This is a genomic window from Actinomycetospora lutea (assembly GCF_028737205.1).
GTDB classification, from domain to species: Bacteria; Actinomycetota; Actinomycetes; order Mycobacteriales; family Pseudonocardiaceae; genus Actinomycetospora; species Actinomycetospora lutea.
In genome coordinates this window covers 111,668-212,447 of sequence record NZ_JAQZAL010000008.1, presented here as the reverse complement: position 1 = coordinate 212,447, position 100,780 = coordinate 111,668, and the positions used below count along the sequence as shown (strand labels likewise).

Below are 100,780 nucleotides of genomic sequence, written 5' to 3'. Positions count from 1 at the left end.
CAAGCCCGCCGACAAGCCCGCCGACAAGCCCGCCGACAAGCCCGCCGACAAGCCCGCCGACAAGCCCAAGGCGTCCCGCGCCGGGCGCAACCTGCCCGTCGCCATCGGGGTCGGTCTCGCCATGGGCGCGGTCATCCTGGTCGCGCTGCTGACCGTCCGGCAGGCGTGGATCGGCATCGTCGCGATCTCGGCGGTCATCGGCACCTGGGAGCTCTTCGGCGCGCTGCACCGCGGCGCCGGCATCCGCCTGTCGCGGGTGCCGGTGCTGGTCGGCGGTCAGGCGATGATCTGGCTGGCCTGGCCGTTCGGCACCGAGGGCATCCTGGGCGCCCTGCTCGTCACGGTGCTCGGCTGCTTCCTCTGGCGGATGCGCCTCGGCGCGGCGGGCTTCGTCCGCGACGTCGGCGCCTCGATGCTCGTGCTGTGCTGGGTCCCGCTCTGCATGGCGTTCGGGTCGATGCTCGTGGTCCCCGCCGACGGCACCGCGCGCGTGCTGACGTTCCTCATTGTCGTCATCTGCTCCGACACCGGCGGCTACGCCCTGGGCGCGCTGTTCGGCAAGCACCCGATGGCCCCAAAGGTGAGCCCGAAGAAGTCCTGGGAGGGCCTGGCCGGCTCGCTGCTCGCCGGCTCGACCGGCGCCTGCCTGTGCGTGGCGCTGCTGCTCGACGACCACTGGTGGTACGGGCTGATCGTCGGCCCGCTGCTGGTGGCCACGGCCGTCACCGGCGACCTCGTCGAGTCGCTCATCAAGCGCGACCTCGGCATCAAGGACATGGGCAGCACCATTCCCGGCCACGGCGGGCTGATGGAGCGTCTCGACTCCCTGGTCACCTCGGCGCCCATGGCCTGGCTCCTGCTCCTGGTGCTGGTCCCCGTCCACGTGACGTGACGCGCCGCGAGAGGGACGTCATCGAGTCCCCCAACATCTGGCGCTGGCCCGAGGTCTACGAGCGCGAGAACGAGGCGCAGGACGCCACCGGCGCGCTCTGGGCCACCGTGGCCGAGCTCGCGCCGTACGACGACGCGGACGTCGTCGACGTCGGCTGCGGCGACGGCTACCACCTGCCCCGGTTCGCGCAGCGGGCGCGCACGGTGGTGGGCGTCGAGCCGCACGCCCCGCTGGTGGCCCGCGCCCGCGAGCGCCTCGCGGGCCTGCCCGGCTGCCGCGCCGAGCAGGGGAGCGCGGCCGCCCTGCCGCTGCCCGACGACTCCGCCGACGTCGTGCACGCCCGCACCGCCTACTTCTTCGGCCCCGGCTGCGAGCCCGGCCTGGCCGAGGCGTCGCGGGTGCTGCGCCCGGGCGGCGTGCTGGTCGTCGTCGACCTCGACGCCACCCGCCACTCCTACGGCTCCTGGATGCGTGCCTCCGCCCCGCGCTACGACCCCGGCGCCGCCGAGCGATTCTTCGCCGGACAGGGCTTCGCGGTGCGCCGCGTCGACACCCTGTGGCGCTTCGCCGACCGCACGACGCTCGCCGACGTCCTGCGCATCGAGTTCACCCCCGCCGTCGCGCAGAAGGCGATCGACGGCACCCCCGGCCTCGCGCTGCCCGTGGCGTACCGCGTGCACACGCGCCGGGAACCGTCCGGACTCGTCCGGCCCTGACCAGGGCAGACGCACTGGAACGCTCCAGAAACCCACGGCGCCGGATCTCTTGACGTGATCTCGGTCACGGCCGCACAGTGGTTGCGTCCAGCGAAACCGGTTGCGAGAAGCGCAACATCGTCCGAAAGCCGGCTCGGGGGGCCGCCGGACGCACGATGAAGTGAGGTGCTGATGACGGACGTCCTGCCCGGCCGGGCGGCGGTGGAGCTCGTGCCGGAGCCGTCGTCGACGGTGGTGACCGATCCGGGGATCCTGCTGTACCCCCGCCTGCGGAAGTCGCCGTACTTCTGGAAGTCACGGGCGCACGGCGTGGCGCTGTACAGCGTCTACAACCACACGTACCACCCGCGCCACTACGGCGACCCCGTCGCCGAGTACTGGGCGCTGCTCGAGGACGTGACCCTCTGGGACGTCGGCGTCGAGCGCCAGATCGAGATCGTCGGCCCCGACGCGTTCGCGTTCACCAACATGCTGGTGCCGCGCGACCTGACGAAGTGCGCCGTGGGCCAGTGCAAGTACGTGTTCATCACCGCGCCCGACGGCGGGATCATCAACGACCCGGTCCTGCTGCGCGTGGAGGAGAACCGGTTCTGGCTCTCGCTCGCCGACTCCGACGTCGGGCTGTGGGCCAACGGCCTGGCCCACGCGGGCGGCTGGGACGTGCAGGTCCGCGAGATCGACGTCGCCCCGGTGCAGGTCCAGGGGCCGAAGGCCAAGGCCGTCGTCACCGACCTCTTCGGCGCGGGCGTCGCCGAGATGCCCTACTACCACCTGCGCCACGCGGTCCTCGACGACATGGAGGTCGTCGTCAGCCGCACCGGCTACAGCGCGGAGATCGGCTACGAGATCTACCTGCGGAACGCCGTCCGCAACGCCGGCCGCCTGTGGGACCGGGTGTGGGAGGCGGGGCGTCCGCACGGGATGCGCCCGATCGGCCCGTGCCACATGCGACGCATCGAGGGCGGCATGCTCGCCTACGGCTGCGACATCACCCTCGACACCAACCCCCTCGAGGTCGGCTACGACTACACGTGGATGGTCGACCTCGATCAGGAGGCCGACTTCGTCGGCAAGGGCGCGCTGATCCGCGCCAAGGCGCGCGGGCTCTCGCGGTCGATGGTCGGCGTCGAGATCGGCGGCGCGCGGCTGGGCACGTTCAACGACGGGTCGATGATCGAGCCGTTCACCGTGCGCGACGAGGCGGGCGAGGTCGTCGGCACCGTGACCAGCGCGTGCTGGTCGCCCCGGCTCGAGCGCAACATCGGCCTGGCGATGGTGGCGACACCGTGCACGCCGGTGGGGACGTCGCTGCAGGTCGCGACCCTGGACGACGTCCGCGACGCCGTCGTCGTCGAGAAGCCGTTCGTCGACCCGGGCAAGCAGACCCCCAAGGGCTGACGGGACCGGTCATGGACCACGTCACGACCCTCGGGGTCCTGCTCGCCGACCCGCGCTGGGAGGTGGCGCCGACGGCCGGGATCGTGGACGCCGTCGGCGCCGGGCTCCCCGCCGGCGCCACGGTGACGGTCACCGCCGCGCCGGGCCGGGGTCCGGCGGCGACCGTGGACACGGCCGTCGCGCTCGCCGCGCGCGGGTTCGCGGCGGTGCCCCACCTCGCGGCGCGCAGCGTGCGCGACCGCGGCGAGCTGGCCGAGCACCTCGACCGGCTCGCCGCGGCCGGCGTGCGCGACGTCTTCGTCGTCGGCGGCGACGCGCGCGATGGAGGACCTCGGCCGGCGTCCGCCGCGCGTCGGCGTCCCGTCCTACCCCGACGGCCACCACCGGATCGACGACGACGTGCTGTGGGCCGACCTGCGGGTCAAGCAGTTCCACGCCGACTACACCGTCACGCAGCTGTGCTTCGACGCCGACCTCGTGCTCCGGTTCGCCGGGGAGGCGCGGGAGCGGGGGATCGACCTGCCGGTGGTCGCCGGCGTCCCGGGCGTCGTCGACGCGGCGCGGCTGCTGCGCCTGTCGGTGCGGATCGGGGTCGCCGACGCGGCCCGGTTCGCCCGCTCCCACCGCCGGACCGCCGGGGCGCTGCTCCGGCCCGGCCGGCACACCCCCGACGAGTTCGTCCGGGGCCTCGCCGCGGGCCCGGCGGCCGGCACCGCCGACCTCGCCGGCCTGCACCTCTTCACGTTCAACCAGATCGAGCCGACCGTGCGGTGGCTGTCGCAGGCCCGCCGCGCGGCCGCGTGAGCACCCCCGAGGAGGGGCCGTGACACCGTTCCCGGACCGGGCCCAGGTCGTCGTCATCGGGGCCGGCATCGTCGGCAACGCCGTCGTCCACCACCTCGCGCGCCTGGGGTGGCGCGACGTCCTGCTCGTCGACAAGGGCCCGCTGCCCGACCCGGGCGGCTCCACCGGCCACGCGTCGAACTTCGTCTTCCCGGTCGACCACTCCCGCGAGATCACGCTGCTGACCGCCGACTCGATGCGCCAGTACACCGAGCTCGGGACGTTGACGACCTGCGGCGGGATCGAGGTCGCCCGGACCCCGGAGCGCGTCCAGGAGCTCGACCGGCGGATGTCGTCGGCGCGGGCGTGGGGCATCGACGCCGAGCTGATCACGCCGGCCGAGGTCGCCGGCAAGGTGCCGTTCCTCGACCCGTCGCCGCTGCTCGGGGCGTTCTGGACGCCGTCGGTGGCCGTGGTCGACCCGCTGCGGGCCGGCGAGCTCATGCGCGAGCGGGCGAGCGCCGCGGGCGCGCTCACCGTCGCGGCGCTCACCGAGGTGCTCGCGATCGACACGCAGGACGGGCGCGTGCGCCGCGTGCGCACCGACCGCGGCGACGTCGAGTGCGAGTACGTCGTCGTCGCGTGCGGCGTCTGGAGCCCGCGGATCGCGGCGCTGGCCGGGGCGACGATCCCGCTCACGCCTGCCGTCCACCAGATGATCGACGTCGGGCCGATCGCCGAGCTCGCGGCGACCGGGCGCGAGATCGCGTTCCCGATCATCCGCGACATGGACCCGTTCATGTACGAGCGGCAGAGCGGCGCCGACCTCGAGATCGGCTCCTACGCCCACCGGCCGATCCTCTGCGACCCCGACGAGATCCCCTCGAACGCCGCCGCGGCGCTCTCGCCGACCCAGCTGCCGTTCACCGCGGACGACTTCGACCCCCAGATGGAGGCGGCGCTCGAGCTCTTCGCCGGCATCCTCGACCGCCCCGACGCGGGCATCCGGCACGCCATCAACGGCCTGCTCTCGCTGACCCCGGACGGCCACCCGCTGCTCGGCGAGACGCCGGAGGTGGCCGGGCTCTGGTCCGCGGCCGCCGTGTGGATCAAGGAAGGGCCCGGCGTCGGGCGGCTCATCGCCGAGTGGATGACCGCGGGCGTCCCCGAGATCGACCCGCACGCCGCCGACGTCGCCCGCTTCGCCCCGCACGAGCGCACCCGCGCCCACGTGCGCGCCCGCGCCGCGGAGGGCTACAACAAGACCTACGGGATCATCCACCCGCGCGAGCAGTGGAGCTCCGACCGCGGTGCCCGCCGCTCGCCGTTCTTCCCGCGCGAGGAGGCCCTCGGCGCCGAGTTCTTCGAGGTCGCGGGGTGGGAGCGCCCCCAGTGGTACCGCTCGAACGAGCCCCTCGTGGCCGAGCTCGGCGTGGAGGACCGCCCGCACGAGTGGGACGCCCGCTGGTGGTCGCCGATCATCAACGCCGAGCACCTGGCGATGCGCCGGAGTGTCGCGATGATCGACCTCAGCGCGTTCGCCCAGTTCGACGTGCGCGGGCCGGGGGCGCTGGCGTACCTCCAGCACCTCTGCATCGCGCAGGTGGACCGGCCGGTCGGGCGCGTGATCTACACGCCGGTGCTCGGTCCCGACGGCGGCTTCCGCAGCGACCTGACGGTCGTGCGGCTCGGCGACCAGCACTTCCGCGTGGTCACCGGCGGCTCCGACGGGGCCCGCGACCTGCACTGGTTCACGCGCCACCTCCCCGCCGACGGCTCGGTCGCGCTGGCCGACGTGACGTCCGCGGTGTGCACGCTCGGACTCTGGGGACCGCGGGCGCGCGACGTGCTGGCGGCCGTGACCGACGACGACGTCTCCCACGAGGGGTTCCCGTTCGCCACCGGCCGGACGGTGACGGTCGGGTCGATCCCCGTGCTCGCGCTGCGCCTGTCCTACGTCGGCGAGCTCGGGTGGGAGCTGCACGCGCCCACCGAGTGCGGCCTGCGGCTGTGGGACACGATCGCGGAGGCCGGCGTGCCGCACGGGATCGTGCCCGCCGGCATCGGCGTCTACGGCACCACCGCGCGCCTCGAGAAGGGCTACCGGCTCATGGGCCACGAGCTCGACGGCGAGCACGGCCCCGTCGAGGCCGGGCTCGCGCTGCCCGGGCTCAAGTCGGCCGACTTCGTCGGCAAGGCCGCCTACACCAAGGCGCGCGAGGGCGAGCCCGAGGCGACGCTGTGCACGCTCACGCTCGACGCGTCGGCACACCGGCGCCACCCCCAGGGCGGTGAGCCCGTGCTCACCGCCGACGGCGAGCGGATCACCGACCGGCGGGGCCGGCCGTCGTACGTCACCAGCGCGGGCGCCGGCCCGTCGCTGCGGACGCACCTGCTGATGGCGTACCTGCCGCCCTGGCACGCCGCCGAGGGCACCGGGCTGCTCGTCGAGTACCTGGGGGAGCGGTACCCGGTGACGGTCGCGCGGGCCGGGCGGACGCCGCTGTTCGACCCCGACGACGCCCGGATGAGGTGAGACGGGATGGACGTCCTGGTGTGTGTCAAGCGCGTCCCCGCGGTGGGCACGGAGATCCTGCTGACCCCGGACGCGGCGGCGATCGACACCCGCCACCTCGGCTTCACCATCGGCCCGCACGAGGAGTGCGCGGTCGAGAAGGCGGTGCGGATCGCCGAGCGCACCGGCGGGGCCGCGGGCGTGCTCACCGTCGGGCCGCCCGAGGCCGACGAGCAGCTGCGCTACGCGCTGTCGATGGGCGCCGACCACGCCGTGCGGGTCGAGGCGCCGGTCGCCGACCCCGACCCCGAGCTCACCGCCGCGGCGGTCGTCGGCGCGCTGCCCGACCTGCGGCCCTACGACCTCGTGCTGTTCGGGGAGGCCTCGGCCGACGCCGGGCACGCGCAGGTCGGCTTCCGGGTGGCCGCGGCGCTGGGGCGCCCGGTGGTCGGCGGGGTCAAGGGGATCGGGACCGACGGGTCACGGGTGCGCCTCGAGCGCCACGTCGACGACGGCGTCGAGGTGCACGAGGCGCCGCTGCCCGCGATCGCCGCGGTGCTCGAGGGACTGAACCTGCCGCGCTACCCCACGATCAAGGGGCGGCTGCGCGCGAAGAAGGCGCCGATCCGGGTGCTGCCCGGGCCGGTCGTCACCGGGGGCCTGCGGACGCTGCGGCTGCGCCACCGCCCGGAGGCTCGCGCGCAGACCGTCGTGCTGGGGCGCGGGGCCGCGGCGGCGCCCGCCGTCGTCGACGTGCTGGCCGAGCTGGGGAGGGTGCGGTGATGGTGCTCGCGCTGATCGAACGGGACGGCGAGGGCGTCCTGACCGCCGCTTCGGCGGACGTGCTCGCCGCGGCCCGGGACCTGGCGGACGACCTCGGCGCCGGCGTGGGAGCGGTCGCCGTCGGGGACGCGGGCGACCTGCCCGACGACCTGGTCAAACGCGGCGTGTCCACGCTGCACCTGCTGCGCCACGAGCTGCTCGCCGACGGGGGGCCGGCGACCGTGGGCGAGGCGCTGGCCCAGCTGGTGGCGCGCGAGCAGCCGGTCGCGGTCCTCGCGGCGGCCACCGACGCCGCCACCGAGGCGATGGCCTGGGCGGCCGCGCGGGTCGGGGTCCCCCTGGCGACCGCCTGCACCGCGATCCGTCCCGGGCCCGGAGACGGTGACCGGCCCTGGGAGGTCACCCGCGAGCGGGCCGGCGGGATCCTGCTCGAGGACGCCGTGCTGGACGCGCCGATCCGCTTCGCCACCCTGGGCACCGGCACCCGCACGCCCACCGAGACGGCTGCGGCCGCCGAGGTCACGGTGCGCGCGTTCGTCCCGGAGCTCGACGCCGCGGTGCCGCGCGCCCGGCTCGTCGAGCGCCGGGCGCGGGCGAGCGGGATGACGCTCGCCACCGCGCCGGTCGTGGTCTCGGGCGGGCGGGGGGTCGGCAGCGCCGAGGGCTACGCGGTGCTCGAGGAGCTCGCGGGCCTGGTCGGCGGCGCCGTCGGGTGCTCGCGGGTGGCCACCAACAACGGGTGGCGCCCGCACGCCGACCAGGTCGGGCTCACCGGCACCCGGGTCAGCCCGGACCTCTACATCGCGTGCGGCATCAGCGGCGCGACCCAGCACTGGGTGGGGTGCATGAACGCCCGCGCGATCCTCGCGGTCAACACCGATCCCGAGGCGCCGATGGTGAGCCGGGCGACGTGGGCGGTGATCGGCGACGTGCACGAGGTGCTGCCCGCCGTGGTGGAGGAACTGCGGAGACGATCCGGGGGCTGACGATCCGGGGGTTGACCGTCGGGGGCTGGCCTCCGGACCAGGGGCGCGGTCGCGTTACCGTGGATGTCGTGTCCGCGTACCCCCCTCCGCGTCCGCCGTCCGGGTATCCCGGCCCCGGTGGGCAGGGTCGCCCCGGCGGTCACGGCGGCGGCCCCGGCCGTCCCGCCGGCCCCCACGGCCCCGGTCGTCCCGCCGGCTTCAGCGGTGCCGGTGGCGTCGGCGGATCCCGCAGCTCCGGGGGCGCGTCGCCGCGCCCCGGCGGGCGCTCCGTGCGCATCGACCCCGTGCTCGTCGAGCTCGGGGCCGGGCTGGTCTGGCTCGCGGTGGGCACGCTCGGGCTCGCCGCGGACGGCGCGGGCACGCTGGTGCTCGCGGTCGGCATCGCGGTCGCCATCGGCATCGGCGTGGAGAACCGCCGGCGCGGCCCGCGCCCGTTCGACACCTCGCGGTCCACGGAGGTGCTGCGCCTCGGCGGCGGCGTCATCGCCGCGGTGCTCGTCGCGTCGATCGTGCTCGGGCTGCTCAGCGGCTCGGCGTTCCTGCCGGGCCTCGCGCTGCTGCTCACCGGCGGCGCGTTCGTGCTGCTCAGCCGCTCCACCGGGCAGCGCCCGACGCGCTGGCTCGGGATCGCGCTCGTCGCCATGGGCCTGCTGTCCGCCCTCATCACGCTGGGCACCGCGGGCGGTTTCGTCTCCCAGGGCCTGCTCGGCGTGCTCGCGGGCGTGCTGCTCCTGCTGTCCGCCGCCGACCGGGTCGGCCTGGTCGAGATGCTCCGGGACCGCGCGCGATGAGCGAGCCCGCCCCCGTCGCTGCCCCCGTCGACGCCCCCGTCGATGCCCCCGTCGGTGCCCCCGTCGATGCGCCGGTGGACGCCGCCGACGCCGCGGGTCCCGTCCTGTCGCTGTCGCCGCGCGGCAGCCGGCGCAGCCGCCCCGCGCGCCACCTCGCCGACCTCGACCCGGCCGCGCGCCGGGAGGCCGTCACCGAGCTCGGGCTCCCGGCCTTCCGGGCCGACCAGCTCTCGCGGCACTACTTCACCCGCCTCGAGGCCGACGCCGGGACGATGACCGACCTGCCCGCCGCGGCGCGGGACACGCTCGGCCCGGCCCTGCTCCCCGAGCTGCTCACGCCCACCTCGGTGCTCGACTGCGACGGCGGCGCCACCCGCAAGACGCTGTGGCGGGGAGGAGACGGCGCCCTGGTCGAGAGCGTCCTCATGGGCTACCCCGACCGCGCCACCGTCTGCATCTCCAGCCAGGCCGGCTGTGGCATGGCCTGCCCGTTCTGCGCCACCGGCCAGAACGGCCTCGAGCGCAACCTGTCGACCGCGGAGATCGTCGAGCAGGTGCGCTCGGCGGCCGCCGCGGTCAAGGGCGGCGAGCTCGGCGCCGACCTGCGCCGCCTGTCCAACGTCGTGTTCATGGGCATGGGCGAGCCGCTGGCCAACTACCGGCGCGTCGTCGACGCCGTGCACCGGCTCTGCGACGCCCCGCCGGCGGGCCTCGGGCTCTCGCAGCGCTCGGTCACCGTCTCGACGGTGGGCCTGGTGCCCGCGATCCACCGGCTCGCCGACGAGGGCCTGCAGGTGACCCTGGCGGTGTCGTTGCACACCCCCGACGACGAGCTGCGCGACACGCTGGTGCCGGTGAACACCCGCTGGCCCGTCGCCGAGGTGTTCGGCGCCGCGCGCCGCTACGCCGAGGTCACCGGGCGGCGGATCTCGATCGAGTACGCGCTGATCCGCGACGTCAACGACCAGCCGTGGCGCGCGGACCTGCTCGCGAAGCTGGCGTCGAAGCACCTCGGGCGCCTGGTGCACGTCAACCTCATCCCGCTGAACCCGACGCCGGGCAGCAAGTGGGACGCGAGCCCCGCCCCCGTGCAGGCGGAGTTCGTGCGACGGGTGCGGATGAGCGGCGTGGCGTGCACCGTGCGCGACACCCGCGGCCGCGAGATCGCCGCCGCGTGCGGGCAGCTCGCGGCCACCGCCCGCCCGTGAGCCACGAGGTCCGGCGGATCGTCCCGCACGCGGCCGAGGGCGTGGCCGACGCGGACACGGTCACGTGGGCGCGCGCGATGCTCGCGGCGTTCCTGCGGCCCCGCGTCCCGCCCGGGGACCTCGCGCGGGCCGCGGCCGACTACGTGGGCCAGCGGCTGCGCGGGGTGTACGAGACCGGGGACCCGGCGCCGGTCGCGACGCTGCGCTCGTGGGACACGCGGATGAGCGTGCCCGGCGGCGAGGTCCTCGTCGACGCCGTCACCTCGATCGGCGTGCGCTCGACCCACCGGCGCCGCGGGCTGCTGCGCGCCGTGCTCGTCGACGACCTCGCCGACGCCGCCCGCGCCGGCACCCCCGTCGCCGCGCTGACCTCCACCCAGGGCGCGCTGTACGAGCGCTTCGGCTTCGGGCTCGCCAGCTGGAACCGCGCGCTGCGCGTCGACACGCGCGCCGCGGCGTTCCGCACGCCGGAGCCGACCGGGCGGCTGCGCACCCTCGACGTCGCGACGCTGCCGTCGGCGGCCGCGCCCGTGCAGGACCGCGCCCGGCGCCGCCACCCCGGGTCGATGGACCGCGCCGGCGCGTCGTGGACGGCGCTGATGACCGGCGAGAACACCTTCAGCGGCATGACCACCGACCCCGCACGGCACGCCGTGCTGTGGTCGGACGCGACGGGCCGGCCCGGCGGCTACGCCGTCTACCGCGTGGCGCAGGACTGGCTGGGCGGGGCGGCGGAGATCGCCGTGCTCGACCTGCAGGCCACCACGCCCGAGTCCTACCGCGAGCTGTGGCGCCACCTCGCCTCCCTGGACCTCGTCGGTGCGGTGACCTGGTCGGACGCCTCGCTCGACGAGCCGCTGCCGTGGCTGCTCACCGACCCGCGCGCCGCCGCGGCGGGGGCCAGCCGGGAGATGCTCTGGCTGCGGATCCTCGACGTCCCCGCGGCGCTGGGTGCCCGCCGCTATCCGGTCACCGAGCAGATCGTGCTGGCGGTCGCCGACCCGGCCGGGTACGCCGAGGGGACCTGGCTGCTCGACACCACCGACCCCGTCGAGCCGCGCATCGTGACCACCACCGCCGAGCCGGACGTCGCCCTCGATGCGGCGGCGCTCGGCTCGCTCTACCTCGGCGGCGTCGACCCGCGGGTGCTCGCCCGGGCCGGGCGCCTCGAGGAGCGCACCCCGGGCGCCGCCGGGCGGCTCGCGCGGCTGGTCGCCGCGCCGAGCGTGCCCTGGAACGGCATCCGCTTCTGAGGCCCTACACCTCGGGCGGCTCGTCGGGCACCGAGTCGTCGCGGTCGGCCCACTCGAGCAGGGCGCGCAGGTCGAACACGGCCTCGTCGATCCCGGCCGTGAGGTCGCCGACCTCGGCGTAGCGCGCCGGCATCGTCGCGATCGTGAAGTCGCCGGGCTCGGCGTCGTCGATCTCGTCCCACCGCAGGGGCGCGGACACCCGCGCCTCGGGCGTGCCGCGCACCGAGTAGGCCGAGGCGATCGTGTGGTCGCGGGTGTTCTGGTTCCAGTCGAGGAAGACCGTGCCGGGCGCGCGGTCCTTGCGCCACCAGGCGGTCGTGACGAGGTCGGGCGCGCGCCGCTCGACCTCGCGGGCGAAGGCCAGCGCGGCGCGGCGCACCTCGGTGAACGAGTGCTCGGGGCGGATGCGCACGTAGACGTGCAGGCCCTTGCCGCCCGAGGTCTTGGGGAAGCCGACGGCACCGAGCTCGTCGAGCACCTCGTGGGCGACCGCCGCGACGCGCCGGATCGTCGCGAACTCCACGCCGGGCATCGGATCGAAGTCGATGCGCCACTCGTCGGGGGTCTCGACGTCGGCCGCGCGGGTGTTCCAGGGGTGGAACTCGACGGTCGACATCTGCACGGCCCAGACGACGTCGGCGGGGCTGGTCACGCACAGCTCGTCGGCGGTGCGGTTGTAGCGGGGGAAGTGCACGCGCACGGTGCGCACCCAGTCCGGCGCGCCCTTGGGCAGCCGCTTCTGGTGCACCTTCTCGCCGTCGGTGCCGGTGGGGAAGCGGTGCATCATGCACGGCCGCTCGTAGAGCGCGCGGACGATGCCGTCGGCGACCGAGAGGTAGTAGTGCGCGAGGTCGAGTTTGGTTTCTCCCCGCGCGGAGAAGTACACCCTGCCCGGGTTGGTCAGCCGCACGGTCCGGCCGTCCACCTCGATCTCCGCAGCGTCGCTCCCGGCCACGGGCCGAGAACCTACCCCTGCGGACGCCCCTCCCCGACCCGGAACGGAGCTCCATGAGCAAGCGGATGGTCGTCCTCGGGGGCGACGCCACCGGCATGTCCGCCGCGTCGACCGCCCTGCGGCACGCCGGCGAAGGCGAGCTCGAGGTGGTCGTGCTCGAGCGCGGGCACTACACGTCCTACTCGGCGTGCGGCATCCCGTACTGGATCTCCGGGCACGTCGGGGACCGCGACCAGCTGATCGCCCGCTCGCCCGACGAGCACCGCGAGGCCGGGATCGACGTGCGGATGCGGACCGAGGCGACGGCGATCGACCTGGAGAAGCGCACCGTCGCCGTCCGCGGTGTCGACGACGGCGAGACCGACGAGCTGGGGTACGACGAGCTCGTCATCGCCACCGGGGCCGTGCCGACCGTGCCGCCGCTGGAGGGCTCGGACGCGCAGGGCATCTTCGGCGTGCAGTCGCTGGAGCAGGGCGAGGAGATCGTCAAGGACCTCGCCGACGGCGACCGTCGCCGCGCCGTCGTCGTCGGCGCCGGCTACATCGGCGTCGAGATGGCCGAGGCGATGGTCGTGCGGGGGATCGAGACGACGATCCTCGACCAGGCGCCCGAACCGTTCACCCAGGTCGACCAGGACATGGGCGCGATCATCCGCGAGGCCATGGAGGGCATGGGCATCACCGTGCACACCGGCACCTCGGTCGACGGCTTCGACGTCGGCGAGGACGGGCGCGTCACCGCGGTGCGCGCGGGGGACACGGTCTACCCGGCCGACATCGTCATCATGGGGCTCGGCGTGAAGCCGAACGCGCAGCTCGCCGCCGACGCCGGGCTGACGATCGGGACCTCGGGCGGGATCGTCACCGATGTGCGGATGCAGGCCGCGCCGGGCGTGTGGGCCGGCGGCGACTGCGTCGAGGTCCGGCACCGGCTCTCGGGCCGGGGCGTGCACATCGCGCTCGGCACCCACGCCAACAAGCACGGGCGGATCATCGGCACCAACATCGCCGGCGGCTACGGCGCGTTCCCGGGCGTGATCGGCACGGCGATCAGCAAGGTCTGCGACCTCGAGATCGGCCGCACCGGTCTGGGGCAGGCCGAGGCCGACGCGGCCGGGTTCGGCTACGTCACCGCCACCGTCGAGTCGACGACGACCGCGGGGTACTGGCCCGGTGCCGAGCTCATGACGGTGAAGCTGCTCGCCGAGCAGCGCACGGGCCGCCTGCTCGGCGCCCAGATCGTCGGGCGCGCGGGCTCGGCCAAGCGCATGGACGTCTTCGCCACCGCGATCTGGAACGGCATGACCGTCGAGGAGATGACGTTCATGGACCTGTCCTACGCGCCGCCGTTCTCGCCGGTCTGGGACGCGGTCCTCGTCGCCGCCCGCAAGGCCGCCAAGGAGGTCCAGGGCGAGATCCCGGTGTCCCCGGTCTGACCCACGTGAGCGAACTTCGGGGCTATCGCCCCGAAGTTCGCTCACAGGGGCCGTTCAGCCCACGTGGACGGCCGGGCGGCGGGTGCGGTCGGGTTCGGCCTCGCGGAGCACCTCGCGCGTCACCGGCGCGACCTCGCCGACGCCGAAGAGCAGGTAGCGGGCGAGGTTGGTGGCCGGGCTGCCCTCGTCCCACTCGAAGTAGACGTGCGGCACGACGCCGGTGACGTCGCGCAGGTGCAGCAGCAGCGCGGCGATGGCGTTCGGCACGGTCGAGCTGCGAGCGCGCAGGACGCGGTAGCCGTGGCGCTCCTCGCCCATGACGTGCAGCTCGGACTCGAAGTTCGAGGGGTCGTCCACCGTGATCTCCACGAACACCACGACGTCGCCGGACGGGATGTGGTGGTCGTAGCGCTCCTCGAGGTCCTTCTCCTCGTACTCGCGCCTGTCGCGGCGGTCCGGCTCGTTGGCGACCAGGCGGATCGTCGCGTGCGGATCGTGCGCGGTGGCCTCGCGGACGATGCGCCGCGCGGTCTTGTCGAGGTGCACGGCGGTGATCCGCAGCTCGGTGCTGCGCAGCGCCCGCGACGCGAACGAGACCACGAAGATCGCGGCCACGAACATCAGACCGATCTTCAGGCCCTCCGGGCGCTCGATCATGTTCGCGACCGTCGTGTAGACGAAGACGAGGGCGATGATCCCGAAGCCGACGGTCGCGTGCTTCTGCCCCTTGGCCCGGGCCGAGAGCGTCACCGAGATCGACGCCGAGGTGATGAGCACCAGCACGCCGGTGGCGTAGGCGCCGCTCTGGGCGTCGACGCTCGCGTCGAAGACGATCGTGATGAGGATGCCGAGCGCGGTGAACACCAGCACCATCGGGCGCACCGCGCGCGCCCAGTTCGGCGCCATGCCGTAGCGCGGCAGGTAGCGCGGCACCAGGTTGAGCAGGCCCGCCATCGCCGAGGCGCCGGCGAACCACAGGATCGTGATCGTCGAGAGGTCGTAGGCGGTGCCCAGCACGGCGCCGAACTGCTCGTGCGCGAGGTAGGCCAGCGCGCGCCCGTTGGCCTGACCGTCCGGCCCGAACTGGTCGAGCGGGATGAGCAGCGTCGTCACGAAGCTCGAGGTGACGAGGAAGCCGCTCATGATCAGCGCGGCGGTGGTGAGCAGCTTGCGCGCCCCGGCGATGCGCCCGGCCGGCTCCTTCTCGGTGTCGCCCGGCGCGCCGCGCACCAGCGGCATGACCGCGACCCCGGTCTCGAAGCCCGACAGGCCGAGCGCCAGCTTGGGGAACACGATCAGCGCGATGGCCACGACGACCAGCGGGTTGCCGTGCTGGGTCAGCAGCGCGTCGCCCCAGTCGACGATGCGCACCGGCTCGGTGAACACCCGGTAGAGCCCGCCCGCGACCACCACGAGGTTGAGCAGCAGGAACGTCGCGACGACGACCACCGCGATGCCGATGGCCTCGGCGAAGCCCAGGAGGAACACGACGCCGAGGAGAATCACCAGCGCGCAGGTCAGCGGCACCTCCCACCCGTGCAGCGCCCCGCCGACCAGCGGGTTCTCGACGACGTGCGCGGTGGCGTCGGCGGTGGAGAGCGTGATCGTGATGAGGAAGTCGGTGACGGCGAAGCCGAGGAGCACGAGCACCAGCAGCTTCGACCACCAGTACGACAGCAGCTTCTCGAGCATCGCCACGGAGCCCTCGCCGTGGGGGCTCTCGCGCGCGACGCGCCGGTAGATCGGCAGGGCGCCCCCGAGCGTCAGGGCGACGAGGACGAGCGTGGCGATCGGCGAGATCAGCCCGGCGGCGACGACCGCGACCGCGGGCTGGTAGCCCAGCGTCGAGAAGTAGTCGACACCGGTGAGGCACATGACGCGCCACCACGGCTTGCCCTGGTGCTCCGGGGCGGGCCGGGCGTGGGGCCCCGAGTACTGCGACCCGCGGTCGACGAGGCCCTCGAGGAGCCACCGACGCAGGGTCGACCGTTCCCGCCGCTCGGTCGAGCCGGCCGGCGGGGCCGGCGGAGCGCTCACCGCCGCCAGGACGTCCGCGAGCGGATGATCGCGCCGAGCGAGAGCGCGAAGAAGCCGACGGCGATGGCCACGAGCCAGATCTCCTCCTGGCGGCCCTCGTGGTTGCCCCAGAGCATGATCAGCATGATGGCCGCGACGACGAACCCGGACAGGCGCGCGACCTTCGGGTAGTGGCCGTGCCAGCCCCACTCGACCGAGGGCTCGTCGTCGGAGGAGACGCCGTTGACGACCACCGCGGCGTCGTCACGGTGGGCGACACCGCCGCCGCCCTGATGCTGGCGGGCCGGGCTGTTCGAGGCCACGAAGACTCCTGGAGATCGCTCGTGCGGGCGCGCCCAACCTACCCCGCGCCCGTCCGCCGCGCCGTCCTACCGTGCGCGGTGCCGGACCGTGATGATGAGCCGCGATGAGCACACCCTCGACCCCGCGCCGGGTCGTCCTCCTCGGGTCCACCGGCTCGATCGGCACCCAGGCCCTCGACGTCGTCCGCGCCCACCCCGACCGCTTCGTCGTCACGGGCCTCGCGGCCGGCGGCGGGCGCCCCGACCTGCTGGCCGCGCAGGCCGCCGAGTTCGGGGTGCCGACGCTCGCGGTCGCCGACCCCGCCGCCGCGCCGGACCTGCGCGGGCGGACCGGCGCCGAGGTCCTCGCCGGGCCGCAGGCCGCGGCCGAGCTCGCCGCGTCGGGCGCGGACGTGGTGCTCAACGCCATGGACGGCTCGCGGGGCCTCGCCCCGACCCTCGCGGCGCTCGGGGCCGGCACCACCCTCGCGCTGGCCAACAAGGAGTCGCTGGTCGCGGGCGGGCCGCTGGTGACCCGCGCCGCCGGGCCCGGCCAGATCGTCCCGGTCGACTCGGAGCACTCGGCGCTCGCGCAGAGCCTGCGCGGCGGCCTGCCCGAGGAGGTCTCCCGCCTCGTGCTCACGGCCTCCGGGGGCCCCTTCCGCGGGCGCCCCCGCAGCGAGCTCGCGGGCGTCACCGTCGAGCAGGCCCTGGCGCACCCCACGTGGGCGATGGGTCCGGTGGTGACGCTGAACTCGTCGACGCTGGTCAACAAGGGGCTGGAGCTGATCGAGGCGCACCTGCTGTTCGGCGTCCCCTACGAGCGCATCGACGTCGTCGTGCACCCCCAGTCGATGATCCACTCGATGGTGACCTTCGTGGACGGCGCCACGATCGCGCAGGTCAGCCCGCCGGACATGCACATGCCGATCGCCCTGGCGCTGGCGTGGCCGCAGCGCCTGGCCGGCGCGAGCCGCCCCGAGACCTTCGCCGACCCGACGAGCTGGACGTTCGAGCCCGTCGACACGCAGGCCTTCCCCGCGCTCGAGCTCGCGCGGGCGGCGGGGTCGGCCGGCGGCTGCCTGCCCGCGGTCTACAACGCGGCCAACGAGGAGGCCGTCGCCGCGTTCCTCGCCGGGCGCTGCGCCTGGACCGGCATCGACGAGACCCTCGCCGCCGTCCTCGACGACGCGGGGGAGTGGGCCCGCGACCCGCGCGACGTCGCCGACGTCCACGCGGCCGAGCAGTGGGCGCGGCGGCGCGCGGGCGAGAGGCTCGCCGCCCCGGTCTGAGGCGGCGTCCACGATCCGGCCCCCACACCGGGCACACCGTGCCCCGGGCTACCGTGTCACGCCGTGATGCTCGTCGTGGGGATCGTGCTCTTCGCGCTGGGGCTGCTGCTCTCCATCGCCTGGCACGAGCTCGGCCACTACACCGCGGCGCGGCGCTTCGGCATCCGCGTCCCCGAGTTCATGGTGGGCTTCGGGCCGACCGTGCTGTCGGTCAAGAAGGGCGAGACGCGCTTCGGGGTCAAGGCCATCCCGCTCGGCGGCTACATCCGCATGATCGGGATGGTGCCGCCCGCGCGCGGCGAGCTGGTGGGGCGCAGCCGCCGGTCGGGCCCGTTCCAGGGCATGGTCGACGACGTCCGCGCCGACTCGGTCCGCGACTTCGAGCCCGGGGACGAGGACCGCCAGTTCTGGACCCGCACGCCGTGGAAGCGGATCATCGTCATGCTGGCGGGTCCGTTCATGAACCTGATCCTGGCGATCGGGCTCTTCGCGGTCGTGCTGATGGCGATCGGGGTGCCGACGCCGACGCCGGTGGTGAAGACGGTCAGCCAGTGCGTGCTGCCCGCCTCGCAGGCGCAGACCACGCAGTGCCCGCCCGGCGCGCCGCTGACCCCCGCTGCGCAGGCCGGGTTCCGGCCGGGCGACCGGATCGTCAGCTTCGACGGCCGGCCGTACACCGAGTGGTCGCCGCTGATGAACGCCATCCGCACCGCGCGGGGCACGGTGCCGGTGGTCGTCGAGCGCCCGACCCCGACGGGGACCGAGCAGCTCACGCTGACGCCGACCCTCATCGACAACCAGGTCGCCGACCTCCGCCCACCGCCCGAGGGGGCGCCGCCGGACGAGCGCCGCTACGTCACCGCCTCGTTCCTGGGCATCGAGCCGACCAGCCCGCTCGTGCGCCAGGACGCCGGCGCGGTCGTCACGGCCGGCGGGGTGCTGCTCGGGCGCACGGTCGAGGCGGTCGCGCGGCTGCCCGAGAAGGTCCCCGGGCTCATCGGCGCGGTGTTCCTCGGCGAGCAGCGCGACGTCGAGGGCCCGGTCAGCGTCGTCGGCGTGTCGGTGCTGGGCGGCCAGGTCCTCGAGCGCGACCAGGCGATCCTCGAGGAAGTGGCGATCTTCCTCAACCTGCTCGCCGCGGTGAACCTGTCGCTATTCCTGCTCAACCTGCTGCCGATCCTCCCGCTGGACGGCGGCCACGTGCTGCCCGCGGTGTGGGAGGCGATCAAGAAGCGGATCGCGCGGTTGCGGGGGCGGCCCGACCCCGGGCCGGTCGACCTCGCCCGGCTCATGCCCATCGGCGTCGGCTTCGCCGTCCTGATCATGGCCTACGGCGCGCTGGTGATCATGGCGGACATCGTCAACCCGATCCAGCTGCCCCTGTAGCGGCGTGGTCGGCGCCACCGGCGAGGTCGGGGGTGCTGGGGCAGACTGGATGGCGACGCCTCAACGTCGTCTCCCATGTCGAGGAGTGAGATGACCGTCGACCTCGGTCTGCCCGAAGCACCCCCGGTGCTCGCCCCGCGCCGCACGACGCGCCAGCTCGACGTCGGCGGCGTCGGTGTGGGCAGCGACCACCCGGTGTCGGTGCAGTCGATGACCACCACGCTCACCAGCGACGTCAACGCGACGCTGCAGCAGATCGCCGAGCTCACCGCGGCCGGCTGCGACATCGTCCGCGTCGCCGTGCCGTCCGCCGACGACGCCGCGGCGCTGCCCGCGATCGCGAGGAAGTCGAACATCCCCGTGATCGCCGACATCCACTTCCAGCCCAAGTACGTGTTCGCCGCGATCGACGCCGGCTGCGCCGCGGTGCGCGTCAACCCGGGCAACATCAAGCGCTTCGACGACAAGGTCGGCGAGATCGCCGCGGCCGCGAAGGCCGCCGGCACCCCGATCCGCATCGGCGTCAACGCCGGCTCGCTCGAGCCCGGGATCATGGCGAAGTACGGCAAGGCCACGCCCGAGGCGCTGGTCGAGTCGGCGCTGTGGGAGGCCTCGCTCTTCGCCGAGCACGACTTCCACGACATCAAGATCTCGGTGAAGCACCACGACCCGGTGACGATGGTGCGCGCCTACGAGCTGCTCGCCGAGCAGTGCGACTACCCGCTGCACCTCGGCGTCACCGAGGCCGGGCCGACGTTCCAGGGCACGATCAAGAGCGCCACCGCGTTCGGCGCGCTGCTCTCCCGCGGCATCGGCGACACCATCCGCGTGTCCCTCTCGGCGCCGCCGATCGAGGAGGTCCGCGTCGGGCTCTCGATCCTCGAGTCGCTCAACCTCCGGCCCCGCAAGCTCGAGATCGTCTCCTGCCCGTCCTGCGGGCGCGCGCAGGTGGACGTCTACAAGCTCGCCGACGAGGTCACCGCCGGCCTCGAGGGCATGGAGGTGCCGCTGCGCGTCGCGGTGATGGGCTGCGTCGTCAACGGCCCGGGCGAGGCCCGCGACGCCGACCTGGGCGTGGCGTCGGGCAACGGCAAGGGCCAGATCTTCGTCAAGGGCGAGGTCATCAAGACCGTCCCCGAGGCCCAGATCGTCGAGACCCTCATCGAGGAGGCCCTGCGCCTCGCCGAGGAGGCCGGCGAGGAGGAGCTCGCGGGCGGCCAGGCGGGCGGCACGCCGACCGTCACCGTCGGCTGACCCCCGCAGCGCTCACCGGCGCTCACCCACCCGGCCGGCCGCACGCCCCGCCCAGCTCCGCGCGACCTGCGGGGGCAGCACGGCCACCGGGCAGCTGGCCAGACGGATCACCGCCTGGGTCGTGGAACCGAGCAGCGACGCGGTGAGCGCCCGGTGCCCGAGCGCGCTGAGGACGATCAGGCGGGCCCCTCGTCGGGCCGCGCGCAGGATCTCGTCGGTCGGGTTCCCCCAGGCGACGACCTCGGTCAGCGCGACGTCGGGATGGCGGTCCGCGAGGCCCGTGACGGCCGCCGCGATCGCCTCGTGCTGTGTCCTCTGGTCGGCCTCGGAACGGCGCCGCGAGGCCACCGCGATCGGGGTCAGCGGGGCGTGCCAGCGGTCGGCGACGGTGGCCGCGAAGGCCACCGCCCCGACGGTCTCCTCGCTCCCGTCGACCCGCACCAGCACGCCTCCGGAGTGCGCCGCGTCCGGATCCCACATCTGCGGGACCAGGACGACCGGGCAGGAGGCCTGCCCGATCGCGTGGGCGACGATCCGGCCCACGGTGAGGTCGAGGTCGCCCTGGGCCGAGCGTGAGCCCAGCACCAGGAGCTCGGCGTGCTCGGCGACGCGGACCAGCGCGGGACCGGCGACACCGGTGACGACCGAGACCCGGACCGGGACGTCGGGTGCGGTCGCCGCGGCGACCCGGCGCCCGTGGTCGAGGAGCGCGCGGGCGCGGCCCGACGGTTCCTGCAGCACGTGGTCGTGGCCCGAGGGCGGGAGCACCTGGACGAGGTCGAGGGACAGCCCGCGGACGTCGGCCTCGCGGGCGGCCCACCGCACGGCGCGCAGGGTGGCGGGATTGCCGCCCACCCCCGCGAGCACACCGGTGGCCGGGGTCGTGCGGTCGACCATGGTTTCCCGCCCTTCCGCGTCGAGGACGTCGTCCCCACCGTGCTCAGGGACGCGGCGATCGGCAAGGGGCCGGTGGGGCGCACTCCACGAGCGGCGGCGACACACCTCGTGGTCGGATGAGCGCGTGAGCACGTTCGACGATCTCGACGCCTTCGCCGCCACCCGCCGTTGCGCGGGCCTCGCGCTCTCCCCGGACGGATCGCGCCTCGTCACGACGGTCTCCGAGCTCTCGGCCGACGGGAAGAAGTACGGCACCGCGCTGTGGGAGATCGACCCGCGCGGGGAGCGCGCGCCGCGGCGGCTGACCCGCTCGTCGACCGGCGAGTCGTCGGCCGCGTTCACCCCCGACGGTGACCTCCTGTTCACCTCCCGCCGCGCCGACCCCACCGCGGAGAAGCCCGAGGAGGAGCGCACCGCCCTCTGGCTGCTGCCCGCGACCGGCGGGGAGGCGCGGCCGGTGGCCGAGCGCCCCGGCGGGGTCAGCGGCTTCGCCGTCGCCCGCGACGCCGGCACGCTCGCCCTGGTCACCCCGAAGCCGGTCGAGGGGGACGCCGAGGAGCAGCGGGAGGCCCGCGAGAGCGCCGGGGTGTCGGCGCGGCTGCACACCCACTTCCCCGTGCGCTTCTGGGACCACGACCTCGGGCCCGGCCGGGCGCACCTGCAGCGCTGCGCGCCGCCCGACCCGGCGGATCCCGACGCCGCGTACGGCGAGCCCGAGCACGTCGCCCCGGGCGCCGACGAGCGCCTGGGCGGCAGCGCGATCAGCCCGGACGGGCGCACGGTCGCGGTGGTCGTCGAGGTCCCCGACCCGGCCGACCCCGCGTCGTGGCGGCGCCGCCTCGAGCTGCACACCGCGGACGGCACGGTCGTCGTCGGCGACGAGCCCGGCGCCGACCACGAGGCGCCGACGATCACGCCCGACGGCCGCTGGCTGCTGTGGGTGCGCGAGCGCCACCCCCGCCCCGGTCGCGGCATGGCGCACACGCTGCGGGCCCGTTCCCTGGAGGACGGCCGCGAGCTCGACGTCCTGCCGGAGGAGGCCTGGCAGGTCCGCGGCGTCACCGGGGCGCCGGCCGGCGACGTCGTGTACGTCGTCGTCAACGAGGCCGGGCACGCGCCGGTCCTGCGGGTGTCGATCGCCGACGGGTCCGTCACGCGCCTCACCGCATCCGGCGCGTACGGCGACGTCGTGGCGGCCGCCGACGGGTCGGCGCTCTTCGCCCTGCGCTCGGGCATCGATGCGCCGCCGACGCCGGTCCGTCTCGACCCGGACGCCGCCGACCAGGAGCCGGTCGCGCTGCGCGGGCCGACCGCGATCGACCCGCTGCCCGGCACGCTCACCGAGGTCCACGCCACGGCCGCCGACGGCGCGGCGCTGCGCTCGTGGCTCGTGCTGCCCGGGGGCGCGTCGGCCGGCGCGCCGGCACCGCTGGTGCTGTGGATCCACGGGGGGCCGCTGTCGAGCTGGAACGCGTGGTCGTGGCGCTGGAACCCGTGGCTGATGGCCGCCCGGGGGTGGGCGGTGCTCCTGCCCGACCCGCGCCTGTCCACCGGCTACGGCCAGCAGTTCCTCGACCCGGCCACCGGGGCCTGGGGCGACCTGCCCTACACCGACCTGATGACCGTGACCGACGCCGCGCTGGCCCGCGACGACGTCGACGCGACGCGCGTGGCGGCCATGGGCGGTTCCTTCGGCGGCTACATGGCCAACTGGATCGCCGGGCACACCGACCGCTTCGCCGCGATCGTCACCCACGCCAGCATCTGGCACCTCGACGGCTTCGTGGGCACCACCGACGCGTCGTTCCACTGGCGCCGCGAGTGGGGCGACCCGCTCGACGAGCGCGACCGCTACGACGCCCACTCGCCGCACCGGCACATCAAGGCGATCACCACGCCGACCCTGGTGATCCACGGTGACAAGGACTACCGCGTCCCGATCTCCGAGGGCCTGCGGCTCTGGTACGACCTGCAGCGCTCCGGCGTCGAGTCCCAGTTCCTCTACTACCCCGACGAGAACCACTGGGTGCTGCAGCCGGGTGACGCGAAGCTCTGGTACCGGACGGTCTGGGCGTTCCTCGACCACCACGTCCTGCACCGGCCCTACGAACGCCCGGCGCTCGTGTAGAGACACGTGACTCCGCTGGGAGTTCCGCACCGGGACATGGCAGGCTGAGAGGGTGCTCCGTACCGCCGGTGCGCGGCTGCTCGACGACCGGGACCGGTCGAAGGTGCGAAGCGCCCTCGACGCCGACCCCGTCGCGACGTGCATGGTGGCGTCCCGCGTCGAGACCGTCGGGGTCGAGCCGTGGCGCCTGGGTGGTGAGCTCTGGGGCGTGGGGGGCCGCCTCGACGGCCTGTGCTTCTCCGGCGCCAACCTGGTGCCCCTGCGCGGCGACCGCACCGAGGTGCGCCACTTCGCCGAGCGCGCCCGCCGCCAGCGCCGCAACTGCTCCTCGCTCGTGGGGCGCCGCGAGCTGGTGCTGCCGCTGTGGGAGGAGCTCAGCGAGTACTGGGACGCGGCCCGCGAGGTCCGGGCCGACCAGCCGCTGATGGCCACCGCGGTCGCGCCGGCGATCGAGCCCGACCCGGCCGTGCGGCAGGCCCGCCCCGACGAGCTGGAGCGCTACCTGCCCGCCGCGATCGCGATGTTCCTCGAGGAGGTCGGTGTCGACCCGCGCCTGGGCGACGGCGGCGCCGGCTACCGGGCCCGCGTCGCCGAGCTGATCGGCGCCGGGCGGGCGTTCGTGCGCTTCGAGCAGGGCGAGGTCGTGTTCAAGGCCGAGATCGGCGCGCTGTCCTCGCGCGTCGGGCAGATCCAGGGCGTGTGGGTACACCCGGACTGGCGCGGCCGGGGCCTCGGCCAGTCCGGCACCGCCGCCGTCGTGGCCCACCTCGTGCGCGCCGCGCGGGTGGCGAGCCTCTACGTCAACGCGTTCAACACCCCGGCCCGGCGCGCCTACGAGCGCATCGGGTTCGAGCAGGTCGGCTCGTTCGCCACGGTGCTGTTCTGATGCGGGGGTCGTCCTGAGCGCGCCCACCACGACCCGGCGGCGGGCGGTCTGGTCGGCGCTCGACGCCGCCGCCGTCCTGGCGTTCGCGGCCCTGGGGCGCGCGAGCCACGCGGAGTCCGTCCTGGCGGACCTCATCGGCACGCTGCTCACCGCGGCGCCGTTCGTGGTGGGCGCGGCGGTGGGCACGCTCGCCGGCCGGACGTGGCGCGACCCCCTGGCGTGGCGCTCGGGCCTCGCGGTGTGGGCGGGCGCCGTCGTCGTCGGCCTGGTCCTGCGCGCCGCGCTCACCGGGCGCCTGCCGCTCTCGTTCGCGCTCGTGGCGACGGCGTCCCTCGGCGTGCTCGTGCTCGGCTGGCGCGGTGTCGCACGCCTCGTGCGCGCCCGCCGCCGCGCCTGACGGGGCCTGCCCGCGGCGTCCCGGTCGGCCGGACGCCTACGCTGGGGTCATGCCGGTTCGCGCTCCGCTGCGCCCCGGGGAGCAGACGCCGCTGCGCCCGGTGCCACCGCACATCCCCCGCCCCGAGTACGTGGGCAGGCCCGCCCCCACGCGCAGCACCGAGCCCTGGGTGCAGACGCCGGAGACCATCGAGGCGATGCGGTACGCCGGCCGGATCGGCGCGCAGGCGCTGCAGGTCGGCGGCGAGGCCGTCGAGCCGGGCGCGACCACCGACGAGGTCGACCGGGTGATCCACGAGTTCCTCGTCGACCACGACGCGTACCCCTCGACGCTGGGGTACCGCGGCTTCCCGAAGTCGTGCTGCACCTCGATCAACGAGGTGATCTGCCACGGCATCCCCGACTCGACGGTCATCGAGGACGGGGACATCGTCAACATCGACGTCACCGCCTTCGTCGGCGGCGTGCACGGCGACACCAACGCGACGTTCCTCGCCGGCGACGTCGACGAGGAGGACCGCTTGCTCGTCGAGCGCACCCGCGAGGCGACGATGCGCGCGATCCGGGCGGTGAAGCCGGGCCGCGAGCTCAACGTCGTCGGCCGGGTCATCGAGTCCTACGCCAACCGCTTCGGCTACGGCGTCGTGCGCGACTTCACCGGCCACGGCATCGGCCGGGCGTTCCACTCCGGGCTCGTCGTCGTCCACTACGACGACCCGGACCGGCACGAGGTGCTCGAGCCCGGGATGACCTTCACGATCGAACCGATGATCACCCGCGGCACGGTCGACTACGACGTCTGGGACGACGGGTGGACGGTGACGACGAAGGACAAGTCCCACACCGCCCAGTTCGAGCACACGATCCTCGTCACCGACACCGGCAGCGAGATCCTCACGCTGCCGTGAGCGGATGAAGCGCCCGCACGTGCTCGCCTCGGCGGCGGTGTCGATCGACGGTTTCCTCGACGACGCGTCGCCCCGGCGGCTCGTGCTCTCCGGGCCCGCCGACCTCGACCGCGTCGACGCCGAACGCGCCGGCGTGGACGCGATCCTCGTCGGCGCGGGCACCGTGCGCGCCGACGACCCCCGCCTGCTCGTGCGCTCGGACGACCGCCGCGCCGACCGCGTGGCCCGCGGCCTGGGGCCCTCGCCGCTGCGGGTGGTGCTCTCCGCGCACGACCTCGACCCCGCTGCGCGCGTGCTCACCGAGGGGCGTGACGTCGCCGACACCGTGGTGCTCGCCGGCACCCCGCACGAGGTGCTCGACCAGCTCGCGGGCCACGGCGTCGTGCGCCTCATGGTCGAGGGCGGGGCGGGCGTGCACCGGGAGTTCCTCGGCGCCGGGGTGGTCGACGAGCTGCAGCTCGTGGTGGCCCCGCGCCTCGTCGGCGCCGGCCCGCGCTTCACCGGCGCGCCGGACGAGGCGCACCTGGTCGAGACCCGCCCGGTCGGCCCCGACGTGCTGCTGCGCTACCGCTTCGGCGACGCCGACGCCCGGTGGCTCGCGGAGGCCTGCTCGCTCGCCGAGCGCTGCCCGCCCTCGCCGTCGGCGTTCTCGGTGGGCTGCGTGGTGGTGGCCGCCGACGGCACCGTGCTCGCGACCGGGCACAGCCGCCGCGACGACGTCCTCGACCACGCCGAGGAGGTCGCCCTGCGCGACGTCGACCGCGACGACCCGCGGCTCCCCGGCGCGACGGTCTACACCTCGCTGGAGCCCTGCGGCCAGCGGGCGTCGCGGCCGGTCACGTGCGCCCAGCACATCCTCGACGCCGGCATCGGCCGGGTCGTCATGGCGTGGCGCGAGCCGCCGCTGTTCGTCGGGACGCCGTCGGGGGCCGCCCGCCTCGAGGCCGCCGGGGCGGAGGTCGTCGAGTGCCCCGGGTTCGCCGAGCTCGCGCGGCGGCCCAACCGGCACCGCTGAGGCCCGTCGGTCAGGGTGTCACCGTGCGCTCGCTGCCGATCCTGCTGCCCGCCGCGGTGATCCGGGCCCGCGCCTGCCCGCTCGCGTCGATCCGCCAGATCCGCACCTGGCGCCTGCGGTTCGTCGAGCACACCGCCGGCGCCGAGCGCCTCCCGCGCCCCGCCGGCTGGTCCGACGTCGTCGCCGCGCGCGCCGTCCCGCGCGGGCCCGCGGTCGAGCTGGCCGGCGACGGCTTCCGCGCCGTGTGGGACGCCCCGCACGCGGTCGAGGGTCCCGTGCGCCTGCGCGGGGAGCTGGTCGTCGACCCGCTCGACGGCCTCGAGACCACCGGGCGCATCCACCGGCTGCGGCTGCTCACCGAGACCGTGCGCGAGCGCGCACCGGGGGAGCGGGTGGTGGCGCTGACCGCGCGGGACCTCTCGGCGGTCCCGAAGACGGTCGACGAGGGCCGCGACCGCGGCGTGCTGGTGGACCTGGAGATCGGGCCGGAGCTCGGTGTCGCGTGACCAGGGCTGCGAGACTGCGGACGTGGCCACGGTCGACGAGCGCATCGAGCCCCGCCTGGCGCGCTGGATCGGCGCGCAGCCGGTGTTCTTCGTCGGCACGGACATGACCGCGAGCGGTGTGGAGACGATCGCCCACCTGCGCGAGAACGGCCGCATCTGCGTCATGTTCTGCTCGTTCGACGGCACGCCGAACGTCGTGCGCCTGCACGGCCGCGGGCGGGTGGTGACCCGCGGCGAGCCGGGGTTCGACGCGGCGCTCGAGCCGTTCGCGATGGGGCTCGCGTCCCGGCGCACCGAGGCCCGCGGCGTCGTCACCGTCGACGTCACCCGCGTCGCCGACGCCTGCGGGTACGCGGTGCCGCGCATGGAGCTCGAGGGCGACCGCGAGCTGCTCGACTCGTGGGCCGAGCGCCGCAGCCCGGAGTGGCTGCGGACCTACCGCGCCGAGAAGAACCAGCACTCCCTCGACGGTCTGCCGGGGCTCGCGGGGCTCCCCGACTGGTGACGGACGCGGAGCGGAGCGGAGCCGGACCATCGATGACCGGCGCCCTGCTCGTCGCGGGCACGACGTCGGACGCGGGCAAGAGCGTCCTGGTCGCCGGGATCTGCCGCTGGCTGCACCGCCGCGGCGTCGACGTGGCGCCGTTCAAGGCGCAGAACATGTCCAACAACAGCGTGGTCACCGCCGACGGCGGGGAGATCGGGCGCGCGCAGGCGCTGCAGGCCGCGGCGTGCGGGCTCGCCCCGAGCGTGCTGTTCAACCCCGTGCTGCTCAAGCCGGGCAGCGACCGCAGCTCGCAGGTGGTGGTGCGCGGGGTCGTCGACGGGACGGTGTCGGCGGCGAGCTACCGGGAGCGCAAGGCGGCGCTGCTCGAGGTCGTCGTCGACACCCTCGCCGAGCTGCGCGCGGCGCACGACGTCGTGGTCTGCGAGGGCGCCGGGTCGCCCGCGGAGATCAACCTGCGGGCCAGCGACATCGCCAACATGGGCCTCGCGCGCGCGGCCGACCTCCCGGTGGTCGTGGTCGGCGACATCGACCGCGGCGGGGTGCTCGCGCACCTGTTCGGCACGCTCGCCGTCCTCGAGCCGGCCGACCAGGCGCTGGTCGCGGGCTGGATCGTCAACAAGTTCCGCGGCGACCCCGCCCTGCTCGCCCCCGGCCTCGAGCAGCTGCGCGCGCTGACCGGGCGCCCGACACTCGGGGTGCTGCCCTGGAGCCCCGAGCTCTGGCTCGACGCCGAGGACTCGCTGGGCCACGTCGCCGACGGCGTCGTCGGGCGCCCGGCCCCGCCGCGCGGGCGGGACTGGCTGCGCGTCGCCGTCGTGCGCCTGCCGCGGGTCTCCAACGGCACCGACGTCGACGCGCTGAGCAGCGAGCCCGGGGTGGCCGTGCGGTGGGTGACCGAGCCCTCGCGCCTGGCCGACGCCGACCTCGTCGTGCTGCCCGGCTCCAAGACGACCGTCGCCGACCTGGCCTGGCTGCGCGCGAGCGGGCTGGCCGACGCCGTCGTGGCGCACGCCCGCGCGGGCCGGCCCGTGCTCGGGGTCTGCGGCGGCTACCAGATGCTGGGCCGGCGCATCCACGACCCGCACGGGGTCGAGGCCGCGCCCGGCACGGTCGACGGGCTGGGGCTGCTCGACGTCGAGGTGACCTTCGACGTCGCCAAGCACCTCGGCACCCCGCGCGGCACCGCGCTCGGCGAGCCGGTGGCGTTCTACGAGATCCACCACGGGCGCGAGCTGCGGGGGAGCGGTCCGCCGCTGGTCACCCTGGCCGACGGGACGCCCGAGGGCCGACCGGAGGGCATGGACGCCGGGCACGTGCTCGGCACCCACGCCCACGGCCTGCTCGAGAACGACGCCCTGCGCCGGCGCCTGCTCGCCCGCGCCGCCGCGGCCGCCGGGCGGGAGTTCGCCGCCGCGCCCGGTGTGTCCTACGCCGCCGTGCGCGCCGCCCAGCTCGACCTGCTCGGCGACCTGGTCGAGAAGAACCTCGACACCGACGCGCTGGAGCGGCTGATCACCGACGGCGCGCCGGCGGGGCTGCCCGGCGTCCGGACGACGACCGGTCAGGCGCGCGCCACGTCGTAGACGTGCCCGGCGGTGCGCAGGCGCTCGACCAGCGCCGGCCCCATCGCCGTCGCGGGGGTGAGCGAGCCGGCGCGCTCGGGCAGGCGGTCGCCGTCGAGGGCGAGGCAGAGCCCGCTCTCGCCGAGCATCACCGCGGTGGCGGCGTAGCCCGGGTCGCCCGAGCCCGAGACCCGCGCGGTGTAGCGGGCGCCGGTAGTCGTCGTCGCCTCGACGTCGTGGCGGAACCACCCGTTCTCGCGGGTCTTCTCGCTCGGGCCCTCGCCGGGCTTGGGCAGCACGCGGTCGAGGACCTGGCGCACGCCCGGCGTGGACAGCCCCGCCAGCAGCGCGCCCAGCCCGGCGGTGATCGCGCCCGCGGTGACGGCGCCGACGGGGCCGCTGCCGGCGCCCATCACCTCGCCGTAGCGCAGGCCCTTGCCGTAGGCGTAGCCCGCGATGGCGTTGGACCGGCGCACGATGCGGGTGTTGTACGAGGCCATGACGAACGGGGCCACCCAGCGGCCGTCGACCCGGTGCGGGGTGGGGTTGTCGCTGGGCTGGCGGGTGTCGGGCTCGGCGTCGCGCTCGGGGGAGAGGCCGAACGGGTCACGCATGAGCGTGAACAGCGACCGGTCGGCGCGCGCGCCGTCGGCGAGCCCCTTCATCGAGTCGATCGTGCCCCCGGAGACGCCGCCGCGGACCCGGACGATGGCGGTGACGTCGGTGAGCTCGCCCTCCCCGTCGGCCTGCACGCGGCTGTGCAGCAGCAGCACGGCGAGGTCCGAGGGGATCGAGTCGTAGCCGCACGAGTGCACGATCCGCGCGCCGTTCGCGCGCGCCGTCTCGTCGCAGCGGTCGATGGCCTCGCGGGCGAACTGGACCTCGCCGGTGAGGTCGGCGTAGTGGGTGCCGGCCGCGGCGCACGCCTCGACCACGGGCAGGCCGTACTTGGCGTAGGGGCCGACCGTCGTGGCGAGCGCGGTCGTGGACGCGGCCATCCGGGCGAGGGCGTCGGCGTCGCCGGTGTCGGCCACGATGATCGGCCAGTCGCCGCCGGGCGCGGGAAGCCGGTCGCGGACCTTCTCCAGGCGCTCGCGCGAGCGTCCGGCCAGCGCGATCCGCGTGCCGGCGGGGGCGCTGCGGGCGAGGTAGGCGGCCGTCAGCTCCCCGACGAAGCTCGTCGCGCCGAACAGGACCAGCTCGTGCTCACGCTCACCGGACATGCCCGCGACGATATCGGTCCGGGCGGGGGCGCGAGGCGGTGGTTACCGGCTGGTATCACCGGGACGTGATCACGAACACGGGGTGGCGGTCGGCGATCGCCGCGAGCTCCTCGTCGCTCGCGTCCGCGTCGACGCCGTCGAAGAACGCCCCGACCTCCCAGGCCCAGGCGCGCAGGTAGGCGCGCAGGACCCGCACCTTCTCGGCCGCGGCGTCCGGGTCGGCCAGCTCGGTGGCGCGCACGGTCTCGGTGCGCCGGCCGACCGTGAGCTCGGCCTCGCCGGCCACGCGCAGGTTGCGGACCCACTGGGTGTGGCCCCGGGCGGCGACGAGGTAGCGGCGGCCCTCGAGGGTCAGCGGGTTGACCGGGGTGGTGCGCACCTCGCCGCTCGTGCGCCCGCGGACGCCGAGGACCGCGGAACCCGCCAGCGGCAGGCCGAGGCGCGTCAGTCCGGCGACGATCGGGTTCATGACGCGACGGGTGATCGCGCCGGGGGCGCGGTAGTGGGTGGCGGCCATGAGGTCCTCCTCGTCGATGGCGAGAGCAGTGCTCTCGCTCGCTGACGAGTGTTCTCCCGTCGCGGCGCCACGTCAAGAGCGGTGCTCTCACTTTGTGGCACGATGCCGGCCATGCCCTCCGGGACCCGCGCGCGGGCGCGCGCCGAGACCAGTCGCGCGATCCTCGACGAGGCGCACCGCCAGCTCGCCGAGCAGGGCGCGGCCGCGCTCTCGCTGCGCTCGGTGGCGCGCGAGGTCGGCATGGTGTCGTCGGCGGTCTACCGGTACGTCGCCAGCCGCGACGAGCTGCTGACCCTGCTCATCGTCGAGGCCTACGACGCGGTGGGGGAGCGCGCCGAGGCCGCCCGCGACACCGACGCGCCGCCGCGGGATCAGTGGCGCGCGGTGTGGCGGGCCGTGCGGACCTGGGCGCGCGAGCATCCCGCGGAGTACGCGCTGATCTACGGCTCGCCGGTGCCCGGGTACGCCGCGCCGGCCGAGACGATCCCGGCCGCCGGGCGCGTCGGCCTCGTGCTCGCCGCGATCGTCGCCGAGCACGGCGACCCGGGGGCGGGCGCGGGCTGGCCGGAGGTGCTCCGTGCGGACGTGCTGCCCGGCCTGTCGCCCGCGCTCGCGGTGCCCGCCGTCGTGGCCTGGACGCAGCTCTACGGCACCGTCGGGTTCGAGCTGTTCGGGCAGTACGAGAACGTCGTCGTCGACCGCGACGCCTACTTCGACGCGGTCGCCGACGCCGCGGCGACCGCGGTCGGCCTGCCCTGACCCCGCCCGGACGCGCCGCCGACCTCCGCGATCGTCGGCACGGCCGGCTCGGCGTACCGCCGGCTCCGTCCCGACGGCCGGCTCGCGGCCGAGGAGATCGGGCGGGAGCTCGGCGAGCTGATCCTCCCGGGCCGCGGGACGCTGTGTGCTGCGGCCGGGCCTGCAGGGGTGCGGAGATCCGCGGGGTGGACCGTCCGGCCTCTTGACGTGGTGCGTCCGGCGCCGGACGGTAGCGAGGACACCGACGTCGACGGGAGGCCCGATGGCGGAGCACAGGCGGTCCGACACGGAGGGTGAGCCCTCGCTCCCCGAGGCCGTCCAGCGCGAGCGCGCGGCCGAGGAGACCGCGGAGCGCGACGACTCGCTGGCCGCGACGGAGCGGCGCGGCCGGGTGGCCGACGCCGATCGGGACACCTCGCTGCCGGGCACCGAGCGTCGCGAGCGGGACGAGGCCGAGCGCGCCGACGCCGAGGAGGCGCAGGAGGACCCGCGCCCGATCCCCGGCGAGGAGCACCGCAAGCGCGACTGAGGTGGCTAGCCGGCGTGCGTGACGGTGCCCGCCTGCTGCACCCGCAGCCCGGCGATCATGAGGTCGAGGCCGTGGCGGAACAGCGCGTCGTGGTCGGCGCCGTGGTCCGGGCGGTCGGCGAGCAGCGCGGCGAGCGCGGAGTGGTGGGGGAAGCGGTCCGGGTCGTGGGCGGGGCCGTCCCCCGCGGTGCGGTCCGTGGTGGCGTCCCGCTCGCGCTCCGCCTGGTACTCCAGCGCCGAGCCGATGACGAGGTTGCCGACGGCCTGGATCGACGCGAACGCCTGTGCCGGGGTGAACCCGGCGCCCACGAGCGTGCCGAGCACCTCCTCGACGGCCGGCATCGCCGCCTCGGTCGGCCGGTTGCCGGCGAGCACCCGCGCGGCGTCGCGGTGGGCGATCAGCGCGCGGTACTGCACCGTCGCGCGCTCGCGCAGCCACTCCGCCCAGTCCTCGCCCGGCGTCAGCGGCGTCACCCGCCACTGGTCGAGGAGCAGGCGCTCGGCGACGTGGTCGAGCAGCGTGCGCTTGTCGGTGACGTGCCAGTAGAGGGTCGGCGCGCTCACCCCCAGGTCGCGGGCGAGGCGGCGCAGGGACAGGCCCTCGAGGCCGACCTCGGCCAGGAGGTGGACGGCGGCGTCGACGACGTCGTCGCGGGTGAGGGCCTTGCGTGCGGCCACGGAACCTCCTTGCCGTCTCTAACACCGTCAGAGTAGCGTCTCTAACACCGTTAGAGGAGGGCAGGGGATGGACGCACCGGCGGTCGCGGTCCGCGGCCTGGTGAAGCGCTACGGGAACGTCGAGGCCGTCCGTGGCATCGACCTGGAGGTCGCGCGCGGGGAGACGTTCGGCTTCCTCGGGCCGAACGGCGCGGGCAAGTCGACGACGATCAACATCCTGTGCACCCTCGTCGAGCCGACCGAGGGCCACGCCGAGGTCGTGGGGCTCGACGTCGTGCGCGATCGCGCCGCGGTGCGCCGGCGGATCGGCCTGGTCTTCCAGGACCCGACCCTCGACGCCCCGATGTCGGGTGAGCAGAACCTGCGCTTCCACCAGGAGCTCTACGGCGTCGACCGGCGCCGCGCGCCGGCCCGCCGCGAGGAGGTCCTGCGCATGGTCGGGCTCTGGGAGCGCCGCGGCGACGAGGTGCGCACCTACTCCGGCGGCATGCGCCGGCGCCTCGAGATCGCCCGCGGGCTGCTGCACTCGCCGCAGGTGCTCTTCCTCGACGAGCCGACGATCGGGCTCGACCCGCAGACGCGCGGCACGATCTGGGACTACGTCGCCGAGCTCCACCGCAACGACAGGGATCTCGGCCGGGAGGAGATCACGGTCTTCGTCACCACCCACTACATGGACGAGGCCGAGCACTGCGACCGGATCGCGATCATGAACGAGGGCCGGATCGTCGCCCTCGACACCCCGGACGCCCTCAAGGCGCAGGTCGGGGCCGACCGGGTCACGATCACCACCGACGACGACGAGGCGGCGCAGCGGACGCTGCGCACCGAGCTCGGGCTCGATCCGGCGGTGCGCGAGGGCGCGGTGACGATCGCGGTGCCCGACGGCGCCGGCTTCGTCCCGCGGCTGTTCGACCGGCTCGGGGCCCACGGGGTCGCCATCCGCTCGGTCACCGTCACCCGGCCCAGCCTCGACGACGTGTTCCTGGCCCACACCGGCACGACGATCCGCGACGCCGAGGCGGGCCCGTCGATGCACCCCACGGCGATGCGGATGAGGCGCTGATGACCACCACGCTGCGACCCGAGGCCCTGCACGTCCCCGAGAGCGGCCTCGCCACCGAGGCGCGCGCCGCGACCGTGGTGTGGCAGCGCGAGATGATCCGGTTCGTCAAGGACCGCTCGCGCATCCTGTCCTCGCTCGCCCAGCCGCTGCTGTTCCTGTTCGTGCTCGGGACCGGCCTGGGCTCCCTGCTCAACAGCAGCGCCGGCGGCTCCGTGGGGTTCACGACGTTCCTGTTCCCCGGGGTCATGGCGATCTCGGTGCTGTTCACCGCGGCGTTCGCCGGCATCTCGATCGTCTGGGACCGCGAGTTCGGGTTCCTGCGCGAGATGCTCGTCGCGCCGGTGTCCACGGCGTCGATCCTCGTCGGGAAGGCGCTCGGCGGCGCGACCGTCGCGACCCTGCAGTGCCTCGTGCTGCTCGCGCTGGCCGGGCTCGTCGGCGTGCCCTACGACCCGCTCATGCTGCTGGCGATGATCGGGCTGATCTTCCTGATGGGCTTCATGATCACCTCGCTGGGGCTCGTGCTGGCGGCGCGGGTGCGCCAGGTCCAGTCGGCGATGCCGCTGGTCCAGCTCGTGATCACACCGCTGATGTTCCTGTCCGGCGCGCTCTTCCCGCTCTCGGGACTGCCGACGTGGCTCGCGGTGCTGACCCACGTCAACCCGATGACCTACGCCGTCGAGCCCCTGCGCTCGGTGGTGTTCGACCACCTCGACGTCGACGCCGCCACCCGCGCCCGGTTCGACCCGGGCATCGTCTGGGGGACCTGGCCGGTGCCGGTGGGCGTGCAGATCCTCATCACGCTCGCGTGCTGCGTGCTCCTGCTGGCGCTGGCCGTGTGGCGGTTCCGGCGGACCGAGTGACGGTCACTCCTGCTCGGGATCGAGCGGGAGCCCGAGCAGGGCGTTCTCGATCACCTCGGGCAGCGCCGGGTGGATCCAGTACTGCTTCTCGGCCATGGTCCGCGCGTCGAGGCCGAACGTGATCGCCTGGATGAGCGGCTGGACGAGCGACGAGGCCTCCGGGCCCATGAGGTGGGCGCCGAGCAGGGTGCCGTCCGGCGCGGCGACGATCTTGACGATGCCGGTGGTGTCCTCCATCGCCCAGCCGAAGGCGACGTCGCCGTAGCGCTGGACCTTGGTGACGTAGGGGATGCCGCGGTCGCGGCAGTCCTGCTCGCGCAGGCCGATCGAGGCGATCTGCGGCTCGGTGAACACCGCCGCCGGCACGTGCGCGTTGTTGGTCGCACGCGGCTCGTCGGGGTGGAGCAGGTTGTGCCGCACGACCGCGGCCTCGTGGTTGGCGACGTGCTTGAGCTGGAACTCCGAGCTCACGTCGCCGAGCGCCCAGACGCCGGGGGCGGTGGTGCGCTGCTGGTCGTCGACGACGATCCGGCCGTCGCTGTGCAGCGCGAGCCCGCCGGCGGCGGCGTCGAGGCGGTCGCTGTTGGGGATGCGCCCGGTGGCCACGAGCAGCGCGTCGCCCTCGATCGGGCCCTGGTGGGTGTGCACGACGATCGTGCCGTCGCCGCGCTGCTCGGGCGGCGCGGTGGGGGCGGCCTCGAGCAGGACGTTCCAGCGGCCGGCGGCGAGCTCGGTGAACCGCGCCGAGACCTCCTCGTCCTGCTCGCGCAGCAGCGCGGGCCCGCGGGTGGCGAGGGTGACCTCGGAACCGAGGGCGGAGAACACGTGCGCGAACTCGGCCGCGATGTAGCCGCCACCGATGATCGTCAGGCGGCGCGGGACCTCGTCGAGGCGCATGACGGTGTCCGAGGTGTGGAACGGCACGCCGCTCGAGGCGATGACCTCGGGGATCGCCGGCCGGGCGCCGGCGGCGACGACGACGCGCTCGCCGGTGACCTCCACCGGCGCTCTGTTGCCGGTGGGGCCCTCGGTGGGCGTCACCGCCAGCGTGCGCTCCGCGGCGAAGCGGGCGTGGCCCAGGTAGACCGTGGTGCCCTCCTGGCCCTGCCGGTAGCGCTGCCCGCCCGCCGAGATCGGGTCGATCCGCCCGAACACGCGGTCGCGGATGTCCGCCCACCGGATCTTGTCGATCGAGGCGTCGACGCCGAGGGTGCCCGCGCGCCGGATCGTCTCGGCGACGTCCGCGGCGTACACGTACATCTTGGTCGGGATGCAGCCCACGTTGAGGCAGGTCCCGCCGTAGACGCCGTGCTCGATGATCGCCACGTCCATGTCGGCGAACCGTTCGTCCGGGATCGTGTTGCCGGAGCCGGTGCCGATGATGACCAGGTCGTGGTGGGGCACGGACCCCACGGTAGTGCGCCACCGATGTCGGTGCGGTCCGGCCGACGAGGGTCACCCGCGCGGGACGGCCGCGACGAACGGTCGGTCGACGCTCCGTTCGTCGACGAACGATGACCGCTCGACGGCCGATCGCCACCCGTCGGGGTCGTTTACCGACGGAGATCGACCGTTCGTCGTCGCTCGGCGGAGCGAACCTTCCTCTCGGCGCCTTGTCCGGCGTCCGGGCGGCTGCTGTGGTCTGCGGCCAACGGCAGCTCCTACTGGGTCGATCAGCGCAGTAGCGAGCCGCCGGACGGACCTGGGCGAAGGGGCGGACCGGATGTCGAACGGCGTGCGCGGTGGGCGGGTCACGGGCTGGACGGGCCGTGCGCTCGTGCTCGCCGGGGTGACCCTCCTCCTCGCGCTGGCCGGGGCCGCCGGTGCCCGGGCGGCGGACGGGACGCCGCCTCCCCCGGGCGACGGCGGGGACTCCGGCGGCTCGGGGCTCGTCGTCGACGCCGGCGTCCGCGTCGTCGGGGGCGCGCGCACGACCACCGACGAGAACCCGTGGGCGGTGTTCCTCACCGACGCCGCGGGCTTCCAGTTCTGCGGCGGCACGCTGGTCACGCCGACCAAGGTGCTCACCGCGGCCCACTGCATGGCCAGCACGACCGCCGCGCAGACCCGGGTGGTCACCGGCCGCGACGACAAGCAGTCCGCCGTCGGCGAGACCTCGGGCGTGCGCTCGGTCTGGGTCAGCCCGGAGTTCGAGGGTGTCGGGCGGGGCACCGACCTCGCGGTGCTCACGCTCGAGACCCCCAGCACGCGCACGCCCCTGCCGCTGGCCGGGCCGGGCGACGAGACGCTGTACCAGGACGGGCGCGCCGCCCAGATCCTCGGCTGGGGCACCACCGCCGAGAGCGGCGCACCCTCGCGGTACCTGCTGACCGCGACCGTGCCGATGCGCGGCGACGACTACTGCCGCTCGGGCGACCGGTCGTTCGACGCGCGCCGGCTGACGTGCGCGGGGTTCGACCAGGGCGGCGTGGACTCCTGCCAGGGCGACTCCGGCGGGCCGCTGGTGGCCGCCGGCAAGCTCATCGGCGTCACGTCGTTCGGCGACGGCTGCGCCCGCGCCGGCAAGCCGGGCTACTACGTGCGGGTCGCCGCGGTGAGCACCCGGTTGATGCCCCAGCTGTCCTGAGGGACGTCCGGACCGGAGGGCAGACCGGTCCGACGACACGGAGACGGGACCCGGGCCCCTGCCCCCGGTCCGGGTCCCGCTCCGCGGAGGCACATCCCTGTCGCAGTCATCTCAGCGGGCGCTCAGATGTCGTGGGTTAGGGTCGGCCGTCGCTCCCGCCCCACTCCGTCTCCCACCCCCTGCGAGGACACCCCTTGGGCTTCCCGTTCTCGGCCGTCGTCGGCCACGAGGACCTGCGAACCGCCCTCATGCTCACCGCGGTCGACCCGGGCATCGGCGGCGTGCTGGTGCGCGGGGAGAAGGGCACCGCGAAGACGACGATCGTGCGCGCGCTCGCCACGCTGCTGCCGCCGGTCGAGGTCGTCACCGCCGACCGCTTCTCCGTCGACACCGAGGCGGGCGAGGAGAGCCCCGACGGCCCCTTCGCCGCCGACGCGCCCCGCGAGCGCCGGCCGGTGCGCCTGGTGGAGCTGCCCGTCGGGGCGTCCGAGGACCGCGTCATCGGGTCGCTCGACCTCGAGGAGGTCCTCGCCCACGGGCGCACGACCGTGCGGCCCGGGCTGCTCGCCGCCGCCCACCGCGGCGTGCTCTACGTCGACGAGGTCAACCTGCTCCACGACCACCTCGTCGACCTGCTCCTCGACGCCGCCGCCACCGGGCGCGCCACCGTCGAGCGCGACGGCGTCTCGCTGACCCACCCGGCGGCGTTCCTGCTGGTCGGGACCATGAACCCGGAGGAGGGCGAGCTGCGCCCGCAGCTGCTCGACCGCTTCGGGCTCACCGTGCACGTCACCGCCTCGCGCGACGTCGCCGAGCGCACCGAGGTCGTGCGGCGCCGGCTGGCGCACGACGCCGACCCCGACGCCTTCGCCGCCCGCTTCGCCGGCGACGAGGACGCCCTGCGCTCCCGGCTCGTCGACGCCCGCGCGCGCCTCGGCTCGATCGCGCTGCCGGACGCCGAGCTCGTGCGGATCTCGGCGCTGTGCGCGGAGGTCGAGGTCGACGGGATGCGCGCCGACGTCGTGCTGGCCCGCACCGCGGTCGCCCACGCCGCCTGGCGCGGGGCCGACGCGGTCGACGCCGCCGACGTCCGCGCCGCGGCCCGCCTCGCCCTGCCGCACCGGCGCCGCCGCGACCCGTTCGACGAGCCGCACCTCGGCGAGGACGAGCTCGACGAGGCGATGGACCGGGCGGACGAGGCGGCCTCCCAGGAGCCGGAGCCACCGGAGCCACCGGCGCCCCCCGAGCCGCCGGAGGGACCCGAGGGCGGCCCCGACGACGACGGCGGCGGCCCGGACGACGGCGGGAGCGGACCGGGCGGCGGGGGCGCGCCGCGGCCGTCGTCGGGCGAGGCGCCCACGAGCCCGCCCGCGGAGGGGTCGCCGCCGCCGTCGCCGTCGCCGCCGCCCTCGTCCTCGCCCGGATCCGCGGAGCCCGAGCCCGAGCCCGCGGGCGTCCCCGTCGGCGCGCCCACCCGGACGCGGCTCGCGGCGCGCCGGTTCGAGGTCCGCGGCACCGGGGAGGGCGCGCCGGGCCGTCGCTCGCGCGCCCGCGGGCGGCAGGGCCGGACGGTGCGCGCGGTGCCGGACGCCCGCGACGACACCACCCTGCACGTGCCCGCCACCGTGCTCGCGGCCGCCGGGCGGGGCGCGCGCGTGGCGCGCGAGGACCTGCGGCACGCCGTGCGCGAGGGCCGCGAGGGCAACCTCGTGCTGTTCTGCGTCGACGCGTCGGGATCGATGGCGGCGCGGCGGCGGATGTCGGCGGTGACCGGGGCCGTCGCCGCCCTGCTCCGCGACGCCTACCAGCGCCGCGACCGCGTCGGCGTCGTCACGTTCCGGGGCACGGCGGCGAGCGTGGCGCTCCCGCCGACCACCTCCGTGCACACGGCCCACGCCCGCCTGCACGACCTGCGCACCGGCGGGCGCACCCCGCTCGCCGACGGGCTGCGCACCGCCCGCGCCGTGCTGCGCACCGAGCGCACCCGCGACCCGCGCCGACGGGGGCTGCTCGTGGTGCTCACCGACGGGCGTGCGACGAGCTCCGGCGGGCTGGACGCGGCCCTCGACGCGGCGCGGGGGCTGGCGCGGGACGCCGGGGCGGCCGGGCGGGGCGCGAGCATGAGCACGGTCGTCGTCGACTGCGAGTCCGGGCCCGTGCGCCTCGGGCTCGCCGGCCGGGTGGCGCGCGTCGCCGGCGGCATCGTCGTGACCCTCGACGAGCTGACCGGCGAGTCGGTCGCCGGCGTCGTGGAGCAGTTCCGGGCCTCGTGAGCGGAATTCACGGCGATGGCCGTGAATTCCGCTCACACGGAGAAGGAGGGTTGCCGTGCCGCAGGGGGTTCCGAGCACCGTCCCGAACGACGGGCTGACGACGCGCCAGCGCCGCCGTCGGCCGCTGCTCGTCGTGCACACGGGCGTGAACAAGGGCAAGTCCACCGCCGCGTTCGGCCTCGCGCTGCGGCAGTGGACCGCCGGGTCGTCGATCGCGGTGTTCCAGTTCGTCAAGTCGGCGAAGTGGCGCGTGGGCGAGGAGACCGCCCTGCGCGCCCTCGGTGACCTGCACCGCGACACCGGTCAGGGCGGGCCGGTCGAGTGGCACAAGATGGGCGAGGGCTGGTCCTGGTCGCGCAAGCAGGGGTCCGAGGAGGACCACGCCGCGGCCGCGCGGGAGGGCTGGGCGGAGATCCGGCGCCGGCTCGAGGCGGGCGCGCACGACTTCTACGTGCTCGACGAGTTCACCTACCCGCTGAAGTGGGGCTGGATCGACGTCGACGAGGTGGTCGCCACGTTCACCGAGCGTCCCGGCCACCAGCACGTCGTCGTCACCGGCCGCGACGCCCCGCCGGCCCTGATCGACGCCGCCGACCTCGTCACCGAGATGACCAAGATCAAGCACCCGATGGACGCGGGGCAGAAGGGGCAGAAGGGGATCGAGTGGTGAGAGACGAAGCGGAGCGGAGCTCGACCCCGTGAGAGCGCTTCCGCCCCGGGTCGTCGTCGCGGCGCCGTCGTCGGGCAGCGGCAAGACCACCGTCGCGACCGGGCTGCTCGGCGCCCTCGCCGCCCGCGGCAGCGCCGTCGCCCCGTTCAAGGTCGGTCCCGACTACGTCGACCCCGGCTACCACGCCCTCGCCGCCGGGCGCCCCGGCCGCAACCTCGACCCCGTCCTCGTCGACCCCGCGACGCTGCCCGGTCTCGTCGTCCACGGCGCGCGCGGCGCCGAGCTGGCCGTGATCGAGGGCGTGATGGGGCTGTTCGACGGGCGGATCGACGCGTCTCCGGACGGCGACGGCTCGACGGCGCACGTCGCCCGCATGCTCGGCGCCCCCGTCGTGCTCGTGGTGGACGCGCGCGGGCAGTCCCGCTCGGTCGCCGCGCTGCTCGCCGGGTTCCGGGACTTCGACCCGCGCCTGCGCCTGGGCGGGGTGATCCTCAACCGCGTCGGCTCGCACCGCCACGAGGAGATCCTCCGCGCCGCGTGCGCCGAGGTCGCCCTGCCCGTGCTCGGCGTCCTGCCCCGCCACGCCGAGCTGGCGGTGCCGTCGCGGCACCTCGGGCTGGTCACCGCGGCCGAGCACGGCGCCGCGGCGCGGTCGGCCGTCGACGCGATGGCGGGCCTCGTCGCCGACCACGTCGACCTCGACGCCGTCGCCGCCCTCGCCCGGTCGGCCCCGGCCACGTGGACGGCGGCGTGGGACGCGGCCGCGGCGGTCGGTCCGGTCGTCCCCGGGGACCCGGTGGTCGCCGTCGCCGGGGGAGCGGCGTTCACCTTCGGCTACCCCGAGCACGTCGAGCTCCTGGCCGCCGGCGGGGCGGAGGTCGTCACCGTCGACCCCGTCCACGACACCGCCCTGCCCCCGGGCACGGCCGGGCTCGTGCTGCCGGGCGGCTTCCCCGAGGAGCACGCCGAGGCCCTCGGCGCCAACTCCGCCCTGCGCGAGGACGTCCGCGCGTTCGCGGCCGCGGGCGGCGCGGTGCACGCCGAGTGCGGCGGGCTGCTCTACCTCGCCCGCTCCCTGGACGGCGCGCCGATGTGCGGGGTGCTCGACGCCGACGCCGCCATGGGACCGCGCCTGGCGCTGGGCTACCGGACCGCCACCGCGTGCGCCGACTCCCCGCTCGCCGCGGCCGGTGAGACCGTCACCGGCCACGAGTTCCACCGCACCGTGACCACCCCGCGGGCCGGCGCGGCACCCGCCTGGCGCTGGGACGGCGCCGAGCCCGAGGGGTTCGTGGCCGGGGGCGTCCACGCCTCCTACCTGCACACGCACCCGGCGGGCCGACCCGGCGGTGTCGCTCGATGGCTGAGCCACCTGAGTGGTAGGGCTCGTCCCGACGACCCGAACCAGTCACCCGGCCGGAGGCCCTCGTGACCGTCACCGTCCACGGGCGCACCGTCGCCCTCGCGGAGCACGGCGATCCGGCGGGCGCGCCGGTCTTCTTCTTCCACGGCACGCCCGACAGCCGCCTGGGCAAGGAGTTCACCGACGGGCCTGCGCGCGAGCGTGGGCTGCGGGTCCTCTGCCCCGACCGCGGCGGCATCGGGCGCTCCGACCCGGTGCCCGGCCGCACGATCGCGGGCTACGCGGCGGAGATCCTCGCGCTGGCCGACGCCCTCGGCATCGACCGCTTCGCGACCGTCGGCTACTCCGCGGGCGGCCCGTTCGCGCTGTCCTGCGCCGCCGGCTGCGGGCCCCGGCTCACGGGCACGGCGCTCATGGCGGGCGCGGGCCCGATCGACGACCGTCCGGGTGCACGCGAGGGTCTCGCGCCGTCCGACCTCGAGATGCTCGACGGCCTCGACGACCACCCCCGGCGCGAGGCGATGATGCTGCGCCTGCAGAAGTGGGCGTCACGGGTGGCGCCCACGACCGCGATCTCGCAGATCTCCGCGGAGCTCACGGAGCCCGACCGCGAGTTCCTCGCCCGCCGCTCGCCCCACGAGGAGATGTCGTTCTTCGTGGAGTCGCTGCGCCAGGGCCCCGCGGGCGTCATGGAGGAGTACCGGCTCTGGGCGAGCCCGTGGCACCTCGACTGGGCGGCGATCACGGCGCCGGTCGAGATCTTCCAGGGCGAGGACGACGCCATGGTGCCGATGCACCACGCCGAGGACATCGCCTCCCGTCTGCCGGCCGGCGTCGGGCGCCTGCACCGCCTGCCCGGCACCGGACACCTCTCGATCCAGGACCACGTCGCCGACGTGCTCGACGCCCTGGTGACGCCGTAGATGCCGGTCCCGTGATGCTGGTCCTGGGTGTCGGGATCGAGCCGGGCACGCCGCCGGCGCACCTGCAGGAGGCGGTCTCGGCGCTCGCGCTGCCCGGGTTCGACGTGCTCGCGACGATCGACACGCGGGGTGCGGAGCCGGCGGTCGTGGCCCTCGCGTCCGGGCGCCTGCTGCGGACCTACCCCGCGAGCGTGCTCGACACCGTCGACGTCCCCAGCCCCTCGGCCGTCGTCCGCCGCCTCACCGGCACCGGCAGCGTCGCCGAGGCGGCCGCCCTGCTCGCGGCCCGCGACCAGGGCGGCGACGGTGTGCTCGTGACGCCCAAGCGCCGCGGACGCGGGGTGACGGTGGCCGTGGCGCGCTGACCGACCCTGCTGATCGACCCTGCTGATCGACCCTGTCGTTGCGCGAGCCCCGGGTGGATGCTGGTCGCCGCGAGGACGGGGGGAAGCCGTGTCCGAGGTGACGTCGCAGGAGTACCTGGACCTGCTGGGCATCGTGCGCGGCTACGAGCGCTCGCGCGCCGTCACGGTCGCGGCGCAGCTCGGTGTCGCCGACCTGCTGCGTGACGGACCGCGTGACGTCGCGAGCCTCGCGGCGGCGACGGGCAGCCACGGCCCGACGCTCTACCGGCTCCTGCGCGCGCTGGCCGCGATCGGGGTGTTCGCCGAGGACGACGACGGGCGGTTCGCCCTGACGGCGATGGGCGAGTACCTGCGCCGCGACCACCCGCTCTCGGTCGACCCGGCGGCCCGCATGTTCGGCGCCGACGACGAGTGGCGGGCCTGGGGCGACCTCCCGCACACCGTGCGGACCGGCGAGACGGCGGCCGAGCACGCCCTCGGCATGGACGTCTGGGAGTACCGCCGGCAGCACCCGGAGCAGGGCGAGCTCTTCGACGCCGCGATGCGCACCTTCTCCCGCGCCGACTCCGCGCGCCTCGTCGTGGGCCACGACTTCGGGCGGTACGGGTGCCTGGCCGACGTCGGCGGCGGCACGGGCGCGGTCCTCGCCGCCGTGCTCGCCGCGTACCCCGGGGTGCGGGGGGTGCTCGCCGACCAGGAACACGTGGTGGCCGGCGCCCCGGCGGTGCTGCACGACTGGCCGGACGACGACGCCGTCCGGATCCTGCACACGGCCCGGGACGCGCTCGGGCCGGAGGGCCGCGTGCTCGTCGTCGACGCGGTCGTCGGGCCACCCGGCGAGGACCCGCTCACGAAGTTCCTCGACCTCATGATGCTGGTGTCGAACGGGGGGCGTGAGCGGACGGCGCCCGAGTGGCGGGTCGTGTTCGAGCGCGCGGGGTTGCGTCTCGTCGACACGGTCCCGGTGGGCGCGACGCGCCACCTCATGGAGGCCGTGGCGGTGTGAGGCAGCCGGCGGCCGCCAGACGCGGGTGGGCGGGCCGGAGCCATATGTCGACGACATGATGAGTCGTGTTGCGATCATCAACGCTTCTGGTCGAGGACGGCGCTCGCCCGGGCTCACGCCCGGCGCCGGGACGCGCGAAGATGGCGGGTATGAGCGAGCAGTCCCGGTACGGCGCGCCGTCGCCCGCCGACGGGCCCACCACGCCCGGCACCGGCGCGGTGACGCGGGCCGAGCTGGCCGGTGATCGTCCGTCCGGGCCGCCCTCGGAGCCCGTGACGATCCCGGACGGGGCGGCCGCCGCGCGCCCGCGGGTCCGGACGTCGCCGGGCCGCACGCGGATCGGGGGCGCCTGGATCGGGCTGATCCTCGGCGCCGTGGTGCTCGTGTTCCTGCTGGTCTTCATCCTCCAGAACCTCGACCCGGCCCGCGTCGTGTTCCTCGGCCTGGAGGCCACCCTGCCGCTCGGCATCTGGCTGCTGTTCGCCGCGATCGCCGGGGTGCTCCTGCTCGCCATCCCCGGACTCGGGCGGATGGTGCAGTGGCGCCGGGCGGCCCGGCGTACGGGGAGGACCCGGTGACGATCCCGTCGCTGCGCCTGGCCGGCGCACCGCTGCCACTGGTGGGGCGCGCCCGCGCCTACATCTGCGGGATCACGCCCTACGACACCACCCACCTCGGTCACGCCTCCACCTTCGTGTGGGCGGACGTCGCCGCCCGCGTGCTGCGGCGCATCGGCATCGAGGTGATCAGCTGCCGCAACGTCACCGACGTCGACGACGTCCTCGACGCCGCCGCCGAGCGGGCCGGGGCGCGGTTCGACAGCTTCGCCGCGGTGGGGCAGTTCCGCTTCGACCGCGACATGGCCGCCCTCGGGGTGCGCCCGCCGACCCACGAGCCGCGCGCCCACAACCACGTCGACGGCGTCGTGGCGCTCGCCGCGGGCCTGCTGGAGCGGGACGCGGCGTACGAGCGGGACGGGGCGGTGCTGTTCCGGTCGTCCCACCTGCCCGCCGTCGACCTCGCCGGCGACGAGACCTCCAGCGAGGCGCCCTGGCCCGACGCCGACGACCCCGCCGACGCCCTCGTCTGGCGACCCGCCACCCCGGGTGAGGCCGCGTGGCCCAGCCCGTGGGGCGCCGGGCGCCCCGGCTGGCACGCGGAGTGCGCCGCGATGGCGCTCACCGTCCTGGGCTCCTCGGTCGACCTGCACATCGGGGGCGCCGACCTGCGCCACCCGCACCACACCACGCAGGCCGCGATGGTCGAGGCGCTGACCGGGGTCGCGCCGTTCGCCCGCGCCCGCCTGCACGTCGGGACGGTGCGCGTGGACGGCGAGAAGATGGCCAAGTCGGCGGGGAACCTGCTGCTCGTCGGCGAGCTGCTCGAGACCCACCCGGCCGCCGCCGTGCGCCTGCTCCTGCTCGACCGGCCCTGGGCGCAGCCGTGGGACGTCACCGTGGGAGCGCTCGACGAGGCCGCCGCGCGCCTGGAACGGCTCTACGCCGCGGCGGCCCGGCGCGACGGGTCGGAGGTGGCCGGCGGCGCGGTGCTCGAGCGGCTGCTCGACGACCTCGACGTGCCCGGCGCGCTCGACCTCGCCGAGAGCGAGGGCGGCGACGCGGCCCGCACGACGCTCGCGGTGCTGGGACTGGCCTGAGCCGGCGGGGTGTCGCGGGCGCGAGCAGCCTCGGGAGTTCTGAGCGAAGGGCACCTTGGTCCGGATAGAGCGGTGGCGACCGTGGGACCCTTTGGCGGTGACCGCGACGCCCAGTCAGCGCACGTGGTGTGCGAGGAGAGGCGTGTCCTGGTGGCCGGGAGCCCGGGAATGCTGACCGCGCGGCAGCTCGACCCGTACACGCTGGGGTGGTCGTCGGCGAGCGCCGTGGCGGCGACCGATCAGGTAGAGCGCCGCCCCCAAGATCGCGTGCGAGAGGGCTGCAGCGGCTGCAAGAAGCATGGCGTCCCCCGTTCGTCCGGCGTCGTTCGCGCCATTGGTCGGAGTCGCGGCTGCGGCCGGTGCCCGGTGAGTCGAGGCGGCCCGCAGGTACGTCGCGATGGAGGGTAACGCCGCCCGGACAGGGCTCGGAGACCCCCGGCGCGGACGAGTTCGACGCGCACGGCAAGCGGTCACGTCGCCAGCCCGCTGGTCCCGGAGAGTGGAGTGACCGTCACCGGTCGACCGCTCGACGTCGTACCACGACCACTGGGCGCACGTGGACGCCACGAACTGAGGGCCCTCGGCCGCTCTCTCCCCGAGCGCGAGGGTCCCTTCTTGAGTACCTGCCTCTCGACGGGGGACGTGCCTCGTGCGCGGACCCGAGTCGGTCGCGGTCACTCTGGCCGAACGGTCCGTGGTGGTTCCGTGTTCTGTGGAGGGCGGCGGTCGACCGGCGTAGAACCCGCAATCCCAACAGTGCCGGTGTGCGGCTCGGCTCGGCCGCGGTCCTTCCGTGGTTCGGGTAGCGTGCTCGACGTCACACAGCAGGCCGAGCCGGGGGGCTGGTCATCACTGAGTACCGGAGACCTCAGCGGGAGGCCCCGCCCGCCCGCGCGGCGTCTGTCGATGCGGACGCGTTCGGCGATGTGGACGCGGTCGTGGCGAGCTTCGAGCAGCAGCCCGATCCGGTGTTCGTGTTCACCGGTCCCGAGCACGTGGTGGCGGCCGCGAACGCCGCCGCCCGCCGGATGGTCGGCGACCGCTCGATAGTGGGGCGGAAGTACCGCGAGGCCGTGCCCGACGTGGAGAGCCAGCGGATGACCGAGCTGCTCGACCGAGCCTTCCACACCACGCAGCCGGTCATCGTCCGCGAACGGCAGGTGCTGATCGATCAGGACGTGGGCGGGTCACCCGTCGAGTACGTCCGGACCTTCACCGTCACACCCAACTTCGGCACCGACGCCACGGTCGTCGGGGTCACCGCCCACATCACGGACCCGACCCGTGAGGTGGCCGAACGGCGCACCGAGCAGTCCCGCACGCGAGAGGCCGAGCACCACTACGAACAGGCCCGGGACGTCGTGGTGGCCCTGCAGCGCAGCCTGCTGCCTGACGCTCTCCCGGTGCTGCCCGGCACGCAGCTGGCGGCGCGGTACCTGGTCGCCGGCAGCGAGCTCGCCGCCGGCGGGGACTGGTTCGACGCGATCCCCCAGCTCGAGGGACGGGTGGGGCTGATCGTCGGGGACGTGGTGGGCCACGGGGCGCGGGCCTCGGCCACCATGGGCCAGCTCCGGGCGGTCCTGACCGGCTACCTCATCGAAGGGGCCACCGTGGCCGAGGCGCTGGCCCGGCTGGATCGGTTCGTGGCCCGCCGGCCCGCGGCGACGGCGACCACGGTCTGCCTCGCCGTGCTCGAGCCCCGCAGCGGCGAGCTGTCCTACGCCTGCTGCGGCCACCCGCCACCGTTGCTGCTGCCCGCCCGCGGCAAGGCCCACTACCTCCCGGAGAGCTCCGGTGGCCCACTGGGTACCGCCAGCCCACCCCCGCCAGCGCAGACGGTCCGGCTGGCCCCCGGCGACATGCTGTTGTTCTACACCGACGGCCTCATCGAGCGTCGCGACCGCAGCGTGGACGCGGGGCTCGCACAGCTGCGGCAGAGCGCCGACGAGGCGCTCGCCGCCGGCGACACCAGCACGGTCGGCGGGGCGACGGTCGACCGGGTATGCGAATCGGTCATCGAAGCGATGACCCGCGAGGACTACACCGACGACGTCAGCCTGCTCGGCTGTCAGCTGACCACTACCGCCCTCGAGCCCTTCCACAGCACGCTGCCCGCCGAAGCCCGCGCGCTTGCGACCCTGCGCCGCGAGACCGCTGTGTGGCTGGACACCCTCGGCGCCAGCGTCGACGACGTCGAATGCCTGCACCTCGCCCTCGGTGAAGCAGTGGCCAACTGCATCGAGCACGCCTACCCCGCCGGGCGCGGCAAGGTCACCGTCGACGGCTACCTCGACGACGCCGGCCGCGTCTGCCTCACCGTCACCGACACCGGAACCTGGCGACCACCACCGGCCGACCCCGGCGTCCGCGGCCGAGGCCTGGTCATGCTGCGACAGTTCATGGACAGCGTCGAGGTCGACATCAGCGGCCCGGGAACCGTCGTGCTGATGGAACGCACCCTGCGTCGCTTCCCCGTGCTCGCCGTCAGCAGCCCAACATCGTCCGACAGCACCGACCCCGAGCAACCGTGCTCCATCGAGACCACCAGCTCCGACCCTCTACAGATCAGGGTCACCGGCGCCCTCGACGTGGCCACGACACCAACTCTGCGCCGCCACCTCGACCACGCCACCCGCGGCGGAGCCGTTCCCGTCACCCTCGACCTCACCGCCGTCGACCAGCTCGGCAGCGCCGCCGTCCTGCTCCTGCACGAGCTCGCCGAACAGACCACCGTGGACCACCATCCCCTCCGGATCATCGCGCCTCCCGGAGCGACCGCCCGCCAGGTCCTCAACCTCACCGGCCTCGATCACCTCGCCGCAGGCACCGGCCGCCACCGAGCGACGTGACGTCGTTGGGGGAGCCGCCATGACCACGGACGATCCCGGGTCGCCAACGACGGGCACGCGCACCGACCCGTAGCTCCCGCCCGCGAGGTTCAAGCCGCCCTATTCGCCGCAACAGCTGAGCGCTTCGCCGAGGCTCCTCGACCCGGCAACCGAGCGTGCGTTACGGCTCAGCGCATGGTCATCCGCTGTCGCGTCGGTGGTCGCCGCTTGCGCCCCCGCCGGTAGCCCCACGAGTAGCACGCTGGTCCGACGAGCATGGCCGTGATCAGGGCGGCGATAGCCTCCGACATGGGTCGACCTCCCAGGGGTCGATCAAGGCCCCGGCCGGTGGTTGCGTCACCGCGTCCCGGCCGCAAAGGCGGTCGGGGTGTCGGCGCGCTCGTTGGCCCGCTGGGCCCAGGAGGGCACTCTGCAGCCGGACCTGATCACGCCAGGCGGTCACCTGCGGTGGGACGTCGAGCGGCTCCGCGAGCAGCTCCGAGGGCGGCGCAGGTGACTGGCGACGAGACAGAGGGCACAAGCACGGCATCCACCCGACGGTGACCCGGCCGGGTCCCGTCGTGGGCCCGTTGGGGCCACTGCACGGGTCCGACCTCGACGAGGGCCACGGCATCACCGAACCTCGGGCGTCCGAGGCGGACCGTGGAGCGCTGCGGCGTCCTCGGTCGACACCGACCCGGTAGCGGTGGTGTGCAGACCCACCGGGCACGCCCACGGGCATGTCGTACTGCACGGGGGGACGGCGACATCACCTGACGGCACAATCGGCGAAGGTTTCGTTGCGGTTGCAGAACGAGGTCGGGTTCGCCGCGATCGCCAACGTGGTTAACGGGTTCCCGCTGCCAAAGGGTCCTAGCGCTCCTTGCTAGAGGGGCGAGGGGTGCCCGTGGTCGAACGACGGCGGTGAGCGGCAGGTCGCCACGGTCGACGCGGCTCCTCGCGGATCTGCTGGGGTGGGGTCAGCGGACGGGGCCGGGTTGTCAGGGGTGCCTCCTAGAATCGAACACATGAGCGAACGGGTGCTCGGGCCGGTGGAGCGGGACGTGCTGGGCCGCGCCCGCCTCGGCGAGATCACCCGCCGCCGCGAGGCCTATCGGCGCCTGGAGCAGGTCGCCGAGATCGACCAGGGCAAGCTGGCCGAGGCCACCGGGGACCGGTCGACCGAGCGGCTGCTCGAAGAGCTGTGGCTCATCACCGCGGTCGAGGCCAGGCGGCTGGTCGGCGAGGCCCGCGACCTGTGCCTCCGCCGTTCGCTCACCGGGGAAGTGCTGCCCGCGCGGCTGGCCTGCACCGCCACGGTCGCCGCGGGCGGGGAGATCGGCCCGGCCCACCTGGCGATCATCCGGGCCGCGATGCGCCGCCTGGACCGGGTCGAGGGCCTGCCGCTCGAGCAGTGGCTGGAGGCCGAACGCCGCCTGGCCGACGAGGCGACCCGGCTGGGCCCGCGCGGGCTGCAGGCGGTCGCCGACCGGCTGCTGGCCCACCTCGACCCCGACGGTGAGCAACCGCTCGAGGAGAACGCCGGGCGAGACGACGAACTGCTGGTCACCCGCCGTCGCCACGGGGCGCTGCTGTTCCGCGGGCGGATGTCCGACCCCGTCGACGGCGAGGCCTTCCTGGGGGTGATCGACGACCTCGCCGCCCCGTACGGGCCCGACGACACCCGCGACCTCGCCCTGCGCCGCATCGAGGCCCTCAAAGACCTCGTCGGCGACGCCCACTCGATCAGCGCGGCCACCAGCACCCGACCCGAACCCGACGTCGACTCCGAGCCCGAGCCCGAGGAAGCCTTGCTCCCCGAGCCGCGCCGCCCCGAACCGGCCGAGCCGGCCGGGTCGGCTCAGCGCCGGTCGGTGCCCGAGCGCCCGGGGCGGGCGTTGCTCACGATCACCATCGATCACCGGTGGCTGCGCCAGGCGCTGACCGACCAGGGCGGCTACGGGGTGCTGGAGTCCGGGCTGCGGGTCCACCCCGGCACCGTGCGCCGCTGGGCCTGCGACGCCGACATCGTCCCGGTCGTCCTGGGCAGCGCGTCCGAGCCCCTCGACGTCGGGCGCCGCCGACGCACCGCCCCCGACGCCCTGCGCCGCGCGCTCACCCTGCGCGACGGTGGCTGCGCGTTCCCCGGCTGCACCCGCCCACCCCGGCGCTGCCAGGCCCACCACATCCAGGCCTGGCTCGACGGCGGCGACACCTGCCTGCAGAACATGTGCCTGCTCTGCCGCTACCACCACCACCTGATCCACCACGGGCACTGGACCATCCATATGAACCAGGGCCGACCCTGGTTCACCCCACCCTGGATCCTCGACCCCGACCAACGACCCCGACCCGGCGGACGACCACGCATCCCCACCTGAGGTGTATCGCTCCCCGGCGCGTCCGCGTCGCGGGTGGTGTGTCCCCGCGTCGCCGAGGCTGCGTGGTCTCTGCCCGGTCGTGGGCGTGGCGCGTCGAACACCTCTCCGCGTGTCATGGCGCGGCGCGCCGGATCTCGTCGAACGTCCCCCTACCGTGGGCCGGGGCGCCGTGGGAGGCCGAGTGTCTGGCGGCGGCGGAGGGGAGGTGGCCTCGTGGTGGCGGGCACCCGGTGGTGGCGTCGCACCGACGCCGAGATCGACGCCGAGGACGTGTGGGGCGGACCGGACGAGGTGACCCTCGCGCCGGCCCCGCGCGACTCACCCGATGACACCGAGCGCCCGACGCGCGAGCAAGCTGAGCGTCAAGCGCGCGAGCACGCCGACCGCGAATCGCGCGAGCAGGCCGAGCAGGAAGCCCGCGAGCAGGCCGAGCAGGAAGCCCGCGAACAGGCCGAGCGCGAAGCTCGCGAACAGGCCGAGCGCGAAGCCCGCGAACACGCCGAGCGCGAAGCCCGCGAACACGCCGAGCGCGAAGCCCGCGAACACGCCGAGCGCGAAGCCCGCGAACACGCCGAGCGCGAAGCCCGCGAACAGGCCGAGCGCGAAGCCCGCGAACAGGCCGAGCGCGAAGCCCGCGAACGAGCCGAGCGCGAAGCCCGCGAACGAGCCGAGCAGGAAGCCCGCGAAGAGGCCGAGCGCGAGGCGCGGGAAAAGGCCGAGCAGGAACGTGTCGCGACGTTGCCCGGCGAGGCGGTGTCGCCGTCGGTGGCGCGCGCGGCCGCGACGCGCGACGAGGCCGCGCGCAAGGCCGCGAAGGCGGACCGGCGGCGTCGTCGCCGGCGCGTTCTCCTGATCTTCCTGGTCGCGCTGCTGGCGGTGGCCGCGGTGTGGATCGTGCCGCGACTGATCGCGCTCGCGCTCGCCGTCGTGACGGCGTTGGGCGGCGGCTCGGTCGTGGTCCCGGCCGACGACCCCACGACACCGGTGGCCGCGGCGTCGGCCGCGGGGGCGGACCTGGCCGCGGCGCCGGCGCCGCGCCAGGAGCTGCCCCGGGGCGGGACGACGATCGCGCCCGAACACCGGGTGGTCGTGCTGCGGGCGACCCCCGGGGTGTCCGCGGAGGAGACGGCCGACCGGGTCGAGGCCACCGCGACGGCGTTCGGCACCAGCGACCGGGACGCGCTGCCGGCGGTCGAGCTACCGGTCGCGGACGGGGGGCGTGGTGGCGCCGCGTGGCAGCAGCTCGCCCTGACCCGCGCGCACCGTCAGCTGCTCGTGCTCGCCGTCCCGACCGGCCCGACCCGCGTGGTCGAGGCCGTCGCGCCGTGGGAGCGCCTGCTGCGCGAGCCCGACGTGGGTCTCGCCCTCGACACGGCGATGCCCCTGCCGCCCGAGGAGCTGGGCGCCGTGACGGGCTGGCTCGCCGACGTGGTCCGGTCGGCCGACCTGCCCCAGAAGCTCCTGGTGGTCACGGGCCCGATCTCCGCCGTGCCGGCCGAGCTCGCCGTCGTGGCCATCGGCGAGGCGGGGCCGCCGGCCCTGCGCGGGACCGTCCTGCCGCTCGGCGGGCCGGGCGCCCGCGAGGTCCTCGCGACCCCACCGGCGCCGGACGTCGTGCTCTACCGCTGAGGGTCCGCGGCGAGCACGAGCAGCTCCGCCGCGCCGAGCCCCAGCTGGTCCGACGTCCCGCCGAGCGCCTCGACGCGGTGCCAGGTGTCCCGCGGCACGTGGAGGACCTCGTTCGGTCCGAGCGTGACGGCCGGACGGCCCTCGACCTCGACGCGGGTGTGGCCGTCCAGGACGATCACGAGCCGGTCCGCGTCGTCGTAGCGCCGCGGCTCGGTGCGGGCGTGCGGGGCCAGCGAGATCCGCACCAGCGAGACGCCGCCGTAGCCGTCGTCCGGACCCACCACCAGGTGCGCGTCGACCGCATCGAGGGCGAGCCCGCTCCCGGTGGTCGACGTGGGGCCCGGAGCGGTGGTGCTCATGCGTCTCCTCCTCGACGGGCCGCCCAGATGAGCGGCCTCCGGAGACGAGTCTCGGACGCAGGCTCACCTGAGCAGCCACTGGGCTATTCGCACTGCAGTACAGAACGTTAGTATCAACCTCGTCAAGGACCTGGCCGAGACTCTAGGATGCTCATATGAGCGTTGGCGCCGACGGCGTTGCCTGGGGGCCCGGTCGCCGCCTGCTCGCGGCCGGGGCGGCCCACCGCTTCCACGTGCTCGGACGCACCAAGGTCGAGATCGCCCGGGAGCTCGGCATGAGCCGCTTCGCGGTGGCTCGCCTGCTCGACGCGGCGCAGGAGCAGGGCCTCGTGCGCATCGAGGTCACCGCGGGCGACGACCTCGACCACCGGGCCTCCGAGGAGCTCGCGGCGGCCTACGGCCTGCGCCGGGCCCTAGTCGCCCCCGGAGCAGGCCGGCCCCGGGTCGCCAGCCTCACCGCGGAGCTGCTCACCGAGATCGTGGGTCCCGACGACGTCCTCGGGCTCGCGTGGTCGCGGACGATCAACGAGGCGGTCGACGCGCTGACGTCCCTGCCGCCGTGCACGGTCGTGCAGCTCTGCGGCGCCTACTCGCTGCCCTGGCGGTCGGACACGTCGGCGGAGACGGTCGCGCGCGTCGGCGCGCTGTGCGGGGGACCGACCTTCCCGATCTACGCCCCGCTGGTGCTGCCCGACGACCAGACCGCGCGGACGCTGCGGGAGCAACCGGGGGTCGCGGACGCGTTCGGCCGCTTCGCCGACCTGACGGTCGCGGTGATCTCCGTCGGCGCCTGGAGCCCGGAGCACTCCACCGTCCACGACGTCCTGGACGAGGAGGAGCGCACCGCGCTGGGGGAGCGCGGCGTGGTCGGCGAGGTGGTGGCGCTCCCGTTCGACGCCGACGGCCGGGTGCTCGACGTCGACCTCGCGCGCCGCGTGCTCGCCATCGACGAGGCGGCGCTGCGGGCGGTGCCGGAGGTGATCGTGCTGGTCTCCGAGCCCGCGCGGGCCCGGGCCGCCGACGCGCTGCTGCGCTCGGGGCTGGCGAGCACGCTCGTCACCGACGCGGCCACCACCACGGCGCTCCGGGAGACGGCTCGGCCCGGCCAGGTCGTCGAGCGCCGCGCGGGGTCGTAGCGCCGCCCGGGCGAGCGGGACCGGCCCTCCCGGAAGCCCCACCCGGAGGGGGGTTCGTCGGCGCCGAGCCTGCGGGCCCGGTCGGGGTCCACGCGGAGCACGGTAGGCGCAATCCGCTCCACGCCCGTCGTTAGGCTCGGAACATGGCACGAGGGGTCACGCGCATGTCCGGTCTGTTCCTGCGCACGCTGCGCGAGGACCCGGCCGACGCCGAGGTGATCAGCCACAAGCTCCTCGTGCGCGCGGGCTACGTCCGCCGGGTCGCGCCGGGCATCTACTCGTGGCTGCCGCTGGGCATGAAGGTCCTGCGCCGCGTCGAGAAGATCATCCGCGACGAGATGGACGCGATCGGCGGCCAGGAGGTGCACTTCCCGGCCCTGCTGCCCCGCGAGCCCTACGAGGCGACCGGCCGCTGGACCGAGTACGGCGACACGCTGTTCCGCCTCAAGGACCGCAAGAAGGCCGACTACCTGCTCGGGCCCACGCACGAGGAGCTGTTCACCCTCATGGTCAAGGGGGAGACCAGCTCCTACCGCGACTTCCCGGTGACGCTCTACCAGGTCCAGAACAAGTACCGCGACGAGGAGCGCCCGCGCGCGGGCATCCTGCGCGGACGCGAGTTCGTCATGAAGGACTCGTACTCGTTCGACCTCACCGACGAGGGCCTGCGCGAGTCCTACGCGAAGCACCGCGAGGCCTACCAGCGGATCTTCGCGCGCCTCGGGCTCGAGGTGCAGATCGTCTCGGCGATGTCGGGCGCCATGGGCGGCTCGGCCTCCGAGGAGTTCCTCGCCCCCTGCGACGCCGGCGAGGACACCTACGTGCGCTGCCCCGCGACCGGCTTCGCCGCCAACGTCGAGGCCGTGACGACGCCCGCGCCGCCCGAGCAGCCGGTCGAGGACAAGCCCGAGGCCGTCGTGTACGACACCCCGGACACGCCGACGATCGAGACGCTCGTCGACCACGTCAACACCCTGGGCCTGGGTCGCACGTTCACCGCCGCCGACACCCTGAAGAACGTCATGGTCAAGACCCGGCTGCCCGGAGCGAGCGAGTGGACGCTGCTCGGCGTCGGTGTCCCCGGCGACCGCGAGGTCGACATGAAGCGCCTCGAGGCGGCGCTCGCGCCCGCCGAGGTCGCGCTGCTCGAGGACGCCGACTTCGCCGCGAACCGCTTCCTGACCAAGGGCTACATCGGTCCGGTGGGGCTCGCCAAGAACGGCGTGCGCTACCTCGTCGACCCCCGCATCGTCACCGGGACGGCCTGGGTCACCGGTGCCGACGAGGACGGCCGGCACGTCGTCGACCTCGTCGCGGGCCGCGACTTCACCCCCGACGGGACGATCGAGGCCGCCGAGGTCCGCGAGGGCGACCCGTCGCCCGACGGCGGCGGGCCCCTGGTCGCCGCTCGGGGCATCGAGATGGGCCACATCTTCCAGCTCGGGCGCAAGTACGCCGAGGCGCTGGGGCTGACCGCGCTGGGCGCCGACGGCAAGCCCGCCACCGTCACGATGGGCTCCTACGGCGTCGGCGTGACGCGCGCGGTCGCCGCGATCACCGAGCAGCACGCCGACGCCAAGGGCCTGGTGTGGCCGGCCGAGGTGGCGCCGTACGCGGTGCACATCGTCATCGCCGGCAAGGACCCCGCCCAGGCCGAGGCGGCGACGGGCATCGCCGACGGGCTCGCCGCCGCGGGGCTGGACGTCCTGCTCGACGACCGCAAGGCCTCGCCGGGCGTCAAGTTCGCCGACGCCGAGCTGCTCGGCATGCCGACCACGGTCACCGTCGGGCGCGGGCTGGCGAACGGCGTCGTCGAGGTCACCGACCGCGCCTCCGGCGAGCGCCGCGAGGTCCCGCTGGACGACGTCGTCGCCGAGCTCGGCCGCTGATCCACACGCGGGTCCGCGACGAGCAGACGCCGACCGTCGTCAGCAGACCAGGCTCCTCGTCCGGCGGGCCATGATCTCGGTCGTGGACAGGGGAGCGCCCTCCTGCCACGCGGTGCGGTGGGCGTCCGGGGTCAGGCCCGCGCTCGCGCGGTCGATGAGGGCCTGGGTGTGCGGGCGCGCCGGCCAGACCATGCCGGCGCGCCGGGTCTGGGCGTAGGCGCAGGAGAACCAGGTGACGGCCTCGGCGAGCTCGCCGCGCATCACCAGGAGGTTCGCCATCGCCTCGACGTAGACCCCGGTGCCGCCGGTGCCCAGGCGGCTCTGGCTCACGATCAGCCGCTCGGTCCACGGGATGCCCGCCTCCGGATCCTCGAGCAGCTGGGCCACGATGTTGTTGACCGCGCTGACGACCCAGGTCGCGCAGATGTGGTCCCGGCCGACGGCCCGGTCGTGGATCGCGGTGGCCCGCTCGGCGAGGTCGGCGAGCTCGCGGTGATCGGTGCTCCCGAGCCCTTCGGCGCACGCCATCGCGTCGAGCACCAGGTCGAGGTCGGGCTCGCCGAGGGCGGCGGCCACCCGGGAGAGGCTCACGCACCCACGGGCGACGAGGTCGTAGGCGTTGTGCGTCCAGGCGGAGCCGACGGCGCCCACGCCGACCTCGACCAGGGCCCGGAGCCCCTCGCGCCCCTCGACGGCGAGGTCGAGGGTGTCGAGCAGCGGCAGGACGTCGCGGAGCAGCGGGCCGCCGCCCTCGAGGTCGCCGAGCAGGATGCGGGCGCCCGCGCGGACGAGCCGGACGGTGAGCCCGTCCGCGTCGGTCCCCGCCGACCGGACGGCCCGCTCGAGCCACCGGCTGACCTCGTGCACGCGCGTGCGGTAGTAGCCGAACCACAGCAGCTCCGCGCCGAGGCGCAGCGAGCCGGGGTCCGGGTCGTCCACGAGGAGGTCGTCCAGCGTCGCCCGCACGACCGGCCAGTTCTCCTCGAGCAGGTCGTACCAGTCGGCCTCCTCGGCCCGTCCGAGGCGGGGCCGCGCCGCGAGCACGCCGCGGACCCAGGCGTCCCGCCGCGCGAGGGTGCGTGCCTCCTCGCCCGACGCGGCCAGGTGGTGCCGGCCGTGGGCACGCACCGTGTCGAGCTGGCGGAACACGGTGGGCCGCCCCGGACGGTCGGGCGGCGTGGCGGAGAGCAGGGACCGGTGCGCGAGGCGGGCGAGCAGCGTCGGGACGTCGGCGACGTCGAGGGCCGGGCCGACGACCGCGGCGGCCGCGGGCAGCGTGAAGGGCCCCGGGAGCACCGAGAGGGCGCGGTGCACGGTCCGTTCGTCGGTGTCGAGCAGCCGGTGGCTCCACTCGATGGCCTCGCGGACGGTGCGGCGGTGGTCGGCCGGCCCGCGCCCGACGCGGCCGAGCCCTCCCGGATCGCTCGCGACCTGCTCGGCGATCTCGGCCGGCGTGAACGACCGGGTCCGCGCCGCCGCCAGCTCGACGGCCAGCGGCAGCCCGTCGACGCCGGCGCAGATGCGTTCGATCAGCGGGAGGTCGTCCACCCGTCCGCGGGCCCGGGCGAGGAACAGCTCGGCCGCCGGGGACGGGCCGGCGGGCCCGGGGGTCAGGGCGAGCGGGCCGAGCAGACGGACGACCTCCCCCTCGACGTCGAGCGGCTCCCGGCTGGTCGCGAGCAGCGTGGTCCGCGGCTCCTCGGTGAGGAGTTCCTCGACGAGCGCGGCCACCTCGTCGATCACGTGCTCGCAGTTGTCGAGCACCACCAGCGCCCGGCGGTCGCGCACGAAGGCCCGCAGGGCGGCGGTGGGGCCGCTGCCGCCGGGCAGCAGCCCCAGCCGGGTGACCACCATGTCCGCGACGGCGCCGCCCGCGAGGACCTCGGTGAGGTCGACGAACCAGATCCCGTCCGGGAACCGGGACACGCCGTCGCGGGCCGACTGGATCGCCAGCCGCGTCTTGCCGCACCCGCCGGGCCCGGTGATGGTCGTCAGCGGCGACGTGGCGAGCACGTCGGCGATCTCGCCGAGCTCCCGCTCCCGGCCGACGAGGGGCCCGGGCCGGGCGGGCAGGTGGACGGGGGCGCTCGGGGCGATCGGGACGGCCGGTGCGGGATCGCGGGTCATCACCGCGCGCTGCTGCTCCTGCAGCTCGCGCCCGGGCTCGAGGCCGAGCTCGTCGCAGAGCAGGGTCCGGGCCCGGTGGAAGGTCGCGAGGGCCTCCTCGGTGCGGCCGAGGGCGTCCAGCGCGGCCATCCGCCGGGCCCAGAGCGGCTCGCGGAACGGGTGGTCGCGCTGGAGCGGTTCGAGGTCGAGCAGGACGCGGTCGGGATGGCCGAGGGCGAGCAGCGCGTCGAGGCGGCGCTCGGCGACCTGGCCGCGCAGCTCGGCGAGGCGGGCGACGACCGCGGCGGTGGCCGTGGCGTGCGCGACGACCTCGTAGGGCGGGCCGCGCCACAGGTCCAGCGCCTCGTCGCACCGCCGCCAGGTCTCGGCCGGGTCCCCGTCCCCGGCGGCGTCCCGCGCCGCCACCGCGAGACGTTCGAAGCGCGCGGAGTCGACGTCGTCGGGCGGGATCACCAGCCGGTCCCCCCGGCGTCGCTGACGAGGCACGACCCGCGCCGGCCCGCTCGCGTCGGTTCGAGGATCCGGCGCAGCCGCCACAGGTGGTTCTCGACGCTGGACGTGCTCGTGGCCGCGTCGTAGCCCCACCCCGCGACCACCAGGTCCTCGACCGGCACCCGGTGGTTGGCGTGCATGGCCAGGGTCGCGAGGATCGCCGCCTGCTTGACGCCCGGGCACGAGCGCTCGACGCCGTCGGACTCCACGAGCACCGGTCCCAGATCGCGCACCCGCACCGGCCGACCCTAGATCCGGGACCCCCGGTCGTGCACCACCTGATCGGCTGTATCGCTCACCGTGAGTGACTCGTCGCGGAACCGCGTGTGGCCGTCCGGCCACCGGCGTCGATCAGGGGACGGGCGCCGGGGAGGGATCCGTGCCGCCGACCCGGGCGCGGGGCAGGAGCCGAAGGCCCGCTCCGAACGCGAGGACGAAGACCGCGGCGGCGCAGGCGAAGCCGACGGTGATCGCGTCCGCCGCCCCCTGCGGCGACGGCGAGCCGGTCCCGGCGGCCTCGAGCCCCAGGACGACGGCGCCGATCACGGCGACGCCCAGGGTGCCGCCGAGCTGGCGCACGGTCTGGACGAGACCGGAGGCCTGGCTGCGCTCGTCCGCGGCGACGCGTCCGAGCGCGTCGGTGTTGGTCGGGGACATGACCAGGCCGAGGCCGAGGCCGGTGAGCACCATGCCGGGGACCTGCAGCCCGTAGGTCAGGGCCGGCAGGGAGACCGCCCAGGCGGCGAGGCCGACGGCGCTCACGGCGAGCCCGGTGAGCACGGGCGCGCGCACCCCGGCGCGGTCGTACCAGCGGCCGCCGAGCTGCGCGGCGACCGCCAGGGAGAGCACGAGCGGGAGCACCCCGGCGCCGGCGGCGATCGGGCTCAGCCCGAGCAGGTCCTGCTGGTAGAGCGAGGCGTACAGCACCACCGCGAGCAGCCCGAACTGCACCAGCCCCAGCACGGCGACGTCGCCGAGGAACGCCCGGCCCGCGAACAGCCGCACGTCGACCAGCGGGACCTCCTCGCGCAGCTGCCGGCGCACGAACCAGGCGGTCAGGGCCAGGCCCGCCCCGAGCGTCAGCAGCGTGGCGGGGGCGCCCCAGCCCCAGCGCGAGGCCTGCTGCACCGCGAGCACGGACGCGCCCACGCCGCCGACGAGGAGGGCGACCGACGTCGCCCGCACCGATCCGCCCGGTCTCCGGACGTCGGCCGGCCGCGCGAGGTGGACCAGGGCCAGCGCGGCCAGGCCGACCGGAACGTTGAGCCAGAACACGAGACGCCACGAGACCGACTCGGTGAGCACGCCGCCGATCAGCGGTCCCACCGCGAGGAAGACCTGGCCGATGCCGACGTAGATCGCCATCGCCCGGCCCCGGTCCCCGGGGGCGAAGGTGTCGGTGACGATCGCGGCCGACACCGGCATCATCAGCGCCGCACCCGCGCCCTGCACCGCGCGGGCGGCGATGAGCCACGGCTCGCCGAGCTCGCCCGCCGGCGCGAGCCCGCAGGCCAGCGAGGCGAGGAAGAAGACGGTCACCCCGGCGCGGAACGCCGTCACCCCGCCCCACCGGTCGCCCAGTTTGCCGCCGAGGGCGACGAGCGCCGCCATGGCGAGCACGTAGGCGTTGACGACCCACTGCTGGCCCGTGGGGGTGAGGGGCAGCTCGCGGGTCATGGCGGGCAGCGCGACCGACACCACCGTCTGGTCGAGCATCACCATGGACAGCGAGCCGGTCATCGCCACGAGGACGAGCCAGCTGTGCCGGGAGGCCTGCACGGCGCTCAACCCGCGCGGAACGTCGGGCGGCCGTTCGCGCCGACGCCCTCGGTGAAGCCGCTCAGCAGGCAGTGGTTGAGCAGGGTGAGCTTGAGGAAGGTGGAGAACACCGGGAACTGCAGGCCCACCAGCAGGGCGATCGTCGAGCGGGGGTCCGCCGAGGCCACGAGCTCGTCGTAGAGGTCGTCGATCGTGACGCCGTCGGGATGCCGGGCGACGGCGGCATCGACGGTCGTCGCGAACTCCTCGCCCGACGAGATCACGCCCTGCAGGGCCTGGCGGGCCTGGTCGCCCTCGGCCGGCAGCATCGGGCGGTGCCCCGCGCACACGGTCGTGACGTGGCCGCTGTCCATGAGGGAGAGCGCGCGCCGCACGGTGGCGATCGTGTTGGCGGGCACGGTGTCCGACCAGATCGGCACCGAGCTGGTCTCGTCGGCGAGCAGCAGGACCCGGTGGTCGGGGATGTGGAAGACCAGGCCACCGGCCGCGTGGCCGCACGACTGCAGCGCATGGACCTCCGGGCGCCCCTGCTCGTCGGTGAACGTCCACCCGGTCCAGGTGGTGTCGCCGATCCGGATCTCCGAGGCCGGGCCGAGGGACTCGTAGTCGACCATCTGCGCGATGTTCGGGAAGACCGGGGGATAGGTGTTGAGCAGGATGTCCACGACCAGTGAGGGCACGAAGGGGCTGATCGCGGGGGCGAGGCCGAGCTCGTCGAGGCGGGCACCGAGGGCCGCGACGTCGTCGGTGCCCAGCTGCGGGCCGGCGCCGAGAGCGCGCAGCAGCGCGGCGACGCGGTCGGGGTCGAGGTGCAGGCCGCGCAGGTAGTCGAAGTAGGGCAGGCCGCGGGCGTACATCGAGCGGAAGAACTCCGCGAAGTCCAGGGCGGCGCGGGCGTCGCGCGGGACGTAGTGGCGCACGGTGCCCACCCCGAGCTCGGTCACCACGTCGTTGTTGCCCAGGTGGTCCATGTGCCCGTGGCTGTTGAGCAGGACGACCTCCTGCAGCCCGTCGTGGCGCGCCGCGACCTTGCGGATGGCGTCCCGCTGCTCGGGGCCCACCCCGGTGTCGAGCAGGTAGAGCCGGGGGCCGCGGCGGTACACCCCGATCGTGGGCAGGTCGGGGTCCTCCCACAGCGACTGCGGGTGATGGCCCTCGATGAGGCTGAGGTCGTCGGCGAGGTCGTGGACGGTCCCGGTGGTCATGCCGGCAGGCTGCGCCGCGGCGCTCCCGCCGCGCTCCCGCGCCGGCGGGAGCGGACGGGAGCCAGTGGGAGCGGGCGGGAGCGGGCGGCCTACGGGTGCGTGCTGCGCCGCTCCAGGCCCACCGACACCGCGAGGACGCCGAGACCCAGCAGCGGCAGCACCGCGCCGACCGCGGCCGGCGCGTCGTAGCCCAGGCCCGCGGCGAGCACGAGCCCGCCGAGCGCGGCGCCCACCGCGTTGGCCACGTTGAACGCCGAGTGGAAGCTCGCGGCGGCCAGCGACGGGCCCTCGGCGGCGAAGTCGATCAGCCGGCCCATGAGGGCGGGGCCGGCCGACATGCCGACGAAGCCCAGCGCGAACAGGCCCGCGGTCGCCGCGATCGCGTCGTGCGCGGCCACGGTGAACGCCAGGAGCACGGCGGCGTAGACCACCAGCGCGATCGCGATCGTGGCCCGCGGGGCCCTCTCGGCGAAGCGGCCGCCGGCGACGTTGCCGACCGTCATGCCCACGCCGAGCGCGCCGAGCAGCAGCGGGATGGTCGTCGCCGGGACCCCGGCCTGGTTGGTCAGGATCGGGTTGATGTAGCTGTAGACCGCGAAGAGCCCGCCGAACCCGGCGGCGATCACGCCGAGGGTGAGCCAGACCTGGGGACGGGTCAGGGCGGTGAGCTCGCTGCGCAGGCTGCCGCCGCCGGCCTCCTTCGGGCTCGGGACGAGCGTGACGACGGCGAGCACCGTGATCAGGGCGATCACCGTGACGGCGACGTAGGCGCTGCGCCACCCGAAGGTCTCGCCCAGCCACGTGGCGGCAGGGACGCCGACGATGTTCGCGACGGTCAGCCCGAGCATCACCGTCGCGAGGGCGCGGGCGCGGCGCTCCGGGGGCACCAGGGCCGCCCCGAGCACCGCGGCGGTGCCGAAGTAGGCGCCGTGCGGCAGCCCCGCGAGGAAGCGCAGGCCGACGAACGGCACGAACGACGGCGCGATCGCCGACAGCGCGTTGGCGACGACGAGGGAGACGGCCAGGGCCACGACGAGCTTCTTGCGCGGCCAGCGGGCGCCGACCATGGCGATCAGCGGGGCACCGACGACGACGCCGATGGCGTAGGCGCTGATCGCGATACCGGCGGTGGGCACCGAGACCCCGAGGTCGCTCGCGAAGCCGGGCAGCACGCCCATGCTGGCGAACTCGGTGGTGCCGATGGCGAGGCCGCCGAGCGAGAGGGCGGCGAGGCTCACCCCGGCGGGGACGCGCGACCGCGGCGTGGTGCGCTCCGGCGGCCGGACCGGGGTGGGCGTCTCGGTGGCGGTGGGCGGGGTCACGCGGCCACCTCCTGGGCGAGCAGGGTCGGGACGACGTCGGCGAGGGAGTCGACCGGGACGTCGGCGGGCTCGCCGCGCAGGCCGGCGACGGTGGCGCCCGCGGCGCGCCCGGCGGCGACGCCGACGGCGGAGTCCTCGACGACGAGGCAGTCGCCCGGGTCGACCGCGAGGAACTCGGCGGCCATGAGGTAGCCGTCCGGGGCGGGCTTGCCCTCGACGACCATGTCGCGGGGCACGATCACCGGCGCGTCGATGCCGGCGGCGCCGAGCCGGGCCCGCGCGAGGCGGGTGTCGGCGCTGGTCACGACCGCCCAGGGCGTGTGGGTGGCGTCGAGGTGCGCGACGAGGTCGTGGGCGCCGGGCGCGGCGACGACGTCGGCGAGGTCGACGTACTCGTGCTCGAGGTGGTCGCGCGTCGCGGCGGCGACCAGGGCCTCGTCGAGGTCGGGGCGCACGCGGCGCACGGTGCTCTCGGCGGGGTGCCCGGTCATGACGGCGAGCACGGCGGCGGGGTCGGCGCCCCAGCGGTGCGCCCACGTGCGCCAGGACCGCTCGACGGCGGCGTCGGAGTCGACCAGGGTGCCGTCCATGTCCAGGAGCACGGCGGTGAACCCGCAGGCCACCCGGCGGGCGGGTGCCTCGGCGTGCAGTGTCACGGCAGGTCCTTCCGATACGGCGGGGAGTGGCGGAGGTTGAATATTCTCGTTGTCCGAGCATAATCAGTGCCATGACCGCGTCAACGGAGACCGGACGTGAGCCCGGTCGCGCCCGCGTGGACCGCTGGCGCACCAAGGCGGAGGTCCTCGCGGAGGTCCGGCGGCGCCCCGGGCTGACGCGCGTCGAGCTGGCCCGGCGCCTCGCGCTGTCGAGCGCCACCGTGACCGAGACGGTCACGCGCCTGCGCGAGGCGGGCTGGATCTGCGAGCACCGCGCGCCGGTGCAGGGCCGCGGGCGACCGACGACCACCCTGCTGCCCGCCCCCGACGGGCCCCGGGTGGTCGCGGTCGACGTGCGCCACGAGGACTGGCGCGTCGGCCTCGCGGGCCTCGACGGCCACGTCACCGACGTCGTCAGCGAGCGCCACGACCGCGACCCCCAGCACGTCGCCGCCGCCCTGCGCACCGTCGTCGGCGAGGTCGCGGCCGGGCACCGCACGGTCGCCGTCGGCCTGGCCGCCCCCGCGCCCGTCTCCGACGACGGCCTGGTGCGCGCCACCGAGCTGGCCTGGGACGCCGTCGACCTCGCGCCGATCACCGCGGCGCTCGACGCGGGCTGCGGCCCCGACCCCGTGGCGCTGCGCGTGGGCAACGACGCGACGCTCGCCGGCGTCGCCGAGGCCCGCACGGGCGCCGCGGCCGGGGCGGCGACCGCGGTCTTTCTCACCGTCGAGGTCGGCCTGGGCGGCGCGCTGCTGCTCGACGGCCGCCCGCACCTCGGCGCGCACGGGCAGGCGGGCGAGTACGGCCACCTGCCCTTCGGCGACCCGGCACGGCCCTGCTCCTGCGGGGCGCGGGGCTGCTGGGGTCCCGAGGTCGACGGGCGCGCGCTGGCCCGGTACCTGGGCGAGCCGGAGCCGGACGACCCCCGCTCGTACGCCGTCGCCGTGCTCGAGCGCGCCGCCGGCGGGGACGCGGCCGCCGCGGACGCCGTGTGCCGGGTCGCAGCCGTGCTCGCCCGGGGCGTCGCCGGCCTGGTGCACGTCCACGACCCGGACGTCGTCGTGCTCGGCGGCCTCGCCCGCGGCCTGCGGGCGGCGCCGGGGTTCGACGAGGCCTACGTCCGCGGGCTCATGGCCTTCCGCCGCGCGCAGCCGGTGCCCGTGCTCGACGCGGTGCACGGCGACGACGGGGCGCTGCACGGGGCCGCGGCCCTGGCGCTCGACCACGCCACGAGCCCCGAAGGGCTCGCCGACTCGTGCGGACCCGCCTGACCGGCCCCCTGACCGGGCCCTAACCAGCCCCTAACCAGCGAGGAAGCTCAGCCGTACCTTGCGGCTCGGGTTGTCGCCGTTCGTGTCGACGAGGCACACCGACTGCCAGGTGCCCAGCGCCAGCCGCCCGCCGAGCACCGGCACCGACATCGAGGGCGCCACGAGCGCGGGCAGGACGTGGTCGCGGCCGTGGCCGGGCGAGCCGTGGCGGTGCGACCACCGGTCGTCGGCGGGCAGCAGCTCGCGCAGCTGGGTCAGCAGGTCGCCGTCGCTGCCCGCGCCGGTCTCGATGATGGCCACGCCGGCCGTCGCGTGGGGCACGAACACGTGCAGCAGGCCGTCGGGCGTCCCGGCGTCCGCGGCGAACCGCGCGCAGTCCTGCGTGATGTCCCGGACGGTCTCCCGCTCGCCGGTGCGGACCTCGATCTCCTCGCTGTACACGGGAGCCGAGGGTAGGCGGAGCCGTGCTGGGCCGGACGGTCCAGAATGCCGCCGTGCACCCCGATCCAGGACAGGGACGCGTGGCCGTCGCGGTCGTCACCGGCGCGGGCCGCGGCATCGGCGCCGGTCTCGCCGCCGCGCTCTCGGCCCGCGGCCACCACCTCGTCGTCACCGACGTCGACGCCGCCGCCGCGCAGGCCACCGCGGACGCGCTCGACGGCCCCGCGACGGCGATGCCGCTCGACGTGCGCGACCCCTCGGCGCACCGCGCGGTGGCGCTGGCCGCCGCCGGGATCGGCGACGTCACGGTGTGGGTCAACAACGCCGGGGTGCTCACGACGGCCTCGGTGTGGGAGTCCACCGACGAGGAGGTCGCGGCGACCTTCGAGGTCAACACTCTCGGCGTGGTGCACGGCTGCCGCGCGGCGGTGGAGGTCATGCGGCGCGGCGACGTCCTCAACGTCGTCTCGCTCTCCGGTCTCGGCCCGACGCCGGGCTTCGCGACCTACGGGGCCAGCAAGGCCGCGGCGCTGAGCTACTCGCAGGCCCTCGACATCGAGCTGGCCTCGGTGCGCCGGCCGATCCGGGTGCGGGCCCTGTGCCCGGACGTCGTCGACACCTCGCTCGTCAGCAAGGTCGCCCACCGCCCGAGCGCCGCGCTGCTGTTCACCGGCACCCGGCTGCTCTCGGTGGACGAGGTCGTCGACGCGGGCATGGGGATGCTCGGCTCCCGCCGGGCACTGCGTACCGTGCCGGGCTGGCGCGCGGCGCTCCAACGGACCTCGGCGGCGCTGCCGGGGGTCGCGAGGGTCGCGGTCCCGCTGGTCGCCCGCATGGGGGAGCGGCGGCGCCTGTCGCGGTGAGCAGGGCGACCACGACCCGCCGGGCGGGGGCCGTGATCGGTTCGTGACCCGCTCGGTTACCTTGAGCACGGTCCATGTCCCCCGAACGTGGAGGATCGGATGCTGGTGCTGGCCCCCGATCCCCGTCTCGGTATCGCTCCGGAGCGGGTGGCGACGGTGCGCGCCCTGCTCGAGGAGGCGGAGCGCGGTGCCCCGGTGCCCGGTGTCGCCGTCGCGCTGCCGGGCGGTCCCGACGGCCCCCTCGACGCGGTCATGCTGCGCCCCGACGGCGTCATCGGCCTCGCCGCGCTGCCCGCCGGCGAGCGCGAGCGGGCCCGGGAGACGGTCGCGGCCGGCGGGGGACGCGCCCCGGAGGTCCCGTCGGGGAGCAGCCCGGGCGCCCTCCTCGGCTCCGCGGGCGGCGGCCCCACCGTCCAGGCCGTGCTCGACGAGCTCGACCGCCTGCTGCGCCTCCCCGACCCGGCGTGCGCCGCGCCCCGTCGCGTGCTGCCCAGCGTCGGGGAGGACGACGACGCCCGCGCCGCGCTGACCGCGCCGGTGGGCTCGTTCCGCGTCATCGACGTCGCCGACCTGCGGCGCCTCCTGCACGCCTTCCGCCTCGGCGACCACGTGCCCGACGACGACCGCCTCGCCGAGGCCGGCTTCCTCGCGCCGGACACCCCGGCGCTCCGGGCCGGCGCGGCCCCCGAGACCACCCCGGTGCCGGTCCAGGAGCCGGGGTCGCAGCCGGGGTCACAGCCGGCGTCACAGCCGGGGTCCCATCCGGAGTCACAGCCGGGCTCCCAGCCCGGAGCCGCCCCGCTCCCGCGCACCGGGCGTCTCCCGTCCTCCGCGCCCGAGTCCTCCGGGCCCCCGGCCGGCGCCGCCTCCGTCGGGATCGGCGGGCTCGCCCGGGCCGGGCGGGCGGCGCAGGCCGCGCGCGGGCGCTACGGGCGTCGCCTGCCCGAGTGGGTCTGGGGCTGGCGTGGCCTCACCGTCGCCGCGGTGGCGGCCTTCCTCGTCGCCCTCGGTCTGGCGGTCCTCGTCGGCCGCGCGGCCGTGGGGACCGACCCGCCCGTCGATCCCGCCGCGACCCGCGTGGTCGACGGCGTGACGTACACGCGCCAGGTCGCCACCACCGACACCTCCTGCGAGGGCCACGCCTACAACGAGGCGGCCTCCTTCCTGCGCGAGCGCGGGTGCCTGCACCTCGACCGGTCCCTGTGGTCGGGCAACGCCGAGGGCCAGGAGGTGGTCATCGCCGTCGCGACCGTGCAGCTGGCCGACACGACCACCGCGACGGCGTTCCGGTCGCTGGTCGACAGCAACGGCACCGGCAACGTCTCGGACCTCCTGCGCGAGGGGCGGGGCTACCCCGGCGCGCCGCCCGCGCTCAGCGGCCAGGGCTACGCCTCGGCGCAGCTCGGCGACCGCGTCGTCGTGTCCGAGGCCGACGGCATCGACCCCGACTTCACCGACGGCGAGGCCCTCGACCGCATCTCCCGCGCGGGGCTCGCCCTGCGGTGAGGGGGGGCCGTGAGGGGGCGGTGAGGGGGCGCCGAGGGGCGCCGCCCCTCTCGGGTCGTCCGGGCGACCGCACCACTCACGACGCGGAGCCGTCCCCCGGGAAGGCGGGGACCAGCGGCGTGCGCCCGGCGATGCGCCGCCACGTCACCGACGTCGTCGCGGCCGCGGTGACGGCGTCGAGCGCGAGACGGCGCAGCTCGCCGCCGGTGTCGGCCTCGGTGCGTTCGGCGACCGCGCGCCAGGCGGCGGCGACGTCGTCCTCGGCGACCGTCGCGAGCAGCGCGGCCGAGGTCGCGTCCGTCACCGGCGACGGCGGGCGGTAGGCCGCGGCGGCGGTCGGCGGAATGACGCCCTCGCGGGCGAGCAGGGCCACCACGGCGTCGCGGCGCTCGCGGTGGGCGAGCGAGGCGGCCGTGATCGCGGCGGCGTTCGCGGCGGGCAGGAACGCCGACACGAGCCCGTAGCTCCACACCGCGGCGTGCTCGGTGCCGAGGGCGGCGACGACGGCGGCGCGCAGGTCGTCCGACAGCGCGGGCGGCGGTGTCGACGGTGTCGACGGGGTCGTCACGCGAGCACCGTCGCCTGACCCGCGCAGCTCGCCGCGACCGAGGTGAGCAGGCCGCAGCGGTACGGGGCGGTGGTCATCGCCAGCGTGCCGGCCCGGTCGCGGGCGGCGCCCAGCGAGCCCCGCAGCGCGCTCACCGCGGCCGCGGCGCTCGCCGGGGGACCCGCGGGCGGGGCGGCGGTGTCCACCGCGGGCGCGCGGTCCGGGCGGGCGCGGCGGATCTCGGCGGCGAGCGCGTCGGCGTGGGCGCGCCGGGTGTCGGCGAGCGGGGTCAGGCGGTCGCCGAGGTCGGGGAACGCCGCGACCGCCGCCGTCGCCGCGGCGGCGTCGGAGCGGGCCGCCGCGAGCGGGGCCTCGAGCTCGTCGGGACCCTCGTCACGGGCGCACCCGGCGGCGAGGACCCCCGTGCCGGCGACGAGACCCGTGACGGCCAGCCCGGCGGCGCCCCGCAGGACGGCGCGTCGCGGCGTGCCCCCGCACTGGATGTCCTCGTGCTGGGTGTCCTCGTGCTGGGTGTCCTCGCGCTGGGTGTCCTCGTGCTGGGTGTCCTCGTGCTGGGCGAGCTCGGCGACCACGACCGGCCAGTCTGCCAGCCGCCCGACCGGGCGGGCCGCGGGACGCGGCGGCACGGCGGACGCGCGGGGGGCGAGCGCTACGCTGGACCACTGCGCGCCGGCATCCCGGCGCCAGCCCGTCCCGCCCGTCCCGCGCCCCGGTGACCGCCACCCGAGCGCCCCGCGCCGCCCGCGGCGGGCCCGCCCGTGAGGAGCTCCGTTGTCCCGTGGGACGTCCGCGCACGCCGGTCCCGACGGTGGTGCCGCCGACCGCCTGCGCCCGACCGTCGTCGAGATCGTCGAGGCCGCCGGCTTCGTGCTCGACGACCTCGAGGTGCGCCCGGCCGGGCGCCGCCAGGTGGTGCGCGTCGTGGTGGACACCGCCGAGGTGCCCGGACCGCACGACCCGCCGGCACCGGGCCCGGACCTCGACGCCGTCGCCGGGGTGAGCCGCGAGCTCTCGAGGACGTTCGACGCCCGGGACGAGGCGGACGCGACGAGCGGGACCGGTGCCGCCACCCCCGAGGGCGAGTACACCCTCGAGGTCACCACCCCGGGCACCGACCGACCGCTCACCCGCCCGCACCACTGGCGGCGGGCGTGGCTGCGCCGGGTCGCGCTCACGCGCACCGACGGCAGCACGCTCACCGCGCGCGTCGGTCCGGTCGGCGCCGCGGGGGAGCCCGGCGACGGCGGGGACGGCGGCGCGACGGTGACGCTGGCGGAGGGCACCCCGCGCGGGCCGGTGCTGCACCACGTCCCGCTGGCCGAGGTGGCGTCGGCCGTGGTCGAGGTCGAGTTCAAGCCGGCCCCGCCCACCGAGGTCGAGGCCCTCGTGGCCGCCGCCGCGGGCGAGCGGGGCACGAACGGACAGGAGGAACGGTCGTGAAGGTCGACATCGCCGCGCTGCGCGCCATCGAGCGGGACAAGGAGATCCCGTTCGAGACCGTGCTCTCCGCGATCGAGACCGCGCTGCTCACCGCCTACAAGCAGAACGGCGGCGAGAACCCCCGCGCCCGGGTCGAGGTCGACCGCAAGAGCGGCGAGGTGACCGTGCTCGTGCCGGAGACGGACGAGCACGGCGAGGTGATCGGGGAATACGACGACACGCCCGAGGGTTTCGGACGCATCGCCGCGGCGACGGCGCGGCAGATCGTGGTGCAGCGGCTGCGCGACGCGGAGCACGAGCGCACCTACGGCGAGTTCTCGGCCAAGGAGGGCGAGGTCGTCGCCGGCGTCGTCCAGCGCGACGCGCGGGCCAACGCCCGCGGCGTGGTCGTCGTCGAGATCGGCTCCATCGAGGGCGTGCTCCCGGCCGCCGAGCAGGTGCCGGGCGAGCGCTACGAGCACGGCGCCCGCATCCGCTGCTACGTCGTCGGGGTCCACCGCGGGCCGCGCGGCGTGCAGGTCACGCTCTCGCGGACCCACCCGAACCTCGTCCGGCGCCTGTTCGCCTTCGAGGTCCCCGAGATCGCCGCGGGCCACGTCGAGATCGTCTCGGTGGCCCGGGAGGCCGGGCACCGCACCAAGATCGCCGTGCGCTCCAAGGTCGCGGGGCTCGGGGCCAAGGGGGCGTGCATCGGCCCGATGGGCGCGCGGGTGCGGGGCGTGATGAGCGAGCTCAACGGCGAGAAGATCGACATCATCGACTGGGCCGACGACCCCGCCGAGTACGTCGGCAACGCGCTCTCGCCGTCGAAGGTCGTCTCGGTCACGGTCGTCGACCCGAAGGCGCGCACGGCCCGGGTGGTGGTGCCCGACTTCCAGCTCTCGCTGGCCATCGGCAAGGAGGGCCAGAACGCCCGGCTCGCCGCACGACTCACCGGATGGCGGATCGACATCCGCTCGGATGCCGAGCCGCCCCCGCCGGAGGCGCCGGAGCCCGCCGGGATCGAGGTCCCCGGTGGCGGGGTCGAGGACCGCTCGAGCGGCGCGGTAGAGTGACCGGTGGCCCGAACCCGCGAGCCAGGTCGTGGGGTGGCTCCGGATCGTGACGGTCGCGACGACGTCCACGGCCCGGTGCGCACCTGCATCGGCTGTCGTTCGCGGGCCTCGGCGTCGGAACTCCTGCGAGTGGTGGCCGCGGACGGGATCGTCGATCCCGATCCACGGCACCGGAAGCCCGGTCGCGGTGCGTGGGTGCACCCCGATCCGGACTGTCTGGATCGCGCGGAGCGCCGGTCGGCGTTCCCCCGGGCGCTGCGCGTCCCGGGGCCGCTGGACACCGGTGCCCTGCACGCACTGCTCGATCCGGCCGACACCCCACCCACCGGGCACGACAGGCGCGACGACCGTCGCGTGCGTACGAGGAAGCAGGTCGACCCCCATGAGCCAGCCGTGAAGCCCTCACGATGAAGGCGCAGGCGTAGACACGAGGTCGCGGGCCCCCGCTGACCTCGAGAATGAGGAGATCAGTGCCAGGTAAGGCCCGGGTGCACGAGCTCGCCAAGGAGCTCGGCGTCACCAGCAAGCAAGTACTCACGCAGCTGGAGTCCCTCGGCGAGTTCGTCAAGTCGGCGTCCTCGACGGTGGAGGCCCCCGTCGCGCGCAAGCTGCGCGACTCCATGGCCGGCGGCAACGGCGGCGGTTCCGACCGCCGTCCGCGTCCGGGCGCCACGCCCGGTCCGCGCCCCGGTGGTGGACCCAAGCCCGGCCCGTCCGGCTCGTCCGGTGGGGCCCCGCGTCCCGGCGCGACCCCCGGCCCGCGCCCCGGCGCGACGCCGGGCGGCGGCAACGGCTCGTCCGCCCCGTCGGGCGGCGCGCCGCGTCCCGGCCCGCGCCCCGGCGCCCGGCCCGGCGACCGCCAGGACCAGTCCGCGCCCGCGGCGGCCTCCGCCGCGCCGGCGGCCCCGTCGACCGAGCGTCCGGCCCCGCAGGGCCAGCGTCCCGGTGGCGACCGTCCTCGTCCCGGTGGCGACCGGCCCCGCCCGGGCGGCATCCCCCGTCCCGGCGGCGACCGCCCGGCCGAGCGTGGCGGCGACCAGCGCCAGGGCGGTGGCCAGGGTGGCCAGGGCGGCCAGGGCGGTGGCCAGGGCGGCCAGGGCGACCAGCGCCAGGGCGGTGGCCAGGGTGGTCAGGGCGGCGGCCCGCGCCCCGGTCCGCAGCAGCGTCCGGCGGCCGCGTCCGACGGCCAGGCCGCGGCGGCGAGCAGCGATGCGTCGACCGTCGCGCCGCGCCCGCAGGCGCCCAAGCCCGGCCCGAAGGCGCCGCGCGTCGGCAACAACCCGTTCGGTGTCGGTTCGGGCGCCCCGCCGCGTCCGCAGCGGCCCCAGCCCGGTCAGGGCCAGGGCCAGGGCGGCCCGCGTCCGCCGCGTGACGGCGAGGCCCCCGCGCCGCGCCCGCCGCGTGACGGCGAGCGTCCGGCCGCGGCCGGCGACCGGCCGCCGCGTCCCGGCGGCACCGGTGGCGCCTCGCCGGGCAACATGCCCCCGCGTCCGAACCCCGGCATGATGCCGTCCCGCCCGTCCGGTCCGCCCGGACGCGGGGGCCCCGGTGGTCCCGGTGGCGGTCGCGGCGGCCCCGGTGCCGGTCGCGGTGGTCCCGGTGCGGGCCGGGGTGGCCCCGGCGGTCCCGGTGGGGGTCGCGGTGGTCCCGGTGGCGGCGGCGCCCCCGCGGGCGGCGGCGGCTTCCGTGGCGGCGGTGGTCGTCCCGGCGGTCCCGGTGGCCGCGGTCGTGGCGGCGGTGCCGCGGGTGCCTTCGGGCGTCCGGGCGGTCCCGCGCGCCGTGGTCGCAAGTCGAAGCGGCAGAAGCGCCAGGAGTTCGACAACATGCAGGCGCCGTCGGTCGGCGGCGTCCGCCTCCCGAAGGGCAAGGGCGAGACCGTCCGGCTGCCCCGCGGCGCCTCGCTGACCGACTTCGCGGAGAAGATCGACGCGAACCCCGCCTCGCTCGTGCAGGTGCTGTTCCACCTCGGTGAGATGGTCACGGCCACCCAGTCGGTGTCCGACGACGTCCTCGAGCTGCTCGGCGGCGAGATGAACTACGACGTCCAGGTCGTCTCCCCCGAGGAGGAGGACCGCGAGCTGCTCGAGTCGTTCTCGATCAGCTACGGCTCCGACGAGGGCGACGACGACGACCTCGCGGCCCGCCCGCCGGTCGTCACCGTCATGGGTCACGTCGACCACGGCAAGACGCGCCTGCTGGACACCATCCGCAAGACGAAGGTGGCCGAGGCCGAGGCCGGCGGCATCACCCAGCACATCGGCGCCTACCAGGTCGACACCGAGCTCGAGGGCGTCGACCGGAAGATCACCTTCATCGACACCCCGGGTCACGAGGCGTTCACCGCCATGCGTGCCCGTGGGGCGAAGTCCACGGACATCGCGGTGATCGTGGTCGCGGCCGACGACGGCGTGATGCCCCAGACGATCGAGGCGATCAACCACGCGCAGGCGGCCGACGTGCCGATCGTCGTGGCGGTCAACAAGATCGACAAGGAGGGCGCGAACCCTCAGAAGATCCGCCAGCAGCTCACCGAGTACGGGCTGGTCGCGGAGGAGTACGGCGGCGACACGATGTTCGTCGACATCTCCGCACGCCAGAACATCAACATCGAAGGGCTGCTCGAGGCCGTCCTGCTCACCGCGGACGCCTCCCTGGACCTCCGGGCCAACCCGGACATGGAGGCCCAGGGTGTCGCGATCGAGGCACACCTCGACCGCGGCCGCGGCCCGGTGGCCACGGTGCTGGTCCAGCGCGGCACGCTGCGCGTCGGCGACTCGGTCGTCGCGGGCGACGCGTCGGGCCGCGTCCGGCGGATGCTCGACGAGTTCGGCGAGGACGTGAAGGAGGCGCTGCCCTCCCGTCCGGTGCAGGTCATCGGGTTCACCTCGGTGCCCGGCGCGGGCGACACGTTCCTGGTCGTCGACGAGGACCGCGTGGCCCGGCAGATCGCCGACCGGCGGCGGGCGCGCGAGCGCAACGCCCAGCTGGCGAGCCGTCGCAAGCGCGTCAGCCTCGAGGACCTCGACGCCGCGCTGAAGGAGACCAACGAGCTCAACCTGATCATCAAGGGTGACAACTCGGGAACCGTCGAGGCTCTCGAGGACGCGCTCATGAAGATCGACGTGGGCGAGGAGGTCCAGCTGCGGGTGCTGCACCGCGGCGTCGGTGCGATCACCGAGGGCGACATCAACCTCGCGATCGCCTCCGACGTCATCGTCCTGGGCTTCAACGTCCGGGCCGAGGGCAAGGCCACGGAGCTGGCCACCCGCGAGGGCATCGACATCCGCTACTACTCGGTCATCTACCAGGCGATCGACGAGATCGAGCAGGCCCTCAAGGGCATGCTCAAGCCGATCTACGAGGAGGTGGAGCTCGGCACCGCGGAGGTGCGCGAGGTCTTCCGCTCCTCGCGGGTCGGCACGATCGCCGGTTGCCTGGTCACCGACGGGATCATCCGGCGCAACGCCAAGGCGCGCCTGGTCCGCGACGGTGCGGTCGTCGCCGAGAGCCTCACGGTGAACTCGCTGAAGAGGTTCAAGGACGACGCGACCGAGGTCCGCGACGGCTACGAGTGCGGTCTGACGCTCGGGTCGTTCAACGACATCAAGGTCGACGACAAGATCATGACCTACGAGATGCGGGAGAAGCCCCGCGAGTGAGTCGTGGTTGCCCCGGGGGCGGCGGGCCGCCGCCCCCGGGGCCCGTCGATCCGGCCCCGTGAAGCCCATGTACGTCGGTGCGCTCGAGCTCGACCTGCTCCTCGGGGAGGTCGGCTCGATCAAGCAGAAGCGCTCGGTGGTCCGTCACGTCGTGGCGGAGCTGAAGCGCAAGTACGCGGTGTCGGTCGCCGAGGCCGGCCACCTCGACCTGCACCGGCGCGCCCTCATCGGGGTCGCTGCGGTCGCGGCCGACCCGGAGCACGTCACCGACGTGCTCGACCACTGCGAGCGGCTGGTGGCCTCCCACCCGGAGTTCCAGCTGCTGTCGGCGCGGACCCGCTGGCTGGGCCCGCACGACGACTAGTCCCCACCCCTTCCCGACCAGGAGGAACCGCGCCATGGCCGACGCGCCACGGGCCCGCAGGCTCGCCAAGCGGATCTCCCAGATCGTCGCCTCGACGCTGGAGCACGAGGTCAAGGACCCGCGCCTGGCGATGGTGACGATCACCGACACCCGCGTGACCGCCGATCTCCGCGAGGCGACGGTCTTCTACACCGTCTACGGCGACGACGCCGAGCGCGCCGGCTCGGCCGCGGCGCTGGCCAGTGCCCGCGGCGTGCTGCGCACGGCCGTCGGACGCCAGACCGGGGTGCGGTTCACCCCGAGCCTCGCGTTCGTCCCGGACGCGGTGCCCGAGGGCGCCGCCCGTCTCGACGAGCTGCTCGAGGGCGTGCGGCGCGCCGACGCGGAGGTCGCGACGCTGGCCGTCGGCGCCGCCTACGCCGGCGAGGCCGACCCGTACCGCAAGCCGCGCGAGGACGACGAGGACCTCGACGACGTGCCGGTCGGGGACGAGGGAGACGACGCATCCCGGGGAGCACGCCGGGAGGGGAGCTCGACCCTGGACGCCGAGCCCGGTCACGGCGCGCGGTCGACGGGCTGACCCCGACTCCGTACCGTGACGCCGTCACGTCGGCCGCCACGGTCGGTGGACGGCACGAGGGGAGCGCACCCGCGATGGTGGCGGCCGAGGAGAGCCCGGCCCCGGGGGATCACGGCCTGGCGAGCCGCCCGGTCACCCTCGACGAGGCGGTCGGGGTGCTCACCGGCGCGCGTCAGGTCGTGCTGCTCGCCCACGTGAACCCGGACGCCGACGCGCTGGGCAGCGCGCTGGCGCTCGGGCTCGCCCTGCACCGCCGCGGCGCCCAGGTGCAGGTGTCGTTCGGGGCGCCGGAGCACCCCGCCGAGTCGCTGCGCGACCTCGACGTCGCCGGCCTCGTCGTGCCCCACCACCGAGTGGTGCACGTCCCCGAGCTGCTCGTCGTGCTCGACACCGGCAGCGTGGACCGTCTCGGATCGCTCGCCGACCGCGCGGAGACCGCGGACACGACGCTGGTCATCGACCACCACGTCTCGAACTCCGGCTTCGGCACGTACTACTACGTCGACCCGCGGGCCGAGGCCACCGCGGTCATGGTGCTGCACCTGCTCGACGCGATGGGCGCGTCGGTCGACCTCCCGACGGCCCGCTGCCTCTACGCCGGGCTCGTCACCGACACCCGCAACTTCCGCGCCGCGTCGCCGGACACCCACGCGATGGCCGCGCGCCTGCTCGTGGCCGGCGTCGACGCCGAGGCCGTGACCCGCCCGCTGCTCGACACCCACCCGTTCTCCTGGCTGGCGATGCTCTCGGCGGTGCTCGCGACGGCGCGCCTCGAGGTCGACGAGGCCCGCGGGCTGGGGCTCGTGCACGCCCTGGTCACCCGCGACCACACCGACGTCGGGCGCCAGGAGGAGATCGAGAGCGTCATCGACGTCCTGCGCACCACCGCGGAGGCCGAGGTGGCCGTCGTGCTCAAGCAGGTCGGCGACCGGCGGTGGACTGCGAACATGCGCTCCAAGGGCCGCCTCGACGTCGCCGCCGCGGCCTCGGCGCTCGGCGGCGGGGGACACCGGCACGCCTCGGGCTTCACCGTCGACGGCGACGCCCCGGACATCCTCGACCGCGTCCGCCACGCGCTGGCCGACGCGCCCCTTCTCGGATGACACCGCTCGGATGACGGCGGGCGCCACCGCCGACACCGACCCCGGGGCCCGCCGCGTCCTCGCCCTGGCCTCGTCGGCGCTCGTCGTCCTCGTCGCCGAGCCGCTCTACCTGCTCGTCGACACCGCCGTCGTCGGGCACCTCGGCGCCGTGCCGCTGGCCGGTCTCGCGGTGGGCGGGGTGGTACTCGCGCAGGTCGCGGGGCTCGGCACCTTCCTCGCCTACGGCACCACCGCCCGCGCCGCCCGCCACCACGGCGCCGGCGACCGCGCGGCCGCCGTCCGCGAGGGCGTCGCCGCCACGTGGATCGCGCTGGGCGTCGGGGCGATCGTCATCGCGACCCTGTGGCTGCTCGCGCCCTGGCTCGCCGACCTGCTCGGCGGCGGGGGAGCGGTCGCCGACGCCGCCACCGGCTGGCTGCGCATCGCCGTGTGGGGCGCGCCGGGCATCCTCGTCGCGCTCGCCGGCCACGGGTGGATGCGCGGGGTGCAGGACACGCGGCGCCCGATCGTCGTCGTGCTCGCCGGCAACGGGCTCTCGGCGATCGTGTGCCCGTTGCTGGTGTACGGCGTCGGGCCCTTCCCCCTTCCATGGTCGGGTTCCCCTATCGGCGTGCTCCCCTCATCGCTGCATCTCCCGGCGCTGGGCCTTGAGGGCTCGGCGTGGGCCAATGTCGGCGCGCAGGCGGTGGTCGGCCTGCTGTTCGTCGGCGCGCTGGTGCGCGAGCTGCGGCACGAAGCGGAGCGGAGCTGCCGCGCCGAAGGCGTAATCCGGTCGCTGCGCCCGGTGGCCGCCGACATGCGCGCGCAGTTCGGGCTCGGCCGCGACCTGCTGCTGCGCAGCGCCGCGTTCCAGGCCTGCTTCCTGTCGGCGACGGCGGTGGCGGCCCGCTTCGGAGCCGAGTCGGTGGCCGCGCACCAGATCGTCCTGCAGCTCTGGACGTTCATGGTCACCGTGCTGGATGCGCTGGCGATCGCCGCGCAGTCGCTGGTCGGCGCGGCGCTCGGGGCGGCGTCGGTCGGGACCGCGCGGCGGGTCAGCGGCCGGGTGACCCGCTACGGCCTCGTCCTGGGCTGCCTCGCGGGGGTCGTGTTCGCGGTGACCGCCGGCGTGCTCCCCGGCGTCTTCACGCCCGACCCGGGCGTGCGCGAGGTCGTGCCGCAGGCGTGGTGGTTCTTCGTCGCGCTCCAGCCCCTCGCGGCCTACGTCTTCGCGCTCGACGGGGTGCTGCTCGGGGCCGGCGACGCCGCCTACCTGCGGCGGATCACCGTCGGCTCGGCGGTGGGCGTGTTCCTGCCGACCATCTGGCTCTCCCTGGTGTTCCGGTGGGGTCTGGTCGGCATCTGGGCCGGGCTGGCGCTGTTCGTCGCGGCGCGCGCGGTCGCGGTGGGCCTGCGCGTGCGGGGCGACGCCTGGGCGGTCACGGGCACGTGAGGGCCGCCCGCCGTGCTCCCGGGCGAACCCGTGTCCCGGGGACACGGGTCGAACCGCACGCGAGCGCCTCAGCCCGCGGCGACGGGCCGGCGCAGGTCGGCGGCGGGGAAGGGCGGCCGGTCGTCGGCGCGCAGCGAGGCGCGCCCGGCCACGCGCCAGGCGCGGGCCACGAGGTCGGCGTCCTCCTCGGTGACGAGGTTGCCCATGACCCGCAGGGCCACGGTCATCAGGGCCCGCGAGCGCATGCCGATCGGTCCGGCGATCGGGAGCAGGCGCGGCATCGTCAGCAGCGTGGCCAGGCGCCGCGCGATCGAGAACGCCGAGCCGTAGTGCCGGCGCAGGGTGGCGGGCCAGGCCAGCGAGAGGTCCCCGTCGGCACCGTCGGCGTCGAGCAGGCCCGCGATCGTCCGCCCGCTCTCCAGGCCGTAGTCGATGCCCTCGCCGTTGAGCGGGTTCACGAGCCCGGCGGCGTCGCCCACCAGCGCCCAGTTGCGTCCCGCCACACCCGACACCGCGCCGCCCATCGGCAGCAGGGCGGAGGCGACGTCGCGCACCTCGCCGTCGAGCTGCCAGTCGTCGCGGCGCCGGGCGGCGTAGTGCGCGATCAGCGAGCGCAGCCGCACGTTCGCGGGCCGGGCCTCGGTGGCCAGGGTCCCGACGCCGATGTTCACGTGCCCGTCGTGCAGCGGGAACACCCAGCCGTAGCCCGAGAGCACCTCATCCTCGGTGCCCCGCAGCTCCAGGTGCGACGAGATCCACCCGTCGTCGTGGCGCCCCGAGCGCACGTACCCGCGGGCGGCGACGCCGTAGGCGGTCTCGCGATGCCACTCGCGCCCGAGCACGCGCCCCAGCGTCGACCGGGCCCCGTCGGCGACGACGAGGCGGCGGCACCCGATGGTCGTCGTCCCGCCGTCGGCGGTGCTGAACACGACGCCGGAGACCCCGTTCCCGGAGCGCTCGACGTCCACGGCGCGGGCGCCCTCCACCGGCTGCGCGCCCCGGGACAGCGCGACCGCGCGGATGCGGGCGTCGAGCTCGGTGCGCGCCACCGCCCCGCCGTGCGCGGGCAGCGACCCGCCGGGCCAGGGCAGCTCCAGCAGCTGGCCGAAGCCGGCGGCGCGCAGGCCGCGGTTGGTGCCGCGCCCGCGCACCCACTCGCCGAGCCCGAGGTGCTCGAGCTCCGCGATCGCCCGCGGTGTCAGCCCGTCGCCGCAGGCCTTGTCGCGGGGGAAGACGGCGGCGTCGGCGAGGACGACGTCGTGGCCGGCGTCGGCGGCCCAGGCCGCGGCGGCCGACCCGGCGGGGCCGGCGCCCACGACGAGGACGTCGGTGCGCGTCGGGATGGTCACCTCCCCAGCATGCCTGCCGGGACGGTGCCGGGCGGGGTGGGAGAGGCAGGCATCATGGTCGCCCATGGCCGGACGTGGTGAGCGGCGGGAGCCCCCGCCGCCGGGGCTGCTCGTGGTCGACAAGCCGGCGGGGTGGACGTCGCACGACGTCGTCGGGCGCGCCCGGCGGCTGATGGGCACCCGCAAGGTGGGGCACGCGGGCACGCTCGACCCGATGGCGACCGGCGTGCTCGTGCTGGGTGTCGAGCGGGCGACGAAGCTCCTCGGCCACCTCGCCCTGGACACCAAGAGCTACCTCGCCACCGTCCGTCTCGGGCTCGCGACCAGCACCGACGACGCCGAGGGGGAGCCGCTCGGCGACCCGGTCGACACGGGCCGGGTCACGGAGTCCGCGATCGCCGCGGGGATCCGGGACCTCACCGGCGACATCGCCCAGGTCCCGAGCAGCGTGTCGGCGATCAAGGTGGACGGCCGGCGTGCCTACGAGCGCGCCCGCGCCGGCGAGGACGTCCGGCTCGAGGCCCGCCCCGTCACCGTGCGCCGTCTCGACGTGCTCGCGACCCGGCAGGACGGGCCATTCCGCGACCTCGACGTCCTCGTCGACTGCTCCTCGGGCACCTACGTGCGGGCGCTGGCCCGCGACCTCGGCGCCGGGCTCGGCGTCGGCGGCCACCTCACCGCGCTGCGCCGCACGCGGGTCGGGCCGTTCACGCTCGCGCAGGCCCGCACGATCGAGGTCCTCGCCGAGGAGGAGGAGACGGCGGGGCGCGCGTCGCTGTCGCTCGACCTCGACGCGGCGGTCGCCACGGCCTTCCCCCGCCGCGACGCCGACGCCGACGAGGCCGCCGGGCTCGCCCACGGCCGCCCGCTGCCTGCCGGGGGCCGTGCCGGGACGGTCGGCGTGTTCGGCCCGGACGGCCACGTCGTCGGGCTCGTCGCCGACGACCGCGGCGCCGCCCGCCCGGTGCTCGTCCTCGCACCGGCGTGAGCTCCGGGGTGACGCCCGACCTGATCACCCCCACCGACACGGCGTGACCCCGGCGACCGGCCGTACGCTCCCGGCCGTGCAAACCTGGCGGGGACCCGACGGCGTGCCGTCGGGCTGGGGTCGGTGCGTCGTGACGATCGGCGTGTTCGACGGCGTGCACCGCGGCCACCAGCAGCTCATCGCCCGGGCCGTCGCCCACGGGCGCGAGCTCGGCCTGCCCACCGTGCTCATCACCTTCGACCCGCACCCGGCCTCGGTCCTGCGTCCCGGCACGCACCCGGTGCGGCTGACGACGCTGACCCGCCGCGCCGAGCTCGTCGCCGAGCTCGGCGTCGACGCGTTCTGGGTGCTGCCGTTCACCACCGACCTCGCCCGGGTGGCGCCCGACGAGTTCGTCCACGAGCTGCTCGTCGACCGGCTGCACGCGGCGATGGTGGTCGTCGGGCGGAACTTCACGTTCGGCCACAAGGCCGCCGGCGACGTCGCCGAGCTCGAACGGCTCGGCCAGCGCTTCGGCTTCGCCGCCGAGGGCGTGGACCTGGTCACCGAGCCGCTGGGCGGTGCCGCGGCGGGCTCGACCGTGACGTTCTCGTCGACCTACATCCGCGCGAGCATCGCCGCCGGCGACGTCCGCGCGGCCGCCGAGGCCCTGGGCCGGCCGCACCGCCTCGAGGGGGTCGTCGTCCGCGGCGACCAGCGCGGCCGCGAGCTGGGCTACCCCACGGCCAACGTCGACTGCGGCGAGCACGCCGCGATCCCCGCCGACGGGGTGTACGCGTGCTGGTTCCACCACCGCGGCGAGGTCCGGCCCGCCGCGACCTCGGTGGGCACCAACCCGACGTTCTCGGGCCGCCAGCGCACCGTCGAGGCGTACGTGCTCGACACCGACGAGGACCTCTACGGCGCCCGCGTGGGAGTCGACTTCGTCGAGCGGCTGCGCGGGATGGACCGCTTCGACGGCGTCGAGGAACTCATCGCCGCGATGGACAAGGACGTCCTGCGCACCCGCGAGGTCCTCGGCCTCTGACTTCCCCCGAACGGCCACCACGGCTCCCGCCCGGCTGCCACGCTCGCCACGAGGGCAGGACGGGCGGCGGGAGGTGGCGTGGGCCGATCGGACGCCGCGGGGTCGGATGCGGCAGGGACGGTGCGGCGCAACCGCGAGCTGCAGCGCCGGTTCTACGGCGAGCCCCTGGGCGACCGGCTGCGGCGCCTCCTGGCCGCCCTCGACGTGTCGCAGGCAGCGCTGGCGGCGGCGCTGGGCGTCAGCTCGCCGATGCTCTCCCAGCTCATGAGCGGGCGGCGGGTGAAGATCGGGACGCCGGCGGTGCTCGGCCGCCTCGTGCTGCTCGAGCAGGCCGTGACGCAGCACGCCGACCCCGCCGCGGACCCCGCGGCGGTGAAGCGCCTCCTCGCCGGCGTCCGGGCCACCGAGCCGCGCGCGCCGACGAGCGCGACGGGCTCCTACGACCTGCTCCGCACGGTCGCCGGGCCCGACGAGCTGGCCCGGGCGGCCGACACCCTCGACCGCGGCTTCCCCTCGCTCGCGGGCCTGCTGAGGCGTGCGGCGGGTGTCGAGGCGCCCGGGCCGGGGCGCTGACGGGGTGTGCGGACCCGTCGGTACACTGGGAGTTGTTTCGCCTGGCTGCGGTCCGTGGTGGCCGGGCGGCGGGTGGTTCGCCCCCGCGAGTACGACGTCCACCGACGGCGACAGCCGGTCGCGACGGGCGTCGTCCATGCTCACGGCACCGACGACAGCAGACTGGAGCACCACCCCGTGGCACTGACCACCGAGCAGAAGAAGGCGACCCTCACCGAGTACGGGGTCCATGAGACGGACACCGGGTCGCCCGAGGCGCAGGTCGCGCTGCTCACGCAGCGCATCGTGCGGCTCACCGAGCACCTCAAGATGCACAAGCACGACCACCACTCCCGCCGCGGACTGCTGCTGCTGGTCGGGCGTCGTCGTCGCCTGCTGAAGTACGTCGCCTCCGTCGACGTGGCCCGCTACCGCTCGCTCATCGAGCGGCTGGGGCTGCGCCGCTGACGAGGCTCCGCTGAACCCCGCGCACGCACCGCGCCGACCGGCCGCGACGCCGGCCGGCGCGGTGGCGTGCGCAGACCCCCATCCGGCCCCGCCGCCATCGTCCACGCACCCGGGACGCCCGCGCGTCGGCCGGTCCTCGGTAGTGGCCCACGGACACACGCTCCGTGGGCTTCGATCGAAGACCGCCTCGTCGCCGGGGGAGCCCTGGGAGACCTGGTCGGGACGCGGTAGGGGCCTCGCAGAGGAGAACCCCCCATGACCGAGACACACGCCGCCGTCAACGACGGGGCCGTCCACGAGACCACCGCGGTCCTGGACAACGGTGCCTACGGCACCCGCACCGTCCGCTTTGAGACGGGCCGCCTGGCCCGTCAGGCGGCCGGCGCCGTCGTCGCCTACCTGGACGACGACACGATGCTGCTCTCCGCGACGACCGCCTCGAAGCGGCCGAAGGACAACTTCGACTTCTTCCCGCTGACGGTCGACGTCGAGGAGCGCATGTACGCCGCGGGCCGGATCCCCGGCTCGTTCTTCCGCCGCGAGGGCCGCCCGTCGACCGACGCGATCCTCACCTGCCGGCTCATCGACCGCCCGCTGCGCCCGACCTTCACCAGCGGCCTGCGCAACGAGGTCCAGGTCGTCATCACGGTCCAGAGCCTGGACCCGAAGGACCCCTACGACGTCCTCGCGATCAACGCGGCCTCGGCGTCGACGCAGATCTCCGGGCTGCCCTTCGACGGCCCGATCGGCGCCACCCGCGTGGCGTTGATCAACGGCCAGTGGGTCGCCTTCCCGACGTGGGAGCAGCTCCAGAGCGCCGTCTTCGACATGGTGATCGCCGGCTCGGTGACCGCCGACGGCTCCGACGTCGCCATCGCGATGGTCGAGGCCGAGGCCACCGACCACGCGTGGACGCTCATCGGCGAGGGCGCCCAGGCGCCCACCGAGGAGATCGTCGCCGCGGGCATGGAGGCGGCCAAGCCGTTCATCCGCACCCTCTGCGAGGCGCAGAAGGAGCTCTACACCGCCACCGGCACGACGACGAAGGACTACCCGACCTTCCCGCCGTACCAGGACGACGTCTACTCGGCGGTCGAGAGCGCGGTCGGCTCCGACCTCGACGAGACGTTCACGATCACCGGCAAGCAGGACCGCGACGAGGCCCAGGACGCGATCAAGGACCGCCTGGTCGCCGAGCTGTCCGGCAAGTTCGAGGGCCGCGAGAAGGAGATCGGCGAGGCCTTCCGCTCGCTGACCAAGAAGACCGTCCGCCAGCGGATCCTCTCCGACGGCTTCCGCATCGACGGCCGCGGCACCACGGACATCCGTCCGCTGGCCGCCGAGGTCGAGGTCATCCCGCGGGCGCACGGCTCGGCGCTGTTCGAGCGCGGCGAGACCCAGATCCTGGGCGTCACCACGCTGAACATGCTCCGGCTCGAGCAGACGATCGACTCGCTCGGCCCGGAGACGACCAAGCGGTACATGCACCACTACAACTTCCCGCCGTTCTCCACCGGTGAGACCGGCCGCGTGGGCTCGCCGAAGCGCCGCGAGATCGGCCACGGCGCGCTGGCCGAGCGGGCGCTCGTGCCGGTGCTGCCGACGCGCGAGGAGTTCCCCTACGCCATCCGCCAGGTCTCCGAGGCGCTCGGCTCCAACGGCTCGACGTCGATGGGCTCGGTCTGCGCCTCGACGATGTCGCTGCTCAACGCCGGTGTGCCGCTCAAGGCACCGGTGGCCGGGATCGCCATGGGCCTCGTCTCGGGCGAGGTCGACGGCAAGGAGACCTTCGTCGCGCTGACCGACATCCTCGGCGCCGAGGACGCGTTCGGTGACATGGACTTCAAGGTCGCCGGCACCAAGGACTTCGTGACGGCCCTGCAGCTCGACACCAAGCTCGACGGCATCCCGTCCGAGGTGCTCGGGCGGGCGCTGACCCAGGCCCGCGGGGCCCGCCTCGCGATCCTCGACGTCATGGCCGAGGCCATCGACGCGCCCGACGAGATGAGCGAGTTCGCGCCGCGCATCACCACGGTGAAGGTGCCGGTCGACAAGATCGGCGAGGTCATCGGCCCGAAGGGCAAGATGATCAACTCGATCACCGAGGAGACCGGCGCCGACATCTCCATCGAGGACGACGGCACGATCTACGTCGGTGCCGCCGACGGGCCGAGCGCCCAGGCCGCGATCGACCGGATCAACGCCATCGCCAACCCGCAGCTGCCGAAGATCGGCGAGCGGTTCCTGGGCACGGTCGTCAAGACCGCCGCCTTCGGCGCCTTCGTCTCGCTGCTGCCGGGCCGCGACGGCCTCGTCCACATCTCGAAGCTGGGCGGCGGCAAGCGCATCGGCAAGGTCGAGGACGTCGTCAACGTCGGCGACAAGCTGCGCGTCGAGATCACCGACATCGACAACCGGGGCAAGATCAGCCTCATTCCGGTCAAGGAGGAGGACGCCGCCGACGCCGCCCCGTCCGACGGCGAGGCGCCCGCCGAGGCGGCCCCGGCGGCGGCCACCTCGGGCGCGGTGACCGGCGCCATCGGGGGCTCGTCGCCGGAGTGACGGCACTCTCCAGCACGGGTCACGCGGAGACGCAGCACCCGGCCCCCGGCGTGGCACGCACCGTGCTGCCCGGGGGCCTGCGGGTGGTCACCGAGCACGTCGCCGGCGCGCGGTCGGCGTCGGTCGGGCTGTGGGTCGAGGTCGGTTCGCGCGACGAGCCGGCCCTCGGCGCCGGCACGCACGGCGCCGCGCACTACCTCGAGCACCTGCTGTTCAAGGGCACGCGGCGGCGCTCGGCGCGGGCGATCGCCGAGGAGATCGACGCCGTCGGCGGCGACCTCAACGCGTTCACCGGCAAGGAGCACACCTGCTTCTACGCGCACGTGCTCGACCGCGACATGCCGCTCGCGGTCGACGTGCTCGGCGACGTGGTGCTCGACGCCGTGATGGCGGCCGCCGACGTCGAGCTCGAGCGCGACGTGGTGCTCTCCGAGATCGCCGGGCGCGACGAGGACCCCGAGGACCTGCTCGCCGACGACTTCGACGCCCTGCTCTTCGGCGCGCACCCGCTCGGCCTGCCGGTGATCGGCACCGAGGAGTCGGTGACGGGCATGACCCGCGACCGGCTCGCCGACTTCCACGCGCGCCACTACGTCCCGGCCCGCTCGGTGCTCGCCGTGGCGGGCAACGTCGCGCACGCCGAGGTGCTGGCCGCGGTGGAGGCGGCCTACGGGTCGCGCCTGGACGGGTCGTCCGAGCCTTGGCACCGCCGGGCCGGCGACGACGCGCCCGGCACGCCGGAGGACCGCCTCTCGGTGCGCGACGAGGACACCGAGCAGGCCCACCTCATGCTCGGCGTGCCGTCGCTGCGCCGGGCCGACGAGCGCTGGCCCGCGCTGCAGGTGCTGTCCACGGTGCTCGGCGGCGGCATGAGCTCGCGGCTGTTCCAGCAGGTCCGCGAGCAGCGCGGGCTCGCGTACTCCGTCTACTCGTCGACGACGGGCTACACCGACGCGGGCGCGCTCGCGGTCTACGTCGGCTGCGCGCCCGAGCGTCTCGGGGCCGCCGCGGCGGTGGTGCGCGACGAGCTCGGCGACCTCGCCGCCCACGGCATCACCGAGGCCGAGCTGGTGCGCGCACGCGGCCAGCTGCGCGGCGAGCTCGTGCTGGGCCTGGAGGACACCTCCTCGCGGATGACCCGGCTCGGGCGCCGCGAGCTCGACCACGGCGGCCTCGACCGGGCCACCGACCTCGCCACCACGCTCGACCGGATCGACGCGGTGGGTGCGAGCGATGTGGCATCGCTGGCGTCGGCGCTGCTGACCGGGCCCCGCTCGGCCGCGGTCGTCGGTCCCTATGGTGACATCGACGAGCTGCCGGGCGAGGTGCGGGAGATGGTGCAGTGACGCCCCCGGAGACGGAGCGGAGCGTGAGCTCGACCATGGTCAAGGTCGGCGTGCTGGGCGCGAACGGGCGCATGGGCTCCGAGGCGTGCGCCGCGGTCGAGGGCGCCGAGGACCTCGAGCTGGTCGCGCGCGTGGATGTCGGCGACGACCGCGACGCGCTGAAGAAGGCCGACGTCGTCGTCGACTTCACCCACCCGTCGGCCGTCGCCGACAACCTGCGCTGGTGCGTCGACGCCGGCCTGCACGTCGTCGTGGGCACGAGCGGGGTCGGCCAGGACCTGCTCGACGACGTCCGCGGGCGCCTGTCGCCGGGGCAGGCGGTGCTCGTCGTCCCCAACTTCGGGATCGGCGCCGTGCTGATGATGCGCTTCGCGGCGCAGGCGGCGCGGTTCTTCGAGTCGGTCGAGGTGGTCGAGCTGCACCACCCGCGCAAGGCCGACGCCCCGTCGGGCACGGCGACGCGCACGGCGCAGATGATCGCCGCCGCCCGCGCCGAGGCGGGTCTCGGGCCCGGCCCGGACGCGACGACCCACGACCCCGACGGCGCGCGCGGCGCCCGGGTCGACGGGATCCCGGTGCACGCGGTGCGCATGGCGGGCCTGGTCGCGCACCAGGAGGTCCTGCTGGGCACCGAGGGCGAGACCTTCACGATCCGCCACGACTCCCTGCACCGCAGCTCGTTCATGCCCGGCGTGCTGCTCGCCTGCCGCGGGGTCGCCGACCACCCCGGCGTGACCGTCGGTCTCGAGGTCCTGCTCGACATGGACTGATCGGGCCTAGACCTGCTCGATCCACGGCCGCAGGTACTCGCGGTCGACCTCGACGCCGTCGGGGATCAGGGCGATCATCCGGCGCACCCGTTCCGCGGCGTCCTTCGTCAGGCGGAAGTCCTCGTCGCGCGACATCGGGTCCTCCGGGCCGAACGTGCGGGCCGTGGCCACGATCGCCGGGACGGCCGCCCGGATCTCCTCGGCGTCGTCCGCGGCGAGCGCCGGATCCAGGCCGGCGCCCTCGAGCCGGGCGCCGACGTCGTCGAGCTGCGCGGCGAGCCAGCCCCACGGGTCGGCCGTGAGCGACGGCGACCAGACGCGCTCGGAGGGCTCGTCGCCGTCGAAGAACGGGTGGAAGTGGGCGGCCGAGAACGCGTCGGCGGGCCGGTCGAGGCGGTTGAACAGGTCGGCGCGCCAGAAGGCCTCGTCGATGACCGTGCGCTGGGCGGCCGACTCGCTGCCCCGGTGCTCCTGCGGGGTGAGCAGGCGCAGCTCGACGCGGGCGCCGTGCTCCATCACCGCCTGGGGCGAGATCTCGAACCACCGGCGCACCACCACGGCGACGCGGGTGAAGCCGTACACGACCAGCACGGGCGCTCCTCAGGACAGCAGGGGAAGGTCCAGGTCGTCGAGCGACGGCTCGGGGCGGAACTCCAGGTCCAGCGGGCCGCCCACCCGGATCTCGCGCAGCGGCCGCCCGCCGGCGTCGAGGGTGCGCACGGTGCCGTCGGGGTCCCAGCCGGCGCGCTCGTAGAAGCGCCGCGAGGCGGTGTCGCGCTCGGGCACCCAGGCGATCGCGCGTGTCGCGCCGGCCGCCCGCAGCCCGGTCGCCGCCTCGACCAGCAGACGGCCCCCGTGCCCGCGTCGTCCCCACCGGGGCTCGACGAGCAGCGCGGCCACCGCGGCCACCGAGGACGCGTCGTCCGGGACGGCGCCGGCGGCGTCGGCGAGGTCGTCGGGGGCCGCCGGCCCGGCCGCGCAGAAGCCGACCAGCGCGTCGCCCTCGGTCGCGACCCACACCGCGCCCGCGGCGATCGGGTCCGCCCATCCCGCGGCGACCGCGTCCGTGTCGAAGCCCGCCACCGCGCCGGGCGGGAGCATCTCGGCGTAGGCCGAGGTCCACACCGTGCGCTGGACGTGCGCGACGGCGGCGGCGTCCTCGGCGGTGGCGAGGCGGACGGAGGCGAGCGCCATGCCCCCGAGCCTAGGGATCCGGATCACCCCGCGGTGCGCGCCGGGGTCGGCCTCGCCAGGATCAGGGGCATGACGGCGACCGACGAGATGCTGGCGGCCAACGAGAGCTTCGCGGCGGGCTTCGACAAGCCCGGCCTGCCCGGGCCGCCCTCACGTGGCGTGGCGGTCGTGGCCTGCATGGACGCGCGCCTGGACGTCTACCGCGTCCTGGGGCTGGGCGACGGCGAGGCGCACGTCATCCGCAACGCCGGCGGCGTGGTGACCGACGACGTGCTGCGCTCGCTCGCGGTCAGCCAGCGCAAGCTGGCGACCCGCGAGGTGGTCCTGCTGCACCACACCCGGTGCGGCATGGCGACCTTCACCGACGACGACTTCGTCGCCGAGCTCGAGTCGGAGACCGGCCGGCGGCCCAGCTGGGCGCCGGGCACGTTCCGCGACACCGAGCAGGACGTCCGCGACTCGCTCGCCGCGGTGCGCTCCAGCCCGTTCCTCGTCCACACCGACGACGTGCGCGGCTTCGTCTACGACGTCGACACCGGAGCCCTGACCGAGGTCGCATGAGCCTCGACGTCACCGCTGAACTGGACGTCCCGCACCGCCCGGACCTCGCCCCGGTCCGCCGCCAGCTCGACGCGCTCGCGCCGGTCGCGGCCCGCTTCCTCGTGCCCGACAACGCGACGGCCCGCGCGGCGGTGGCCGGGCTCGTGGTCGCCGGGGAGGTGCGCGGTCGGGGCCACGAGACGGTCGCGGTGCTCAACGCCCGGGACCGCAACACCCTCGGCCTGCGCCGCGACCTGCTCGGCCTGCTCGCGCTCGGCGTGCACGAGGTCCTGCTGCTGCGCGGCGACCGCCCCGACCACGACCCTGTTCACGATCAATCTGGGGACCGGCCGCTGACCGTCGGCGCCATGCTCCGCGAGGCCCGCGCGCTGGCCGAGGAGCACGAGACCGACCTGCGGGTCGGGGTCGTCGCCGCCCCGGGCCGGGACCTGCCGGCCTGGAAGCGCGACGCGGACGTCGTGTGGCTCGCGCCGACGTTCTCGCTCCCCGCCGTCATCGACTGGCGGGAGCGTCACGCCGACCTGGGACGCCCGGTCCGCGCCGGGGTCCTGGTGCCGACCGGGCCGCGGATGGCCCGCGGGGTCGCCGAGGGCCTGGACCTCGCGCTGCCCGACCACCTCGTCGAGGCCCTGGAGCACGACGGGACCGCGGGCGTCGACCCGGCGATCGAGCACGCGCTGGCCCTGCGCGACGCCGGGGTGGACGGCATCCACCTGGTGGCGGTGAGCCGCTACCGGGAGGTCGCCTCCCGCCTGTCCGGACTCGTCTGACGGTCCGGATCCGTCCCACAGGCCGCGACGAGCAGGCCGGCCTCGGCGCGCAGGCCGTCGGCGAGGACGTCGACGTCGGGCACGAGACCCGGGTCGACGGTCACCCCGAACGACAGCACGTCGACCATCGACGCCGCGGTGACCCGCAGCGCGTGGTGGAACCCGATCTCGGCGAGCGGCCAGGTCGCGCGCACCCGACGGCCGAGCACCGCGACCGGCGCCCGCGGCCCGGGCACGTTCGAGACGCTGACCGTGAACGCCCGGGCGGTGGCCCGCAGCCGGTCGCAGACGCGGCGCAGCGGCGGCGAGACCTCGGCCAGGCGGTGCAGCAGGTCGTCGAGCAGGGCCGCGTCGCGGGCGTCCTTGCGCGCGGTCGTCAGCGCGTGCACGGCGCGCAGGCGCTCGAGGGGGTCGGTGACGTGCACCGGCAGCGGCAGGTCGAACGCCGAGTCGCGGTTGCCGGCGGACGGGTCCTCGCGGGGCAGGCTCACCGGGACGCGCACGCGCAGGTCGGTCACCTCGCCCGCGTGGTGGTCGACCCAGCGCCGCAGCCCGCCCGCCAGCACCGCGAGGAACGCGTCGTTGACGGTCGCCCCGGCCGAGCGGGCGGCGGCGTGCAGGGCCGCGAGGTCGGTGTCGACGAACGCCACGTCGCGGTGGGTCGAGAGCTCGCCGTCGAACGGCGACCGCGACGGGCCGACCGTGAACTCGCGGGAGATCAGGCCCATGAGGTGGGCCCGGCGGCGCTCGTGGTCGGCGTGCACGGTGGCGGGCGGGGACGCCGCCGCGCCGGTCGCGGGCCCCGCGGGCTCCTCGTCGTAGAGCACCGTGTGCGACAGGCGCGTCATCGTCGCGCCGTCGGCGAGGGCGTGGTGGACCCGCCAGACCAGCGCGGTGCCGCCCCCGGCCAGCGGCGCCACGTCGAGCGACCACAGGGGCCGGTCGCGGTCGAGGTGCTGGGCGAACCGGTGCGCCACCAGGGCGCGCAGTGCCCCCTCGTCGTAGGGGCTGTCGGGGGCGTCGACGACGTGGCGGGCCAGGTCGAGGTCGGCGTCGGGCACCCACACCGGCACGCCGTCGCGCTCGTCGAGGCGGTAGCGCAGCTCGGGCGCGGCGGGCAGGCGGGCGGCGATCTGCTCGCGGAGCCCGGCGGCCGTCAGGGGCGGGCCCTCGAGCATCGCCATGTGCAGGACGTGGCCGACGACGGTCGCGCACTCGAGGTCGAGGATGGCGCGGTCCTCGTCGGAGAGCGGCACGCAGCCCGGTCCCGACGTCCCGGCGGTGCTCACAGGTACCCCAGCGTCCGGGCCTGCGCGGTGAGCTCGTCGCGGAAGTGCGGGTGCGCGATCGCGATGAGGCGCGCGGTGCGCTCCGCGATCGACGCGCCGCGCAGCTCGGCGACGCCGTACTCGGTGACGACGTGGTCGACGATGTTCTTGAAGGTCGTGACCGCGGCGCCCGGCGCCAGCTGCGGGACGATCCGCGACACGGTGTCGTCGTGGGTGGCCGAGTGCAGGACGATGAACCCGGCGCCCTGCTCGGACATGATCGCTCCGCGGGCGAAGTCGGGCTGGCCGCCCGAGGACGAGAAGTACTGGCTGCCCAGCGACTCCGAGGCGCACTGCCCGAGGAAGTCGACCTCGAGGGTGGCGTTGACCGAGCGGAACAGCGGCTCGCGCGCGATGTTCCACGGGTCGTTGGTGTAGTCGACGGGGTGGAACTCGATGCCGGGGTTGTCGGCGACGAAGTCGTAGAGCCGCTGGGTGCCCAGCGCCCCGGTCGTGATGATCTTGCCGCGGTGCGTCGCCTTGCGGGTGCCGGTGACGACGCCCGCCTCGACGAGGTCGACGAACCCGGTGCCGAAGACCTCGGAGTGCACGCCCAGCTCGCGGTGGTCCCCGAGGCTCGCGAGCACCATGTCCGGGACCGCGCCGATGCCGATCTGCAGCGTCGACCCGTCCGGGATGCGCTCGGCGACGTACGCGGCGATCGCCCGGTCGCGGTCCGTCGCCTCCGGGGGCGGGAGCTCCACGAGGGGCCGGTCCGCCTCGCACCAGCCGACGACGTCGCCGATGTGGAGCTGGTTGCCGCCGAAGGTGCGGGGTGTCTGCGCGTTGACCTCGACGAAGAACGGCACCTCGCCGATGAACGCCGCGGTGTAGACCGCGTCGGTGCCCAGCGAGAAGTAGCCGTGACGGTCGGGCGGCGACACCGCGGCGACGACGAGGTCCGGCCGGACCGCCCGCCGCAGGAGGCGCGGCACGTCGCTGAAGTTGTTGGGCACGAGGTCGCAGTGCCCGGCGCGGAACGCCTCGCGCGTCGACGGGTTGAGGAACCACGACACGTGCCGCAGCCCCGGAATCTTGCCGTCGATGGAGGCCCGCGGGCGCGGTGCGAGCATCTGGTGCAGCCGGACGCCGTCCAGCCGGTCGCCGCCGGCCTCGAGCGCGTCGATGACGGTGGCCGGTTCGCCGTTGAACGAGTTCACGACGATCTGGCTGCCGGGCCCGACGTGGTCGAGGACGGCGTCGGCGGGTCGTCGCGCGGCGGCGATCATCTCCGGGATCGAGGGGGCCACGGCCACCGATCCTGGGGCAGAGATCTCGTCCTGACCAGCACGATCGCCCTCCGCGCCCACCCGGCTACCGGGCGTTCTCCCAGGCCGGACGCGGCAGCGGCAGCGGGGGCGGCTCGTCGTCCGTCAGCCGGGCCGTCCCGGCCGGGTGCTCGACGAGCGCGAGCACCCGCGAGGCCATGAACCGCGCGGTGCGCACCGGCGTCCCGCCGCGCGTCACCTCGCTGACCTCCACCACGCCGCGGCCGTGCGCGATGTCCACGCGCCGCCCGGCCTTCGTGGCCTCGACCTCCCACGTCCGCGTCGCGCCACCGGCGTCGACGACGATCTCCACACGGTCCCCGACCATGGGTCCTCCTCACAACGTTCACCCAGGTCAACGCCCGTGCGCGCCGCTTTCTTCCGGGACTGTCGGACCCCTCGGGCAGGATCGCGGGGGTGGAGACGATGTCGGCGGCGCAGGCCCGGCGCGCGGCGGTGGCCGCGCAGGGGTTCGGGGGAGCGGTCCGGCGCGGGCGCCCGTCGCGACGCACGATGGCGGCGGAGGTGCGGCGGCTGGGGCTGCTCCAGCTCGACTCGGTCAACGTCGCCGTCCGGGCGCACTACGCACCGCTCTTCTCCCGCCTGGGCCCGTACGACCGCGACGCCCTCGACGCGCTCGCGTGGCCGCGGACGCCCGCCGAGGCCCGGCGCCGCACGATGGTCGAGTTCTGGGTCCACGAGGCGAGCCTGCTGCCGGTGGACGACTGGCCGCTGTTCCGCTGGCGGATGCGCGACAACGCGACCCGGCACGGCCGCTGGCTGGGCACGGCGCTCGACCGCCGGGCCGACCTGCTCGACGCGATCCTCGCCGCCGTCGGCGAGCACGGCCCGCTCGAGGCCGGCGAGGTCGAGAAGGTGCTGGGCGACGGGGGAGACCGGCGGGCGCGGGCCTACGGGGGCTGGTGGCAGCGCTCGGACGTCAAGGTGGCCTGCGAGCACCTCTTCGCCGTCGGCGAGCTGACCACGGGCACGCGGCGGGGCTTCCGGCGCGCCTACGAGCTCCCCGAGCGCGTGCTCCCGCCCGAGGTCCACGCCCGCGAGCCCGCGCGCGACGAGTCGATGCGCGAGCTGATCCGCCGCGCCGCGCGGGTGCAGGGCGTCGCCACCGAGCCCGACCTGCGCGACCACCACCGCCTGCCCCCGGGGGAGAGCCAGGCGGCGGTCGCCGAGCTCGTCGACGCCGGCGAGCTGGTGCCGGTCCAGGTCGAGGGCTGGTCCGCGCCGGCCTACCGCACGCCCGACCTGCGGCTCCCGCGTCGGGTCACCGGTCGCGCGCTGCTGGCCCCGTTCGACCCGCTCATCTGGTTCCGGGCGCGCACGCTACGGCTGTTCGACTTCCACTACCGCATCGGCATCTACACGCCGGCCGAGAAGCGCACGCACGGCTACTACGTCTTCCCGTTCCTGCTCGACGGGCGCCTGGTCGCCCGGGTCGATCTCAAGGCCGACCGCGCGATCGGGCTCCTGCGGGTGCCGGGCGCGTTCCTCGAGGAGGGGCGCGACCTCCCCGGCGAGTCCCGGGTCGCGGCCGAGCTCGCCGCCGAGCTGGCGACCATGGCCACCTGGCTCGACCTGGAGGGTGTGCTCGTCGAGGGCGGCGGCGACCTCGCGCCGGCCCTGGGTCAGGCGGTCAAGGCTCAGACCGACACCGACGGCGGGTGGACGTAGCGCACGCCCGGGGGCAGGTGCCCGGTGCGCGACGTGCGGGCGAGCACGGCGAGGAGGTCCTCGCGGAACGCCTGCGCGGCACGCGTGGGGGCGACGTCCGTGCGGTGGGCCAGCGAGATGGTGCGGTGGCTCCAGGCCCTGTCGGCGTGCGCCCCCGACGCGTCGAGACGGGTGGCGCGCAGCGACGGGTGCCCGGCCAGCACGAGGCTCGGCACGATCGCGACGCCCAGCCCGCGCTCCACCATGCGCAGCACCGCGTCCATCTCGCCGCCCTCGACGGCGATGCGCGGGGTGACGCCGGCGGCCGCGCACGCCGCGAGCGTCACCTCCCGGAGCTCGTAGCCGGGCCGGGGGACGACGAGCGGGTGCGCGGCGAGGTCGGCGATGCCGATGTGGTCGCCGAGATCCGGCCGGCTACGGGCCGACACGACCACGAGCTCCTCGCGCAGCACCGGGGTCAGGGCCAGGTCGCCGCCGGGGTCGGTGCGGTCGATGACGAGCGCGACGTCGAGCTGGCCGCGCTGGAGGTCGGCGACGAGGTCCCGCGAGCCGCCCTCGGAGATCTGGATGGCGATCCCGGGGTAGCGGCCGTGGAAGACCTCGAGCACGTCGGCGACCACGCTGACGCACAGGCTCGGCGTGGCCCCGAGGCGCAGCCGCCCCCTGCGCAGCCCGGCGAGCTCGGCGATCTCCATCCGGGCCGTCTCGGAGTCCGCGACGATGCGCCGGGCGAGCGGCAGCAGCGCCTCGCCCGCCGCCGTCGGTGTGACGTTGTCGTGACCGCGCGTGAGCAACGTCTCGCCCAGGTCCTCCTCGAGGCTGCGGATCTGTTTGCTCAGCGTGGGCTGCGCGACGCGGCACAGCGCCGCTGCCTGCGTGAATCGGCCGGTGTCCACCACAGCGAGGAAGTAGCTGAGCTGTTTGATGGTCATGGCCATAGCTCCACGCTATGGCACGGCCCTGCTGCATGCATTAGCGCTCCGCAGGTCGCGGACCTACCGTTTTCACGTGGTCATCACCCCGCAGCGCAACATCGTCTCGAGGACGTGGGGCACCTCGGTCGGGAAGAAGTCGGTCATGGCCGTGACCGGCGGGATCTTCCTGCTCTACGTCGTCGCCCACATGATCGGGAACCTGAAGATCTTCTTCGGGATCCAGACCTTCGACGCGTACTCGCAGCACCTGCGCGAGATCGGCGAGGCCATCGTCGGCTACGAGGGCGTCCTCTGGATCATCCGCGTGGTCCTCCTGGCGAGCCTCGTGCTGCACATGTGGGCGGCGTTCTCGCTCTGGGCGCGGGCGCGCAAGGCGCGCCCGATCGGGTACCAGCACCGGCAGAGCTGGCAGGGCAGCTACGCGGCCCGCACGATGCGCTGGGGCGGGGTGATCATCGCGTTGTTCGTGGTCTGGCACATCCTCGACCTGACCACGGGGACGGTGAACCCCCGCGGTGGTGACGAGAGCGCCTACCTGAAGCTCGTGGCGAGCTTCGACCGCTGGTACGTCGCGCTCTTCTACGTCCTCGCGGTGGTGGCGCTGGGCTTCCACATCCGGCACGGCCTCTGGTCGGCCATCCAGACGTTCGGCCAGAACAGCGCGCTCAAGCAGAACGCGCTCAAGACCTTCGCATTCGTCGTGGCGGCGGTGATCACGGTCGGTTTCGCGATCGTGCCGCTGTCGGTCATGACCGGGTTGGTGAGGTGACGATGTCAGAGCTGCAGCAGGAGCCCACGGCCGTCCAGGGCGAGGGCCGCTACGTCGTCGGCGACCCGATCGGGGACACCCGGGCGCCGGACAGCCCGATCGGCGACCGGTGGGGCGACCGCAAGTTCTCCGCGCGCCTGGTCAACCCCACCAACCGCCGCAAGATGAGCGTCATCGTCGTCGGCACCGGGCTCGCGGGCGGTGCCGCCGCGGCGACGCTGGGCGAGGCCGGCTACCACGTGAAGTCGTTCTGCTTCCAGGACAGCCCGCGGCGTGCCCACTCGATCGCCGCCCAGGGCGGGATCAACGCCGCGAAGAACTACCGTTACGACGGCGACTCGGTGCACCGCCTGTTCTACGACACGATCAAGGGCGGCGACTTCCGCTCGCGCGAGTCGAACGTGCACCGCCTCGCCGAGGTCAGCCTCAACATCATCGACCAGTGCGTCGCGCAGGGCGTGCCGTTCGCCCGCGAGTACTCGGGGCTGCTCGACACCCGCTCGTTCGGCGGGACCCAGGTGTCGCGCACCTTCTACGCCCGCGGGCAGACGGGTCAGCAACTGCTGCTGGGCGCCTACCAGGCCCTCGAGCGCCAGGTCGCCGCCGGCTCCGTCGAGATGCACCCGCGCACCGAGATGCTCGACCTCATCGTGGTCGACGGGCGGGCCCGCGGGATCGTCACGCGCAACCTGTTCACCGGCGAGATCGACACCCACCTCGCGGACGTCGTCATCCTCTGCTCGGGCGGCTACGGCAACGTCTTCTACCTGTCGACGAACGCCAAGGGCTCGAACGTCACCGCCGCCTGGCGGGCGCACAAGCGGGGCGCGCTGTTCGCCAACCCCTGCTACACGCAGATCCACCCGACGTGCATCCCGGTGTCCGGCGAGTACCAGTCGAAGCTGACGCTGATGTCGGAGTCGCTGCGCAACGACGGCCGCGTCTGGGTGCCCAAGGAGCGCGGCGACGACCGGCCGCCGAACGAGATCCCCGAGGAGGAGCGGGACTACTACCTGGAGCGGCAGTACCCGAGCTTCGGGAACCTGGTGCCCCGCGACATCGCCTCGCGCGCCGCGAAGAACATGTGCGACGCCGAGCACGGGGTCGGTCCGGGCGGGCTCGGCGTGTACCTCGACTTCTCCGACGCCATCGAGCGTCTCGGCCGCACCGCCGTCGAGAACAAGTACGGCAACCTCTTCGAGATGTACCAGCGCATCACCGGGGACGACCCGTACGAGGTCCCGATGCGCATCTACCCGGCGATCCACTACACGATGGGCGGGCTGTGGGTCGACTACGACCTGCGCTCGACCATCCCGGGCCTGTTCGTCGGCGGCGAGGCCAACTTCTCCGACCACGGAGCCAACCGCCTCGGCGCCTCGGCGCTGATGCAGGGCCTGTCCGACGGCTACTTCGTCCTGCCGACGACGGTCGCCGACTACCTCGCCGACGCGCCCTTCGACGACGTGCCGGCGGACCACCCGGCCGTGCGGGAGGCCGTCGAGTCCACCCGCGAGCGCATCGACAAGCTGCTCTCGGCCAACGGGCACCGCACCGTCGACTCGTTCCACCGCGAGCTCGGCCAGCTCGTGTGGGACCAGTGCGGCATGGCCCGCAGCAAGGAGGGCCTGGAGAAGGCCCTCGACCGCATCCCCTCGCTGCGCGAGGAGTTCTGGCGCGACGTCAAGATCGTCGGCACCGGCGACGGGTTCAACCAGTCGCTGGAGAAGGCCAACCGGGTCGCCGACTTCATGGAGCTCGCCGAGCTCATGTGCATGGACGCCCTCCACCGCGAGGAGTCCTGCGGCGGGCACTTCCGCGTCGAGCACCAGACCGAGGACGGCGAGGCCGAGCGCGACGACGAGAACTTCTCCTACGTCGCGGCCTGGGAGTACGCCGGCGAGAACCAGCGCCCGGTGCTCCACAAGGAGGACCTCGAGTTCTCCTACGTCCACCCGAGCCAGCGCAGCTACAAGTAGTGGAGTCACCCCAGTGAAGCTCACCCTGCGCATCTGGCGTCAGCCCGGGCCCGACGCCAAGGGCAAGATGCAGAAGTACGTCATGGACGACGTCGAGCCCGACATGTCGTTCCTCGAGATGCTCGACGTGCTCAACGAGAAGCTGGTCCTCGACGACGAGGACCCGGTGTCGTTCGACCACGACTGCCGCGAGGGCATCTGCGGCTCGTGCGCGATGGTCATCAACGGCACCGCGCACGGCCCGCAGAAGAACACCACCACGTGCCAGCTGCACATGCGGCACTTCGACGACGGCGACACGATCGACATCGAGCCGTGGCGGGCGCGGGCGTTCCCGGTGGTCAAGGACCTGGTCACCGACCGCAGCGCCTTCGACGAGATCATCAAGGCCGGCGGCTACATCTCGGTCAACACCGGCTCGGCGCCCGAGGCGCACGCGATCCCGGTGGACAAGGTCTCGGCCGACGACGCGTTCGACGCCGCCACCTGCATCGGGTGCGGCGCCTGCGTCGCGGCGTGCCCGAACGGCAGCTCGATGCTGTTCACCGCGGCGAAGGTCACCCACCTCGGCCTGCTCCCGCAGGGTCAGCCCGAGCGGGCGACGCGAGCGATCAACATGCTCGCCAAGCAGGACGAGCTGGACTTCGGCGGCTGCACCAACGTCGGCGCCTGCCACGAGGTGTGCCCGAAGGGCATCCCGCTGGCCTCGATCGCCCAGCTCAACCACGACGTCCTCGGCGCGACCCTGACCGGGGCGCGCTCGGACTAGGCACGGTCCGGGGATCTGAGCGAAGGGCACCGTCGATCGGAGAGATGGGCGAGGAGCCCTTCGCTCATCCCGGCACTCGTGACCCGACGCAGCGAGGGCGTCCTCGAGTGGGTGTGACGCAGCGAGCGCGTCCCCCGCTCCAGGCGGGAGTGTGCCCAGGCGGGAGTGCGCCCAGGGGGGGCTCCCGGGCGCGGCTCCGCTCAGGCGGCGAGTGCCGGGCGGGGTTTCGCGGTGGCGACGGTGACGTCGCCGGCTCCGGTGCGGGCGCGGACGGTCAGGCTCGCGCCGGACGGGGACTCGGGGCGCTCGGGGCGCTCGGGGCGCACCGGCAGCTCGCTGCGCACGCGGCCCACAGTGGCGTGCAGGGCCACCTGCGCGTCGACGCCCGCGTGCACGCCCACCCACAGCGAGCCCACCCCGGTGCCGATCTCGAGGTCGCCGGCCACGGCGTCGGCGACCCGGACGTCGCCGGCCGCGGCGCGCACCGCGACGTCGGCGTGCACCTCGCCGAGGCGGATGCGCCCGGCGCCGGTGCTGATCTCGGCGGGGGCCAGGACGTGGTCGACGCGCACGCCGCCGGCCCCGCCGGTCATGCGCAGCGGGCCCTCGAGCCGCCCGATGCGCACCTCGCCGGCGCCGCAGCGCAGCTCGGTGCGCCCGGCCACCTCGTCGAGACGGATCTCGCCGGTGCCCTGCACGGACACCTCGCCGGCGCGTCCCTCGACGCGCAGCCGGGCGGCGCCGGCCCGCAGGCGCAGCGCGGAGTCACGCGGTGCCCGCACGGTGACGGCGAGCGGGATGCCGCGCAGCGAGAGGTCGCTCGGTCCGCGCACCACGAGGCGGCGGGCGTCGGCGTCCCAGTCCAGCGTGGTGGCGGCCACCGCCGCGGCGGCGCGCTCCTCCGGGGAGGTCGGCGTGCGGTCGGCCCCGAGGAACCCCAGCAGCCCCGAGAGTCCGCGCAGCCACCCGGGCGGCGCGTCGGGGTCGGCCTCGACGCGGGCGCCGACAGCGGCGTCCGGCGAGGGATCCAGGTGCACGCGCACGGTGCCGGCGTCGATCGCGAGGTCGAGGGTCACCGGCTCGGACCCGCTCCCGGCGACCTCGCGGGCCGGGGCGCTCATCCGCGCACCCAGCCCGACACGTCGTCCCCGCCGCCGTCCTTGCCATCCCCGCGGCCGTCCCCGCGGCCGTCCCCGCGGTCGCCCCCGCGGTCGCCCGCGTCCGTCGGCGCATCCGTCGGCGCGTCCGTCGGCGCATCGGTCGGGGCGTCCTTCGGTGCATCCGTCGGCGCGCTCGTCGGCGCGTCCTTCGGCGCGTCGCCCGTGGACGGGCGGCCCTGGTCCCACCCCTTGCGCCAGTTCTCGTCCCACTCCCGGTCGCCGCTCGGGCCCCACGGCCCGCCGCGGTGGCCGCCGTACTGGCCCTTGAGGGCGCCCTGCACGGCCTGGCCGATCCAGGAGTTCAGCGACATCCCCTGGGAGGCGGCGGCCTTCTCGGCCTGGCCCTTGATCTGGTCGACGAGGCGCAGCGTCATCCGCGAGATGTCGCCGACGTCGGGGCCGCCCTGCCCCCCGAAGCCGGGGCCGCCGCCGAAACCGGGGAAGCCGGGCGGGGGCGGCGGGGTCTGGCGCGACCCGGGGCCGCCGCCGGGCGTGCCCGCGAACGGCGACGACGAGGGGCCGGCGAAGAAGCCGTCCTCGGCCGAGGGGTCGCGGTCGACGACGACCTTGACCTCGCGGCCGGACAGCCGCAGCGAGACGGTGCGGTCGCCGAGCTGCTCGGAGACCTCGCCGGCGAGGTCGGACAGCGCGTTCATGAGCGCCAGCCGGACGGCGGGCTCGAGGGCGGCGGCGAGCGAGGAGCCCGCCCGGGTCGTGGCCTCGTCGCCGACCGCGGCGGCCGCGGCGAGGTCGTCGCGGAGGGAGGCGACGTACGGTGTCAGGTCCATGACACCACTGTGACACCACGAGTCGCTGATCGCCACCATCGTGGTGTCATCACGCTGTCGGCGAACGGGCGCGGGAGGGCGACTTGTACCGTGGCGGACGTGCCCGAGACCGTGCAGCCCGAGGTCACGCTGATCGCGAAGACCGAGTTCTTCGCGCCGCCCGGGGTCCCGTGGGAGACCGACGTCGACGGCGGCCAGGCGCTCGCCGAGTTCGCCGGGCGCGCCTGCTACCAGTCCTGGAGCAAGCCGAACCCGGCGACGGCGACCAACGCCGGCTACCTGCGGCACATCCTCGAGGTCGGGCACCTGTCGGTGCTCGAGCACGGCACGGTCAGCTTCTACCTGACCGGGATCTCGCGCAGCCTGACCCACGAGCTGATCCGCCACCGGCACTTCTCGTACTCGCAGCTCTCGCAGCGCTACGTCCCCGAGAAGGACGCGGCCATGGTCGAGCCGGACGTCATCGCCGACGACCCCGAGCTGCACCAGATGTTCGCCGAGGCGAGCGCCGCGGCGCTGGCGTCCTACGAGAAGCTCCTCGCGGGCCTCGAGGAGCGCTTCGCCGACGAGCCCAACCGCACGCTGCGCCGCAAGCAGGCCCGCCAGGCCGCCCGCGCGGTGCTGCCCAACGCCACCGAGACCCGCATCGTCGTCACCGGCAACTACCGGGCCTGGCGCCACTTCATCGCCATGCGCGCGAGCGAGCACGCGGACGTCGAGATCCGCGACCTCGCGATCGCCTGCTTGAAGGTGCTCCAGGCCGAGGTGCCGAACGTGTTCGCCGACTTCGAGATCCGCCGCCTGCCGAGCGGGTCCGAGGTCGCCGCCAGCCCGTTCGTCGCCGAAGGCTGAGCCGGGTGGCGTCCGGGTAGGAGAACCCCATGAGTGCCGCCCAGATCGCCGACGCCGAGCGCCGCGATCTCGCCGACCTGCTGCTGCGGCTCGGCCCCGACGAGCCCACGCTGTGCGGGGGCTGGACCACGCGCGACCTGCTCGCGCACCTGATCACCCGCGAACGCCGCCCCGACGCCGCGCCCGGCATCCTGCTCCCGCCGCTCGCGGGCTGGACCGGGCACGTGCAGGCCTCCGTCGCGCGCGGCGACTTCGGCGAGCTCGTGGCCACCCTGCGCTCGGGCCCGCCGTTCTGGAGCCCGATGGCCCTGCCGCCGC

At 75.2% G+C, this 100,780-nt stretch carries 94 protein-coding genes (1 of these 94 only partly in view); 66 read left to right on the top strand and 28 right to left on the bottom strand.

Features of this window, described 5'->3' with window-relative positions:
• From PHK61_RS11500 to PHK61_RS11455, 10 genes are all read left to right on the top strand, one after another.
• A partial coding sequence (locus tag PHK61_RS11500) for a phosphatidate cytidylyltransferase (protein ID WP_420791383.1) occupies window positions 1–892 on the top strand: 892 nt, incomplete at its 5' end.
• Window positions 889–1,608 carry a class I SAM-dependent methyltransferase gene (locus tag PHK61_RS11495; protein ID WP_274281099.1) on the top strand — a complete coding sequence of 240 codons (720 nt, stop codon included), beginning with the start codon at window positions 889–891 and terminating at the stop codon, window positions 1,606–1,608. The genes PHK61_RS11500 and PHK61_RS11495, both read left to right, overlap by 4 nt.
• A 171-nt stretch (window positions 1,609–1,779) precedes the next feature.
• On the top strand, window positions 1,780–3,006 hold the full coding sequence (locus PHK61_RS11490) for a glycine cleavage T C-terminal barrel domain-containing protein (RefSeq protein ID WP_274281111.1): 1,227 nt from the start codon (window positions 1,780–1,782) through the stop codon (window positions 3,004–3,006).
• Between the two features lie 321 nt (window positions 3,007–3,327).
• Window positions 3,328–3,810, top strand: a complete 483-nt coding sequence (locus tag PHK61_RS11485; RefSeq protein ID WP_274281098.1) for a methylenetetrahydrofolate reductase — start codon at window positions 3,328–3,330, stop codon at window positions 3,808–3,810.
• Window positions 3,811–3,829: 19 nt separating this feature from the next.
• The gene (locus tag PHK61_RS11480; protein ID WP_274281097.1) at window positions 3,830–6,325 is read left to right on the top strand and encodes a GcvT family protein; all 2,496 of its coding nucleotides are present in this window, start codon (window positions 3,830–3,832) and stop codon (window positions 6,323–6,325) included.
• Window positions 6,326–6,331: 6 nt separating this feature from the next.
• Complete coding sequence (locus tag PHK61_RS11475; protein ID WP_274281096.1) at window positions 6,332–7,087, top strand: electron transfer flavoprotein subunit beta/FixA family protein; 756 nt, start codon at window positions 6,332–6,334, stop codon at window positions 7,085–7,087.
• A complete protein-coding gene (locus PHK61_RS11470; RefSeq protein ID WP_274281110.1) occupies window positions 7,087–8,073 on the top strand; it encodes an electron transfer flavoprotein subunit alpha/FixB family protein in 987 nt (328 codons plus the stop codon). Before PHK61_RS11475 ends, PHK61_RS11470 begins: the two co-directional genes overlap by 1 nt.
• Before the next feature lie 269 nt (window positions 8,074–8,342).
• Complete coding sequence (locus tag PHK61_RS11465) at window positions 8,343–8,864, top strand: hypothetical protein (protein ID WP_274281095.1); 522 nt, start codon at window positions 8,343–8,345, stop codon at window positions 8,862–8,864.
• Window positions 8,861–10,072 carry a dual-specificity RNA methyltransferase RlmN gene (gene rlmN, locus PHK61_RS11460; protein WP_274281094.1) on the top strand — a complete coding sequence of 404 codons (1,212 nt, stop codon included), beginning with the start codon at window positions 8,861–8,863 and terminating at the stop codon, window positions 10,070–10,072. Before PHK61_RS11465 ends, rlmN begins: the two co-directional genes overlap by 4 nt.
• Window positions 10,069–11,325 carry a GNAT family N-acetyltransferase gene (locus PHK61_RS11455; RefSeq protein ID WP_274281093.1) on the top strand — a complete coding sequence of 419 codons (1,257 nt, stop codon included), beginning with the start codon at window positions 10,069–10,071 and terminating at the stop codon, window positions 11,323–11,325. Before rlmN ends, PHK61_RS11455 begins: the two co-directional genes overlap by 4 nt.
• Window positions 11,326–11,329: 4 nt before the next feature.
• On the opposite strand, the gene ligD is transcribed toward PHK61_RS11455, so the two are convergent.
• Window positions 11,330–12,280, bottom strand: coding sequence for a non-homologous end-joining DNA ligase (gene ligD / locus PHK61_RS11450; RefSeq protein WP_274281092.1), 951 nt, complete (start codon window positions 12,278–12,280; stop codon window positions 11,330–11,332).
• 53 nt (window positions 12,281–12,333) lie between these two features.
• Here ligD and PHK61_RS11445 point away from each other — a divergent pair, with 53 nt between their 5' ends.
• Entirely contained in the window at window positions 12,334–13,716 is a 1,383-nt protein-coding gene (locus PHK61_RS11445) for an FAD-dependent oxidoreductase (protein WP_274281091.1), read from the top strand.
• A 54-nt stretch (window positions 13,717–13,770) separates the two neighbouring features.
• Here PHK61_RS11445 and PHK61_RS11440 read toward each other — a convergent pair whose 3' ends face one another.
• Both PHK61_RS11440 and PHK61_RS11435 read right to left on the bottom strand, forming a co-directional pair.
• Window positions 13,771–15,753, bottom strand: coding sequence for an APC family permease (locus tag PHK61_RS11440; RefSeq protein WP_274281090.1), 1,983 nt, complete (start codon window positions 15,751–15,753; stop codon window positions 13,771–13,773).
• Window positions 15,750–16,055, bottom strand: coding sequence for a DUF2631 domain-containing protein (locus PHK61_RS11435; protein ID WP_274281089.1), 306 nt, complete (start codon window positions 16,053–16,055; stop codon window positions 15,750–15,752). Before PHK61_RS11435 ends, PHK61_RS11440 begins: the two co-directional genes overlap by 4 nt.
• Window positions 16,056–16,159: 104 nt before the next feature.
• Between PHK61_RS11435 and dxr the strand changes: the two genes are divergently transcribed.
• From dxr to ispG, 3 genes are all read left to right on the top strand, one after another.
• Window positions 16,160–17,326, top strand: coding sequence for a 1-deoxy-D-xylulose-5-phosphate reductoisomerase (gene dxr / locus PHK61_RS11430; RefSeq protein ID WP_274281088.1), 1,167 nt, complete (start codon window positions 16,160–16,162; stop codon window positions 17,324–17,326).
• A 66-nt stretch (window positions 17,327–17,392) separates the two neighbouring features.
• On the top strand, window positions 17,393–18,712 hold the full coding sequence (locus PHK61_RS11425; protein WP_274281109.1) for a M50 family metallopeptidase: 1,320 nt from the start codon (window positions 17,393–17,395) through the stop codon (window positions 18,710–18,712).
• A 90-nt stretch (window positions 18,713–18,802) separates the two neighbouring features.
• Window positions 18,803–19,966, top strand: a complete 1,164-nt coding sequence (ispG, locus tag PHK61_RS11420; protein ID WP_274281087.1) for a flavodoxin-dependent (E)-4-hydroxy-3-methylbut-2-enyl-diphosphate synthase — start codon at window positions 18,803–18,805, stop codon at window positions 19,964–19,966.
• A 12-nt stretch (window positions 19,967–19,978) separates the two neighbouring features.
• On the opposite strand, the gene PHK61_RS11415 is transcribed toward ispG, so the two are convergent.
• Window positions 19,979–20,863 (bottom strand): universal stress protein, encoded by an 885-nt coding sequence (locus PHK61_RS11415; RefSeq protein ID WP_274281086.1) that lies wholly within the window; start codon window positions 20,861–20,863, stop codon window positions 19,979–19,981.
• Between the two features lie 124 nt (window positions 20,864–20,987).
• On the opposite strand from PHK61_RS11415, the gene PHK61_RS11410 reads away from it, so the two are divergent.
• From PHK61_RS11410 to PHK61_RS11375, 8 genes are read left to right on the top strand one after another with little or no spacing between them, the layout of a single operon-like run.
• Window positions 20,988–22,991 carry an alpha/beta hydrolase family protein gene (locus PHK61_RS11410; protein ID WP_274281085.1) on the top strand — a complete coding sequence of 668 codons (2,004 nt, stop codon included), beginning with the start codon at window positions 20,988–20,990 and terminating at the stop codon, window positions 22,989–22,991.
• Window positions 22,992–23,043: 52 nt separating this feature from the next.
• The gene (locus PHK61_RS11405; RefSeq protein WP_274281084.1) at window positions 23,044–23,877 is read left to right on the top strand and encodes a GNAT family N-acetyltransferase; all 834 of its coding nucleotides are present in this window, start codon (window positions 23,044–23,046) and stop codon (window positions 23,875–23,877) included.
• A 13-nt stretch (window positions 23,878–23,890) separates the two neighbouring features.
• A complete protein-coding gene (locus PHK61_RS11400; protein ID WP_274281108.1) occupies window positions 23,891–24,274 on the top strand; it encodes a DUF3054 domain-containing protein in 384 nt (127 codons plus the stop codon).
• A 49-nt stretch (window positions 24,275–24,323) separates the two neighbouring features.
• Window positions 24,324–25,181 carry a type I methionyl aminopeptidase gene (gene map, locus PHK61_RS11395; RefSeq protein ID WP_274281083.1) on the top strand — a complete coding sequence of 286 codons (858 nt, stop codon included), beginning with the start codon at window positions 24,324–24,326 and terminating at the stop codon, window positions 25,179–25,181.
• Window positions 25,182–25,185: 4 nt separating this feature from the next.
• The gene (locus tag PHK61_RS11390; RefSeq protein WP_274281082.1) at window positions 25,186–26,196 is read left to right on the top strand and encodes a dihydrofolate reductase family protein; all 1,011 of its coding nucleotides are present in this window, start codon (window positions 25,186–25,188) and stop codon (window positions 26,194–26,196) included.
• Window positions 26,197–26,219: 23 nt separating this feature from the next.
• Window positions 26,220–26,702: a hypothetical protein gene (locus PHK61_RS11385; RefSeq protein WP_274281081.1), complete on the top strand. Its 483-nt coding sequence runs from the start codon at window positions 26,220–26,222 to the stop codon at window positions 26,700–26,702.
• A gap of 22 nt (window positions 26,703–26,724) precedes the next feature.
• Entirely contained in the window at window positions 26,725–27,207 is a 483-nt protein-coding gene (locus tag PHK61_RS11380) for a pyridoxamine 5'-phosphate oxidase family protein (protein WP_274281080.1), read from the top strand.
• Window positions 27,208–27,239: 32 nt separating this feature from the next.
• Window positions 27,240–28,793 (top strand): cobyric acid synthase, encoded by a 1,554-nt coding sequence (locus tag PHK61_RS11375; protein WP_274281079.1) that lies wholly within the window; start codon window positions 27,240–27,242, stop codon window positions 28,791–28,793.
• Here the strand turns inward: PHK61_RS11375 and PHK61_RS11370 are convergent.
• Together PHK61_RS11370 and PHK61_RS11365 are read right to left on the bottom strand one after the other, a co-directional pair.
• Window positions 28,772–29,995: a saccharopine dehydrogenase family protein gene (locus PHK61_RS11370; RefSeq protein WP_274281078.1), complete on the bottom strand. Its 1,224-nt coding sequence runs from the start codon at window positions 29,993–29,995 to the stop codon at window positions 28,772–28,774. The two genes, PHK61_RS11375 and PHK61_RS11370, sit on opposite strands and share 22 nt — an antisense overlap.
• Window positions 29,996–30,050: 55 nt before the next feature.
• Window positions 30,051–30,512: a nitroreductase/quinone reductase family protein gene (locus tag PHK61_RS11365; RefSeq protein ID WP_274281077.1), complete on the bottom strand. Its 462-nt coding sequence runs from the start codon at window positions 30,510–30,512 to the stop codon at window positions 30,051–30,053.
• Window positions 30,513–30,623: 111 nt separating this feature from the next.
• On the opposite strand from PHK61_RS11365, the gene PHK61_RS11360 reads away from it, so the two are divergent.
• Complete coding sequence (locus tag PHK61_RS11360) at window positions 30,624–31,271, top strand: TetR/AcrR family transcriptional regulator (RefSeq protein ID WP_274281076.1); 648 nt, start codon at window positions 30,624–30,626, stop codon at window positions 31,269–31,271.
• Between the two features lie 262 nt (window positions 31,272–31,533).
• Window positions 31,534–31,800 (top strand): hypothetical protein, encoded by a 267-nt coding sequence (locus PHK61_RS11355; RefSeq protein WP_274281075.1) that lies wholly within the window; start codon window positions 31,534–31,536, stop codon window positions 31,798–31,800.
• A gap of 5 nt (window positions 31,801–31,805) precedes the next feature.
• Here the strand turns inward: PHK61_RS11355 and PHK61_RS11350 are convergent, their stop codons facing one another.
• Window positions 31,806–32,477, bottom strand: coding sequence for a TetR/AcrR family transcriptional regulator C-terminal domain-containing protein (locus PHK61_RS11350; RefSeq protein WP_274281074.1), 672 nt, complete (start codon window positions 32,475–32,477; stop codon window positions 31,806–31,808).
• A 67-nt stretch (window positions 32,478–32,544) separates the two neighbouring features.
• On the opposite strand from PHK61_RS11350, the gene PHK61_RS11345 reads away from it, so the two are divergent.
• Together PHK61_RS11345 and PHK61_RS11340 are read left to right on the top strand one after the other, a co-directional pair.
• Window positions 32,545–33,543, top strand: a complete 999-nt coding sequence (locus PHK61_RS11345; RefSeq protein ID WP_274281073.1) for an ATP-binding cassette domain-containing protein — start codon at window positions 32,545–32,547, stop codon at window positions 33,541–33,543.
• Window positions 33,543–34,406, top strand: coding sequence for an ABC transporter permease (locus PHK61_RS11340; protein ID WP_274281072.1), 864 nt, complete (start codon window positions 33,543–33,545; stop codon window positions 34,404–34,406). Before PHK61_RS11345 ends, PHK61_RS11340 begins: the two co-directional genes overlap by 1 nt.
• Before the next feature lie 3 nt (window positions 34,407–34,409).
• Here PHK61_RS11340 and PHK61_RS11335 read toward each other — a convergent pair whose 3' ends face one another.
• The gene (locus PHK61_RS11335) at window positions 34,410–35,810 is read right to left on the bottom strand and encodes a mycothione reductase (RefSeq protein WP_274281071.1); all 1,401 of its coding nucleotides are present in this window, start codon (window positions 35,808–35,810) and stop codon (window positions 34,410–34,412) included.
• A 319-nt stretch (window positions 35,811–36,129) separates the two neighbouring features.
• Between PHK61_RS11335 and PHK61_RS11330 the strand changes: the two genes are divergently transcribed.
• The 11 genes from PHK61_RS11330 (at window position 36,130) to PHK61_RS11280 (ending at window position 50,459) form a co-directional block, all read left to right on the top strand.
• On the top strand, window positions 36,130–36,993 hold the full coding sequence (locus tag PHK61_RS11330; RefSeq protein WP_274281070.1) for a S1 family peptidase: 864 nt from the start codon (window positions 36,130–36,132) through the stop codon (window positions 36,991–36,993).
• Window positions 36,994–37,187: 194 nt separating this feature from the next.
• Entirely contained in the window at window positions 37,188–39,266 is a 2,079-nt protein-coding gene (locus tag PHK61_RS11325) for a VWA domain-containing protein (protein ID WP_274281069.1), read from the top strand.
• Between the two features lie 55 nt (window positions 39,267–39,321).
• On the top strand, window positions 39,322–39,936 hold the full coding sequence (gene cobO / locus PHK61_RS11320; RefSeq protein WP_274281068.1) for a cob(I)yrinic acid a,c-diamide adenosyltransferase: 615 nt from the start codon (window positions 39,322–39,324) through the stop codon (window positions 39,934–39,936).
• A gap of 28 nt (window positions 39,937–39,964) precedes the next feature.
• A complete protein-coding gene (locus PHK61_RS11315; RefSeq protein WP_274281067.1) occupies window positions 39,965–41,368 on the top strand; it encodes a cobyrinic acid a,c-diamide synthase CobB in 1,404 nt (467 codons plus the stop codon).
• Window positions 41,365–42,222 (top strand): alpha/beta fold hydrolase, encoded by an 858-nt coding sequence (locus PHK61_RS11310; protein ID WP_274281066.1) that lies wholly within the window; start codon window positions 41,365–41,367, stop codon window positions 42,220–42,222. The genes PHK61_RS11315 and PHK61_RS11310 overlap by 4 nt, the downstream gene beginning before the upstream one ends.
• Window positions 42,223–42,236: 14 nt before the next feature.
• A complete protein-coding gene (locus PHK61_RS11305) occupies window positions 42,237–42,587 on the top strand; it encodes a cobalamin biosynthesis protein (protein ID WP_274281107.1) in 351 nt (116 codons plus the stop codon).
• A gap of 88 nt (window positions 42,588–42,675) precedes the next feature.
• Window positions 42,676–43,593, top strand: a complete 918-nt coding sequence (locus PHK61_RS11300) for a methyltransferase (protein WP_274281065.1) — start codon at window positions 42,676–42,678, stop codon at window positions 43,591–43,593.
• A 149-nt stretch (window positions 43,594–43,742) separates the two neighbouring features.
• On the top strand, window positions 43,743–44,171 hold the full coding sequence (locus PHK61_RS11295) for a LapA family protein (protein WP_274281064.1): 429 nt from the start codon (window positions 43,743–43,745) through the stop codon (window positions 44,169–44,171).
• The gene (locus PHK61_RS11290) at window positions 44,168–45,250 is read left to right on the top strand and encodes a cysteine--tRNA ligase (protein ID WP_274281063.1); all 1,083 of its coding nucleotides are present in this window, start codon (window positions 44,168–44,170) and stop codon (window positions 45,248–45,250) included. The genes PHK61_RS11295 and PHK61_RS11290 overlap by 4 nt, the downstream gene beginning before the upstream one ends.
• A gap of 938 nt (window positions 45,251–46,188) precedes the next feature.
• Entirely contained in the window at window positions 46,189–48,099 is a 1,911-nt protein-coding gene (locus tag PHK61_RS11285) for a SpoIIE family protein phosphatase (RefSeq protein ID WP_274281062.1), read from the top strand.
• A gap of 1,007 nt (window positions 48,100–49,106) precedes the next feature.
• Entirely contained in the window at window positions 49,107–50,459 is a 1,353-nt protein-coding gene (locus tag PHK61_RS11280; protein ID WP_274281061.1) for an HNH endonuclease signature motif containing protein, read from the top strand.
• Between the two features lie 318 nt (window positions 50,460–50,777).
• Here the strand turns inward: PHK61_RS11280 and PHK61_RS11275 are convergent, their stop codons facing one another.
• Entirely contained in the window at window positions 50,778–51,029 is a 252-nt protein-coding gene (locus tag PHK61_RS11275; RefSeq protein ID WP_274281060.1) for a hypothetical protein, read from the bottom strand.
• A 168-nt stretch (window positions 51,030–51,197) separates the two neighbouring features.
• On the opposite strand from PHK61_RS11275, the gene PHK61_RS11270 reads away from it, so the two are divergent.
• Complete coding sequence (locus tag PHK61_RS11270) at window positions 51,198–52,088, top strand: hypothetical protein (RefSeq protein WP_274281059.1); 891 nt, start codon at window positions 51,198–51,200, stop codon at window positions 52,086–52,088.
• Here PHK61_RS11270 and PHK61_RS11265 read toward each other — a convergent pair.
• Window positions 52,079–52,447 carry a cupin domain-containing protein gene (locus tag PHK61_RS11265; protein WP_274281058.1) on the bottom strand — a complete coding sequence of 123 codons (369 nt, stop codon included), beginning with the start codon at window positions 52,445–52,447 and terminating at the stop codon, window positions 52,079–52,081. The two genes, PHK61_RS11270 and PHK61_RS11265, sit on opposite strands and share 10 nt — an antisense overlap.
• Window positions 52,448–52,602: 155 nt before the next feature.
• On the opposite strand from PHK61_RS11265, the gene PHK61_RS11260 reads away from it, so the two are divergent.
• Complete coding sequence (locus tag PHK61_RS11260) at window positions 52,603–53,583, top strand: sugar-binding transcriptional regulator (RefSeq protein WP_274281057.1); 981 nt, start codon at window positions 52,603–52,605, stop codon at window positions 53,581–53,583.
• 143 nt (window positions 53,584–53,726) lie between these two features.
• Complete coding sequence (locus PHK61_RS11255) at window positions 53,727–55,472, top strand: proline--tRNA ligase (RefSeq protein WP_274281056.1); 1,746 nt, start codon at window positions 53,727–53,729, stop codon at window positions 55,470–55,472.
• Window positions 55,473–55,511: 39 nt separating this feature from the next.
• Here the strand turns inward: PHK61_RS11255 and PHK61_RS11250 are convergent, their stop codons facing one another.
• The 6 genes from PHK61_RS11250 to PHK61_RS11225 all read right to left on the bottom strand — a co-directional run bounded on the left by PHK61_RS11250 (window position 55,512) and on the right by PHK61_RS11225 (window position 63,053).
• Window positions 55,512–58,052, bottom strand: a complete 2,541-nt coding sequence (locus PHK61_RS11250; protein WP_274281055.1) for an ATP-binding protein — start codon at window positions 58,050–58,052, stop codon at window positions 55,512–55,514.
• On the bottom strand, window positions 58,049–58,330 hold the full coding sequence (locus PHK61_RS11245; RefSeq protein WP_274281054.1) for an AfsR/SARP family transcriptional regulator: 282 nt from the start codon (window positions 58,328–58,330) through the stop codon (window positions 58,049–58,051). Before PHK61_RS11245 ends, PHK61_RS11250 begins: the two co-directional genes overlap by 4 nt.
• Window positions 58,331–58,442: 112 nt before the next feature.
• Complete coding sequence (locus PHK61_RS11240) at window positions 58,443–59,870, bottom strand: MFS transporter (RefSeq protein ID WP_274281106.1); 1,428 nt, start codon at window positions 59,868–59,870, stop codon at window positions 58,443–58,445.
• A 5-nt stretch (window positions 59,871–59,875) separates the two neighbouring features.
• Complete coding sequence (locus PHK61_RS11235; RefSeq protein WP_274281053.1) at window positions 59,876–61,075, bottom strand: MBL fold metallo-hydrolase; 1,200 nt, start codon at window positions 61,073–61,075, stop codon at window positions 59,876–59,878.
• Between the two features lie 89 nt (window positions 61,076–61,164).
• Window positions 61,165–62,397: an MFS transporter gene (locus tag PHK61_RS11230; RefSeq protein ID WP_274281052.1), complete on the bottom strand. Its 1,233-nt coding sequence runs from the start codon at window positions 62,395–62,397 to the stop codon at window positions 61,165–61,167.
• Window positions 62,394–63,053: an HAD-IA family hydrolase gene (locus tag PHK61_RS11225; RefSeq protein WP_274281051.1), complete on the bottom strand. Its 660-nt coding sequence runs from the start codon at window positions 63,051–63,053 to the stop codon at window positions 62,394–62,396. Before PHK61_RS11225 ends, PHK61_RS11230 begins: the two co-directional genes overlap by 4 nt.
• A 71-nt stretch (window positions 63,054–63,124) precedes the next feature.
• Between PHK61_RS11225 and PHK61_RS11220 the strand changes: the two genes are divergently transcribed.
• A complete protein-coding gene (locus tag PHK61_RS11220; protein ID WP_274281050.1) occupies window positions 63,125–64,327 on the top strand; it encodes an ROK family transcriptional regulator in 1,203 nt (400 codons plus the stop codon).
• 30 nt (window positions 64,328–64,357) lie between these two features.
• On the opposite strand, the gene PHK61_RS11215 is transcribed toward PHK61_RS11220, so the two are convergent.
• Entirely contained in the window at window positions 64,358–64,768 is a 411-nt protein-coding gene (locus PHK61_RS11215) for a secondary thiamine-phosphate synthase enzyme YjbQ (RefSeq protein ID WP_274281049.1), read from the bottom strand.
• A gap of 80 nt (window positions 64,769–64,848) precedes the next feature.
• Between PHK61_RS11215 and PHK61_RS11210 the strand changes: the two genes are divergently transcribed.
• Both PHK61_RS11210 and PHK61_RS11205 read left to right on the top strand, forming a co-directional pair.
• On the top strand, window positions 64,849–65,631 hold the full coding sequence (locus PHK61_RS11210) for an SDR family NAD(P)-dependent oxidoreductase (RefSeq protein WP_274281048.1): 783 nt from the start codon (window positions 64,849–64,851) through the stop codon (window positions 65,629–65,631).
• A gap of 99 nt (window positions 65,632–65,730) precedes the next feature.
• Window positions 65,731–67,137, top strand: coding sequence for a hypothetical protein (locus PHK61_RS11205; RefSeq protein ID WP_274281047.1), 1,407 nt, complete (start codon window positions 65,731–65,733; stop codon window positions 67,135–67,137).
• A 76-nt stretch (window positions 67,138–67,213) separates the two neighbouring features.
• On the opposite strand, the gene PHK61_RS11200 is transcribed toward PHK61_RS11205, so the two are convergent.
• Together PHK61_RS11200 and PHK61_RS11195 are read right to left on the bottom strand one after the other, a co-directional pair.
• Window positions 67,214–67,705 carry a ferritin-like domain-containing protein gene (locus PHK61_RS11200; RefSeq protein WP_274281046.1) on the bottom strand — a complete coding sequence of 164 codons (492 nt, stop codon included), beginning with the start codon at window positions 67,703–67,705 and terminating at the stop codon, window positions 67,214–67,216.
• The gene (locus PHK61_RS11195; RefSeq protein ID WP_274281045.1) at window positions 67,702–68,277 is read right to left on the bottom strand and encodes a hypothetical protein; all 576 of its coding nucleotides are present in this window, start codon (window positions 68,275–68,277) and stop codon (window positions 67,702–67,704) included. The genes PHK61_RS11200 and PHK61_RS11195 overlap by 4 nt, the downstream gene beginning before the upstream one ends.
• A 199-nt stretch (window positions 68,278–68,476) precedes the next feature.
• On the opposite strand from PHK61_RS11195, the gene rimP reads away from it, so the two are divergent.
• The 8 genes from rimP (at window position 68,477) to PHK61_RS11155 (ending at window position 77,338) form a co-directional block, all read left to right on the top strand.
• Complete coding sequence (gene rimP, locus PHK61_RS11190; protein ID WP_274281044.1) at window positions 68,477–69,145, top strand: ribosome maturation factor RimP; 669 nt, start codon at window positions 68,477–68,479, stop codon at window positions 69,143–69,145.
• The gene (gene nusA, locus PHK61_RS11185) at window positions 69,142–70,200 is read left to right on the top strand and encodes a transcription termination factor NusA (protein WP_274281043.1); all 1,059 of its coding nucleotides are present in this window, start codon (window positions 69,142–69,144) and stop codon (window positions 70,198–70,200) included. Before rimP ends, nusA begins: the two co-directional genes overlap by 4 nt.
• A gap of 3 nt (window positions 70,201–70,203) precedes the next feature.
• Entirely contained in the window at window positions 70,204–70,611 is a 408-nt protein-coding gene (locus tag PHK61_RS11180) for a YlxR family protein (protein ID WP_420791382.1), read from the top strand.
• Window positions 70,612–70,670: 59 nt separating this feature from the next.
• On the top strand, window positions 70,671–73,859 hold the full coding sequence (infB, locus tag PHK61_RS11175) for a translation initiation factor IF-2 (RefSeq protein WP_274281042.1): 3,189 nt from the start codon (window positions 70,671–70,673) through the stop codon (window positions 73,857–73,859).
• Between the two features lie 67 nt (window positions 73,860–73,926).
• Window positions 73,927–74,223, top strand: a complete 297-nt coding sequence (locus PHK61_RS11170; RefSeq protein ID WP_274281041.1) for a DUF503 domain-containing protein — start codon at window positions 73,927–73,929, stop codon at window positions 74,221–74,223.
• Between the two features lie 34 nt (window positions 74,224–74,257).
• Window positions 74,258–74,803 carry a 30S ribosome-binding factor RbfA gene (rbfA, locus tag PHK61_RS11165; RefSeq protein WP_274281040.1) on the top strand — a complete coding sequence of 182 codons (546 nt, stop codon included), beginning with the start codon at window positions 74,258–74,260 and terminating at the stop codon, window positions 74,801–74,803.
• 74 nt (window positions 74,804–74,877) lie between these two features.
• Entirely contained in the window at window positions 74,878–75,906 is a 1,029-nt protein-coding gene (locus tag PHK61_RS11160) for a DHH family phosphoesterase (protein WP_274281039.1), read from the top strand.
• Between the two features lie 10 nt (window positions 75,907–75,916).
• Window positions 75,917–77,338, top strand: a complete 1,422-nt coding sequence (locus PHK61_RS11155) for an MATE family efflux transporter (protein ID WP_274281038.1) — start codon at window positions 75,917–75,919, stop codon at window positions 77,336–77,338.
• A 68-nt stretch (window positions 77,339–77,406) separates the two neighbouring features.
• On the opposite strand, the gene PHK61_RS11150 is transcribed toward PHK61_RS11155, so the two are convergent.
• The gene (locus tag PHK61_RS11150; RefSeq protein WP_274281037.1) at window positions 77,407–78,687 is read right to left on the bottom strand and encodes a geranylgeranyl reductase family protein; all 1,281 of its coding nucleotides are present in this window, start codon (window positions 78,685–78,687) and stop codon (window positions 77,407–77,409) included.
• A gap of 64 nt (window positions 78,688–78,751) precedes the next feature.
• Between PHK61_RS11150 and truB the strand changes: the two genes are divergently transcribed.
• The 7 genes from truB (at window position 78,752) to dapB (ending at window position 86,400) form a co-directional block, all read left to right on the top strand.
• The gene (gene truB, locus PHK61_RS11145; protein WP_274281036.1) at window positions 78,752–79,675 is read left to right on the top strand and encodes a tRNA pseudouridine(55) synthase TruB; all 924 of its coding nucleotides are present in this window, start codon (window positions 78,752–78,754) and stop codon (window positions 79,673–79,675) included.
• A gap of 76 nt (window positions 79,676–79,751) precedes the next feature.
• Complete coding sequence (locus tag PHK61_RS11140) at window positions 79,752–80,702, top strand: bifunctional riboflavin kinase/FAD synthetase (RefSeq protein ID WP_274281035.1); 951 nt, start codon at window positions 79,752–79,754, stop codon at window positions 80,700–80,702.
• A 78-nt stretch (window positions 80,703–80,780) separates the two neighbouring features.
• Window positions 80,781–81,275, top strand: coding sequence for a helix-turn-helix domain-containing protein (locus PHK61_RS11135; RefSeq protein WP_274281034.1), 495 nt, complete (start codon window positions 80,781–80,783; stop codon window positions 81,273–81,275).
• Window positions 81,276–81,452: 177 nt separating this feature from the next.
• Complete coding sequence (gene rpsO / locus PHK61_RS11130) at window positions 81,453–81,722, top strand: 30S ribosomal protein S15 (RefSeq protein WP_133824989.1); 270 nt, start codon at window positions 81,453–81,455, stop codon at window positions 81,720–81,722.
• 255 nt (window positions 81,723–81,977) lie between these two features.
• Entirely contained in the window at window positions 81,978–84,284 is a 2,307-nt protein-coding gene (locus PHK61_RS11125; protein WP_274281033.1) for a polyribonucleotide nucleotidyltransferase, read from the top strand.
• Between the two features lie 50 nt (window positions 84,285–84,334).
• Window positions 84,335–85,630: a M16 family metallopeptidase gene (locus PHK61_RS11120; RefSeq protein WP_274281032.1), complete on the top strand. Its 1,296-nt coding sequence runs from the start codon at window positions 84,335–84,337 to the stop codon at window positions 85,628–85,630.
• A 35-nt stretch (window positions 85,631–85,665) separates the two neighbouring features.
• Window positions 85,666–86,400, top strand: a complete 735-nt coding sequence (dapB, locus tag PHK61_RS11115) for a 4-hydroxy-tetrahydrodipicolinate reductase (protein ID WP_274281104.1) — start codon at window positions 85,666–85,668, stop codon at window positions 86,398–86,400.
• Window positions 86,401–86,406: 6 nt separating this feature from the next.
• Here the strand turns inward: dapB and PHK61_RS11110 are convergent, their stop codons facing one another.
• Both PHK61_RS11110 and PHK61_RS11105 read right to left on the bottom strand, forming a co-directional pair.
• On the bottom strand, window positions 86,407–86,991 hold the full coding sequence (locus tag PHK61_RS11110; protein WP_274281031.1) for a hypothetical protein: 585 nt from the start codon (window positions 86,989–86,991) through the stop codon (window positions 86,407–86,409).
• Window positions 86,992–87,000: 9 nt separating this feature from the next.
• Window positions 87,001–87,594 (bottom strand): GNAT family N-acetyltransferase, encoded by a 594-nt coding sequence (locus PHK61_RS11105; RefSeq protein ID WP_274281030.1) that lies wholly within the window; start codon window positions 87,592–87,594, stop codon window positions 87,001–87,003.
• Between the two features lie 69 nt (window positions 87,595–87,663).
• On the opposite strand from PHK61_RS11105, the gene PHK61_RS11100 reads away from it, so the two are divergent.
• Both PHK61_RS11100 and PHK61_RS11095 read left to right on the top strand, forming a co-directional pair.
• On the top strand, window positions 87,664–88,155 hold the full coding sequence (locus PHK61_RS11100; RefSeq protein ID WP_274281029.1) for a beta-class carbonic anhydrase: 492 nt from the start codon (window positions 87,664–87,666) through the stop codon (window positions 88,153–88,155).
• Window positions 88,152–88,925, top strand: coding sequence for a hypothetical protein (locus PHK61_RS11095; RefSeq protein WP_274281028.1), 774 nt, complete (start codon window positions 88,152–88,154; stop codon window positions 88,923–88,925). The genes PHK61_RS11100 and PHK61_RS11095 overlap by 4 nt, the downstream gene beginning before the upstream one ends.
• Here PHK61_RS11095 and PHK61_RS11090 read toward each other — a convergent pair.
• The 3 genes from PHK61_RS11090 to PHK61_RS11080 all read right to left on the bottom strand — a co-directional run bounded on the left by PHK61_RS11090 (window position 88,886) and on the right by PHK61_RS11080 (window position 91,849).
• Window positions 88,886–90,214 carry a wax ester/triacylglycerol synthase domain-containing protein gene (locus PHK61_RS11090; protein WP_274281027.1) on the bottom strand — a complete coding sequence of 443 codons (1,329 nt, stop codon included), beginning with the start codon at window positions 90,212–90,214 and terminating at the stop codon, window positions 88,886–88,888. The genes PHK61_RS11095 and PHK61_RS11090 overlap by 40 nt on opposite strands.
• Window positions 90,211–91,503 carry an acetyl-CoA hydrolase/transferase family protein gene (locus PHK61_RS11085; protein WP_274281026.1) on the bottom strand — a complete coding sequence of 431 codons (1,293 nt, stop codon included), beginning with the start codon at window positions 91,501–91,503 and terminating at the stop codon, window positions 90,211–90,213. Before PHK61_RS11085 ends, PHK61_RS11090 begins: the two co-directional genes overlap by 4 nt.
• Before the next feature lie 64 nt (window positions 91,504–91,567).
• Entirely contained in the window at window positions 91,568–91,849 is a 282-nt protein-coding gene (locus PHK61_RS11080; protein ID WP_274281025.1) for a hypothetical protein, read from the bottom strand.
• A 98-nt stretch (window positions 91,850–91,947) separates the two neighbouring features.
• Between PHK61_RS11080 and PHK61_RS11075 the strand changes: the two genes are divergently transcribed.
• Window positions 91,948–93,210, top strand: a complete 1,263-nt coding sequence (locus PHK61_RS11075; RefSeq protein ID WP_274281103.1) for a winged helix-turn-helix domain-containing protein — start codon at window positions 91,948–91,950, stop codon at window positions 93,208–93,210.
• Here the strand turns inward: PHK61_RS11075 and PHK61_RS11070 are convergent.
• The gene (locus tag PHK61_RS11070) at window positions 93,180–94,142 is read right to left on the bottom strand and encodes a LysR family transcriptional regulator (protein ID WP_274281024.1); all 963 of its coding nucleotides are present in this window, start codon (window positions 94,140–94,142) and stop codon (window positions 93,180–93,182) included. The genes PHK61_RS11075 and PHK61_RS11070 overlap by 31 nt on opposite strands.
• A 76-nt stretch (window positions 94,143–94,218) precedes the next feature.
• Between PHK61_RS11070 and PHK61_RS11065 the strand changes: the two genes are divergently transcribed.
• Genes PHK61_RS11065 through PHK61_RS11055 form a run of 3 tightly spaced genes read left to right on the top strand, consistent with a single transcriptional unit; the run spans window position 94,219 to window position 97,662 of the window.
• Window positions 94,219–94,914 carry a succinate dehydrogenase cytochrome b subunit gene (locus PHK61_RS11065; protein ID WP_274281023.1) on the top strand — a complete coding sequence of 232 codons (696 nt, stop codon included), beginning with the start codon at window positions 94,219–94,221 and terminating at the stop codon, window positions 94,912–94,914.
• 2 nt (window positions 94,915–94,916) lie between these two features.
• Window positions 94,917–96,893, top strand: coding sequence for a fumarate reductase/succinate dehydrogenase flavoprotein subunit (locus PHK61_RS11060; protein ID WP_274281022.1), 1,977 nt, complete (start codon window positions 94,917–94,919; stop codon window positions 96,891–96,893).
• 13 nt (window positions 96,894–96,906) lie between these two features.
• On the top strand, window positions 96,907–97,662 hold the full coding sequence (locus tag PHK61_RS11055) for a succinate dehydrogenase/fumarate reductase iron-sulfur subunit (protein ID WP_274281021.1): 756 nt from the start codon (window positions 96,907–96,909) through the stop codon (window positions 97,660–97,662).
• A 200-nt stretch (window positions 97,663–97,862) separates the two neighbouring features.
• Here PHK61_RS11055 and PHK61_RS11050 read toward each other — a convergent pair whose 3' ends face one another.
• Both PHK61_RS11050 and PHK61_RS31895 read right to left on the bottom strand, forming a co-directional pair.
• Window positions 97,863–98,783 carry a DUF4097 family beta strand repeat-containing protein gene (locus tag PHK61_RS11050; protein WP_274281020.1) on the bottom strand — a complete coding sequence of 307 codons (921 nt, stop codon included), beginning with the start codon at window positions 98,781–98,783 and terminating at the stop codon, window positions 97,863–97,865.
• On the bottom strand, window positions 98,780–99,610 hold the full coding sequence (locus PHK61_RS31895) for a PT domain-containing protein (RefSeq protein ID WP_337993953.1): 831 nt from the start codon (window positions 99,608–99,610) through the stop codon (window positions 98,780–98,782). The genes PHK61_RS11050 and PHK61_RS31895 overlap by 4 nt, the downstream gene beginning before the upstream one ends.
• A 99-nt stretch (window positions 99,611–99,709) precedes the next feature.
• Here PHK61_RS31895 and thyX point away from each other — a divergent pair, with 99 nt between their 5' ends.
• Entirely contained in the window at window positions 99,710–100,462 is a 753-nt protein-coding gene (gene thyX, locus PHK61_RS11040; protein ID WP_274281019.1) for an FAD-dependent thymidylate synthase, read from the top strand.
• Window positions 100,463–100,491: 29 nt separating this feature from the next.
• Window positions 100,492–100,780, top strand: the beginning of a protein-coding gene (locus tag PHK61_RS11035; protein ID WP_274281018.1) for a TIGR03085 family metal-binding protein. Its footprint extends 344 nt past the window's final position; the window shows 289 of its 633 coding nt (coding positions 1–289); the start codon lies at window positions 100,492–100,494; the stop codon falls past the right edge of the window.

What these genes read in the sequence shown, in the direction of transcription:
- PHK61_RS11365 (WP_274281077.1), bottom strand. Translation starts at nt 30,512, where the DNA reads ATGGCCGCCACCCACTACCGCGCCCCCGGCGCGATCACCCGTCGCGTC.
- PHK61_RS11060 (WP_274281022.1), top strand. Translation starts at nt 94,917, where the DNA reads ATGTCAGAGCTGCAGCAGGAGCCCACGGCCGTCCAGGGCGAGGGCCGC.
- PHK61_RS11490 (WP_274281111.1), top strand. Translation starts at nt 1,780, where the DNA reads ATGACGGACGTCCTGCCCGGCCGGGCGGCGGTGGAGCTCGTGCCGGAG.
- PHK61_RS11260 (WP_274281057.1), top strand. Translation starts at nt 52,603, where the DNA reads ATGAGCGTTGGCGCCGACGGCGTTGCCTGGGGGCCCGGTCGCCGCCTG.
- PHK61_RS11075 (WP_274281103.1), top strand. Translation starts at nt 91,948, where the DNA reads ATGTCGGCGGCGCAGGCCCGGCGCGCGGCGGTGGCCGCGCAGGGGTTC.
- PHK61_RS11220 (WP_274281050.1), top strand. Translation starts at nt 63,125, where the DNA reads ATGACCGCGTCAACGGAGACCGGACGTGAGCCCGGTCGCGCCCGCGTG.
- PHK61_RS11235 (WP_274281053.1), bottom strand. Translation starts at nt 61,075, where the DNA reads ATGACCACCGGGACCGTCCACGACCTCGCCGACGACCTCAGCCTCATC.
- PHK61_RS11050 (WP_274281020.1), bottom strand. Translation starts at nt 98,783, where the DNA reads ATGAGCGCCCCGGCCCGCGAGGTCGCCGGGAGCGGGTCCGAGCCGGTG.
- PHK61_RS11280 (WP_274281061.1), top strand. Translation starts at nt 49,107, where the DNA reads ATGAGCGAACGGGTGCTCGGGCCGGTGGAGCGGGACGTGCTGGGCCGC.
- PHK61_RS11340 (WP_274281072.1), top strand. Translation starts at nt 33,543, where the DNA reads ATGACCACCACGCTGCGACCCGAGGCCCTGCACGTCCCCGAGAGCGGC.
- PHK61_RS11375 (WP_274281079.1), top strand. Translation starts at nt 27,240, where the DNA reads ATGACCGGCGCCCTGCTCGTCGCGGGCACGACGTCGGACGCGGGCAAG.
- PHK61_RS11475 (WP_274281096.1), top strand. Translation starts at nt 6,332, where the DNA reads ATGGACGTCCTGGTGTGTGTCAAGCGCGTCCCCGCGGTGGGCACGGAG.
- rbfA (WP_274281040.1), top strand. Translation starts at nt 74,258, where the DNA reads ATGGCCGACGCGCCACGGGCCCGCAGGCTCGCCAAGCGGATCTCCCAG.
- truB (WP_274281036.1), top strand. Translation starts at nt 78,752, where the DNA reads ATGGCCGGACGTGGTGAGCGGCGGGAGCCCCCGCCGCCGGGGCTGCTC.
- PHK61_RS11295 (WP_274281064.1), top strand. Translation starts at nt 43,743, where the DNA reads ATGAGCGAGCAGTCCCGGTACGGCGCGCCGTCGCCCGCCGACGGGCCC.
- PHK61_RS11095 (WP_274281028.1), top strand. Translation starts at nt 88,152, where the DNA reads ATGAGCCTCGACGTCACCGCTGAACTGGACGTCCCGCACCGCCCGGAC.
- PHK61_RS31895 (WP_337993953.1), bottom strand. Translation starts at nt 99,610, where the DNA reads ATGGACCTGACACCGTACGTCGCCTCCCTCCGCGACGACCTCGCCGCG.
- dxr (WP_274281088.1), top strand. Translation starts at nt 16,160, where the DNA reads ATGAGCACACCCTCGACCCCGCGCCGGGTCGTCCTCCTCGGGTCCACC.
- PHK61_RS11080 (WP_274281025.1), bottom strand. Translation starts at nt 91,849, where the DNA reads ATGGTCGGGGACCGTGTGGAGATCGTCGTCGACGCCGGTGGCGCGACG.
- rlmN (WP_274281094.1), top strand. Translation starts at nt 8,861, where the DNA reads ATGAGCGAGCCCGCCCCCGTCGCTGCCCCCGTCGACGCCCCCGTCGAT.
- PHK61_RS11070 (WP_274281024.1), bottom strand. Translation starts at nt 94,142, where the DNA reads ATGACCATCAAACAGCTCAGCTACTTCCTCGCTGTGGTGGACACCGGC.
- PHK61_RS11265 (WP_274281058.1), bottom strand. Translation starts at nt 52,447, where the DNA reads ATGAGCACCACCGCTCCGGGCCCCACGTCGACCACCGGGAGCGGGCTC.
- PHK61_RS11305 (WP_274281107.1), top strand. Translation starts at nt 42,237, where the DNA reads ATGCTGGTCCTGGGTGTCGGGATCGAGCCGGGCACGCCGCCGGCGCAC.
- PHK61_RS11205 (WP_274281047.1), top strand. Translation starts at nt 65,731, where the DNA reads ATGCTGGTGCTGGCCCCCGATCCCCGTCTCGGTATCGCTCCGGAGCGG.
- map (WP_274281083.1), top strand. Translation starts at nt 24,324, where the DNA reads ATGCCGGTTCGCGCTCCGCTGCGCCCCGGGGAGCAGACGCCGCTGCGC.
- PHK61_RS11360 (WP_274281076.1), top strand. Translation starts at nt 30,624, where the DNA reads ATGCCCTCCGGGACCCGCGCGCGGGCGCGCGCCGAGACCAGTCGCGCG.
- PHK61_RS11105 (WP_274281030.1), bottom strand. Translation starts at nt 87,594, where the DNA reads ATGGCGCTCGCCTCCGTCCGCCTCGCCACCGCCGAGGACGCCGCCGCC.
- PHK61_RS11355 (WP_274281075.1), top strand. Translation starts at nt 31,534, where the DNA reads ATGGCGGAGCACAGGCGGTCCGACACGGAGGGTGAGCCCTCGCTCCCC.
- PHK61_RS11255 (WP_274281056.1), top strand. Translation starts at nt 53,727, where the DNA reads ATGGCACGAGGGGTCACGCGCATGTCCGGTCTGTTCCTGCGCACGCTG.
- PHK61_RS11155 (WP_274281038.1), top strand. Translation starts at nt 75,917, where the DNA reads ATGACGGCGGGCGCCACCGCCGACACCGACCCCGGGGCCCGCCGCGTC.
- PHK61_RS11125 (WP_274281033.1), top strand. Translation starts at nt 81,978, where the DNA reads ATGACCGAGACACACGCCGCCGTCAACGACGGGGCCGTCCACGAGACC.
- PHK61_RS11160 (WP_274281039.1), top strand. Translation starts at nt 74,878, where the DNA reads ATGGTGGCGGCCGAGGAGAGCCCGGCCCCGGGGGATCACGGCCTGGCG.
- PHK61_RS11345 (WP_274281073.1), top strand. Translation starts at nt 32,545, where the DNA reads ATGGACGCACCGGCGGTCGCGGTCCGCGGCCTGGTGAAGCGCTACGGG.
- PHK61_RS11370 (WP_274281078.1), bottom strand. Translation starts at nt 29,995, where the DNA reads ATGTCCGGTGAGCGTGAGCACGAGCTGGTCCTGTTCGGCGCGACGAGC.
- PHK61_RS11330 (WP_274281070.1), top strand. Translation starts at nt 36,130, where the DNA reads ATGTCGAACGGCGTGCGCGGTGGGCGGGTCACGGGCTGGACGGGCCGT.
- PHK61_RS11485 (WP_274281098.1), top strand. Translation starts at nt 3,328, where the DNA reads ATGGAGGACCTCGGCCGGCGTCCGCCGCGCGTCGGCGTCCCGTCCTAC.
- PHK61_RS11170 (WP_274281041.1), top strand. Translation starts at nt 73,927, where the DNA reads ATGTACGTCGGTGCGCTCGAGCTCGACCTGCTCCTCGGGGAGGTCGGC.
- PHK61_RS11470 (WP_274281110.1), top strand. Translation starts at nt 7,087, where the DNA reads ATGGTGCTCGCGCTGATCGAACGGGACGGCGAGGGCGTCCTGACCGCC.
- ispG (WP_274281087.1), top strand. Translation starts at nt 18,803, where the DNA reads ATGACCGTCGACCTCGGTCTGCCCGAAGCACCCCCGGTGCTCGCCCCG.
- PHK61_RS11415 (WP_274281086.1), bottom strand. Translation starts at nt 20,863, where the DNA reads ATGGTCGACCGCACGACCCCGGCCACCGGTGTGCTCGCGGGGGTGGGC.
- PHK61_RS11390 (WP_274281082.1), top strand. Translation starts at nt 25,186, where the DNA reads ATGAAGCGCCCGCACGTGCTCGCCTCGGCGGCGGTGTCGATCGACGGT.
- dapB (WP_274281104.1), top strand. Translation starts at nt 85,666, where the DNA reads ATGGTCAAGGTCGGCGTGCTGGGCGCGAACGGGCGCATGGGCTCCGAG.
- PHK61_RS11425 (WP_274281109.1), top strand. Translation starts at nt 17,393, where the DNA reads ATGCTCGTCGTGGGGATCGTGCTCTTCGCGCTGGGGCTGCTGCTCTCC.
- PHK61_RS11445 (WP_274281091.1), top strand. Translation starts at nt 12,334, where the DNA reads ATGAGCAAGCGGATGGTCGTCCTCGGGGGCGACGCCACCGGCATGTCC.
- PHK61_RS11100 (WP_274281029.1), top strand. Translation starts at nt 87,664, where the DNA reads ATGACGGCGACCGACGAGATGCTGGCGGCCAACGAGAGCTTCGCGGCG.